At 51.9% G+C, this 110,926-nt stretch carries 120 protein-coding genes and 3 pseudogenes (2 of these 123 cut by a window edge); 70 read left to right on the top strand and 53 right to left on the bottom strand.

The window, feature by feature from the left end:
- Positions 1-33 carry the 3' end of a thermosome subunit beta gene (thsB, locus tag A3L12_RS07770; protein ID WP_088883085.1) on the top strand. 1,629 nt of this gene lie to the left of the window's left edge, so 33 of the gene's 1,662 nt are visible here — the last part of the coding sequence; its start codon lies beyond the left edge, outside the window; it ends in the stop codon at positions 31-33.
- An 80-nt stretch (positions 34-113) separates the two neighbouring features.
- A complete protein-coding gene (locus A3L12_RS07765) occupies positions 114-986 on the top strand; it encodes a zinc metalloprotease HtpX (protein WP_088883259.1) in 873 nt (290 codons plus the stop codon).
- Here A3L12_RS07765 and A3L12_RS07760 read toward each other — a convergent pair.
- Positions 983-1,807 (bottom strand): SDR family oxidoreductase, encoded by an 825-nt coding sequence (locus tag A3L12_RS07760; RefSeq protein ID WP_232462887.1) that lies wholly within the window; start codon positions 1,805-1,807, stop codon positions 983-985. The two genes, A3L12_RS07765 and A3L12_RS07760, sit on opposite strands and share 4 nt — an antisense overlap.
- A gap of 108 nt (positions 1,808-1,915) precedes the next feature.
- Here A3L12_RS07760 and A3L12_RS07755 point away from each other — a divergent pair, with 108 nt between their 5' ends.
- A complete protein-coding gene (locus A3L12_RS07755) occupies positions 1,916-2,926 on the top strand; it encodes a deoxyhypusine synthase (protein ID WP_088883084.1) in 1,011 nt (336 codons plus the stop codon).
- Here A3L12_RS07755 and tiaS read toward each other — a convergent pair.
- Together tiaS and A3L12_RS07745 are read right to left on the bottom strand one after the other, a co-directional pair.
- The gene (gene tiaS, locus A3L12_RS07750; protein WP_088883083.1) at positions 2,913-4,220 is read right to left on the bottom strand and encodes a tRNA(Ile2) 2-agmatinylcytidine synthetase TiaS; all 1,308 of its coding nucleotides are present in this window, start codon (positions 4,218-4,220) and stop codon (positions 2,913-2,915) included. The two genes, A3L12_RS07755 and tiaS, sit on opposite strands and share 14 nt — an antisense overlap.
- A gap of 30 nt (positions 4,221-4,250) precedes the next feature.
- Entirely contained in the window at positions 4,251-4,793 is a 543-nt protein-coding gene (locus tag A3L12_RS07745; RefSeq protein WP_088883082.1) for a GNAT family N-acetyltransferase, read from the bottom strand.
- Between the two features lie 44 nt (positions 4,794-4,837).
- Between A3L12_RS07745 and A3L12_RS07740 the strand changes: the two genes are divergently transcribed.
- Positions 4,838-5,794 (top strand): transcriptional regulator, encoded by a 957-nt coding sequence (locus A3L12_RS07740; RefSeq protein ID WP_088883257.1) that lies wholly within the window; start codon positions 4,838-4,840, stop codon positions 5,792-5,794.
- Here the strand turns inward: A3L12_RS07740 and A3L12_RS07735 are convergent.
- The 7 genes from A3L12_RS07735 to cobB all read right to left on the bottom strand — a co-directional run bounded on the left by A3L12_RS07735 (position 5,787) and on the right by cobB (position 10,717).
- Positions 5,787-7,037 (bottom strand): HD domain-containing protein, encoded by a 1,251-nt coding sequence (locus tag A3L12_RS07735; protein ID WP_088883081.1) that lies wholly within the window; start codon positions 7,035-7,037, stop codon positions 5,787-5,789. The two genes, A3L12_RS07740 and A3L12_RS07735, sit on opposite strands and share 8 nt — an antisense overlap.
- A gap of 82 nt (positions 7,038-7,119) precedes the next feature.
- On the bottom strand, positions 7,120-7,581 hold the full coding sequence (locus tag A3L12_RS07730; RefSeq protein WP_088883080.1) for a COG2426 family protein: 462 nt from the start codon (positions 7,579-7,581) through the stop codon (positions 7,120-7,122).
- The gene (locus tag A3L12_RS07725) at positions 7,574-8,218 is read right to left on the bottom strand and encodes a phosphatase PAP2 family protein (RefSeq protein ID WP_088883079.1); all 645 of its coding nucleotides are present in this window, start codon (positions 8,216-8,218) and stop codon (positions 7,574-7,576) included. Before A3L12_RS07725 ends, A3L12_RS07730 begins: the two co-directional genes overlap by 8 nt.
- Positions 8,219-8,254: 36 nt before the next feature.
- Positions 8,255-8,830 (bottom strand): ASCH domain-containing protein, encoded by a 576-nt coding sequence (locus tag A3L12_RS07720; protein ID WP_198300078.1) that lies wholly within the window; start codon positions 8,828-8,830, stop codon positions 8,255-8,257.
- Positions 8,793-9,521, bottom strand: coding sequence for a TIGR02253 family HAD-type hydrolase (locus A3L12_RS07715; protein WP_088883077.1), 729 nt, complete (start codon positions 9,519-9,521; stop codon positions 8,793-8,795). Before A3L12_RS07715 ends, A3L12_RS07720 begins: the two co-directional genes overlap by 38 nt.
- Before the next feature lie 30 nt (positions 9,522-9,551).
- On the bottom strand, positions 9,552-9,965 hold the full coding sequence (locus A3L12_RS07710) for a DUF3783 domain-containing protein (protein WP_088883076.1): 414 nt from the start codon (positions 9,963-9,965) through the stop codon (positions 9,552-9,554).
- Positions 9,962-10,717, bottom strand: a complete 756-nt coding sequence (cobB, locus tag A3L12_RS07705; RefSeq protein WP_088883256.1) for an NAD-dependent protein deacetylase — start codon at positions 10,715-10,717, stop codon at positions 9,962-9,964. Before cobB ends, A3L12_RS07710 begins: the two co-directional genes overlap by 4 nt.
- A gap of 130 nt (positions 10,718-10,847) precedes the next feature.
- Here cobB and A3L12_RS07700 point away from each other — a divergent pair, with 130 nt between their 5' ends.
- The 8 genes from A3L12_RS07700 to A3L12_RS07670 all read left to right on the top strand — a co-directional run bounded on the left by A3L12_RS07700 (position 10,848) and on the right by A3L12_RS07670 (position 17,285).
- Positions 10,848-12,032, top strand: a complete 1,185-nt coding sequence (locus A3L12_RS07700; RefSeq protein WP_088883075.1) for an aromatic amino acid transport family protein — start codon at positions 10,848-10,850, stop codon at positions 12,030-12,032.
- 102 nt (positions 12,033-12,134) lie between these two features.
- Positions 12,135-13,424 carry a serine hydroxymethyltransferase gene (gene glyA / locus A3L12_RS07695; RefSeq protein WP_088883074.1) on the top strand — a complete coding sequence of 430 codons (1,290 nt, stop codon included), beginning with the start codon at positions 12,135-12,137 and terminating at the stop codon, positions 13,422-13,424.
- A gap of 316 nt (positions 13,425-13,740) precedes the next feature.
- Positions 13,741-14,175, top strand: coding sequence for an immunoglobulin-like domain-containing protein (locus tag A3L12_RS07690; RefSeq protein WP_088883073.1), 435 nt, complete (start codon positions 13,741-13,743; stop codon positions 14,173-14,175).
- 86 nt (positions 14,176-14,261) lie between these two features.
- Positions 14,262-14,594: a transcription factor S gene (locus A3L12_RS07685; protein ID WP_088883072.1), complete on the top strand. Its 333-nt coding sequence runs from the start codon at positions 14,262-14,264 to the stop codon at positions 14,592-14,594.
- Positions 14,591-14,761 (top strand): hypothetical protein, encoded by a 171-nt coding sequence (locus A3L12_RS08380; RefSeq protein WP_198300042.1) that lies wholly within the window; start codon positions 14,591-14,593, stop codon positions 14,759-14,761. Before A3L12_RS07685 ends, A3L12_RS08380 begins: the two co-directional genes overlap by 4 nt.
- A complete protein-coding gene (locus A3L12_RS07680; RefSeq protein WP_088883071.1) occupies positions 14,758-15,507 on the top strand; it encodes a DNA polymerase sliding clamp in 750 nt (249 codons plus the stop codon). Before A3L12_RS08380 ends, A3L12_RS07680 begins: the two co-directional genes overlap by 4 nt.
- 32 nt (positions 15,508-15,539) lie before the next feature.
- Positions 15,540-16,097, top strand: coding sequence for a hypothetical protein (locus A3L12_RS07675; RefSeq protein ID WP_088883070.1), 558 nt, complete (start codon positions 15,540-15,542; stop codon positions 16,095-16,097).
- Positions 16,098-16,634: 537 nt separating this feature from the next.
- Positions 16,635-17,285: a peroxiredoxin gene (locus A3L12_RS07670; protein ID WP_088883069.1), complete on the top strand. Its 651-nt coding sequence runs from the start codon at positions 16,635-16,637 to the stop codon at positions 17,283-17,285.
- Between the two features lie 152 nt (positions 17,286-17,437).
- On the opposite strand, the gene A3L12_RS07665 is transcribed toward A3L12_RS07670, so the two are convergent.
- Genes A3L12_RS07665 through A3L12_RS08330 form a run of 4 tightly spaced genes read right to left on the bottom strand, consistent with a single transcriptional unit; the run spans position 17,438 to position 20,937 of the window.
- Positions 17,438-18,544, bottom strand: coding sequence for a SufD family Fe-S cluster assembly protein (locus A3L12_RS07665; protein ID WP_394335076.1), 1,107 nt, complete (start codon positions 18,542-18,544; stop codon positions 17,438-17,440).
- Positions 18,541-19,968 (bottom strand): Fe-S cluster assembly protein SufB, encoded by a 1,428-nt coding sequence (sufB, locus tag A3L12_RS07660; RefSeq protein WP_088883068.1) that lies wholly within the window; start codon positions 19,966-19,968, stop codon positions 18,541-18,543. The genes A3L12_RS07665 and sufB overlap by 4 nt, the downstream gene beginning before the upstream one ends.
- Complete coding sequence (gene sufC, locus A3L12_RS07655) at positions 19,946-20,689, bottom strand: Fe-S cluster assembly ATPase SufC (RefSeq protein ID WP_088883067.1); 744 nt, start codon at positions 20,687-20,689, stop codon at positions 19,946-19,948. Before sufC ends, sufB begins: the two co-directional genes overlap by 23 nt.
- Before the next feature lie 5 nt (positions 20,690-20,694).
- Positions 20,695-20,937, bottom strand: coding sequence for a hypothetical protein (locus tag A3L12_RS08330; protein WP_157726719.1), 243 nt, complete (start codon positions 20,935-20,937; stop codon positions 20,695-20,697).
- Between the two features lie 342 nt (positions 20,938-21,279).
- Between A3L12_RS08330 and A3L12_RS07650 the strand changes: the two genes are divergently transcribed.
- The 14 genes from A3L12_RS07650 to A3L12_RS07585 all read left to right on the top strand — a co-directional run bounded on the left by A3L12_RS07650 (position 21,280) and on the right by A3L12_RS07585 (position 34,942).
- Positions 21,280-21,600, top strand: coding sequence for a helix-turn-helix domain-containing protein (locus A3L12_RS07650; RefSeq protein WP_088883066.1), 321 nt, complete (start codon positions 21,280-21,282; stop codon positions 21,598-21,600).
- A gap of 9 nt (positions 21,601-21,609) precedes the next feature.
- Entirely contained in the window at positions 21,610-22,554 is a 945-nt protein-coding gene (locus A3L12_RS07645) for a class I SAM-dependent methyltransferase (RefSeq protein ID WP_088883065.1), read from the top strand.
- Between the two features lie 242 nt (positions 22,555-22,796).
- Positions 22,797-23,438: a flagellin gene (locus A3L12_RS07640; protein ID WP_088883064.1), complete on the top strand. Its 642-nt coding sequence runs from the start codon at positions 22,797-22,799 to the stop codon at positions 23,436-23,438.
- Between the two features lie 21 nt (positions 23,439-23,459).
- On the top strand, positions 23,460-24,416 hold the full coding sequence (locus A3L12_RS08510) for a flagellin (RefSeq protein ID WP_157726718.1): 957 nt from the start codon (positions 23,460-23,462) through the stop codon (positions 24,414-24,416).
- 54 nt (positions 24,417-24,470) lie between these two features.
- A complete protein-coding gene (locus A3L12_RS07630) occupies positions 24,471-25,229 on the top strand; it encodes a flagellin (RefSeq protein ID WP_088883062.1) in 759 nt (252 codons plus the stop codon).
- Positions 25,230-25,253: 24 nt separating this feature from the next.
- Complete coding sequence (locus A3L12_RS07625) at positions 25,254-25,730, top strand: flagella accessory protein C (protein WP_088883061.1); 477 nt, start codon at positions 25,254-25,256, stop codon at positions 25,728-25,730.
- 3 nt (positions 25,731-25,733) lie between these two features.
- Positions 25,734-26,927: a FlaD/FlaE family flagellar protein gene (locus tag A3L12_RS07620; protein ID WP_088883060.1), complete on the top strand. Its 1,194-nt coding sequence runs from the start codon at positions 25,734-25,736 to the stop codon at positions 26,925-26,927.
- Positions 26,928-26,944: 17 nt separating this feature from the next.
- Positions 26,945-27,433, top strand: coding sequence for a flagella (locus A3L12_RS07615; RefSeq protein WP_088883059.1), 489 nt, complete (start codon positions 26,945-26,947; stop codon positions 27,431-27,433).
- Positions 27,434-27,904, top strand: a complete 471-nt coding sequence (locus A3L12_RS07610; RefSeq protein ID WP_088883058.1) for a flagellar protein G — start codon at positions 27,434-27,436, stop codon at positions 27,902-27,904.
- A gap of 25 nt (positions 27,905-27,929) precedes the next feature.
- Positions 27,930-28,628, top strand: a complete 699-nt coding sequence (locus A3L12_RS07605; protein WP_088883057.1) for an ATPase domain-containing protein — start codon at positions 27,930-27,932, stop codon at positions 28,626-28,628.
- A 1-nt stretch (position 28,629) separates the two neighbouring features.
- Entirely contained in the window at positions 28,630-30,261 is a 1,632-nt protein-coding gene (locus A3L12_RS07600; protein ID WP_088883056.1) for a type II/IV secretion system ATPase subunit, read from the top strand.
- Between the two features lie 12 nt (positions 30,262-30,273).
- Positions 30,274-31,986 (top strand): archaellar assembly protein FlaJ, encoded by a 1,713-nt coding sequence (gene flaJ / locus A3L12_RS07595; protein ID WP_088883055.1) that lies wholly within the window; start codon positions 30,274-30,276, stop codon positions 31,984-31,986.
- Positions 31,983-33,932: a hypothetical protein gene (locus tag A3L12_RS07590; protein WP_088883054.1), complete on the top strand. Its 1,950-nt coding sequence runs from the start codon at positions 31,983-31,985 to the stop codon at positions 33,930-33,932. Before flaJ ends, A3L12_RS07590 begins: the two co-directional genes overlap by 4 nt.
- Positions 33,933-33,955: 23 nt before the next feature.
- Positions 33,956-34,942, top strand: coding sequence for a hypothetical protein (locus tag A3L12_RS07585; protein ID WP_088883053.1), 987 nt, complete (start codon positions 33,956-33,958; stop codon positions 34,940-34,942).
- Here A3L12_RS07585 and A3L12_RS07580 read toward each other — a convergent pair.
- Complete coding sequence (locus A3L12_RS07580; protein WP_088883052.1) at positions 34,939-35,688, bottom strand: PH0542 domain-containing protein; 750 nt, start codon at positions 35,686-35,688, stop codon at positions 34,939-34,941. The genes A3L12_RS07585 and A3L12_RS07580 overlap by 4 nt on opposite strands.
- Positions 35,689-35,756: 68 nt before the next feature.
- Between A3L12_RS07580 and A3L12_RS07575 the strand changes: the two genes are divergently transcribed.
- Positions 35,757-37,052: a PQQ-binding-like beta-propeller repeat protein gene (locus tag A3L12_RS07575; RefSeq protein WP_088883051.1), complete on the top strand. Its 1,296-nt coding sequence runs from the start codon at positions 35,757-35,759 to the stop codon at positions 37,050-37,052.
- 85 nt (positions 37,053-37,137) lie between these two features.
- On the opposite strand, the gene A3L12_RS07570 is transcribed toward A3L12_RS07575, so the two are convergent.
- From A3L12_RS07570 to tsaA, 4 genes are read right to left on the bottom strand one after another with little or no spacing between them, the layout of a single operon-like run.
- Positions 37,138-37,887: an ABC transporter ATP-binding protein gene (locus tag A3L12_RS07570; RefSeq protein ID WP_088883050.1), complete on the bottom strand. Its 750-nt coding sequence runs from the start codon at positions 37,885-37,887 to the stop codon at positions 37,138-37,140.
- Positions 37,884-38,957 carry an iron ABC transporter permease gene (locus A3L12_RS07565; RefSeq protein ID WP_088883049.1) on the bottom strand — a complete coding sequence of 358 codons (1,074 nt, stop codon included), beginning with the start codon at positions 38,955-38,957 and terminating at the stop codon, positions 37,884-37,886. Before A3L12_RS07565 ends, A3L12_RS07570 begins: the two co-directional genes overlap by 4 nt.
- Before the next feature lie 6 nt (positions 38,958-38,963).
- Positions 38,964-40,091: an iron ABC transporter substrate-binding protein gene (locus tag A3L12_RS07560; RefSeq protein WP_088883048.1), complete on the bottom strand. Its 1,128-nt coding sequence runs from the start codon at positions 40,089-40,091 to the stop codon at positions 38,964-38,966.
- Positions 40,088-41,173: a tRNA (N6-threonylcarbamoyladenosine(37)-N6)-methyltransferase TrmO gene (tsaA, locus tag A3L12_RS08490; RefSeq protein ID WP_335755176.1), complete on the bottom strand. Its 1,086-nt coding sequence runs from the start codon at positions 41,171-41,173 to the stop codon at positions 40,088-40,090. The genes A3L12_RS07560 and tsaA overlap by 4 nt, the downstream gene beginning before the upstream one ends.
- 193 nt (positions 41,174-41,366) lie before the next feature.
- Here tsaA and A3L12_RS07545 point away from each other — a divergent pair, with 193 nt between their 5' ends.
- The gene (locus A3L12_RS07545) at positions 41,367-41,780 is read left to right on the top strand and encodes an OsmC family protein (protein ID WP_088883047.1); all 414 of its coding nucleotides are present in this window, start codon (positions 41,367-41,369) and stop codon (positions 41,778-41,780) included.
- 23 nt (positions 41,781-41,803) lie between these two features.
- Here A3L12_RS07545 and A3L12_RS07540 read toward each other — a convergent pair whose 3' ends face one another.
- The 3 genes from A3L12_RS07540 to A3L12_RS07530 form a co-directional block, all read right to left on the bottom strand.
- Positions 41,804-42,925 (bottom strand): hypothetical protein, encoded by a 1,122-nt coding sequence (locus A3L12_RS07540; RefSeq protein ID WP_088883046.1) that lies wholly within the window; start codon positions 42,923-42,925, stop codon positions 41,804-41,806.
- Positions 42,926-43,085: 160 nt separating this feature from the next.
- A complete protein-coding gene (locus A3L12_RS07535) occupies positions 43,086-44,036 on the bottom strand; it encodes a SufD family Fe-S cluster assembly protein (RefSeq protein WP_088883045.1) in 951 nt (316 codons plus the stop codon).
- The gene (locus tag A3L12_RS07530; protein ID WP_088883044.1) at positions 44,026-44,745 is read right to left on the bottom strand and encodes an ATP-binding cassette domain-containing protein; all 720 of its coding nucleotides are present in this window, start codon (positions 44,743-44,745) and stop codon (positions 44,026-44,028) included. Before A3L12_RS07530 ends, A3L12_RS07535 begins: the two co-directional genes overlap by 11 nt.
- 127 nt (positions 44,746-44,872) lie before the next feature.
- Between A3L12_RS07530 and A3L12_RS07525 the strand changes: the two genes are divergently transcribed.
- The gene (locus A3L12_RS07525; protein WP_088883043.1) at positions 44,873-45,322 is read left to right on the top strand and encodes a putative zinc-binding protein; all 450 of its coding nucleotides are present in this window, start codon (positions 44,873-44,875) and stop codon (positions 45,320-45,322) included.
- A 107-nt stretch (positions 45,323-45,429) separates the two neighbouring features.
- Here A3L12_RS07525 and A3L12_RS07515 read toward each other — a convergent pair whose 3' ends face one another.
- Together A3L12_RS07515 and A3L12_RS08505 are read right to left on the bottom strand one after the other, a co-directional pair.
- Positions 45,430-46,314 carry a cation diffusion facilitator family transporter gene (locus A3L12_RS07515; protein WP_088883253.1) on the bottom strand — a complete coding sequence of 295 codons (885 nt, stop codon included), beginning with the start codon at positions 46,312-46,314 and terminating at the stop codon, positions 45,430-45,432.
- A 230-nt stretch (positions 46,315-46,544) separates the two neighbouring features.
- Positions 46,545-46,819: pseudogene (locus A3L12_RS08505) on the bottom strand (tRNA 4-thiouridine(8) synthase ThiI); the annotation flags it as partial.
- Here A3L12_RS08505 and A3L12_RS07505 point away from each other — a divergent pair.
- Positions 46,784-47,092, top strand: a pseudogene (locus A3L12_RS07505) (hypothetical protein); the annotation flags it as partial. The pseudogenes A3L12_RS08505 and A3L12_RS07505 overlap by 36 nt on opposite strands.
- A gap of 97 nt (positions 47,093-47,189) precedes the next feature.
- On the opposite strand, the gene A3L12_RS07500 reads toward A3L12_RS07505, so the two are convergent.
- From A3L12_RS07500 to A3L12_RS07490, 3 genes are all read right to left on the bottom strand, one after another.
- Positions 47,190-48,335 carry a tungsten cofactor oxidoreductase radical SAM maturase gene (locus A3L12_RS07500; RefSeq protein ID WP_088883042.1) on the bottom strand — a complete coding sequence of 382 codons (1,146 nt, stop codon included), beginning with the start codon at positions 48,333-48,335 and terminating at the stop codon, positions 47,190-47,192.
- Between the two features lie 105 nt (positions 48,336-48,440).
- Positions 48,441-50,258, bottom strand: a complete 1,818-nt coding sequence (aor, locus tag A3L12_RS07495) for an aldehyde ferredoxin oxidoreductase (RefSeq protein ID WP_088883041.1) — start codon at positions 50,256-50,258, stop codon at positions 48,441-48,443.
- A gap of 152 nt (positions 50,259-50,410) precedes the next feature.
- A complete protein-coding gene (locus tag A3L12_RS07490; protein WP_232462886.1) occupies positions 50,411-50,572 on the bottom strand; it encodes a thioredoxin family protein in 162 nt (53 codons plus the stop codon).
- A gap of 298 nt (positions 50,573-50,870) precedes the next feature.
- On the opposite strand from A3L12_RS07490, the gene A3L12_RS08460 reads away from it, so the two are divergent.
- Both A3L12_RS08460 and A3L12_RS07480 read left to right on the top strand, forming a co-directional pair.
- Positions 50,871-50,996 (top strand): hypothetical protein, encoded by a 126-nt coding sequence (locus A3L12_RS08460; protein ID WP_257788806.1) that lies wholly within the window; start codon positions 50,871-50,873, stop codon positions 50,994-50,996.
- A gap of 200 nt (positions 50,997-51,196) precedes the next feature.
- Positions 51,197-52,513: an MFS transporter gene (locus tag A3L12_RS07480; protein WP_088883038.1), complete on the top strand. Its 1,317-nt coding sequence runs from the start codon at positions 51,197-51,199 to the stop codon at positions 52,511-52,513.
- On the opposite strand, the gene A3L12_RS07475 is transcribed toward A3L12_RS07480, so the two are convergent.
- The 3 genes and pseudogenes from A3L12_RS07475 to A3L12_RS07465 all read right to left on the bottom strand — a co-directional run bounded on the left by A3L12_RS07475 (position 52,439) and on the right by A3L12_RS07465 (position 54,919).
- The gene (locus A3L12_RS07475; RefSeq protein ID WP_088883037.1) at positions 52,439-53,308 is read right to left on the bottom strand and encodes a hypothetical protein; all 870 of its coding nucleotides are present in this window, start codon (positions 53,306-53,308) and stop codon (positions 52,439-52,441) included. The two genes, A3L12_RS07480 and A3L12_RS07475, sit on opposite strands and share 75 nt — an antisense overlap.
- A complete protein-coding gene (locus A3L12_RS07470; RefSeq protein ID WP_157726717.1) occupies positions 53,301-54,230 on the bottom strand; it encodes a hypothetical protein in 930 nt (309 codons plus the stop codon). Before A3L12_RS07470 ends, A3L12_RS07475 begins: the two co-directional genes overlap by 8 nt.
- Positions 54,231-54,401: 171 nt before the next feature.
- Positions 54,402-54,919 (bottom strand): annotated as a pseudogene (locus tag A3L12_RS07465) (peroxiredoxin).
- 139 nt (positions 54,920-55,058) lie between these two features.
- On the opposite strand from A3L12_RS07465, the gene A3L12_RS07460 reads away from it, so the two are divergent.
- Entirely contained in the window at positions 55,059-55,625 is a 567-nt protein-coding gene (locus A3L12_RS07460; RefSeq protein WP_088883035.1) for an NADPH-dependent FMN reductase, read from the top strand.
- On the opposite strand, the gene A3L12_RS07455 is transcribed toward A3L12_RS07460, so the two are convergent.
- Together A3L12_RS07455 and A3L12_RS07450 are read right to left on the bottom strand one after the other, a co-directional pair.
- Entirely contained in the window at positions 55,622-57,304 is a 1,683-nt protein-coding gene (locus tag A3L12_RS07455) for a hypothetical protein (RefSeq protein WP_157726716.1), read from the bottom strand. The two genes, A3L12_RS07460 and A3L12_RS07455, sit on opposite strands and share 4 nt — an antisense overlap.
- A gap of 129 nt (positions 57,305-57,433) precedes the next feature.
- Complete coding sequence (locus A3L12_RS07450) at positions 57,434-57,967, bottom strand: DUF998 domain-containing protein (RefSeq protein ID WP_335755175.1); 534 nt, start codon at positions 57,965-57,967, stop codon at positions 57,434-57,436.
- A 50-nt stretch (positions 57,968-58,017) separates the two neighbouring features.
- On the opposite strand from A3L12_RS07450, the gene A3L12_RS07445 reads away from it, so the two are divergent.
- The 3 genes from A3L12_RS07445 to A3L12_RS07435 are packed head-to-tail and all read left to right on the top strand — an operon-like array spanning position 58,018 to position 59,240.
- Positions 58,018-58,371 carry an iron-sulfur cluster assembly protein gene (locus A3L12_RS07445; RefSeq protein WP_088883033.1) on the top strand — a complete coding sequence of 118 codons (354 nt, stop codon included), beginning with the start codon at positions 58,018-58,020 and terminating at the stop codon, positions 58,369-58,371.
- A gap of 3 nt (positions 58,372-58,374) precedes the next feature.
- A complete protein-coding gene (locus tag A3L12_RS07440; RefSeq protein ID WP_088883032.1) occupies positions 58,375-58,719 on the top strand; it encodes an iron-sulfur cluster assembly protein in 345 nt (114 codons plus the stop codon).
- Positions 58,720-58,721: 2 nt separating this feature from the next.
- A complete protein-coding gene (locus tag A3L12_RS07435) occupies positions 58,722-59,240 on the top strand; it encodes a ferritin family protein (RefSeq protein WP_394335075.1) in 519 nt (172 codons plus the stop codon).
- 33 nt (positions 59,241-59,273) lie between these two features.
- Here A3L12_RS07435 and A3L12_RS07430 read toward each other — a convergent pair whose 3' ends face one another.
- From A3L12_RS07430 to A3L12_RS07420, 3 genes are all read right to left on the bottom strand, one after another.
- Positions 59,274-59,723, bottom strand: coding sequence for a ferritin family protein (locus A3L12_RS07430; protein WP_232462929.1), 450 nt, complete (start codon positions 59,721-59,723; stop codon positions 59,274-59,276).
- A 113-nt stretch (positions 59,724-59,836) separates the two neighbouring features.
- The gene (locus A3L12_RS07425; protein ID WP_088883029.1) at positions 59,837-60,139 is read right to left on the bottom strand and encodes a ferritin family protein; all 303 of its coding nucleotides are present in this window, start codon (positions 60,137-60,139) and stop codon (positions 59,837-59,839) included.
- Positions 60,140-60,155: 16 nt separating this feature from the next.
- Positions 60,156-60,635, bottom strand: a complete 480-nt coding sequence (locus A3L12_RS07420) for a ferritin family protein (RefSeq protein WP_088883028.1) — start codon at positions 60,633-60,635, stop codon at positions 60,156-60,158.
- A gap of 52 nt (positions 60,636-60,687) precedes the next feature.
- Here A3L12_RS07420 and A3L12_RS07415 point away from each other — a divergent pair, with 52 nt between their 5' ends.
- The gene (locus A3L12_RS07415) at positions 60,688-61,251 is read left to right on the top strand and encodes a GNAT family N-acetyltransferase (protein ID WP_088883027.1); all 564 of its coding nucleotides are present in this window, start codon (positions 60,688-60,690) and stop codon (positions 61,249-61,251) included.
- On the opposite strand, the gene A3L12_RS07410 is transcribed toward A3L12_RS07415, so the two are convergent.
- Positions 61,241-61,765, bottom strand: a complete 525-nt coding sequence (locus tag A3L12_RS07410) for a ferritin family protein (RefSeq protein WP_088883026.1) — start codon at positions 61,763-61,765, stop codon at positions 61,241-61,243. The two genes, A3L12_RS07415 and A3L12_RS07410, sit on opposite strands and share 11 nt — an antisense overlap.
- A gap of 337 nt (positions 61,766-62,102) precedes the next feature.
- On the opposite strand from A3L12_RS07410, the gene A3L12_RS07405 reads away from it, so the two are divergent.
- The 7 genes from A3L12_RS07405 to A3L12_RS07380 all read left to right on the top strand — a co-directional run bounded on the left by A3L12_RS07405 (position 62,103) and on the right by A3L12_RS07380 (position 71,822).
- Positions 62,103-62,345 (top strand): LysO family transporter, encoded by a 243-nt coding sequence (locus tag A3L12_RS07405; protein WP_088883025.1) that lies wholly within the window; start codon positions 62,103-62,105, stop codon positions 62,343-62,345.
- Positions 62,342-62,926 (top strand): lysine exporter LysO family protein, encoded by a 585-nt coding sequence (locus A3L12_RS07400; RefSeq protein WP_088883024.1) that lies wholly within the window; start codon positions 62,342-62,344, stop codon positions 62,924-62,926. The genes A3L12_RS07405 and A3L12_RS07400 overlap by 4 nt, the downstream gene beginning before the upstream one ends.
- A 303-nt stretch (positions 62,927-63,229) precedes the next feature.
- The gene (locus A3L12_RS07395) at positions 63,230-67,009 is read left to right on the top strand and encodes a helicase-related protein (RefSeq protein ID WP_088883023.1); all 3,780 of its coding nucleotides are present in this window, start codon (positions 63,230-63,232) and stop codon (positions 67,007-67,009) included.
- Positions 66,993-68,030 carry a hypothetical protein gene (locus tag A3L12_RS07390; protein ID WP_088883022.1) on the top strand — a complete coding sequence of 346 codons (1,038 nt, stop codon included), beginning with the start codon at positions 66,993-66,995 and terminating at the stop codon, positions 68,028-68,030. The genes A3L12_RS07395 and A3L12_RS07390 overlap by 17 nt, the downstream gene beginning before the upstream one ends.
- Before the next feature lie 123 nt (positions 68,031-68,153).
- Positions 68,154-70,484, top strand: a complete 2,331-nt coding sequence (locus A3L12_RS07385) for an Eco57I restriction-modification methylase domain-containing protein (protein WP_088883021.1) — start codon at positions 68,154-68,156, stop codon at positions 70,482-70,484.
- A 2-nt stretch (positions 70,485-70,486) separates the two neighbouring features.
- Positions 70,487-70,663, top strand: a complete 177-nt coding sequence (locus A3L12_RS08325) for a hypothetical protein (RefSeq protein WP_157726715.1) — start codon at positions 70,487-70,489, stop codon at positions 70,661-70,663.
- A 166-nt stretch (positions 70,664-70,829) separates the two neighbouring features.
- A complete protein-coding gene (locus tag A3L12_RS07380; RefSeq protein WP_088883020.1) occupies positions 70,830-71,822 on the top strand; it encodes a methyltransferase domain-containing protein in 993 nt (330 codons plus the stop codon).
- A gap of 19 nt (positions 71,823-71,841) precedes the next feature.
- Here the strand turns inward: A3L12_RS07380 and A3L12_RS07375 are convergent, their stop codons facing one another.
- The 4 genes from A3L12_RS07375 to A3L12_RS07360 form a co-directional block, all read right to left on the bottom strand.
- Positions 71,842-72,480 carry an alanyl-tRNA editing protein gene (locus A3L12_RS07375; protein ID WP_088883019.1) on the bottom strand — a complete coding sequence of 213 codons (639 nt, stop codon included), beginning with the start codon at positions 72,478-72,480 and terminating at the stop codon, positions 71,842-71,844.
- A gap of 29 nt (positions 72,481-72,509) precedes the next feature.
- On the bottom strand, positions 72,510-73,970 hold the full coding sequence (locus tag A3L12_RS07370) for a hypothetical protein (protein ID WP_088883018.1): 1,461 nt from the start codon (positions 73,968-73,970) through the stop codon (positions 72,510-72,512).
- A gap of 96 nt (positions 73,971-74,066) precedes the next feature.
- Positions 74,067-75,341, bottom strand: coding sequence for a dicarboxylate/amino acid:cation symporter (locus tag A3L12_RS07365; RefSeq protein ID WP_088883017.1), 1,275 nt, complete (start codon positions 75,339-75,341; stop codon positions 74,067-74,069).
- Between the two features lie 104 nt (positions 75,342-75,445).
- A complete protein-coding gene (locus A3L12_RS07360; RefSeq protein WP_088883016.1) occupies positions 75,446-76,144 on the bottom strand; it encodes a biotin--[acetyl-CoA-carboxylase] ligase in 699 nt (232 codons plus the stop codon).
- 92 nt (positions 76,145-76,236) lie between these two features.
- On the opposite strand from A3L12_RS07360, the gene fba reads away from it, so the two are divergent.
- The 3 genes from fba (at position 76,237) to A3L12_RS07345 (ending at position 79,909) form a co-directional block, all read left to right on the top strand.
- Positions 76,237-77,082, top strand: coding sequence for a class I fructose-bisphosphate aldolase (gene fba / locus A3L12_RS07355; protein WP_088883015.1), 846 nt, complete (start codon positions 76,237-76,239; stop codon positions 77,080-77,082).
- A 98-nt stretch (positions 77,083-77,180) separates the two neighbouring features.
- A complete protein-coding gene (locus A3L12_RS07350) occupies positions 77,181-78,953 on the top strand; it encodes a pyruvate/oxaloacetate carboxyltransferase (RefSeq protein WP_088883014.1) in 1,773 nt (590 codons plus the stop codon).
- A gap of 176 nt (positions 78,954-79,129) precedes the next feature.
- Positions 79,130-79,909, top strand: coding sequence for an alpha/beta hydrolase (locus tag A3L12_RS07345; protein WP_088883013.1), 780 nt, complete (start codon positions 79,130-79,132; stop codon positions 79,907-79,909).
- Here A3L12_RS07345 and A3L12_RS07340 read toward each other — a convergent pair.
- Positions 79,902-80,921 (bottom strand): adenylosuccinate synthetase, encoded by a 1,020-nt coding sequence (locus A3L12_RS07340; protein ID WP_088883012.1) that lies wholly within the window; start codon positions 80,919-80,921, stop codon positions 79,902-79,904. The two genes, A3L12_RS07345 and A3L12_RS07340, sit on opposite strands and share 8 nt — an antisense overlap.
- A 121-nt stretch (positions 80,922-81,042) precedes the next feature.
- Between A3L12_RS07340 and A3L12_RS07335 the strand changes: the two genes are divergently transcribed.
- Entirely contained in the window at positions 81,043-81,969 is a 927-nt protein-coding gene (locus A3L12_RS07335) for an SDR family oxidoreductase (RefSeq protein WP_088883251.1), read from the top strand.
- A gap of 21 nt (positions 81,970-81,990) precedes the next feature.
- On the opposite strand, the gene pfdA is transcribed toward A3L12_RS07335, so the two are convergent.
- The gene (gene pfdA / locus A3L12_RS07330; RefSeq protein ID WP_088883011.1) at positions 81,991-82,434 is read right to left on the bottom strand and encodes a prefoldin subunit alpha; all 444 of its coding nucleotides are present in this window, start codon (positions 82,432-82,434) and stop codon (positions 81,991-81,993) included.
- A gap of 240 nt (positions 82,435-82,674) precedes the next feature.
- Here pfdA and A3L12_RS07325 point away from each other — a divergent pair, with 240 nt between their 5' ends.
- The gene (locus tag A3L12_RS07325; protein ID WP_088883010.1) at positions 82,675-83,037 is read left to right on the top strand and encodes a DUF4870 domain-containing protein; all 363 of its coding nucleotides are present in this window, start codon (positions 82,675-82,677) and stop codon (positions 83,035-83,037) included.
- Between the two features lie 125 nt (positions 83,038-83,162).
- Complete coding sequence (locus A3L12_RS07320) at positions 83,163-84,116, top strand: radical SAM protein (RefSeq protein WP_088883009.1); 954 nt, start codon at positions 83,163-83,165, stop codon at positions 84,114-84,116.
- Here A3L12_RS07320 and A3L12_RS07315 read toward each other — a convergent pair.
- A complete protein-coding gene (locus A3L12_RS07315) occupies positions 84,108-84,995 on the bottom strand; it encodes a P-loop NTPase (protein WP_088883008.1) in 888 nt (295 codons plus the stop codon). The two genes, A3L12_RS07320 and A3L12_RS07315, sit on opposite strands and share 9 nt — an antisense overlap.
- Positions 84,996-85,000: 5 nt before the next feature.
- Positions 85,001-85,861 carry a P-loop NTPase gene (locus A3L12_RS07310; protein ID WP_088883007.1) on the bottom strand — a complete coding sequence of 287 codons (861 nt, stop codon included), beginning with the start codon at positions 85,859-85,861 and terminating at the stop codon, positions 85,001-85,003.
- A gap of 71 nt (positions 85,862-85,932) precedes the next feature.
- Between A3L12_RS07310 and A3L12_RS07305 the strand changes: the two genes are divergently transcribed.
- From A3L12_RS07305 to A3L12_RS07275, 7 genes are all read left to right on the top strand, one after another.
- The gene (locus A3L12_RS07305) at positions 85,933-86,322 is read left to right on the top strand and encodes a NifB/NifX family molybdenum-iron cluster-binding protein (RefSeq protein WP_088883006.1); all 390 of its coding nucleotides are present in this window, start codon (positions 85,933-85,935) and stop codon (positions 86,320-86,322) included.
- 134 nt (positions 86,323-86,456) lie between these two features.
- On the top strand, positions 86,457-87,032 hold the full coding sequence (locus tag A3L12_RS07300; protein ID WP_088883005.1) for a NifB/NifX family molybdenum-iron cluster-binding protein: 576 nt from the start codon (positions 86,457-86,459) through the stop codon (positions 87,030-87,032).
- Between the two features lie 49 nt (positions 87,033-87,081).
- Positions 87,082-87,288: a hypothetical protein gene (locus tag A3L12_RS07295; protein WP_088883004.1), complete on the top strand. Its 207-nt coding sequence runs from the start codon at positions 87,082-87,084 to the stop codon at positions 87,286-87,288.
- A gap of 53 nt (positions 87,289-87,341) precedes the next feature.
- Entirely contained in the window at positions 87,342-87,803 is a 462-nt protein-coding gene (locus A3L12_RS07290) for a NifB/NifX family molybdenum-iron cluster-binding protein (RefSeq protein WP_088883003.1), read from the top strand.
- An 89-nt stretch (positions 87,804-87,892) separates the two neighbouring features.
- Positions 87,893-88,018 carry a hypothetical protein gene (locus A3L12_RS08455; RefSeq protein ID WP_257788805.1) on the top strand — a complete coding sequence of 42 codons (126 nt, stop codon included), beginning with the start codon at positions 87,893-87,895 and terminating at the stop codon, positions 88,016-88,018.
- A gap of 75 nt (positions 88,019-88,093) precedes the next feature.
- The gene (locus A3L12_RS07280) at positions 88,094-88,885 is read left to right on the top strand and encodes an SDR family oxidoreductase (protein WP_088883002.1); all 792 of its coding nucleotides are present in this window, start codon (positions 88,094-88,096) and stop codon (positions 88,883-88,885) included.
- Positions 88,886-88,921: 36 nt separating this feature from the next.
- A complete protein-coding gene (locus A3L12_RS07275; RefSeq protein ID WP_088883001.1) occupies positions 88,922-89,491 on the top strand; it encodes a DUF998 domain-containing protein in 570 nt (189 codons plus the stop codon).
- Positions 89,492-89,496: 5 nt separating this feature from the next.
- Here the strand turns inward: A3L12_RS07275 and A3L12_RS07270 are convergent, their stop codons facing one another.
- Entirely contained in the window at positions 89,497-89,919 is a 423-nt protein-coding gene (locus A3L12_RS07270; RefSeq protein ID WP_088883000.1) for a PPC domain-containing DNA-binding protein, read from the bottom strand.
- A gap of 57 nt (positions 89,920-89,976) precedes the next feature.
- Between A3L12_RS07270 and A3L12_RS07265 the strand changes: the two genes are divergently transcribed.
- Positions 89,977-90,504 (top strand): hypothetical protein, encoded by a 528-nt coding sequence (locus tag A3L12_RS07265; protein WP_088882999.1) that lies wholly within the window; start codon positions 89,977-89,979, stop codon positions 90,502-90,504.
- Between the two features lie 6 nt (positions 90,505-90,510).
- Here A3L12_RS07265 and A3L12_RS07260 read toward each other — a convergent pair whose 3' ends face one another.
- Entirely contained in the window at positions 90,511-90,972 is a 462-nt protein-coding gene (locus tag A3L12_RS07260; RefSeq protein WP_088882998.1) for a 6-carboxytetrahydropterin synthase, read from the bottom strand.
- Between the two features lie 88 nt (positions 90,973-91,060).
- Here A3L12_RS07260 and A3L12_RS07255 point away from each other — a divergent pair, with 88 nt between their 5' ends.
- From A3L12_RS07255 to A3L12_RS07245, 3 genes are all read left to right on the top strand, one after another.
- Positions 91,061-91,411, top strand: a complete 351-nt coding sequence (locus A3L12_RS07255; RefSeq protein ID WP_088883250.1) for a DUF134 domain-containing protein — start codon at positions 91,061-91,063, stop codon at positions 91,409-91,411.
- 156 nt (positions 91,412-91,567) lie between these two features.
- Positions 91,568-92,560, top strand: a complete 993-nt coding sequence (locus A3L12_RS07250; RefSeq protein ID WP_088882997.1) for a hypothetical protein — start codon at positions 91,568-91,570, stop codon at positions 92,558-92,560.
- A 13-nt stretch (positions 92,561-92,573) separates the two neighbouring features.
- Complete coding sequence (locus tag A3L12_RS07245) at positions 92,574-94,211, top strand: hypothetical protein (protein ID WP_088882996.1); 1,638 nt, start codon at positions 92,574-92,576, stop codon at positions 94,209-94,211.
- A gap of 459 nt (positions 94,212-94,670) precedes the next feature.
- Here the strand turns inward: A3L12_RS07245 and A3L12_RS07240 are convergent, their stop codons facing one another.
- From A3L12_RS07240 to purB, 3 genes are all read right to left on the bottom strand, one after another.
- A complete protein-coding gene (locus tag A3L12_RS07240) occupies positions 94,671-95,159 on the bottom strand; it encodes a Holliday junction resolvase-like protein (RefSeq protein ID WP_198300041.1) in 489 nt (162 codons plus the stop codon).
- Between the two features lie 217 nt (positions 95,160-95,376).
- On the bottom strand, positions 95,377-97,242 hold the full coding sequence (locus tag A3L12_RS07235; RefSeq protein WP_088882995.1) for a phosphoenolpyruvate carboxykinase (GTP): 1,866 nt from the start codon (positions 97,240-97,242) through the stop codon (positions 95,377-95,379).
- 484 nt (positions 97,243-97,726) lie between these two features.
- Positions 97,727-99,082, bottom strand: coding sequence for an adenylosuccinate lyase (gene purB / locus A3L12_RS07230; protein ID WP_088882994.1), 1,356 nt, complete (start codon positions 99,080-99,082; stop codon positions 97,727-97,729).
- A 179-nt stretch (positions 99,083-99,261) separates the two neighbouring features.
- Here purB and albA point away from each other — a divergent pair, with 179 nt between their 5' ends.
- The 3 genes from albA to A3L12_RS07215 all read left to right on the top strand — a co-directional run bounded on the left by albA (position 99,262) and on the right by A3L12_RS07215 (position 100,835).
- On the top strand, positions 99,262-99,537 hold the full coding sequence (albA, locus tag A3L12_RS07225; protein ID WP_088882993.1) for a DNA-binding protein Alba: 276 nt from the start codon (positions 99,262-99,264) through the stop codon (positions 99,535-99,537).
- A 109-nt stretch (positions 99,538-99,646) separates the two neighbouring features.
- Positions 99,647-100,246, top strand: a complete 600-nt coding sequence (locus tag A3L12_RS07220; protein WP_088882992.1) for a transcriptional regulator — start codon at positions 99,647-99,649, stop codon at positions 100,244-100,246.
- 49 nt (positions 100,247-100,295) lie between these two features.
- Positions 100,296-100,835, top strand: a complete 540-nt coding sequence (locus A3L12_RS07215; RefSeq protein WP_088882991.1) for a cyclic nucleotide-binding/CBS domain-containing protein — start codon at positions 100,296-100,298, stop codon at positions 100,833-100,835.
- On the opposite strand, the gene A3L12_RS07210 is transcribed toward A3L12_RS07215, so the two are convergent.
- Complete coding sequence (locus A3L12_RS07210; protein ID WP_088882990.1) at positions 100,825-101,367, bottom strand: NTPase; 543 nt, start codon at positions 101,365-101,367, stop codon at positions 100,825-100,827. The two genes, A3L12_RS07215 and A3L12_RS07210, sit on opposite strands and share 11 nt — an antisense overlap.
- A 55-nt stretch (positions 101,368-101,422) precedes the next feature.
- On the opposite strand from A3L12_RS07210, the gene mtnA reads away from it, so the two are divergent.
- Together mtnA and A3L12_RS07200 are read left to right on the top strand one after the other, a co-directional pair.
- Entirely contained in the window at positions 101,423-102,496 is a 1,074-nt protein-coding gene (mtnA, locus tag A3L12_RS07205; RefSeq protein WP_088882989.1) for an S-methyl-5-thioribose-1-phosphate isomerase, read from the top strand.
- 171 nt (positions 102,497-102,667) lie between these two features.
- Positions 102,668-103,801: an iron-containing alcohol dehydrogenase gene (locus tag A3L12_RS07200; protein WP_088882988.1), complete on the top strand. Its 1,134-nt coding sequence runs from the start codon at positions 102,668-102,670 to the stop codon at positions 103,799-103,801.
- Positions 103,802-103,808: 7 nt separating this feature from the next.
- On the opposite strand, the gene A3L12_RS08435 is transcribed toward A3L12_RS07200, so the two are convergent.
- Together A3L12_RS08435 and A3L12_RS07195 are read right to left on the bottom strand one after the other, a co-directional pair.
- Positions 103,809-104,231: a hypothetical protein gene (locus A3L12_RS08435; RefSeq protein ID WP_232462885.1), complete on the bottom strand. Its 423-nt coding sequence runs from the start codon at positions 104,229-104,231 to the stop codon at positions 103,809-103,811.
- Positions 104,232-104,263: 32 nt separating this feature from the next.
- Complete coding sequence (locus tag A3L12_RS07195) at positions 104,264-105,286, bottom strand: MFS transporter (protein ID WP_232462928.1); 1,023 nt, start codon at positions 105,284-105,286, stop codon at positions 104,264-104,266.
- 83 nt (positions 105,287-105,369) lie between these two features.
- On the opposite strand from A3L12_RS07195, the gene A3L12_RS07190 reads away from it, so the two are divergent.
- The 4 genes from A3L12_RS07190 (at position 105,370) to A3L12_RS07175 (ending at position 110,719) form a co-directional block, all read left to right on the top strand.
- A complete protein-coding gene (locus A3L12_RS07190) occupies positions 105,370-108,150 on the top strand; it encodes a DEAD/DEAH box helicase (protein ID WP_088882987.1) in 2,781 nt (926 codons plus the stop codon).
- Positions 108,151-108,286: 136 nt separating this feature from the next.
- Entirely contained in the window at positions 108,287-109,474 is a 1,188-nt protein-coding gene (locus tag A3L12_RS07185; RefSeq protein ID WP_198300040.1) for a magnesium transporter, read from the top strand.
- A 50-nt stretch (positions 109,475-109,524) separates the two neighbouring features.
- Positions 109,525-110,142, top strand: a complete 618-nt coding sequence (locus tag A3L12_RS07180) for a potassium channel family protein (RefSeq protein ID WP_088882986.1) — start codon at positions 109,525-109,527, stop codon at positions 110,140-110,142.
- On the top strand, positions 110,129-110,719 hold the full coding sequence (locus A3L12_RS07175; protein ID WP_088882985.1) for a potassium channel family protein: 591 nt from the start codon (positions 110,129-110,131) through the stop codon (positions 110,717-110,719). Before A3L12_RS07180 ends, A3L12_RS07175 begins: the two co-directional genes overlap by 14 nt.
- 3 nt (positions 110,720-110,722) lie before the next feature.
- Here A3L12_RS07175 and A3L12_RS07170 read toward each other — a convergent pair whose 3' ends face one another.
- On the bottom strand, positions 110,723-110,926 hold the end of the coding sequence (locus tag A3L12_RS07170) for a M20/M25/M40 family metallo-hydrolase (RefSeq protein WP_088882984.1). 849 nt of this gene lie beyond the right edge of the window; only the last 204 of its 1,053 coding nucleotides appear in the window; the start codon falls outside the window, past its right edge; it ends in the stop codon at positions 110,723-110,725.

Genomic DNA, 110,926 nt, shown 5'->3' with positions numbered 1-110,926 from the left:
GGTGGAATGGGCGGCATGGACATGGGAATGTGATGCCCTTCAACCTTTTTTACCTCCTTTACCCGTAAGGTTTATGACCTGTTCTTCTGAGGGATGAAATGGAGGGTGAGAGTGTGAGTCTGGTTATGTGGTTGAGAACCGGCCTGTTGATGGCCCTGCTAACGGGTCTGCTGATGGCCATAGGCTACCTCTTCGGCGGGCCGAACGTGGCATTTTTGATGTTCATCTTCTCACTGGTCTTTAACTTCATCACCTACTGGTACAGCGACAGGATCGTCCTCGGCTGGTACCGGGCAAGGGTGGTGGATGAACACGAAGCACCGGAACTCTACGCGGTGGTCAGAAAGCTCGCGGGGAACGCGGGCCTGCCGGTTCCGAAGGTTGCCATAATTCCAACCGAGACGCCCAACGCCTTCGCAACCGGCCGGGATCCAAAGCATTCGGTTGTTGCAGTCACCACGGGGCTTCTAAGACTCCTCAACAGGGACGAGCTCGAAGGGGTGATAGGCCACGAGCTGACCCACATAAAGAACCGCGATATGCTCATAGGAACCTTCGCCGCAGCCATGGCGGGCGCGATAGTCCAGCTGGCCTACTGGGCCCGATGGATAGCCATATTTGGAGGCTTCGGGGGGGACCGGGACGATTCCTCCAACGTGCTAACCGCCATCCTCGTGGCCATCCTCGCCCCCATAGCGGCAATGCTAATACAGGCCGCCGTGAGCAGGTCGAGGGAGTTTCTGGCGGACGAGGGGGGCGCCAGAATCAGCGGCAAGCCCCATGCCCTGGCCAGTGCCTTAATGAAGATCGAGAATGCAGTCAGATACAGACCCATGAGGGAGGGCAATCCCGCTACTGCGCACATGTTCATAATCAACCCCTTCAGGGGAATGAGCCTCGCCAGCCTGTTCTCCACGCACCCGCCGACGGAAGCGAGGATAGAGAGGCTCAGAAAGATAGCCGAGGAAATGGGAATCTACTTCTAAAGGTCAACCCCGCGGGTCATGCAACCGTCCACCACCACCGTCGAACCGAGCATGTAGAAGGAAGAATCGCTCAGGAGGAAGGCCACGAGAGAGCCGAGCTCTTCCCATTTACCCGTTCTTCGAAGGGGGCTTCTCCTCAGAACCTCCCGCTCCCAGACCTCTTCAAAGTCCTCTCCCCTCTCCCGGGAGAGTCGCAGGAGGTTCTTCCGTGCTCCTGGCGTGTCGAAGCTACCGAGCAGAACGCTGTAGGCCCGTATCCCCTTCCCTCCGTAGGTTCTCGAAAGGCTCTTGGTTAGCTGAATCAGGCCGGCCCTCGTAACGTCCGCCAGAACAAGCGGGGGCATCGGCTCTTTAACCGAAACGGAGTTCAGGTAAACGAGCGTTCCCTTTCTCCCCTCCTCAAGCCATCTCCGGAGGAGGAGCGAGGTCAGGTAACCGGGAGCGACCGTGTGAAGGGCCGATGCCTCGACCCAGTCTTTATATTCCGCGTCGTGGAGGAGGCAGGGCTCACAGGCAACGTTGCCGGCGTTCCAGACGAGGGCGTCGATTCCGTCGAGGAGCTCCCATCCCTTCTCGATCAGGGCTTCGAGGTCTTCCCTTTTCAGGAGGTCGCACCTGACCCCGTGGACCTCACCGTAGCCCGAGAGCTCATCAACGGCCCTCCTCAGGTTTTCTTCGCTCCGCGAGCTCACCACCACCCTTGCGTTCCTCTTCAGCAGTTCCCTCGCGACGTTGAAGCCTATCCCCCTCGAAGAGGCCGTCACAACAACACCGAGTCCCCCGAGGTCTATCTCCACGCCCATGATGGTTGCTCCCTTCATGGATTAATAAACGTTGGCCATATTCCGGCGGGCTTCCGATTTAAGGGAGTACCCTTAACGGCAGAACGGCGGGCAAAATTTTATACGTCCCGGATCCAACCCACCCCCATGTCGGAGCCAAAGGATATCGTCCTGAAGGAGAGCGAAGAGGTTGAGGGTACCCCTGTTGAGGGCCCATGGCTTGACGAGGTTTCCAGTCTGGAAGAGGTGATGGACTACTACCCCAGCATAGGCTTTCAGGCAACGCACCTCGGGAGGGCCGTGGAGATCTGGAGGAAGGTCGAGAAAAAGCGAGCGGAAGGCGGGGAAGTAAGGGTTTTCCTCGGCTACACCTCCAACATAATCTCCTCCGGATTGAGGGAGCTGATCGCGTGGCTCGTTAAGAACGGGAAGGTGGACGTTATAGTGACCACCGCCGGGGGGATCGAGGAGGACTTCATAAAGACGCTGAAGCCATTCATTCTCGGCGACTGGAACGTTAACGACGCCCTGATGCGGGAGAAGGGAATAAACAGGATAGGCAACATCTTCGTCCCCAACGACCGCTACATCGAGTTCGAGAAGTACATGCTTCCCTTCTTCGAGCGGGTTCTCGAGATGGAGGAAAAGCGGGGGCAACCTTTAACGGCCAGCGAGTTCATCCACGAGATGGGCCGTTTCATGGATGAAAAACTCGGGAAGGAGAAGGAGAGGAGCGTTCTCTACTGGGCCTACAGGAGGAACGTTCCGGTGTTCTGCCCCGCCATCACGGACGGCTCCATCGGGGACATGCTCTACTTCTTCAAGGAGGAGAGGGGAGACAGGGAGCTGGTCATAGACATAGCCAACGACATAGTGAAGCTCAACAACCTCGCCGTTACGGCGAAGGAAACCGCCTCGATAATCCTCGGGGGCTCACTCCCCAAGCACGCGATAATAAACGCCAACCTCTTCAGGGAGGGCACGGATTACGCGATATACGTCACCACGGCCGTTCCATGGGACGGTTCGTTGAGCGGTGCCCCTCCGAGCGAGGGCGTCAGCTGGGGCAAGATAAGGGCGAAGGCGGACTACGTCGAGATATGGGCGGACGCGACGCTGGTTTTCCCCCTTCTGGTCTGGAAGGTCATGAAGGGGTAGGATCTTTACCTTCTTCCACATCGAGAAGGCTTAGAAGGGCATCCTCCCCTCCCGGGAGCACCAGCGGTCTTGAAAGGTGCTTCCTCGCGTCGGGAGGAACTTCGTAGATCTTCCTCTCCAGTTTCCGGGGGACCTCAACAGGGATGAGCTTCTTCGGCATCTTGTAGCCGCAGCGCTTGCACTTGAGGTAGTCGCCCTTGCTCTTCATCGTTCCCCCGCATTTCGGGCACTTCGGCTTTTCGTACCTTACCTCGGGGACGAGCCTGACCGGATAGAACTTCTCGAGGTTTAGGGTGAGAACGCCGAGGTGCTCCTTAACGCCGCCGGCGGCTATTATCTCATCACCCGGAAGGAGTTTCCTGACGTGGTTCCTGAACTTCTTCGTCGGCTCGAAGGCCGCCACCCTTATCCTCCCCGTCCCGTCCTCGAGTTCGAAGAAAACGTGCCTCCCCCTTTCCCAGTAGGGCGCAACCACCCTCCCCCTGACGACGGCACTGTCGTAGGGCTTTAGCTCGCGGATTTTCTTCGGCGTCAGGTGATCGTCCGTGTTCTGGTTTGTCACGTAGAGCTGATGGAAGGCGACCTCCTCCTCAAACTCCACCATCTCAAAGGTCCGAAGAACCCTGCCCCTGTCGATTCCCCTTATCCCAGCGAGGACGGGATCCTTTCCGTGGGGTGTTATCAGAACGGTCCCCTCGTGGGGGTCCACGTTGTCGTAGGTGAAAGGATAACTCCAGCGATCCGCCCTGAAAACGCTCTCCATGTTCACCCTCCGCCGTGTTCCCCAGTTTTCGGGCTTTCTGTAGACGAGCAGTTCGTAGGTAAACCGCCGAAGGGGGTAGCCGATCGACGCAAGGGCACCTATGATGCCCCTGCCGAGCTTGAACCTGAAGACCTCGGCCCCTATCCTTTCCGCAACTTCCTCCGCTTCCCCGATCGAGACGTGCTCTCTGAGGGCTTTGAGCGAGAACTCCCTCAGCTCCCCGGGGACGTCCCCACGGAGAAAGGCAACGCCGGGGTTGGTGTTCTCGTGGGAGAGGTCTGAGAGTTCGCCCACCTTTTTGAGGACGAGGTCTTTTATCTCCTGCAGGGCATCTTCGCTCGCCTCAAAGGTCATCGCGACCGCTCCGTTACCGCGGGTCTTGTAGGGTACGTTCGGATTGAGCCTTATCAGTCTCGGGAGACCGAGGGGCTCCGCCATCCGAGAAATCTCGCGGTAGAGGAGCGCGCCGATGTAGGTGGTGCACATTCCCTCCGGTGAGTCGGTGTCGTCGATTCCGATGTGGATCCTCATCGATGAAAGAGACGAAGGGGGCTTTAAAAATCAACCGGAGCCGTCATCCCGGAACCTCTCGTAGCAGAGCACGTCAACGAAGCCCTCACCCGGGACGTACTGGTGCTTCCTCCATCGTCCGGCCAGTGTGAAGCCGTTCTTTTCCAGCACGCGTATTGAAGCGACGTTGGGCTCGAAGACGTGTGCGTAGACCTTTCGAAGGTTGAGCCACTCGAAGGAGTACTCGAGGGCGAGTTTAACAGCTTCACTGGCGTACCCGTGTCCCCAGCTCTCTCTGGCGAGGAAGTAGCCAATCTCCGCCCTTCCGTTGCGGTAATCGATATTATGGAGGCCTATCAACCCAACCGGGGAGCGTGAGGAGTTCTCAATTATCGTGAAGACCCGCTCTTTATCCTTCTCCCTTCTGAGGGCCTCATACCACCCGAGTTCGTCCTCGTAGAAAAGCATCTCCTCGGGATGGGAGAGGTACCTCCTGACCTCACCGCTGCCGTACCACTCCCACACCAGCCTTAGATCCTCCTTGAGGAGGGTTCCGAGTGAAACGAGATCGCCCCTGAGAACCACCGGCCTCATGGGAACACCTTAAATTTATTAAGGTCCTCGTATATTTAAGAATGATGGACAGGCAAAAACTCATCAGAACGGTCGAGGCCATACTCAGGGGCACGGGATACAAAACGGCGCGGATGGACCTCAGGAGTTCGTGCTTCGACATAGTGGCGAGCAGGTTATTCCTCCTGCTCTTCCTAAAGGTGGTAACCAACGTTGATACCGTCACCAGGGAGCAGGCAGAAGACCTCAAGCGGCTATCCGGGTTCTTTAATGCCTCGCCGCTCATAGTGGGCTTGAAGGCGAAGAACGCCGAACTTGAGGAGGGGGTCGTTTACGAGAGGTTCGATATCTACGCGCTGAGGCCCGAGACGCTCTACGACATCCTCGTCGAGAACGAGCTTCCGGCCATATTCGCGGAGCGCGGGGGTTTCTACGTCCGCATAAACGGTGAACTTCTGAGGAAGCTGAGGGAGGAACACGGTTATTCCATAAACGAACTCGCCCGTCTTCTCGGCGTTTCGAGGAAGAGCCTGATAAACTACGAACGGGGCAATCAAGCGGTTTCCCTTGAGGTTGCGCTCAGGTTGGAGGACATCTTCAACGAGCCTCTCGCCGAACCCATAGACGTTCTCCACTCCTCGGTTAAGGCGAACATCAACGTAAGCCCCGAGAGTCCCCTCGAAAGGGAGGTATTCAAGCGCCTGAAGGCCCTCGGTCTCGGCGTTATGAAGGTCAGGAGGGCACCCTTCAACGCGGTATCGAAGGAGGACGACCTCAAAATCCTCACGGGCATAGACGAGAGGAAGACCCGCTCAACGGTCAGAAGGGCCGAGATGGTCGCAGAGGTGAGCAGGGTTATCAACAGCGACGGTGTTTTCATACTGGAGAAAACGAGGACCGACGTGATCGGGGAGGTCCCCCTGATACCCAAGGACCGCCTGAAGGAGATAAAGGACGCCGACGAGCTCGTGGAGATGATAGAGGAACTCAAGAAGGAGATAAAGAAGGGGCTCTTCACCTGAAGAGGACCCGCCTCCATACCTCCCGCAACTTCCGGGCGTACCTTTCGGGAGACGCTATGAGGATCGCCCACCGCGGTGTCTGGCGCCGTTTGAGGGCGTTCGCCAGGGGTGTAACCTTTCTCAGGGGCTTTAATTCCCCGTTGCCCAGAAGGACGTTTATTTCCGCTGCCTTGAGCCTCGGCTCGCTGAGCATTAGGTCTGCCGTGCTGAACTCAAGGATAACCTCCCCCTCCCTTGCCCCCACCGCATCCGCGAGGTTCCTCTCGATCTCACGCCTGCGCTCAACGTTCCTATACGCTATCAGGAGCTCCCTCTTCTCCTCTCCCGTCAGCTCATCCGCCCCGGCCAGAACCGCAGCCTTGTAAAGCTCGCGGTACTTGATCCGTTTCACCATCTCCGAGGGGAGGCCCTCGAGATCCTCGAGCTCCACGAGAACCCTGCAGTCCGTCATGCGCCAGAAGTCCCATAGGTGGCCCTCCTCAAGGGCGAATTCAAGGGCACGGGTCAGCATGCCCTCGGCTATCTTAACGGTGTGGTGGAAGTAAACCCTCGAGTACATCAGAGAGCGCGCCACCATCATACCCTCAACGGCCTCCACTCCCTTCTCATCCACAACGAGCTCATTCTTATATACCCTGAGAACCTTCATGAGCCTCTCGAGGTCTATTATTCCGTGGGCAACGCCCGTGTAGTGGGCATCCCTCACGAGGTAGTCCAGCTGGTCAACGTCCACATCCCCGTGCAGCATGCTGCCGAGGTAGCCTTTCTCGTGCTTTCCGAGGATAAGATCGGCAACGTCCCCCGGCGAGAAGTCGTAACCGTAGCTTTCTATTATCTCGGGTATCCTTCCCCCGTTCTCGCTCTCGGTGATGTTCGTCTTCCCGAGTATCATTTCCCGACCGAGGCGCATGTGGTCGCGCTCCTTTACGTAGTGCCGGTATATGGTCTCGAAGGTATGGCTGAAGGGGCCATGTCCTATGTCGTGGAGGAGCGCTCCCACCTGCAGGAGCATGCTTTCGTTCTCCTCAAGTCCGACCTCCTGAGAGAGCCTTCTGGCGAGGTGCCACGCCCCGAGGGAGTGCTCGAAACGGCTGTGGTTCGCACCGGGATAGACGAGGTAAGCCAGCCCGAGCTGTTTTATGTTCCTCAGCCTCTGGAACTCCGGGGTTTTAACGAGGTCGAGGATAAGCCCCGTGATCTTCATACTACCGTGAACTCCGTCGTGAATGATCTTCCCATCCATAACCACCACCGCTGGAATTTTGAAGGAGGGGTTATATAAACCTTCAGCATTGTGACGAACAACGTCCCCCAACCCCTTCCGATCACCCGAACAGTCCCAGCGCCGGGAGGAGGGTTATCATCATGCTGAGCAGTCCCCCGAGGATCAGCGCCGGAACCGTTTTCCTCATCTCGATGGCGAGGATGTAAGCGGCCAGAGCTCCGGTCCAGACCCCGGTTCCGGGGAGGGGAACGGCGACGAAGAGGAGGAGCCCGAGAAAGCCCCATTTCTCCACGTAGGGGTGGGCCTTTTTCCTAACCCTGTTGACGTAGTAGATGTAGAGAGTAGCAACCTTCCCAAGGGGCGTCCCCTCGAGCCAGAGCATGAGCCTGTCTATGTAGGGCAATACTGCTGGGAGGAGGAGTGAAAGGAGCAGAACGCCGAGGGAAGCCACCAACAGGGTTGACCATACTGGATAGCCCCTTCCAATACCGTAAACGATGGCGTATCGACCTTCAAAGGTGGGAACCAGCGATAGGAGGAAAACCTGAAGGAGATCATTCAACGTCGAGCACCCCCAGTCCGAGCTTTTTGATGATGGCCCTATAGAGCGGGAGCCACGACTTCTGGGTACACTCCACCAGCATAAAAACCCACGGGCCGAGGAGCAGGCCGAAGAGAACGTCGCTCAACCAGTGAACGTGAAGGAACAGCCTTGAGAGGGCGATTAATATGGCGTAACCCCACCACAGGGCTTTGTATCCGGGGAAGCGCTCGCTCAGGAAAGAGGCCAGAATCGAGGCCCTCGTGGTATGCCCCGAAGGAAAAGCGAAGTAATCGGCGTTCCTCAGTGATCCGAGGAGGCTCCAGTGAACCCCGGTCCCTCCGGGTCGTGGAACACCCGTCAGGACCTTCAGCAGACCAACCATCACCATGCCGATGGGAATCGAGAGGACGAAGCTCAGGGTGGAGGGCCTGAGCTTACCCCCCTTCAGATCCCACAGAAGGAAGAGAAGAACGTAAATCACCGAAGCCCAAAAACCGGCGGAGTTCGTTATGAGACCTATCAGCGTAGGGTTAACGGAGGGAGTGCGGGCGTAGATGTAAGCGTTTACGCTCTCGAGCCATCCCAGAACCTGAGCCACGAGCAGTATAACGAGCGCGAGGGTGAGTAGCTGGAGCTTCTTTCCTTCCGGAGGCATGGGAAGGGAAACACGGGGGGATAGATAAAAGTTTCCCTAAATTATACCCTCTCCGTAGAGGGCGTGGTAAGTTTTGAGCAGAGCCTCCCGAACCCTCTTCGGTCCGAAGGTCCTCACGGCCCTTCCGAGGCCCTCGTTGTAGATCCTCCTCATGATAAAGTCCGTCCCGCGGTTCAGGTTCAGCCTTTCCTGATTTTCGAGGTAGAGCCTCGCTATCTCCTCCGGCTCCCTGTAGTTCAGCCCCTTGAGCCACTTCAGGGGGATCCCGTCTTTAAAACGCTTCGTCACCTCGAAGCTTATGACGGTAACCTCATCGTCCCCGTAGAGCTCGCCGTATATCCTGTTGAGCTCCCCCAGAAGCTCCCTGACGTCCCGGAAACCGTCGAGTTTTGCATCCCTATCGGTCAATTCTCGAACCTTTTTCCTTTCGATGCCTGTTATCCTGATCTTCGCCACCGCGGTATCGCTCGGCGTTAGGACGAGGTAAACCTCGCTCCCGGGTTCCGCCTCGTAGTTCCCGTAGCGTATCGTGGTGACCTTATCCCCTCGCAGTATCCTCGATTTGTAGGCGGAGTCAATCAGAAGGAACTTCCTTATCTGAACGCTCTTCATCCTCAAGGTTCAGCCCCCTCACTATATCGAGGACATCCTCGAGTTTCCCGGTTGTAAAGTCGGCGTAATCCAGATACTCCAGCTCCCTGTCGGCGTACTTGCCGTACCTGAACCACACGGTTTTCATACCTACCTCCTTCGCGCCGTAGATATCGGAATAGAGCCGATCGCCAACCATAACGGCCTCCTCCGGTTTGACGCCCATGCTCCTGAGGGCCTTATGGAATATCTTGGCGTGGGGCTTCTTGACCCCAAGGTAATCGGAGATGAAGACGCCGTCGAAGTAATCATCGAGCTCGAGGCGGATGAGCTTCTCCCACTGCTTCACGGGGTTACCGTCCGTGATTATGCCGAGTCGATAGCCGGATTTTTTGAGCTCGAGGAGAAGCCTTCTCGCCCCACGGACGCTCTTCAGGTAGGCGAACTTCGTGTTGTGGTAGGCAACCACCCCCGCCGCAACCCATCGCGGATCGCTCGGAAGGTCAAGTCTCCGGAGAAGGTAGTCGAAATGCCTGCCGAAGTTACTCCCGTACTCGTTTATGAGCTCAAGGAGTTCCCCGTAGGCGGTGTCGAAGTCAACGGGAAGACCGTGGCGGATCATGTTCTCCACGGCGTTCCGTCTGGCCATCTCCGCCAGCCGGCTGGTGTCGACGAGCGTATCGTCGAGGTCGAAGAAAACCACCTTTATCATCCACTCACCCTTTTTGTATTCTCCGTTTGTTTATTTAACCCTGTCGATGTCAAGGAACGGGCCCTTTCCCTTCCTCGCTTCCCTTCTTGCCCACCGCAGGGCCCTGAAGTACTCGTGCTCTTCCATCAGCTCCTCGAGGAGGTCCTTAAGCCTGAAGGTGAGCGAGTTCTCGGTCGTTGCGGCGAATATGACGTCCCCAAGGTTCAGGGACCGGACGGAGCCGATAACATCCTTCAGGGCTTCGTTTTCGAGTTCATGCATTATCACGAACTTCCTCTCGTGCCAGTCGCCGGAACCGCGAAGCTCCTCCGCCCTTTCAACCACGTCCCTGACGACCCAGTCCCCGCAGTACTCTGGAACCTCAAAGACCGGAACGTCGATGGCTTCCCTGAGTTTTTCGACCTCTCTGGAATTAAAACCGATTATCAAAACCTTCGAGCTCATCCCACCATCCTCCGTACCCTTTCCACCAGCTTCTTCATCGCCTCTTCGGCCGGACAGCGGAGGAAGACGTCCGCTATGGGCGTTATGCCGCTCTCCCTGACGTTCACCTCGATCACCTTTCCGCCGGTTTCCTTGACCATCACAGGTATGTAAGCTGCCGGGTACACGACGCCGCTCGTCCCTATCACGAGGATGAGATCCGCCCTCTCCGCGAGGCTGAAGGCCTTCTCAAGGGCTTTTTTCGGGAGGGGTTCTCCGAACCACACGACGTCAGGCCTCAGCAGGGAACCGCATTTCGGACACCTTGGGAGGGCTTTCTCCTTCAGGAACTCTTCCACACGTCCGCTGGCCTTGAGGTCTTCAACGTAAGCACACGAGGTGCACCTGACCCTGAAGATGTTGCCGTGGAGTTCCACGACGTTCCCGCTACCGGCTTCCCGATGGAGGTCGTCAACGTTCTGGGTTATCACGGCCTTTAACAGGCCCATCCTCTCCAGTTCCGCGAGGGCCCGGTGGGCGGCGTTGGGCCGGGCTCTCAGTATGAGGTTCATGCGCCACCTGTAGAAACTCCAGACGAGATGGGGGTCCTTCCTGAAGGCTTCGGGTGTGGCCAGCTCCTCCGGGCGGTGGCTCTTCCAGAGGCCGCCGGGACCCCTGAAGGTGGGAACGCCGCTCCCGGCACTTATACCGGCACCGGTGAAGGCTATCGCAAACCTCGAACGTGCCAGCAGTCTGGCGGCTTCGTCTATCATGGTTTCAGGTACGCAGCGCCCTTTAAAAATCATGTCCAAGAACGTATCACCGAAGAATCTTTGAAGCGATCTTCACGTTTCCGCAGGAGGGTTTAAATTGTATTCATGAGAGCATTCGCCGGTGAGAAACATGCCTGTGTCGGATGGGGTTCAGAGGGAGAGGATCACCACCTCCCACGGACGGTACTATCAGGCGAGACTCGCGGCCCAGAGGCGCAAGAAGCTAACGGTCATCCAGAGCATACGAAAAAGGAAAGGAGCGAGGGGCATACGCACGAGCCCGATACGCGTGGAGAAAGGGCACATAACGGGTAAAGAGGCCCTTGCCATACTCGTTGGAACCCAGATAGGAGCCGGTGTCCTCGGACTGCCCTACGCGGCGAGCAAAGTGGGGTTGATACCCGCCCTCGGTGTGCTAATCGGGGCGATGTTCCTCATGCTCGGTACGGCGTTGATAGTGCTGAAGTTCAGCGCCAGTATGGGAGGGGCCCAGATGAGCACCCTCGCCCGGAGAACCCTCGGGAAAGCGGGGGGATGGCTGATGTACCTGAGCGTCAGCCTGATGAGCTTCGGGGCGATCCTCGCCTACACCGCCGGCATGGGAAACGTCTTCGCCAGTCTCTTTGGGATCAGCGACACGATGGGGGCGGCCATCTTCTGGTTTCTGGCTTCCATCGTAGTTTACAGGGGGCTGGAAGCCAGCGGGAAGACCGAGCTGATAATGAGTTACGTCATGCTCCTCCTCTTCATCGGGGTCACCGCCATGCTCCTGCCCCACGCGAACCCGGAAAAGGCCCTCTACGTAAGGTGGAACGGTCTGCTGAGCATAACCGGTGTGGCCATCTTCGCCCTCGGCTGCCACACGGTGATCCCGGACGTTTACAGGGGGCTTGGAAGTTACGCGGAGACCAGAAGGGTGGTCGCGCTGGCGTTCCTCATACCAACGGTAATCTACGCGGTATTCATGGCCTCCTTCCTCCTCGTCTTCGGAGAGAAGACTCCTCAGGTGGCCACCCTGGCCCTCGAGAGCCTGTACGGAAGATCCGGACGGCTCGTGGGTAACCTGATACCCCTGCTCGCCATAACGACGAGCTTTATAGGCATCGCCCTGGCACAGCAGAGCAACAACGAGGAGTTCCTGGGGATGAGGAGGAAGGCTGCATGGGCCCTGACGGTCGTTCCCCCGGCGGTGCTTTACTTTGCAGGCGTAAGGGACTTTGCCAACGTTCTGGCCTTCGCCGGCGATACCGGGGACCTGATGGCCTTCGTGGTGCTCCCGGTGTTGATATGGCTGGCCTCGAAGCTCCAAAAATGAGCATCCCTGCCTATCTTTTTCTCCCGATGTCCTCTTCTGCAGGTATGAATAGATGAGGTAAGGTTTATATTCTCCGGCTCAAACCTACATCGAGGTGTTACCATGGGGGAGGAATACAGGGCCTATCGCGACAGGGTTTTAAACTTTCTGGAGGAGCACGAAAGGTGGAGGAGCAACACCATAAACCTCATAGCGAGCGAGAACATCACTTCTCCAAGCGTTAACAGGGCCGTGAGGAGCGGCTTCATGCACAAGTACGCCGAAGGCTGGCCAAAGCAGAGGTACTATCAGGGTTGCAAGTACGTTGACGAGGTCGAGCTCATAGGCGTTGAGCTCTTCACCAGGCTTTTTAGGAGCGATTTCGCCGACCTCAGGCCGATCTCCGGAACCAACGCCAATCAGGCCGCTTTCTTCGGACTGACACAGGCGGGCGATAGGGCCATAGTTCTCCACACCAGCCACGGCGGGCACATAAGCCACATGCCCTTCGGTGCCGCTGGAATGCGCGGTCTGGAGGTCCACACGTGGCCCTTTGACAACGATGAGTTCAACATCGACGTTGAGGGGGCCGAGAAGCTCATCCGCGAGCTCGAGCCGAAGGTTGTCGTCTTCGGTGGTTCGCTCTTCCCGTTCCCGCATCCGGTTAAGGAGCTCGCCCCGGTTGCCAAAGAGGTAGGGGCCTACGTGATGTACGATGCCGCACACGTGCTCGGTCTGATAGCGGGAGGGCAGTTCCAGGACCCGCTTCGCGAGGGGGCCGACGTCATAACCGCCTCGACCCACAAGACCTTCCCGGGACCGCAGGGCGGTGTCATAATCTACAAGCGCTTCGGGGAGACGGAAGAGATAGCCAGACTCCAGCAGGCCATCTTCCCCGGTGTGCTCAGCAACCACCACCTCCACCACATGGCAGGAAAGGTTATCACCGCCGCCGAGATGCTCGAGTACGGAGAGAAGTACGCGACGCAGGTGGTGAAGAACGCAAAGGCCCTCGCAGAGGCCCTCGCAGAGGAGGGCTTCAAGGTCGTCGGTGAGGACAAGGGTTACACCGAGAGCCATCAGGTGATCGTGGACGTTTCAGAACTCCATCCGGCCGGAGGAGGCTGGGCGGCTCCCCTGCTCGAGGAGGCCGGGATAATCCTCAACAAGAACCTGCTTCCATGGGACCCGCTCGAGAAGGTCAACGAGCCGAGCGGACTGCGCATAGGCGTTCAGGAGATGACCCGCGTCGGCATGCTCGAGGGGGACATGAAGGAGATCGCCCGCTTCATCAGGCGCGTCCTCATCGACGGAGAGGATCCGAAGAAGGTCGAGCGCGACGTCTTCTACTTCAGGCAGAACTTCCAGAAGGTCTACTACTCCTTCGATTACGGCCTCCCAATGAAGGAATGATCTCCGTTCTTTTTTCAATTTCAGTGTGTAGTAATTGAGATTTTTTCAGTGTTTTTCAGACTTGTCTCCCGAAACGGGGGTGTTAATTGGGAGGTTTCCATGTTTCAAAGCCACACGTTGGATTTTATTTTAGAAAAAGTTATAAACGAGGCCTTCAACGTCCATCGATGGTGGTGGCTCACCCCATCTATACATCCCCCTGAGTACCATCGCTCAAATAAGCTGGTTAAAATAAGGGATAAAATCCACTTCAAACCGATTTGAAACCGTGACAACCTTTAAAAAATCCGGAAAAGTACTTCCACCGGGGAAGGCCATGAGAAGGGCGATTCCGGTTCTGCTGATAGCCCTGCTGATTCCGGCGGGGTACTACATAGCCTCGAGGGGAAACGACGGAACCCGGAACCTTCCGGAAGGTGGGGGAGTGGTTCTGGGGCTCGATAAAACGACCTATTCCCCGGAGGATACGATGACCCTCACGATAAGCAACGGGGCTAACGTTAGCGTCACCACGGGCTACGCCTTCAAACTTTACAGGCTGGAAGGCGGGGAATGGAAGGAGGTTCCGCTGGAGCTGGCGTTCATTGAGATGGCCGTGACGATCGAGCCCGGTCGGAGCTGGGAGCAGAAGATCGATCTTTCCAAGCTTCATCTGGAGCCGGGACGTTACAGGATCACGAAGACGGTCGTTCTGGAGTATGAGAAGGCCGTCAGCAAGGAGCTTGGAGTGGAATTCGAGGTAGCAACGTGAGGCGGACTTTCTGACCCTTCCTCCTTCCGCTGGCAAAACTTTTTATTCTCATCCCCCTACTCAACCCTCGGCGGGAGGGAAAAAAGATGAAGTTCTGTCCCAAGTGCGGTAACCTGATGCTCCCTGACAGGAAGAGAAAGGTCTGGGTCTGCCGTTCATGTGGCTATGAGGAACCCTTTGATGAAGAAAAGGACAGGGAGAAGACCGTCATAAAGCAGAAGGTCGATCACAAGCCCGACGAGGGGGTCATAGTGGTCGACAGGGACGTTAAAACCCTACCAACGACCAAGGTCACCTGTCCGAAGTGCGGCAACGACACGGCCTACTGGTGGGAGGTTCAGACGAGGGCCGGCGACGAGCCGAGCACTATATTCTACAAGTGCACGAAGTGCGGCTACGTCTGGAGGTCCTACGAGTGAACAGGCTTGAGCTGGAGACCCTGAGAAAGCTCGCCGAGAAGGCCCTCAAGGAGCTTGAAGAGGCCTACATGAGGGTACCCGATGTGGATAACGGAAAAGCTTATTTATTTCGAGGCAAAGAGAGGGTCAGGCTGATGCTCAACATACTGAAGGAGGTGGAAGAATGACGTTCGAGATAGTCTTCGATGGTGCCAAAGATTTTGCCGACCTCATTGCGACGGCAAGCAACCTCATCGACGAGGCCGCCTTCAAAATAAAGAAGGAAGGAATAAGCATGCGCGCCATGGACCCGAGCAGGGTCGTTCTCATCGACCTCAACCTGCCCGAGGGAATTTTCTCCAAGTACGAGGTCGAGGAGGAGGAAACGATAGGGATAAACATGGATCACTTCAAGAAGATACTGAAGAGGGGGAAGAACAAGGAAACGCTCATACTCCAGAAGGGCGAGGAGAACTTCCTCGAGGTGACCTTTGAGGGAACCGCAAAGAGAACCTTCCGATTACCCCTGATAGAAGTTGAGGAGCTTGAGCTCGACCTTCCCGAGCTTCCCTTCACGGCCAGAGTGGTTCTGCTCGGAGAGGTCCTGAAGGAGGCCGTTAAGGACACCTCCCTCGTTACGGACGCCATCAAGTTCATCGCCACCGAAAACGAGTTCACCATGAGGGGAGAAGGAGAAACGAGCGAGGTCGAGATAAAGCTGACCCTTGAGGACGAAGGCCTGCTCGACCTGGAGGTTGAGGAAGACACCAGAAGCGCCTACGGTATCAGCTATCTGGCTGACATGGTGAAGGGCATCGGGAAGGCCGACGAGGTTATAATCCGCTTCGGCAACGAGATGCCCCTTCAGATGGAGTATCCAATAAGGGACGAGGGCAGGTTGATGTTCCTTCTCGCTCCTCGCGTTGAGGAGTAACTTCTTTCCATTTCTCTTCGGCTGGTGGGAGCGTGGACATCGTCAGGCTCAGGGAACTGCTCGAAGCAGAGCTTTCGTCGCAGGATCTGACGGAGTTAAACGAGGATTTCTACCGCGAGTTTGACAGCCTCATGAAGGCCCTCAAGCTGGGGGCGGAAAGTTCTCGCGAGAGGGAGGAACTCGTAGAGGAGCGTCTCTATCTGGCACAGCTGAGAATAGCGGAGAAACTCATGCGAGAGATGATCCGGGTAAGGCTGCACAAGATCGTTGACCTCGCTGTGAAAGGAATTCCGTACGGCCTGACGAAGGAGGAGAAGAAGGTCTTCGCTGTGCTCAGGGCCTTCATAGAACGGGAGGAGTTACCCGGGGGAGAGGAGGAGGTTACCGAAGTCCCGGAAGAAAAAGAACCTCCCAGAAGGAAGACCAGAGGAGAGGCCTACATAATCAAGATCGACCTGCCCCGCATACTCGACGAAGAACTCGGGGAGCACGGTCCCTTCAGGGCCGGTGATCTTGCCGTAATTCCCCGGAGCATCGGGGAGGTTCTTGTAAAGAGGGACGCTGCGGAGAGGGTAAGGATAGCCCCGTGATGCTCATGCCCTTCTCAATCCGGAACACCCGATAAATACCGGTTTTCTCTGCCCGGAGGAGGCTAAGCTGCCGGAAGGCTTTCATTCTGGAGAGAGGTTCAAGCAGCGTTCTCCCGGCCATCCTCCAGCTTGTAGGCCAGCGTTTTGGATCCATCCATGTCAAACCTCCTCGCGAGTCCTCCAAACCATAACTGCACTTCCCCGGCCATTCTTGAAGGGGAAGAACTCAGGGGTTTTCTAAAGGTTCCGGAGGGAGTCGTTCCGGCTCTCGATACCCCGCTGAACGACCCATCATTCAACACGGCTTGACGTCAGGAAAGTTTTAGGTCCGATCTATGTTCTCCCCTTCTGCCAATCGGGTAGCCATTTCAATTACAAGATGACAGGAAATATGGGGGCCACTTGAATTCGGCCCCAAAAAGCCATTAGCTGGATTGAATATACATCATTTTGGTATCTGTAAAAGAACCAAAAAGTTTATATACCAGAACCAATATGGTTTATAGTGAGGAAACTTAAGAAAAGAGGTGATGGAAAATGGTAGCGATAGGAGAAAAGTTCCCGGAGGTCGAGGTCAAGACCACCCACGGGACCATAAAACTGCCGGACTACTTCGCGGAGAAGGGCAAGTGGTTCCTGCTGTTCAGCCACCCGGCCGACTTCACGCCGGTCTGCACAACGGAGTTCTACGGCATGCAGAAGAGGGTCGACCAGTTCAGGGAGCTCGGCGTCGAACCGATAGGACTGAGCGTCGATCAGGTCTTCAGCCACATCAAGTGGATGGAGTGGATTAAGGACAACCTCGGCGAGGAGATAACCTTCCCGGTCATAGCGGACGATCGCGGCGACCTCGCCGACAAGCTCGGAATGATACCCCTCGGTTCAACCAGCACCGCCAGGGCCGTGTTCGTCGTTGACGACAGGGGCATCATAAGGGCCATCGTCTACTATCCCGCTGAGGTCGGCAGGGATTGGGACGAGATACTCCGCCTCGTGAAGGCGCTGAAGATAAGCACCGAAAAAGGCGTTGCACTGCCCCACAAGTGGCCCAACAACGAGCTCATCGGCGACCGCGTCATAGTTCCGCCCGCGGCCAGCATCGACGAGAAGAAGCAGAGGGAAGAGGCCAAGGCCAAGGGCGAGATCGAGTGCTACGACTGGTGGTTCTGCCACAAGAAGCTCGAATGATCCCCTTTCCTTTTTTAAACCATTTTAAAGGCCTTTTCCGGGATTTTAATTGACCATCATGACACCTTTTTCGAGAAAAGCATCCACAATAGGAAGTAAATAAGAAAGACCCAAAAGGGCAGAATTCCGGAAATACGACGGAAATAAAAACATCAGAGGAGCCCTTCTATGAGCTCCCCAACGTTTCCACGGGCCTTTCCGCGGAGTCCCTCGAGATGGCTGCTCAAAGCCTCCCCAATGCCGTGAACGAAGAGATCGAGCGCCTCGTTCTCATCAAGCCCCCTTGAGCGGAGGTAGAACAGCGCATCCTCGTCGAACTGCCTGACCGTTGAGGAGTGGAAGGCCGCCTCCACCTCCCCCGTATCGACCTCGAGCATCGGCACGCTCACTCCAAGCGACCCTTCGTCCATCACGGTAACCTGAGATACCACGCCGCTCGATGCGTTCCCCGCGCTCTCGAAGACCTTTGCCGTGCCCCTGTGGACGGTCCAGCCGTTTTTATACGAGAAGCCGTGAACCCTCGTTTCACTTTTGCTCTTTTCACCGTACTGGAGAACGTTGGTAACGTAATCCACGGCCCCCCCCATGGAAACCGGCATACCCCTGAGGATCAGCTCGCTTCCGGCCCCCTCGAGGGAGTAGTCCTCACGGTGATGGCTCATCTCCCCGGCCCTTAAGAGCGTGAAGGCTCTGACCCTGCTTTTCTCACCGAGGCTCCCCCTGAGCAGGTAGTGGGATATCCCGCGGTGCCTTCCAACGGTTAGAAGCTCGATCTCCGAACCCTTGGCTTTGAGCTCCACCACTAAGGACTTCGTCCCCTTTTCAGTCAGGTCGTAGATGACAACCGGGACCCTGACGTTCTCGGCCTCGATGCTTATGTGGTGGCTGACGAAAGCCCTACCCGAGAGGTGGGAGACTATAACGAGCGGTTCCTTCAGATTCTCCTTGATTCTCAGCAGATAGGCATTCCTGAGGGCATAGAAGTGAAAGCCGAGAATCCTCGACTCCTCTGGCCGGGAGAGGTCCAACGTTCCCTCACCGAGCTCAACACCCTCGGGAAGGTTGAACTCAGCCCCGCTTCCCGAGAGGGTAACGTGTCCCTTCACCGGGGTCTCTCCGGGTTCCGCCTCGATGGGAAGCTTCAGCGGGGAGTTCTCCTCAAAAAGCCTCCACTTCGTGTAACTTCTTATCGTCGGGCTGTCCCCGTACTTCTGGTACTCGAGCTTTTCAAGGAATTCGGGGGTTACGTTAAACATCATCCAACACCTCCAACCTCGCTGAACTCGAGCTCTATGACCTTCTTGAGAACCTGAACGTACTCAAAGGGCAGTCCCTCGAGAACCTCGCTGATGAAACCGAGGACTATCAGGCTCTTCGCCTCCTCCTCGCTTATGCCCCTCTGGTTCATGTAGAAGAGCTTGTCTTCGCCGAGCTTTCCAGTGGTGGCCTCGTGGATTATGCTCGCCCTCGGCTCGTCGCTCTGGTTGTGCGGATAGGTGTAGGCCTTGCTCCTCTCATCGAGGATGAGCGAGTCGCACGAGACCGCTGCCGTTGAGTTCTCGGCGCCTTTGGCTATCCTCACGAGCCCGCGGTAGATGTTTATCCCCCCGTTGGCGCTTATGCTCTTGGAGATTATCTTCGAGCTCGTGTTTCTGGCGAGGTGCCACGTCTTCGCCCCGGTGTCCTTGAGGTACGGGCCGTTGCTAAGGGACACCACGTACTGGGCCGTTCTCGCCCCTTCACCCTTTAGAACACTGGAGGGGTAGGTGTAGGTTACCCTGCTCCCTATACTCCCCTCAATCCACTCAACGTAGGCGTTTTCCTCGACTATTGCACGCTTGTTGTTGAAGTTGATGACGTTTCTGCTCCAGTTCTGGATTGTCGTGAACTTAACGGTGGAGTTTTTGTGGGCATATATCTCGACCATTCCATCGTGGAACGAGGAGCTTTTGTACATCGGCGCGCTGCAGCCCTCTATGAAGTGAACGTAGCTTCCCTCATCGGCGACGAGGAGTGTGTGCTCGAACTGACCCTCTAAGGCGGAGCCTATGACGAAGAAGGCCTCTATGGGGAAGGGCACCCTGACACCCTTCGGGATGTAGACGAAAGCCCCACCGCTCCAGAGGGCATGGTGCAGGGCTGAGAACTTGTGGTCCCCGGGCGGAAAAACCCTTCCAAAGTACCTCTTCACCACATCGGGGTACCTTCTAACGGCCTCCTCCATGGGTATCATAATTATCCCTTTCTTCTTGAACTCCTCCTTGAGCCGGGAGTAGACGCTCTCGCTGTCAAAACCGGCCGTGAGACCCGCCAGAAACTTCTTCTCTATCTCGGGAATGTCCAGCCTCTCGAACACCCTCCGGATGTTCTCCGGCAGATCCTCCCAGCTCCTGACCTCGTTGTCCACCCCGGGTTTGGAGTACAGAGAAAAACTCTCCACATCGAGCTCATCTATCCCATAGACCCACTTTGGCATGGGGAGCTTTCGAAAGAGCTCGAGGGCCTTCAGGCGATGCCTGAGCATCCAGTCGGGTTCCTTTTTTATGCGGGATATCTCCCTGACGGTGTCTTCCGTTATCTCGCCCCGAAGCTCTATCTCCTTGGGGTAGGGAAGAGACTGACCGAGGATCTCCTCGAGGGATCCCGCCTTCAGTATCTCCTCAAGCTTTGAGTGCTGCTCCATCTTCTCCCACCGCCGTAAAGCCCTTTTCCTCTATGAGTTTTACGAGCTCCATTCCGCCGGAAACGGCCAGCCTTCCGTCCTTGATAACGTGCACCATCTGGGGGTTAAGGTACTCGAGGATTCTGCCGTAGTGCGTGATGAGAAGGATTGAAGTTCCCTCCCTGTGAAGCTTTGATATCAACCCCGCTATAACCTTCAGGGAGTCAACGTCAACACCGCTGTCCGGCTCATCCAGAATGAGGAGTTTCGGCTTTACGAGGTAAGCCTGAAGCATCTCGAGCTTTTTCCTTTCACCGCCGGAAAAGCCGACGTTGAGCTCTCTGGATAGCATCCCCCTGTCCAGACCCAGCTCCTCGACGGTTTTGAAGATAAGGTCGTAGGCTTCGACTTCGTTGATACCCCTGAGGTTCTTGAGAGTCCTCTGAAGGAAGTTGATCACCTTCACGCCCTCAACCTCAACAGGGTTCTGGAAGCTGAGAAAGATCCCCGCTCTGGCCCTTTCTTCGGGTTTTGCGCCGGTTATGTCCTTCCCCTCGAAGAGTATTCTCCCCCGGGTAACGGTATAGCGCGGATGGCCCGCTATCGTCAGGGCCAGCGTGGACTTCCCAGAGCCGTTGGGTCCCATGACGACGTGGAGCTCGCCCGGTGCGAGTTCAAGGTTCATCCCTCTGAGGATTTCCTTTTTCCCAACGTTAACGTGGAGATTCTCAACCTTCAGCATGTTCATCACCACTTCCTTTTTACCCGTGATTGGGTAGGAGAGTACACTTTTAAAACCTTTCTTCTCAATAATGGGTATTTCGGGAACCAGAAATCCCTTTGATACCCCCTGAATCCGGAATGATCCGAAGGTGGTGTGAATCTACCGTTCCCTTCCTTTCCCTCCGCGTGAGTTCCGGTTTTTGGAAAAATTCCAATACCAAAATTATCATGCAGTTTTTGGAAAAATTCCAATACCAAAATTATCATGCAAATAACGATTATACATTTTATATGGTACCAAAACTATCATTTTCGTTATAATCTTCCAAAATATCATTTGATTTTAAACTCCATAGCCACCTTCCCAACGGTACCAGACTCTCCAATATCTTGAAAATTTTCAAAATATCTGGCGATATTGTTGATTATAAAACTATAATCATCCAAAAGCTTTAAATACTATACAATACAAATAATAACGCCTCTGGTTGGAGTGATGTTAACTGCGAGGTCATCCAATAAGCTTACGTGTGAATTGTGACGCCTGTTGTAAGAATGGAGCTAAAATCTTGACAATATGTACAGAGACCATGTCAGGAGGGTGCAGATATGTATATTGATCCCCATATATTACGATCCCTCCACAGGAGTGATCTGAGGAGGAGGATACTAATGCACCTATACCAGATTTACCCTTCCGCAACGTACCTGTCAGAGATTGCAAGGAACGTAGGTTCCGACCCATCCAACGTTAGGGGGGCGCTGGTAGGACTGGGAAACCGATACAACGGTGACAGCTCTCTGGTATATCTGGGCCTCGTCGAAGAGGTTCACAACAATGGTTTCAAATACTATAAGCTCACAGAGTACGGAAAAAAAGTTATGGAGTATTTAAAAACTTACTACCCCTACTACAAGAAGTTCTGGTGAGGTGAGAAGATGACGTCCTCAATCGAAGTCCTGGACAAAAATCTGCAAATGATGGCCAACGTATCCTTTAGTCATCTCCTCCAGATTGGGATAAAGTACAATATCTTCAAAGCGCTCTCCAAAAAACCCAACGGGGGACTGGAGAGCATAGAAGTTCAGAACACCGAACTGCTGGAGAGGTTCATCGAAACCCTGAATAAGCTGGGTATCATTGAAAACACCTCCCTAGGAGTGATGCTCAAAAAACTTCCTCAGGAGTACATAGCGCCGGACGATTATTCCTTCTCAGACTGGATGATGTCACTGGAGAGGGTATACTTTATGATGGATTACGCGTTCATACGTCGGGATCACCCCTACGTTTCCATGGATTTTGATAAGGATGCCGATTTCTGGGATATCAGACTGAATTCAAAGTTCGCATCACTGTACAGGTCAATAATAGACAAGGTAGCCGGCATTTCAGATGGCAAAAGCGTTATCGACATTGGCTGCGGTTCAGTCTCTCCGGTCGAAATAGGAAAACAGGCCGGACCAAACGGTTATTACATGGGAATAGACTATTCCGCAGGTTTGCTTGAGATAGCCCGAGAAAGGGTAAAGGAAGGCGGATACGACTGGGTCAACCTGAAGGAGATAGACGCCCACCTGATAAGACCCTCGAGGAAGTACGATGTGGCCGTAATGAGTTTTGTGCTTGAGTACCTCAAAGACAGGGGGAGGGTTATCCACAGGGTGCTGGACTCTCTTGAAAGCGGAGGCAAGCTAATTATAGTTGAGCCCTTCAGGGATAACTTTGAGAAGATCTCAGCGCTTGAATTCTTCGAGGGTCTGGTCGGCGACTTTGTGGGGTATCCAAGCACTGAAGAGGTGAAGCGTGCCATCCTCGATAACGGCTTTAATGTTGATGTGAAAACCCTCGGCAAAAGCGTGATGGTAGTGACAAAACATTAAATATCTTCTCTTTTATAATTCTTTGTCTAAATCTCCTATATCATCGTGTCCCAAGGAGGTCAACAATACCAGAATTTTTCCAAATACTTTACGAAATTACAACAATACCAAGGCGCCCCCCATGTCCCTTCTCCACTTACATTGATACCTACATAACCAATTACATAACTAAAAACAAAAAAAGCGTATATAAAAGAATCGCCGTACAATATTTGAAAAACTCCTACGGAGGTGCTCGGCAGATGAGGTTTGGGCGGAAGAGGGGTGCTATTGGTATCGGCACCCTGATAGTGTTTATAGCCATGGTGTTAGTGGCGGCAGTGGCCGCAGCAGTACTCATAAACACCAGCGGCTTCCTGCAGCAGAAAGCCTCAAGCACAGGCAGACAGACCACCCAAGAAGTCGCAAGCGGAATACAGGTCTCAAGAGTCGTCGGACACGTGAATGGAACAAATGACGGCATAGACCTCCTGGCGATTTACGTGTCCCCGAACGCTGGAAGCTCAGGAATCGACCTGAGCAACACGAAGATAATACTGTCAAACGGCGAAGATCAGGCCATCCTCCAGTACGCTGGTAAAATAACACCGAACCTGCCAAGCGACATATTCGACACCTCTCTCGACGCATGGAGCTTCACCAGCGGCACAGAGTTCGGTATAATAGTCGTTCAGGACTACGACAATTCCATCAGTGGTACTACTCCAACAATCAACGCCGGAGATACGGCAATACTGACGGTTAAGGTTCAGACATTGTTCGGCAACGGCATTCCGGTCAGGACGAAGATCAGCGGACAGGTCGTCCCAGAATTCGGCGCTCCGGGCGTCATAGAGTTCACAACCCCAAGCACCTACACCTCCACCGTAATTGAACTCCAGTGAAGTTTTAGGAGGTGAATGAAAATGAGGTTTGGGCGGAAGAGGGGTGCTATTGGTATCGGCACCCTGATAGTGTTTATAGCCATGGTGTTAGTGGCGGCAGTGGCCGCAGCAGTACTCATAAACACCAGCGGCTTCCTGCAGCAGAAAGCCTCAAGCACAGGCAGACAGACCACCCAAGAAGTCGCAAGCGGAATCAAAGTCAACAGTGTCACCGGTTATGTTCCGGATGGCGCTAACAAAGTAACAAAGCTTGCGATTTACGTGTCCCCGAACGCTGGAAGCTCAGGAATCGACCTGCTCAACACCAAGATGACCCTATCAAATGGGGACGTTGAGGCTCTCCTTAAATACGGGACCTCCAACATCACAGTGAACATTGAAACTACTACAGATACATCCAATTATGTATACGCTAACGCGTCCCAGTTTGCAAGTGCACTTGGATTAACGGAATACATCCTTGAAAAGGGGCAACTATCCTCTCCTCTCGATTCATACTACGTCAACATGAGCAAGCTAAATGCAACTGGAATTCTGCAGTTCGGCCAGGATACTACAAGTGGGAACATCACTTGGATATACTTCAACAACCCGCAGTTTACGAAAGGTGCAATAAGTGGTATCTTCAGTGGAGGCCTTGACTACGACACCACCGACACTTCCCTTCAGATAGTAGACAGCACCTTTGCCCAGGCAGCGGCAATTTCATGGCCGGAGTTCGTCTGGAATGCCCTCGGCAGTACCAGATTCGGTATAATCGCCATTCAGGATTACGACAACTCACTAAATAGGGACACTCCAACCCTCAACCAGGGGGACGTTGCCATCTTATGCGTCAACACCGAAGCACTATTCAACGGTGGTATCCCTGTTAGGACGAAGATCAGCGGAGAGGTCGTCCCAGAATTCGGCGCTCCGGGCGTCATAGAGTTCACAACCCCAAGCACCTACACCTCCGAAGTAGTTGAACTCCAGTGAATTCTTTGATTTATTTTTAACCATTTAAATTTAACATTTTAAGGGGGTGACCCAATGAAGAGAAGGGGAGCAATAGGCATCGGCACGCTGATAGTGTTCATAGCCATGGTGTTAGTGGCGGCAGTGGCCGCAGGAGTGCTCATAAGCACGGCAGGGACGCTGCAGCAGAGGGCCATGAGCACCGGAAGGCAGACCACACAGGAGGTCTCAAGCGGTATAAAGGTGCTTAACGTGTACGGATATGTGAACAGCTCTATACCCAGTGAAGGGAACATAACACGTCTGGTAATCTACCTATCGCCCAACGCGGGTGGTCAGGGTATCGACCTGTCCAATGTAAAGATCATGCTCTCAGACGGTACTCACATGGTAATCTACACGTACCCCAACTCAACGTACCTGAGTCAGGGGACGTTCCTCTACGGAGGACCAATACCCAACGTCTTCCCGGAGGGGGTGGAGACCAGGATAGCATCGCTGAGCGGGTACAATACCACGAACAGCGTTGAAGCCCTCTGGGAGAACCTGGCGTACATGTACACCAGCACCGGAACTCCAGCTTTCGGAATACTCGCCGTGCAGGATGCGGACAACAGCCTGACCCAGGACAACCCGGTGCTTAGCTGGGGGGACATAGCGGTAGTGGCACTCTGGACGTTCCCGTTCGACAATGACGGTGATTACTCGAACGGGTTTGGGATTCCGCCAGGCACCAAAGTAGTGGGGAGCGTGATCCTTGAGACGGGTAGCAACGGCGTCATAGAGTTCACAACGCCACAGACGTACACCGCGAAGATCATGGAGCTCCAGTGAAGAAAGCGATGAAGGGTGATAGGGATGGCCCTTGGGTTCCTATCTTCATTATTCAAAAAGAAGAAGGACACCAGTGAGAGCGAGACGGAGGAGCTGGTAGCAGAACTGGAAGAGAAACTGGAAGGAAGCAAAGAAGAGGAGGAAATGATAGAGCAAATTGCAGAGAGGATAAACGAAATCGAGAACGAGATTCCAAGGATAAAGATAAGCATTGACACGATGAAAAAACAGTTCCAGGAAACCCGGGAGGATATCGAAAGGCTGGAAAAGACCATCAAAGACGTTATGATGTTATACGAAGTGATCTCACAGGAGATAAACCCGTTTAAAGAACAGATGGCCTCAGAGAATCCCCTATCTCAGGAGTTACAGGAACTGAGACAGCAACTCGAAGAGATTAGATCAGAACTTGCCCAGATCAAAAGCGATTTGAAAGTAGTTGCCGGCTACGGGGTGATAGACATAGACTCGATAATATACGAGGCACTGTCGGAGGTGTAACGCATGGAGGTTACAAGTTACGTGACCGAAGCGGACATCAATGCAAAGCTCGCCGAGCTGAGGGGCAAAGTTCCGAGTGTCATCATAAACGACCTCAGGGAGAAGCTACTTGCAAAGAAGGATGAACTAACACCTGAACATCTGGACAGGATCGTTAAAAAGACTCTCGAAGTGTATGGGAACCAGTTCAGCAAATACGAACAGATCAACAAGAAAGTCGACGAGATGGGAAAGAGACTAAACGATCTCAGTGCCCAGTTATCACAACTGCTTGAAAGTCTGGAGGAAGCCAAGTACACCGTATATGAGAAGAGGGCTGAAAACCTGGGAGAAAAAGTCGAGGAAGTTAAGGAAAAGGTAAAGGGTCTTGGCGAAAAGCTCGAGAAAGTCGAGGAGATTAAGGAAGAAGTAAGGGGTCTTCATGAAAAGCTCGAGGCGAGCAAGAAGCCCGAAGAGTCCAAAGTGCCCGAAACCAGGTTCCGGGAAGAGGAGCGTATCACCCCAGAGGTGGTTGAAGAAAAGCCTGTGGTGGAGGAGATCCCTTCGAAGGAAGAAGTTCACAAGGAAGAAGAAGTTCATGTGGAAGCGGAAGAGACCGAAGAACAACCTGAAGTGGAGGTTCCCGAAGAGAAAGCCCCTACGGGGGAGGTTGTTGAAGAAGAGACTCCTCAAGAAGAGGTTCCCGAAGTGGAAGTTCACGAAGAAGAGTTTAAGGCCGCCTCCGAAGAGGAGGTTACCAGGAAATCGGAAGGGGGTGAAGTTGAGATGGCCGAAGGGAAGATTGAAGTCCCTGAGGAGTTTGCAAAACTGCTGTTTGAGGAAGAACCCAAAAATTACCGTCTCAAAGCTATTCCCGAGGACATGGTATCAACGATGATAGCACTCAAGTGGCTGGGCTTCCTTATCGACAGGGTGGGTATACAGAACCTTGAGAACGTACTTGAGTTCTACTACGAGATAGGATGGATAAGCGAAAACGTGCTGAATACCCTGTTGAGGTACGCCAAAGGCACCAGACCTCACCACAGAGATCCTGAATGGAAACCCGCAGAGAAACTTACCGTGCAGGACCACCTGATCTCGTTGCTGTTTATTGAACGCCTCAGGGGGCTGAGGATAAACAGGGACGTGCTTGACAAACTGGAAAGGGAAATCAAAACTCTGGAGAAGACACTCGATGAGTTCTACGGCGTCTAAAACCAAAGGTGGCCACCATGGGATTCAGCGTATCAGCGAGTGCAGCGATCCTCTTTACTTCCATTTTATTGTCACTTTCGGTCCTTTACCCCGCATGGTACAACGCATACTCCCAGGTTAAAGACGCGGAGAAGTACTCCCACGACCTGGAGATCTCCAGGATAAGCAGTAAACTCGATCTTGAAAATTATACGTCCGTGGTGAATCCCGACTCCACATACAACATCACGTTTGTAATCAGAAACGACGGACTAACGCTCACCCCTTCGTACTGGACGATAGTTTATGATGGCGCTCCCAGACCGGCACTTACTCCCTCTCAGAGGTATCTACTTCCGGGTGAGAACATAACGATCAACGTGACGGGAATCCCCCTGAATGGTGAACCTCATGTCATCTGGATATTCACAGAAAATGGCTGTGGGTTGAGGGTTGAATGGTATGACAATGGAACCAACGCGATTGTGGATGCAACGGGGTGGGCATGTCCCAGAGAGGTGAGCTGAATGGCAGCGGGTGGACCGGCTTCGGAACTCATAATGTTCATCGTGGCCATAATCATCGCGGGGACTGTCGCGGGAGGCCTGGCTTACGTGACCAACGACCTTGCCAGGGATATGCGGGTACAGGGCGAGGAACTGTCCAGCAGGTTAAAATCCGACTTTGTGATCATAAACGACCCGGAAAACATCCCGGTCTCCGGTTCGGGCCCATATGATTACACGTTTTACATAAAAAACACGGGTAAGGAAGCCTTCGCTTTCAGTGGTGAAGCGGTTCAGGTCTTCATAGATGGAAACATCGTGCCTCCCTCAAATTTAGCATTCACGGACATAGACGGCAATCCAATCTCAAGTCTTGCACCGTACGAAGTGGGGGCAATAACGGTCACCACCAAGCTAACGTCCGGATACCACAAGCTGGTGGTGGTACTGGAAAACGGAATACAGAGGAGTCTCGTGTTTAGGATATCCTGATAAAAGCTTTCAGCGGGTGAGCGTTTTGGCGGAGGAGTTACTCAAAATTCAGCTTAAGGGGGATGAACTTCACAGACGCCTTGGGGGAGGGATACCCGCCGGGACCATCATGCTCCTGGAGGGGGATAGGGGTACGGGTAAATCCATTTTCGTGCAGAGACTTTTGTACGGTTTCCTGATGAACGGATACCGTGCTTCCTACGTTTCCAGTCAGTATACTACTGTCGAATACTTAAATCAGATGTCTTCTCTGGGGTATGACGTAATCCCTTTTCTAATAAGAAAAAAGCTGGTATTCGTGTCGCTCTATCCCCTGTTGACGGGCATAAGCGAGAAGAAAAGGTTTCTCGGGAGACTTCTGGGAGAACCCAGGCTGTGGGATCATGATGTAATCATCATAGACTCCTTTTCATCCATACTCACGAGGGAACAGGACCCGGAGGCCATCCGAAATTTCCTTATGTACATCAAAAAACTCGCCAGTCTGGATAAGGTGATAATCCTCACGGTCAACAAAGAGGAGATGGATAGGGATGCCCTGCTCATGCTCGAGGAAGCTTCCACGATGCTCATAAGATTACAGGTAAAGGTCTTTGGGGGAGATTTAAAGAATTCGGCAACCATAGTAAAGTACAACAATACAAAAGGAGTCTTTCAGAAGATTATTCCGTTTAGAGTTGAGCCTAAGGCCGGGCTAATAGTAGAAATAGCCGCGGTGGTGTGAAATGGCCCAGAACATTAGTGATACCCTGGATGATGCTATGAGGAGAAACCCCCACCTTAGAGGATACGTTGAACAATTCAGAAGAAAGTACGGGAAGTTGCCGGAATTCCATGCCCAGCTCACGAGGGACATGAAGGAGATACCCTATCCCAACATCCTGTATCCGGTGGGGGATCCAATATTCATCCACATCTACGGTGATCCCCAGACGGAAAAGAGGTACATAGTCATCGAACCCCGGATCGAAACCAGAGAGGAGGAGGAAAAATACACCGCGATAAAAAACAGGATCCTTGAGCTCGCTCCTTCAAAGGACATACCCGAAGATCAAGAAGAGTTCGAGAAGTTCCTGGATGAGATATTCGACGAAGCTGTTTTTTCCCTGTTAAAATCCAGAAGCCCACTTAAAAAAGGAGTGAACTTTACCTTAACCCGCGAGGATACCGAGAAGTTCAGATACCTGATAAAAAGGGACATAATAGGCATAGGCCCCCTTGAAGCCCTCGCCAGAGACCCCTACATTGAGGATATCCACATAATCGGACCGAATTACGTTTCACTCGTCCATAAGATCTTTGAAGCCCTGCCCACCAACATAACCTTCGGTGACGTCATAAAGCTCATGGACTACTTTAAAGGTCTCAGTGACCGTATAGGAAGGCCAGTGAGTGACAGGTACCCAATAGTCGATGGAGCGTTGCCGGACGGTTCGAGAATCAACATAATATATAGCCCGGACATAAGCCTCACGGGACCCAGTGCGACGATAAGGAAATTCAGTGCCACACCGTTAAGCATAACCCAGCTGATAGCATGGAAGACCATGAGTGCCGAACTGGCCGCCTACCTGTGGCTTGCCCTGGAATACGGTATGAGCATATTCGTATGTGGAGAAACCGCGAGCGGCAAAACAACCACACTGAACGCAATCATTCCCTTCATAAAACCCACTGCTAAGATCTACACGGCCGAGGATACCCCGGAGGTCCACGTGCCACATCCAACATGGCAGCGTCTGGTAACAAGGGAAAGGGGTCCCGAGGAGAGCAGGGTTACACTTTTCGACCTGCTTAAGGCTGCCCTGAGATCAAGACCTAATTATATCATCGTTGGTGAGATCAGGGGTGCCGAGGGTGCGATCGCGTTTCAGGCAATGCAGACGGGCCACCCGGTACTGAGCACATTCCACGCAGGCGATGTAAAGAAAATGATTCAAAGGTTCACAGGAAGCCCGATTAACGTTCCCATTACCTTTATCGATAACCTCAACATAGCACTTTTCCAGCAGGCGGTGTACGTAAGGGGGAAGTTCCTGAGAAGGGTGCTCACGGTTGTCGAGATAGAAGGATACTACGAGGAACTCGGTGGGGTGGCCACGAGGAACGTGTTTGAATGGGATCCTGTGACGGATGTTCACCACTTTAGAGGATTCAACAACTCGTACATACTCGAGAAAAAGATAGCCGAAATAGCGGGATACGAAGATCCAAAGGCAATCTACGATGAACTGTTCTTAAGGGCCAGAATTCTGCAGAGGATGGTCGAACTCGGAATTACCAACTACTGGGACGTATACAGGGAAATTAAAGCGTTCTACGAGAAGGGACTACAGGGTCTGAGCTTCAGGATATGAGGTGGGGAGCCTATGGGAACCAGTATCTTTGTAAAGGCGGATCTCTCAATGAAGAAGTACCTCAGAAGGATACTCCTCCCCTCCATTATTTTAACCGTTGTATTGGTTATAGCCACAAGTGTTCTGGTAAGGTTTGTATCCCTTCCCACGGGGTTTAAAGTTCTCCTCTATCTCATTCCACTTGTAGTCATGATATACGCCGCCTTTTACCCCTATTTCGTAGCGGATAGTAAAAAGATTTCAATAAACTCCAAGATTCCCTTCTTCATAACGTACTTCGCGACCCTGTCGACCAGTGAGGTTTCGAGGGACGAGTTAATAAAAATATTGTCCGAGAACGACAAACTCGGAGCGATAGCCAGCGAGCTGAAGAAAGTGTACACAATAGTTGGAAAACTCCACAGGAGTCTACCTGAGGCTTTTAGGTTTCTCGCCAGAAGAACTCCGAGCAAGGTGTTTGCAGATTTTTTAGACAGGCTGGCCTACTCCCTGGACAGCGGTGTGGAACTCAAAGATTACCTATTCCAAGAGCAGACGACCGTCATGGACGATTTTCAGACGTTTTACGAAGGGGCACTGTACGATCTTGATGTTTTTAAGGAGATTTATGAATCAATAATAATTTCCGTGGTTTTCATAGCATCGTTCATCATTATAGGCCCCATAATCACGGGACAGAGCATAGCAAGGCTCTCAATATATCTGGTGGCAATAATACTGGCCTCGGAACTGGGAATCCTCTTTTTCATAAGGTACAGGATGCCCGAAGACCCCGTCTGGGCGGAAAAACAGATACCCACAGAAAGAACGAGAAAACTCAGGAGGGCCTTAAGAATCTCCATCCTCGGTACGGTCGTTATGGGCTTAATTTACGTGCTGTTGCTGAGAAACCGGTTTAACATCCCCTATCAATTTGTCATAGCCCTTGTTTCAACGCCGCTGGCATACGCCGGATGGCTCACGAAAAGGGAAGAAGAGAGTATTTACGTTATGGATGAAAACTTCCCGGCGTTCATACGCAGTCTAAGCTCCACACTGGCGGCGAGCGGGTCATCCATGGTCTCAGTTCTGAAATATCTAAGCGCCCATGACTTCGGCAGCCTGACCGAAAGAATCAGGGCGTTATACAAAAGACTCGCCGTCAGGATCAACGACGAAGCGGCATGGGATTACTTTATCGCCGAGACGGGGAGCTGGCTCATAGGTATGTTTTCGGAGATGTTCAGGGAAAGTATCAAGCTGGGCGCTGAGCCGGACTACGTAGGCAAGGTGATCTCAAGAAACTTTGAAAGAATGGTTAGAATGAGAAGAAAAAGATCCCAGAGCGTGGCAAGTTTCATAGGTGTCATCTACGGGCTAACCGGAGCATTTGCATTCACCCTGGCATCGTCGTTCCAGGTTGCCGTATCGATAGGTGAGATCTTCGGAAAAATGGAGGTGCCCAGTGAATACATAGGAAGCTTAATACACGTTATCGAACCCGCGGGATTAGTGCTGTTAACCGCGATGATGCTGTTGCTCATGGTCATACACTCATTAATCTCATCCCTTGTAATAAAATTCTCCGACGGGGGAAACCTTCTGGCAACGTTGTATTACTTCGTGATCCTTATCTGGATATTCGCAGTGGGAATGTACTTTGGGCAGATGCTCATGGCGAAAATGCTGAAGTTCGGGGCGAGTGAGGTGTTCCTTCTGGTACTCAAAGGGGGGAGCGTACCATGAAAAAGCTCGTGGTTATCATGTTCATTCTGGCCCTCTTCCTGCCCCCGGCAAGTGCTTCGGTTATAACCGGCTGGCTGGAAGTTCCGTTCAGCATCACCCTCCCTGATTACACCCTCAGGTTACAGGACGTCTCTGCCGACGGTTCGGGATACCTCATACAAGTTGAATCTGCCAACAACTCCACCATGAGATACCTCAAAGTTGGAGATTCTCTGTCACTGATGGGATCGTCTTTTCTCGTGGACGGGATCGTGATGGGCGAGAGGATATACGCCCACCTTTCCCTGGATTATCCCTATTTGCTGGAAGGGGAGAGCATGAAGATAGGGAACTACTCGATCTCATTGCTCTCTTCAAGAAAGGATGGTCTGAGGATTGCGATCACGGAGGGGAATGAGACCAGGGAGTTCACCACGCCGAAGATAGAGTACGGACCCCTGAAAATAAACGCCACCCCCTTTCCGGAAGTCTACTCCGGATATCTGAAGGAGGGGGAGTCCATAGATTTCTATTCACGTTCCCTGTTGTTTGAGAAGGTAAGGGTCGAGAACAGCTCAGGAGAATACGTTAACGTGCTGGAGTTCAGGGAAAACGGAAGCACCTACGAGGTGCAGGTTGGAGAAACGGTGGAAACCAGTGCTTTCGTGGTCAGTGTGGAGAGGATTATAGTCAACGACTCCAACGTCTACGCCAAAGTGAACGCATACCTAAAGGGAGCCTTCGTTGATGTCAGTGTAAATCCCGGTTTCGAGAATATCATAAACGAGGGAGAAACTGTAAGATTTGGGCCTTATTTAATTGGTTTCACCTACATCGACCCATCACACGTTTATTTAAGAATAACGAACCTGTGCGGGGAGGAACTGACAGGTGCCCTAATAACCCCTCAGGATGTATTCAAAGCGTTGAACTACCGTGAACTCGAGGTAAGCGTCCTGAGTATGAGCCTCAACGCAACCCCCAGAAGAATAACCGTTATCACGTTCGTATCAAACAAATCCATCCTCAAGTACGATGATATTCCTCCAAAACTCGACGTCACGGTGAACTCTCCATCCAGAGCGGTTCAGTACGAAAGTTTCCCCATCGAGGTCACGGTAAAGAACAACGAGAACAAAGACGTTGAAAACGTGGAGGTTAACTATGTTCCCTCTTCAAACGTGAGGCTGTTAAACGGGTCCCGGGTCACCATCCCGAAGATAGGGGCAGGGTCCTCATACCGGCTAAAGTTCTACGTTGCAGTTGACGAGGAGTTCGGTAACCTGACCCTTGGAAACATAATCGTAAAAGCCCCTTCGCCAAAGGGACTAAACTGCAACAACGGTACCATAGAGATTGCATCGCTACCCGTTAGAGCGTACATTGAAAAAGCGGAACTGAAGTACAACATCAGCATAACAGCCCCGGAGGCTGTTGGACGCGATCCTTTCGATGTTAGGGTGGAGATCCGGAATTCCGGAAACGTAAAAGTCCCCGTTACCTTCAGGATGCCGGTGGAAAAGTTCGCAGTCGTTAAACTTGAGGAGGTGTCCTTCAACTATCCATACGTGGAAGGCTCCCTTTACTTGGCGCCCAACCAATCCAAGGAGATAAAGCTGTCACTGATCGCCCTAACCGAAAACAACCTGTCGATCGAAGGGCAGATCATCTTTGGGAACCGTACCATAGCCCGGCTTAGTGTCCCACTGAAGTTCATCTCAGAGGAAGCTCCTCAGGAAAACGTTACTCCCAATCAAAACGTCACGTGCACCCCCCGTGTTGTCTATGTGAACAGAACGGAGTACGTGGAGAAAAAGGTACCCATAGAAGTTGAGAAAATCGTAAACCAAACAATCACGGTTCCATACACCCCGTTAAAGTCAAAGATCGTTTTTTCAGGAATCGGAATGGTGATCGGCGCAGCTGTCATCATAATAATCGCATGGATACAGTCTCGAACCGGGTGATGTTCCCAACCGGGGTGAAGAAGATGTTTGAAAAAAAGAAAAATACACGAGTTTCGTGGAATTATTTAAAAAAGAAGCATCCGGACTTAGTTGAGGATCTGAAGGCACTGGAGCAGTGGGAAAAGATCAAGGGCTCGGTCGTGGAAGCGGAGGGGATAGGGGATTACTCCATCGTCTGCCTGACCGCCATAACGGAGGTTTATAAAGAACTTAAAAGTAGGGTTGAGTACTCCATAGACCAAGTGGAGAATTTGAATATGAGACTCGAGTCGGTCAGATCGGAATACGAACAGAAATACAACCGACTGGAAAAAGAGATAAAAGGGCTGGAAGACAGAATAGAGCAACTGGAGAGGGAAACGCTCGTACTGAGCAATCTGAACAAGGTGCTTCCCCGCATCAACGAGCTGGAAGAAAGACTGGAGTACTACCCGATAGAAGTGGCGAACAAGTTAAAGGACATCTACGAAGAAAAAATTGAGGAAGAGATCAACAGGATACTCCAGGAGAGACTCAAGGAACTGGAGGAAGGGTTAAGAAGAGAAGCGCTTGGAGTCAGCGTTGATCTGGCAAAAACATTGAAGGAAATCCAGAGCCATTATGAGGATATTTTAAGGGAGAACTATTCCCTAAAAGAAGAGGTCAAAGCCAAGAACCGCCTTATTGCCGAACTAAAACAGAAGATTGCAACGCTTCAAAAGCAGCTGGAAACTGTTGAGGACATAGAAAAGGAGCTCGGAAAATACCGTGAGGCAATAGATGAGTTAACCTCCATAAAGGCGTTCCTTACGGGACTCACGGGGACAAACGATACAGAGGAAGCGTTGAGGAAACTTAAGGAATACGTTCCAAGGACAAAAGTAAGACAATTGGTGGAGGAAACGAAGAAACTTCTCGTCCAGATAGAGGAACTGAAACAGAAAAACGAGCAACTCAGGGAGGAGAATTCAAAATTAAATAGAACGCTGGAAGAACTCATGAAGGGCAAAAAAGAGGAAGAGGAGGTTTAACCCTTCTCGGCGGCCATCAGTTTAGATATGTTCTCCCGGGTAACCCTCCTCACGAGTGAATCCGGATCGTTCAACTCCTCCAGCTTTTCAATCACCACCTTTCTAAGTTTCCTGTTGTTCATCGCCAGATCGCTCAGGGTTTCAATGGCAGCCGCCCTTACAACCTCGTTTTCATGATGGAGCAGATCAAGAAGCCGGGGAAGGTAAGGGGCCACATAGACGAAATTATGTCCCCCGAGCGCGGCTATGAAGTTGAGGGCCACCAGAATGTCGTCTCTACTGTTGGAATACAGCATTTTTTTAACGTCTCCTATTACAGAAGCCAGCAGGTTGGGATTGCTCCTCGCTATCTCTTCAATGACATAGGTCATGTTTATTTTAACTTTTGGATTGCCGATATTGTAGTTGGCAAACAGAATCGGTATCATCCGCCGTATTAAAGGGGGCTCGAGCACGGCAAGTTTTCCAAAGGTCTTCCCGATTTCGTACGTGAGAAGGGTCGCCTCACTCTTCCTGACCATGGAGACCAGTTTGGTTGCAAGGGGCTCCTGAATCTCATCCTTTTCTTCCAGAAGCTCCCTTATTACCACCAGAGCATTCTTTGAGACCACCCACAAATCATCATCCAGACATTCTATAAGCTTTTTAAAATACCCGTCCCTGCTCCTGGCAAGTATGACAAGCTTGTCTAAATCCTTCCCCTCCGCCAGCATCTCCCTGATGTCCACCTCTTCCTCCTCGGCCATCCACCCCACCGTGTTAAGTTCACGAAACATATATATAACTTTAACCCGACCCCCTCGGAGGGATAAAAATGAGGAGGTTAATGGCAGTACTAATACTCTCACTGCTCCTTTTACCATACGCCCGAGCTGACTCCCCGGTGATATGGAAAAAGGGCGTCTGTACTGGAACGGAATTTCAGAAAACCGTGGAGAGCGTCTATCTGGAAAACAACACCGCATACGCCGGCTGTGGTTACATCTCCTACGTAACCGCTCCAAAGCTGAACACCACGATAATATGGTACGGAGGAAACATCTCGGCATTTTCCTTAAACGGGACGGAACTATGGGAACGGCCTGTGGGATTCGTAAGGAAGCTCTCCTCCACGGGAAAAACCCTTGTGGTGGGGGTGGACATAAGCAGGGGACCGAGCAACTTTTTCGGCACTCTGGGAAAAGTATGGCTCGTTTCCAGAAACGGCTCTATCTTGGCAGGCAACATAACCTACGGAAGCTTCTTTGACTTTGATATTGAGGGAAAGGCACTGTACGTTGCCGACGGCTGGTGGATCGGCGAAGGGGCGAAAAACGAAACATGGGGGAGGGTGTACAGGTGGGACATTGATGGGGATAAAATCAGGCAGGAGTGGTTTGTAGAACTGAACGGCACCATAGGACGGGTGAGAGTGGGGGACGTGATATACGCAGGTGCGGGTGCCCCCTCGGGTTACACCATGAAGTACAACTTCGGTTACCTGTACGGTATCTCAAAAGACGGAAAACTGCTGTGGAAACTGGACACCCGGTGGTGGGTTAGGGACATGGAGACGTGGAGAGGAAACGTTGTTGTGGGAACGGGGTTCGACAACGTTGCTGGGGAGTTATACCTGATTGACAAAAATGGAAACATAAAATGGAAAAAGGACCTTTTCTACGTTGAGGATATAGAGATAGTCAATGACACCGGTTATATTGCCGGGATAGAAGGCACATCCGGAAAACTGGTTGCCGTTGACCTGAACACGGGAGATACGCTCTGGGAGGTTTCCCTACCTTACAGGGGGAAAGTGGTTAAGGCCTACAACGAATACCTGCTCGTGGGAACCGGCAAGTTTGAACAGAAAGAAGAGGGTAACAGAACCATGGTGTACAGTGAGGGCAAGGTGTACCTGATCTCGAGGGAAGACGGAAAGATCCTGAACGAACTGGACACGGGCTACGTGAGGAGTATATCCATAAATGGAGACATGGCACTGCTTGGAACCGGAAGCGGTGAGGTCTACCTGCTGGACCTCACAGAGTTCCTTCCCTCAAAGCAGTCCATCTGCGGCCCCGGGATTCTGGTACTGCTCGGCCTGATCGTTCTCATGCTGAGAAGGAATTGAAAAGGAAAGTCTATACCGCTATTTTTGCCTTTTTATTGTAAATCCCCGGGCAGGATTACTTCAGCAGGATTGCTCCGGTTGAAGATTAAAGGGGAACGATAAAGGGGGCTCCATTCACTTCCCTTATTTCAACCTTCACACCGTACAGGTTCTCAAAGAGCTCCTCCCTCAGTGCTTCTCTTCCACCGTTGGCCATGATTCTGCCGTCTTTCATGAATATGAACCTCTCCCCGAAACGAAGAGCCATATTCACATCATGCATGACCACTATGGACGTTCCGCCGTTCTCAGCGAAGCTCTTTGCAATTCTCATCACTTCAAGCTGGCTCTTAATGTCAAGGTTGTTGGTTGGCTCGTCCATGAGGAGTATCCTTGGTTCCTGAGCCAGAGCCCTTGCGATGCTAACCTTCTGCAGCTCGCCACCGCTCAGTCTACTGGCCCGTTTCATGGCCAGGTGTTCGATTCCCATTTCCCTAAGAACCCTTGCCACCACCTCAACGTCCCGTTTCGATGGCCTCAGCCACATGTATGGTCTCCTGCCAAGGAGAACGGTGTCGAAAACCGTCATGAAACCCGGTTCAAATCTCTGGGGGACGTAGGCAATCACCTTTGCAAGCTCGTCCCCGGGATAGTGCTCAACGGGCCTCTCAAAGACTTTAACCGCTCCATCACAGGGGAGAAGGCCGGCGATGCATTTGAGGAGGGTGGTCTTTCCGGCCCCGTTCGGCCCGAGTATTACAACGAACTCCCCTTCCTGTACTTCAAGGTTCACCCCCCTCAACACTGCCCCTCCGTTGTAGGCCAACCGCAGGTTCTCAACGGTTATGGCCTTCATAACCTTCCCTCCATCCTTACGAGGAGGTATATGAACATGGGTGCGCCAAGGAAGGATGTAATGACACCAACCGGGAGAACCACCGGGGAGAAGGCCAGTTTTGCAACCGTGTCAGCGGTTAAGAGAATGAAGGCTCCGGCCAGCGCTGAGAGGGGAACGAGGAAGCGGTAGTCCCCTCCAGCGATGAGCCTGATCGTGTGGGGTGCCAAAAGCCCTATGAAGCCAATTATTCCAACGAAGGCAACCCCCACGGACGTTATTAAAGCGGCCAAGAACGCTGAGATGAGCCTGACCCTCTCGACGTTTACGCCAACCGACCTCGCAACGTCGTCCCCCATGGTGGAAGCGTTCAGATCCCAAGCCGTGGACAGGAAATAGAGGAAAGAGGGGACAAAAACAGCCAGCATCACCAAGTTCTCCCTCCACGTGGCCCTGCCGAGGTCTCCAAACGACCAGTAAACCATCGCGGCCAGCTGAAGCTCGCTGGCAAGGTACTGCAAGAGGGTTGTCATGGCCGCGAAGAGGGAGCTCATAGCCACCCCCGCCAGAATCATGGCTTCGGGGCTAAGCCCTTTGAGCTTTGCGAGGGCAATTATGACCGCGGTTCCGGTTATTGCCCCGAGAAATGCGAAGAGAACGACCACGTATGGATTGTCGAGGACTATCCTCCCGGAGCTCTCGGCATAGCCGGCCCCGAGAAGTATCGCCAGAGAGGCCCCGAACATGGCACCGTGTGAGATTCCCATCGTGAAGGGGGTTGCAATGGGGTTTTTGAGGATGCCCTGCAGGACCGCTCCGGATACGGCCAGCGATGCACCGACAAGAACCGCGGCTATTATCCTCGGCAGTCTGATGTTCCAGATGACGAGACTGGCCCTTCCATTGTTATCACCAAGGAGGGCGTCAATGACCCCATGGATTGAAAGACCGTATGAACCATGGGATAAGGAGTAGAGGCCAACCAGAATAATCAACAGGGAAAGAACGATGCCGATGAAAGCCTTTTTAGCCACGTGCTTTTCGTAGGCCGTTCCAACATCCCCGCTCGCTTTTCTGTTTAAAGCTTTCATGGCCCATCACGGTGAGGTCGGCAGTGAATATTCAACGGTTGCATTGTCCAGATCAATCCTTCCGAAACCACCCCAATCTTTTGCCATGTCTTCGTAAACCGGCTTTCCGACGAGGAAAGTGTATATCTCATCGGCTTTCTTCACCGGGTCAACATCCTTGAAGCGCTCTGGATATAGAACTTTCCCAATGAAGTACGCGTCCGCCAGTGCCGTTCCGATGTTTGTGGCGTAGAAGTTGAACGGCAGTGTTCCGTAGACGTTTCCGTTTTTAACGGCCTTTAGGGAGCTGTAGAACTCTGGATTCTTCCGATAATCGTCAAGGACCATCCCGAGGCCCCCCTCATCTATGAATATCACGTCCGGATTCCACTCGAGGATCTTTTCCTTGTCTACCATTCTCCATCCTTCACCACAAATCTCATCCGCTACATTCTTGGTGTGGAGCATGAGAAATGGAGGCCATTTGAGCATCGTACTTTCTATACCATGAGTCCCCCTCCGAGATACTGCGCCAACATAGACTTTTGGAGCTTCAACATTCTCTGTGCGCTTTGACAGGTCGTCTACAATCGATTCAATGTAATTTATGACTTCCTTAGCTCTTTCTTCTTTCCCAAGAACTTTTCCTGCAACCTCTAAGGATTTATATATCTTGTCCAGTTCGAAAGTTGCACGTGGTCCATAGCTCAGAACAACAACTGGAATTCCCGTCTTCTCTTGAATGTTATCTGCAGTCCTTGCATCAACATAGGTTACGAATATTACATCTGGTTTAAGCTTTACAACTTTCTCGTAATCTATCTCAACAAGTGGCCCACCTTTCCCTATGCTCGGCAGATTTACAAGTTCTGGATGTGCCATTCTGTAAGGCCTACCAATTATCCGGTGATGCTTTTCAAAATCCTCAACTCCAACAAGTTTGTCAGTCGCATTTAAATAGACTATGAGTCTGAGTGCTCCTGACCCTGAAGCCACAATTCTGCTAACGTTTGCCGGAACTTTAACCGTCCTCCCAGCAAGATCCTCAACCGTTATGTACGTCTGGCTGGGTGTTTGTGCTTTTGTCTGGCCTATGCATCCCGCCATGGATATAGCAAGGAGCCCAACCAAAACAAAGGCCAGATACTCCTTCATCTTATCACTTCCCCCATCTTCCCATCAACAAACTTCACAATCCCTCTGCCCACGACAGCGTAATAACCACCAGCACACTTCAGGCACAACCCATCCTTAACGCGCGTGGCCATCGCAAGCTCTCCGCAGCCCTTACACCTCACACTCTCAAAGATAGGCGCCCTCTCAATCGGCTCAACCTCAACGAACTCGACTTTGAACTCATCTTCGCTCATGTCAAGCATCTTCCAGCCGATCTCTTCCCAGAGCCCTTTTAGTTTCTCAACATCTTCCCTGCTACCTTCCCGTCTCACCACGACCTTTTCAAAAAGCTCCAAAGCTTCTTTATCGAAGTACCTTCTTATCCTTTCAGCATCAGCGTAAACCCTCACGCCTTTCCAGTCGTCTCTTCTAACGAGCGTTAGGGCATTCTTTCCAAGATCCAGGTATATCAGGGAGTTGTTTCCAAATGTGCAGCCCGTGGCAACCTGCACTCCGTCAACCAGGCAGTTGTTGCACTCCACAATCGCAAGAATTTCCTCATTAATGCCCTCGGTTTTTTCAACTCCAAGCCTTTCCATCGCGATTGCTGACATCTTAACGCCCAGTGCAACGAAGGGGCAGATGTGGCCATGGAATTCCTTTGCTTTAAGCAGCAATCCCTTAAATTCCGACCGCTTATTCGGCCCAGTTTCCGTTTCTACAGAATCTATAGCTGATGAATAGGGCTTGATATCAACAACCGGAGTTTCATCGATGGCATCGAGTCCTTTCACCTTCAGTACCCTGCCTTTCCTTTCAATCAGCTCCACCACCGAGAAACCTATGGGGTTTGGTCTGTGTGGCGAGCGTGTTGCGAAGACACCGTGCTCAGCCCCATCATGGGGAGGGATTGCAGTTAGGACGTCCCTCTTAGCCCTGTCGAGCCAGTAAAGAACTATGAGGTGAGTGCAGGTCTCGATATCCTTCAAACCCTTTTCAAACTCTGGAAAAAGCTCAATCTCCACAACCTCATCCGAGAACCTTCCCTGCCTCGGAGTCTGACTTGGTTCCCTGTATGGAGATCTTATCACACCTATCGGCCTGACCGAAAACTCCTCCACCCTTTGTCACCAAATTCGTATTTAGTAGCACGTTTTAAGTATTTTTTCAAACCTTAATGTTACCAACCTTTGGTTAACGGAAAGCGCCCAACGAAAAAACAGCTAAAGAAACTTAATCCGGGCTTATCCCCATATCCCTTAATCTCCAGCAACCTTTTATACAAGAAATATGTTTCATCCATTGGTGATGGCTTTGGAGAGACTCGAGTACAAAGCGGAACTCGAATGGGACGGTAACGTTGGGAGCGAGGCAAGGGTAAGGGAATTCGCCTTTTCCATAGACACCAACACGGATGGGGAAAACAAAGGCCCGAACCCAACGGAGATGCTTCTCTCGGCCATCGGCGGCTGTTTGACCGTCAACTGGGGGAGGTTAATCAGGAAGATGCGGCTCGACGTTAAGGCCCTGAGAATCGAAGTTAGAGGATGGCGCGGTTTGGATGAGCCGCAGTTGAAGGAAATCACCTACAAAATAACCATAATCACAGGAGAAGACGAAAAGAAGATTCTAAGGGCAAAGGAACTGGCGGAGAAATACGGGACGGTGTTCAACACGGTCGGAGCGGAGAAGATAAGGGGAGAGGTTGAAATAGTCCGACCCGGCTGAACCTTTTTTATAACGTTGCACAGCTATGAGTTAGCAATCGTCCATGGATATACGGTTACGTGGAATTGTATTGGTGAGGGGCTCATTGGAAATATCGCTAAAGTTGGGGACTTAACGTAAAAGGTTCCCTTTGCAACGTGATCCAAGCTTAGGTAATATTTGCCTCCTCCCCCTTTGGAAGGATCGGCGGAAAATATTGCCGAGGGTTCCACCGTGAACCGGGCTCCCCATGCGATATCCGGGCCTATCCGTTTCTTATACAATTCATGGACAACGTCCAATTTGCTCTCATAACCGCCGGTGTAATCGTACCACTTCATATAATAACCCTCGCTGGCCTCGTAGCTAACGGTAGGGGTTGAGGAACACTCATTTGCATTATCAACTGCGAATGTGTGACTGTGGATGGTTGTTGGTCCACCATTATTTTTGGGGCACCAATCCTCTATCTGCTGCCATGTATTTTGAGGATGGTTGGCATCTACTATTGTTTCCAGGTCTTTTACCGCAATGGTGGACGTTGTTGGCCTCCCCCGGTGGGTGGTTTGCACCAGGTACCAGTACTGGCCCGAAGTTGTGGTTATATAGGCGTAATCCGCTTTGAACTCCATGTATGCGTATTGTCCCAGGTAGACCAAGGCGCTTCTTTTCCATGAGATACTTCCTACACGCTTCCAGTTATCGGAAATTTCAAGACCGGGAGGAAATACCTGAGAGGTGACGTACGAGAGCTCAAGCTTCTTCACATCCTCGCTTAGTTTTTGGAGGTTCATTACTTCCTTCTGTAGATCAACCGGGCCCTCGACAATATAATAGGCGGTGTAGTATCTATTCCCACCGGTAGGCTTAATTACAACGCCAATGAAGCGGATATCTGACGTGCTGGCTTTGTTGAAGTCAATCACAACGCCGAGTTCCTCATGTAAAGCATCTATTAACCTCTGGGCGTTTTTTGGAGCGTCCCTTCCATAAAAATAAACCGGCTCCCCTGAGAGCAACTTCTTTGTAAGCACGTTAAAATCATCATTGGCTGGATTTGCAGGCAACGAATCTGTAGTTTTGGTTGACGTAAACCCCATGCTGGAGGCGATCCCCAAAAGGAATAAACTAAGAAGTAAAACACCCGGAAGTTTCAATCTTATCATCCCTGTACCCCCTCCGAGGTTTCATAATACTGTACGTACTTTTCAATATTTAATTTTTTTGATCTGGAGTTGGAAAGATGTGATGGACATTACCTCCAGAAAGCTATAGACCGCAATACAACGAAAATGGAAGATCTCTCACGTCCTTCCCTTAATAAATTCATTCCCTCAAAAGCCCCTTGATTATCAGATCCGCCGCTTCTTCCTCGGTCAGTCCCTTCGCCATGAGCTGGTTGAGCTGGGCCTCGTTTATCCGCCCTATCGACGCTTCGTGGGTGAGCTCTGCCCTCTCGTTCTTAACCCTGAGGATGGGTATCGTCTGAACATCTGCATCTCCCTTCACTATCTCGCGGCATTCCACGTGCCCTCTGGCGTAATCCCCGAGGCCGTGGACCTCGTTTATCACGTTCGCCCTCGCGCTGTCAAAGGCTATTACGATCGTTTTCAGGTTCGCCCTTGAGGATTTCCCGTTGAGGTACGCTACTTCCTTTGTCTCGACGGAATCGTCTTTGACGGCCTTCACCTTCGAGACGAGCTCGCAAACGGCGTGATCCTCGAGTTCAGCGTTCATCTCGAGCCTGAGCTCCCTCGCACGGTGCCTGATAAGGGAGAACTTCCCGGTGTACCTTCCCCCCTTCCCCACCACCACGTCGGTCTTACTCCTCATCCTGACGCCTTCACCGTGAACGTGCTCATCCTCGTAAATAACGGTTGAGCCCTCGCCGACCCTGATCTTCGCGTAGGCATCGTGGGTGAAGTCTCTGGCGTAGGGAAAGATGCAGTGCGACAGGAACTTAACCTTCGAGTTTCTTCCGAGGCTTATGTCAAAAACGACCCTCTGGTAGCCTTCGCTCTTCAAAAACCCCGTGCAGAGGTGTATCGGGAAGGGAAGCTCAACGTTGTCACTTATCTTCACCCTCGCCTTAACGCCGTTCTCCATCTCCTCGCCCCTTATCTCAACACCCTCAACGTTGTTCAGGCCGAGTATCCTGTCCCCGCTGATTATTATCGCGGCTACCCTGTCCCCGAAGAGCGATGTGTCCAAACCCTCCTTCTCGTAAACCTCAACCAGAGCTTCGTACTCCTTCACCCTATCCATCTTAATGACCATCGCCCATCCCCTCCAGAAGCGGACATTTCCCGCAGAACTTCTTGTAGTATTCAACGACCTCCTCGGAAAACCCCTTTCTAACCACCCTGCCCCCGCAGACAAAATAGCTGAAGTTGGTCTTCTTTGCGATCTCTTCGTGATGTGTAATTAAAATCACGGTCGTGCCGGCTTTTTCCAGATATCTTAGAGCCCCATCGATCAGGTCACCGGCCGTTATGTCCAGCCCGGAATCGGGCTCATCGAGGATGGCGTACCTCGGTTTCAGAAGCAGGATGGAGGCCAATTCAATCCTCTTCCTCTCCCCTCCGCTGAGGCTTTTATCCACGAACCTGCGGGAGTAAAGGTCGTAGGACAGCCCGACTATCCCAAAGACCTTCCTCAGCTCCTCCTTATCCACGTTCAGCTTTCCCCCGAGGGTTAGGTATTCACCAACGGTTATCCCTTCATAACGGGCCGGTTCCTGCCAGAGAAGGGAGATTCCAAGTTTTGCCCTCTCCGTCAGGCCAAGATCCGTGATGTCCCTCCCATCGAGCAGGACTTTACCCGCCTCCGGTTTGATTACGCCCATGAGGATGTGCGCTATGGTTGACTTTCCCGCCCCGTTGGGGCCCAGTATGGAATAGCTCATGCCATCCTTAAAGCGCATGTTGACGCCTTCGACTATTTTCCTGCCCTTTGCGGAATAGGTAACGTTTCTAAGGAACAGCATACCCATCAATAAGTATTCATATGAAGATGTTCTTAAATGTTCAGGTTGGGAACTTATGGTTGAAAATAATCACATATGAAAATATTTTTAAATAAGGTTCTCTCAGTTATCAGTGAGGTGACGGAAAATGGTGGAGAATTCTAAAAATGAGGAAATCGAGATGGAGAAACTGCCGAAGTTCCTCCCCTCGTGCCACAAGGAAGCGGAGAACCTCGACATAATTTTCACCTGCTCGGGAGCGGCGAGCGTTGGGGAGATCGGTCATGAGGTGGGAGTTCTGCTCACCAACAAAGGACAGAACGCACGAATGTGCTGTACAACAGCCGTGGCGGCCGGCTCGAAGATGCATCTGGACATCGGAAAGAGGGCGAGGAGGGTAATAGTCATAGACGGCTGCCCCATGAAATGTGCCACCAAAGTTATGGAGAAGGCCGGCATAAAGGTTGACTACAGCTTCACGGTTACGGACTTCGGAATAGCAAAGCAGCCCACCCTTGACATAACCAGTGAGGATGTCCTCAAGGTCGCTCTGGAGATAGCAAAGAGGGTAGGGATAAAGAACGACATTAAACAATGAGAAAAAAATTACCCATACAAGCATAGATCAAAAAACTTTGTCAATCCCGAGAGCTGTGTGGAGTTCTGCAGGGGCTGTCAGAGGATCTGCCCTTCAGGGGCAATATCCTAATTCGGTGACCCCTGAGCCCCATTTTTTGTTTTTTCAGCACCGCAGATTACATCCTTTTCCTCGCACCTGTCACACTCGAGCTGAACCGTCACGTGCGTTACCCCATACTTCCCGAGGAGCTTTTCAACCTTATCTATAACCTCCTGCGCCTTGCTCACGGGCATGTCTTTTACCTCAACGTGGCACTCGAAGTGGGTTTCCTTTTCACCAACGCGCCAGGCATGGAAATGGTGGGCGTTCTTAACCTCCGGAATGCTCTCTATTTCCCTTTTTATGGCCTCAAAATCAAGCTCCGGAGAGGCCTCCATGAGGACCTCAAGGGTCTCCCTGAGTATGTCAAATCCTTCCTTAAGGATGTAGAGTGAGATGGCAACCGTTATGAGGGGATCTAACCAGAGAACGTTCCAGACCATTATGGCGATTCCACCGATTACAACGGCCACGGACGACAGGGTATCAGTGAGGAGATGAAGGTAAGCGGAGCGGACGTTTATGTTCTCATGGGAGTGTTCATGAAGCAGAAGGACGGAGATCAGATTCGCAAAAAGCCCTATCAGAGCAACCCCAAGCATTAAGGAACCGTGGATCGGATTCGGGTTCATGAACCGCTTGTAGGCCTCCACGAGCAAAAAAACTACAACTCCAACGAGAATTGCGGAATTGACAAAAGCCACCAGAATCTCAGCTCTTCTGTATCCAAATGTGTATTTTTCGTTCCTTTCTCTTTCGCCGATTCTCATCGCAACGTAACTCGCTAAAATGCTCAGGGCATCGCTGAAGTTGTGAAGGGAATCGCTTAGAAGGGCAAGACTTCCCGAAAGGATTCCACCTACAACTTCAGCAACTGTTATGGTGAAGTTTAATAAAACTGAAAAGAGCATCCTTCCCTTGAGCTCATGGGATCTATGATTGTGCACTGGACCACCCCCAAAATACGATGCTGGCGGTGGTTTAAAAGGATTTTGAAGGCCCGAGTTAGAGGTTCATAAGAACTGCTAATATTAGATTACCCCCTCCTTCTCCAGCTCCTCCCTTATCCGCTCGAACTCCTCCAGTTCGCCCTGCGTAACCACCCTCCCCGCCCGAAGGGGCAGTCGCAATATGGCTACCGGGAATCTATGCCCCCGCTTGGGAGAACCACAACTTTACCCCGGGTTCCCACCGGTAAGCCTCCAACATCCCTCAATCTTTTCAAAGAACACATACGCCTTTCCATTTATTATCTCGATCCCGATGATGAATTTGTCCCCTAAGAGCTTCTCCAAGATAGGAAGGGACGTTCTCATACTCCATCACCCTCGTCGGAGAAACCGATACAACTCCGGGCACTTTCGCTATTATCCCGGCCGCATCATCTCTTTTGACTGGGGCACCGGGTTGTATGCGGCACTGGTTCCGATTCCCCACGCAGTACCCATAACCGAGATTGAGGCTTACGAAATACTGGCGAACGTGGAAGCTCTTCCAATAGCGGCCGGCGGTGCTGGAGGAGCGGAAGGAAGCGTGACGCTCGTCCTTGAGGGGGAGGATGAGGATATGAAAAAGGCGAAGGAAATAACCAAAGCGGTCAAGGGTGAGCCCTCTCTGGAGCCCTACACTGAAGATTGTTCGATCTGTCCCTTTGCAAAGATCTGTGGCATAAGCACTGGAGCTTTTTGATCTCAGTATTTAGTGAGGTTTTCCAATTTTTTACCCACAATAATAGTCTCCCTTCCCATCAAAACAGCGGCACGTATTTGATTCTTTGGAGAGGGGGTCAGAAGAACTTTCCAAACATGTGCTGCGGAATGGGACAGAGGACTAATCTCCTCGCCCAGAGGCAGTCGGCACAGCTCGGCTCGTTGCCCCAGCAGTCTATGTCACTCGTCTTAACGAAATCGCACGCATCCCTGAGTTCGCAGTCGGTGCAGGATGGATACATGTAGTTCTTCATCGTAAAGCGGAACCATGTGTATTTTTCACCCGTCCATATCTCCGCAAGGCTCTTTTCACGAACGTTGCCGAAGGAGTAGGCGTTTACCCTCTTCTTTCTGCCGAAGATGTATTCGTGGTAGGAGTGGAGGAAGCGGTAGCACGGTGAGACCTCCCCGTCCCACCTCACGACCGCGACGTTGTTCTCGTCGAAGTCACACTGCCTCTCGGTTTTGAGCTCGAAGTTGGGGAGCTTGATGTAGAGCCCGGAGTTGGCTATCTTGTAGAGCTCGTCAACTATGGGCCTCATGTCAACGCTTCCATCGTAAACGATATCCTTCACCTGTTCCTCCGTCATGGGAAGGAGGTTGGAGACGAGCATTGCATCAACCTTCAAATCCCTGAGGTATCTTGCGAGTTCCGGGAGTTCCCTGTAATTTTCCTTCGTTACAACCACCTCAACCCCTATGCTCGGTTTGTGGGTTCCTGTCTCCTCCCGGTACTTCACGAGCTTCCTTATCTTCTCCGCGGTTACCGCAGCCGCTATGTGCCCGAGGGTTAGAGCGTTCTGAGCGGTTGGAACGGTGTCCATTGAGAAGTACACCAGCTCAACGCCAAGCTCCGAGAACTCCCTCAACATGCTGTCCGTTAGAAGGGTCCCGTTGGTGCTCATCCCGAGGGCGAAACCGCGCCTCTTCACCTCACGAACCATGTCCATGAAGCGGGGATGGACCGAAGGCTCGCCGATCCCACCGAAGTATATCATCTCAAGGTTCGGAAACTCCTCAGCATCGTCGAGTATCTTGAGGAAAAGTTCGTAATCCATATCTCCCTCGGTATCTTCCCAGTACTGCTTGAAGCACATCTCACAGTGAAGGTTACACCTGCTCGTTGTCTCTATGTAGAGGTACTTCATGTCGAGTTTGGGTCTCACGATGACCTTGCCGTCCCAGAGCGTGAAGGTGTACTCCCTATCGACCTCTTTTTCCACCTCATCCACCACCCGTTAGGGGACCCGAACGTTTCAGTTCCGGCGATTAGGATAATACGGGGATAGCAGTATAAAAACGTTGCTGGACAAAGATGGGAAAGAAAATCAAAGGAACTCAGCGATCCCGAGCTCCTCGGCCTTCTCCTTTGTAACCCTTCCGTCCTCCGTCCAGCCGCGCATCCTGTAGTAGCGGGGCAGCATCTCCTTGAGCCTGACCACGTATCCCTTGTTCGGTCCCTCGGGCATGGGCTCCTCGAGGAAGCGCTTTGGCAGTGTATCGTCCTTAGCAGGGTCAAGGCCGGCCTTGAGGTTAAAGATGCGCTCGGCGTTCCAGATACGCTCTCCTATCTTGAGGTACTCCTCCGTTGAGAAGTCCCAACCGAGGGCCGCGTTGAGCATGTCGCGGTAATCATCGGGTCCGAGACCGAAGGTCGTGAAGACGCACAGACCGGCCGCGTCAATTATGGCGGTGAGATCCTGGAAGAGGAGTAACATCCTGATCTTATCGTCGCTTACATCGTGCGGATCCATCTTGTAGGGATAGCCGAGTATCTCCGGGCTTATCATGTAGTTCTTTATGTGGCAGCCACCGCGGTTGTTCGTTGCATAACCAAGGCCGTGTCCCTCGGCTCCCCTCGGATCGTAAGCTGGAAGTTCAAGCTTCTTGACGCTCATGGAGTACTCCGGATGGCCGTAGCTCTCTGCAAGGCGGTATCCGCCCTCAGCGAGCTTGTCACCGAAGCCCTCTCTCCTTGCGATCTTCTCGATGTAGTAGTGGAGAACCTCCGTGTTGCCCCATCTGAAGGGCGGAGCGTCCCCGAGGTCCTCATCCTTTAGGATTCCCTTCTCATAGAGCTCCATGGCCGTTGCGAGGGTTCCACCTGTTGAGATGGTGTCGAGCCCGAGCTCGTCGCACATGTGGTTTGCCTCTATTATGCTTGCGAGGTCGTTTATGCCGAGGTTCGCTCCAAAGGCCCATGTGCTCTCGTACTCGGGTCCTTCCGTAACGCCACCCGTTGGGAGTTTGTTCACCCTGCCACAGCCTATCGGACAGGCGTAGCACGGCTGGTTCCTGATCAGATACTTTGCCGCCATCGCCTCACCGCTCTGTTCTTCGGCGTACTCGTAAACTCCCGTCTGGAAGTTCCTCGTTGGATAAAGACCGTTTTCGTTGATTATGTTGACCAGAACGGCGGTACCGTATTTCGGCAGCCCTCCCCCGGCCACGGGATCGTTTCTGAGCTTGTTTATCTTCTCTCTGATCGTTAGCATGAACTTATGCCTGTCCGCTATTGGTACGGTCTTGCTTCCCTCAACGGCTATAGCCTTGAGGTTCTTGCTTCCCATTACGGCTCCAACACCGGCCCTTGCCGCGGCCCTGTGCCCATCGTTCATAACGGCAGCGAACTTAACGAGGTTCTCTCCCGCCGGGCCTATGGAGGCTATCCTGAGCTTCTTGCCTCCTATCTCCTTTCTCAGGGTCTCCTCAGTCTCGCTCACGAGCTTGCCCCAGAGGTGACTCGCATCACGGATTTCGACGTTCTCGTCCTTTATGTAGATGTAAACGGGATTCTCTGCTTTGCCCTCGATCACTATCGCATCGTAGCCAGCGAACTTGAGTTCGGCGCCGAAGTATCCTCCGGAGTTGGACATGGTTATGAAACCTGTGGCCGGGCTCTTCGTAACAACGTTGTACCTTCCACCTGTCGGGGCGCTCGTCCCGCTCAGCGGGCCGGGAGATATTATCAGCTTGTTCTCCGGGCTAAGGGGGTCGACCTTCGGGTCCATCTCCTTAAGGAGGAGGTATATGGCCAGTCCCCTGCTCCCAAGCCACTTTTTGGCAAGCTCCTCATCGTACTCCTCGACCTTCACCTCTCCCGTGGAGAGGTTAACACGTAGAAACTTTCCCCAGTTGCCATACATGGACATCGCCGAGTATGTATGGACATTTAAGCCTAATAAATTTTGTCGAAAATAAACATCATTGCAAAAATATTAGAGTTAAACATCATCATTAACCAAGCGAGAGATTTCAGAAACAGCCTGCCGGAGTATCGTGCCGCACCCCCGGAGTGCTACTTCATCAGTTTCTTTAATTTTTCTTCGACATCCTCCTTTCTCCTTATCAGGTTCTGTCTCTCCACTTCCTTTCCGTTCTTCAGGTATACGAGCGTCGGAACGTTGAGGACGCCAAAGCGGTTTACGAGATCGCTCCATTTTCCAGCGTCTACATGCACAACTCTTACGATGGGATTAAAGCCGCCCTAGTCCACGAAACAGGGCATACAAAGGGAAGGCATCTCTGGGTTAACGCCGCCACATCGATTGGATGGTTTGTCTTTTGGATTGGGATATGTCACCTCCTCCACAAACTTGGCGTTGAGCTGTTTTCCTCCCCATGGTCTTTCTTTGGTGTTTTCTTTTTTGTATGCCTTATCTGGTTCATCATTGAAGCCAAGCAATGGCATTCTGGAGTTAAGGTTCAGAGACGGGCAGTTCATCGGCGGGAGGGTCTTTTATGGGATAAAACTAAGTATGAGAAAAGAACTTGGTGGAAAAGCCGTTGAGATCGTTGAAAAGGGGAAGGAGTACGATGAATTCGTCATCAAGGATACAAACGTGAAGAAAAGCGTGGAGAAACCCGCCTATTACAGAGCTTAACCAGATCAATGTTTTCTTTTTTCTGATTCTTATTCCAGAACTATCTCAATCGTCTATGATATCTGCAGACATCCTATCAGTTACAAATTATTCTCTTCTTATAAAAGTATTTTTATAGAAATTTCCCAACTTTGAGTTATTAAATATAAGTTTAAGAAAATTTTAAAAATCTGACTTACAATAGAACGAGAGGATCCATTATGCCCTCATATAGAAAAGCTTCAAATGAACGATTGATATTCCTTTTGTTTTATTTTGCACTCTCCGCTTCCATGTACCTTCCGGGGCCCTATTTTGTACTGTACCTTAACACTCATATCGCCTTATCATGGATCGGCCTTTCATACTCATTAAATAGGCTCTCCAACCTGCTGTTTGAGTACCCATCTGGAATATTTGCCGATGAATTCGGAAGACTCAAGTCCACAATGGTGGGCACGTTTTTGTTTGGGATGAGCATGATATTGCTGACAGCATTTAGGAGACTTCAGATTCACATTGTACTACTTTCAGCATTCCTCGGAGGAGCCGGAATGGCGTTTATTTCCGGATCTTTGGAAGCATGGGCAGTGGATGAATTCGGGAAAAACTATGTGAAGCGACTATTTTCTGACATGGGGACATTAAAAAATATTTCAGGTGTTGTTGCCTCAATACTGTCAGGTATCCTCGTCAAATATTGGGGACTAGAATGGCCGCTGTTTCTATCCGGTCTCGTGGGAGTGTTTTCCCCGGTAGTATTGCTTTTCCTTCCAGATAATAGAGGATATTCCGGGGATGAGACCCTTTTGAGGAAAAACTTGAGACTCTTCAGGAACATCGATTTTTCAATGCTCGTATTTTTGAGTTTGATTGTATCTTCAATGCTTTCAGTATTCTTTGTAGTGTGGCCCGTAACGCTAAAGACCTTGGGAGCACCCGAAAGTATACTTGGCCCGGTATATTTTTCCCTGATGCTCTCCATGTCCCTCGGTAGCTACATTGCGAGAAGGGTTTCAAAGCCTCTTCAGGGAGTGAGCTTTTTCCTGATATCCGGGGCAATCATTACGGCTGCCATAGGGTTGATGGTAAAGTGGAATACTGGCTATATAATGGTGCTGGGACTTCTATACGTGCTTGAGGTTCTTATCGGTCTATACTACGTCTTCATGGGTTATATCAGAAACTCGATAATCCCATCGGAGATACGGGCATCTGCAATCTCCCTGATCTCTCTGATGAATTCTGCCGTGGGTGTTGTGCTCCTCCCATTGTTTTTGTCCCTAGGGAAACTCCACGTAAAATGGATAATATGCTCTCTATTGCTAACTCTGGGTTTAATATCTCTGAAGGTATGGAAAACTTATCTCTCATCTGTCCCTTCCCAATCCATTGACCCGAAAATTGCATTGGAATCAGGCGGCAACCCAATTCACAGAAAAGATAGGAAAGCAGGCAGCTTACTACTTCCTCCTCGTCCTCCAGAAGGCGAGCAGGAGCACAATAAATGCCGCGAGGAGGGCCCACTGGAAATTTGAGGATCCTTTCTGACGCTCCGGACGCTGGATGCTCGAGGTCCTATTTTGACGCTCCGATAAGGTGTTTGATTCTTCCCGGCACTCGGGCAGGCAGTTTCCAAGGGCCTCCGTGAGGTTCAGGGGATAAAGTGACTTCCCATCATAGTACAGCAGGGTGATGTTGCTCCAGTCGAAGGGGACGAGGAAGCTATCGGGTTCGTTAACTATCAGAACACCTTTTTCGAGGAAAGTTGCCCAAAAGCTCACATTTTCGAAAACGGGAATGGTTATATTGTCCGGAACCTCGATAACGTAGGAAACGTTCCCGTTCGAGACATAGAGTTTTGAGCCGTTCAGGGTTACCGGATAGGCGGGCGACTTTATTGAAATGTTTTCACCGCAGGAGCAAAGTTTTTCCTTGATTTTCTCGGGAGGGGTGACGTTCTTCAGTATGCACGGCCCCTCTGGGTTGATGGCCCTCCAGTCGCTCAGGTACCAGAGCCCTTCGTGGAACTCGTAAAAAAGCTCCTCGGCTCCAAGGGTGCTCCCGAGGTAGTAGAGCTTCCCGTCCCTGAAGTAGAAGTAGTAGTCACCGACCATACTCGGGGTGGGTAGCCCGCTCATCCCGGGCCCGAGAGCGTCCCAAGAGACGTATATTATAGCATCATCTTCCCCGGTTTTGATGCCGGTATAAAAGTTGCAGTACTCGTAGGGAGCAACATTTGAGTGAGGACCGCAGATGTATTCACCGGCACTCACCAGTACGTTACCGGAGAGTGATAGAAAGATGAAAAGAACAAGCGCCTTTTTATACATAGGGAACCCCCAGATTGCTTCTGCAGTAGGAATCAACGTGCCTGAGAACATCAAAGGTTACTCTGAAGTAGTAAGCTCTCTGAGAGTACTTTCTGCCAAAAACATTGAGTTGCCCCCTTATGTAATCACCCGCCAGCCTTGTACAATTTTCAGGATCGTAACAGGTCCTGCAGTTTCCACCTCCTCCGATGACACATTCATCAGCTTCCATTTCCAAATAAACATTCCAAGCATGATAAGTTGACTTTAATCTCTGTAATTCTCTCAGATAATTCTCGAGGTCACTATAATCTGAAAATACATTTTCTCCCTTACCTAAATAGTAGTTCGGCTGCACGAAGATGTAGTCAAAGAACTCGTAAGCACCTGGGCAGTTCTTACACTCGGAATTATTGAGTGGAAAGATGTTGGTTCCATCCAGCTTTAGAGTACACGCTGATGGGATCCATATGAATTCAAATCCCGCATTGTGTATCTTCTCGGACATTGCCTGTATTAATCCATGAGATATGCCCCTATTACGGTTTATTTGGTCATCCTTAAACATCCAAGCGTTCTCAAGACTCCAGTAGAACCCCTTCAAATTGGGATCCGAGGATTTAGTAAAGACATCAATCCATTTTTCCCAGTAAGACCCTTCAAAACTTCCCGTTATATTTCCTCTGGGCTCTTTGGAAGGGGTGGAGAAAGGTATCGTAACGTAATATGGCATGTCCATAGTATCACTCAAGTACTCAGAAAGATTAAACGCGTCAGTTTCCGCGTTTCCGGTGTACTGGATGTTCACACCACTCGACCCCAAAACAACAGCGTAGTCAAAACCAAGCTCCCTAAACTCTTCCAGGCTCCCGCTCATCCTCGATGTGTATTTAGAGCCATCCCATCTAATCCACCATAATCCAAATCTTGCCACTTGGATCACCAATATTTAATACTTAATACAGTATAAAAACATTTTGAACAAAAAAATGCTAAAATCTAACAACCATGAGTCAAAATACTAAAGTAAAAACGGCTTACCTGAGCTTAAAAAGTAAAAAATGCCAAAAAGGTTCAACCCTCCGGGTGAAGAATCGGCCCTAAACAGGAGAAATCAGAGTTTCCCTATCAGATCGAAGGCTGACCTCAATGGTTTCCTTACCGGGTTCCCAGCTCGCGGGACAGACCCTTCGCGCTCCTGCCTATGCTCAGATCGTGCATCTCCATGTGGACGATCTTTCCGTCCGGGTCAATTATGAAAGTGGCCCTCCATGAGAGTCCCTCATCCTCCTTGTAGGTCCCGAACAGTCTGGAGATCTTTCCGTCCGGATCCGCGAGCATCGGGTACCTTATCTTCCTTATTCCGGGAGAAGCGTCGTGCCATGCCTTGTGAACGTAGGCTGTATCCGTGGAAACGCTCAGGATTTCAGCACCCTCTCCTTTGAATTTTTCGTAATGGTCAGCCAGTTCCTCAAGCTCCGTTGGACAGACGAAGGTAAAATCGGCCGGGTAAAATGCCAGAACCACCCATTTCCCTCCGTAGTCCGAAAGTTTGACCTTTCCAATTTCGTCCTTCTCCGGAAGGTAGGCATCTGCCTCAAAGTCCGGAACAGTTTCTCCAACCTTCAGCATTGTGTTCACCTCAATGTTGTTAGGTTGCCCTAATTTAAAAAGGTTTTCCTAACGAATTGAAAAGGGGAAAGATCCACTGGTTTGTATTTTGAAAGGACAAACTTAAAAGTTCGAGGATGAAACTGTTGCAGGTGATGATATGAAGGTTAAGATAATCTTCGGAACCGCAAGGGAAGGTCGGAAAAGTGAAAAAATAGCAAGATACGTCCTTAAAAAAGCAGTGGAGCTTGGCTGGGATGCCGAGCTGATAGACGTGAGGGATTACCTTCTCTGCCATACCCACCGCTGGAGGATAACCCCCGAGATGGAGAGGTACAGGGGAAAGATACTCGAGGCAGATGCCCTCGTCATAGTTGCCCCAGAGTACAATGGAAGTTACCCGGGCGAGCTGAAGATACTCCTCGACACGATATACGACGAGTACGAGGGGTTACCCGTCGGAATCATCACGGTATCTGTGGTTACCGGAGGAACGAGGCTCCTGCAGGAGCTCAGACTGGCCTCAGTCAACTATCGCATGCTTCCCGTAGCTCACGTGCTCTTTTACAACGTGGAGGACCTCTTTAAGGACGAAGAACCCGGTGATGAGAGATACGTGGAAAGGGTCGAGAGGCTTTTCAGGACGCTCGAAAAGTACGCAAAGGCCCTAAAACAGATAAGAGAAGAGGTAAGAAGAAACCTGATGGAAAAGAAGGAGAGGCTTTAACGCTGGATCTCTCCCACCGGGGATTCCATGATGCTCACCCTCACATCATTTTTGGTTATGGTTGTGGTTCTAAAGCCGACCGTTCCATCAGGATTGAGCACCTTGAAGGCAATTACCCTTATTTCTTCCCCGGCCGCATTCCTGCCGGTGAAGACCTCGAGGTAAACCCTGTCGAGGTAGTTTGCAGCGAGCCTGTTGGGAGTCGGCTTTTTCGTCCCCTGCTTAACGCCCTCATCCCCTATGGCTATCAACGTGTCCCCGCTGGAGTCGGTGATGGTATAAACCACAATGGTAGAGCTCTGGTTCTCAAGCTTCTCCCAGTTGACGGGGATATAGGGGCCGTTTCCGAGGGTTATGTTAAGGACCTTCGGTTTGGGAACCTCATCAAAAGGTCCGCCGAAGGTTCTCCCAAAGACATCTTTTAGGAGGGGACTAACCGTGCAGGAGCAGGGTTCTGCGGGGGTGGTCATCTTTACCGGGTAAGACTTGGTTATGGCATCCTGAAAGGCATCGAGGGCCTTCTTTGCCCTTGTCGGGGTCTCAACCGCGAGCACATCGTCACCCACTCTCATGTTTAAGTTAACGAGCTGTTCGGCGAGTTCCTTGAGGTCGGCCTTCATAACGAGGGTGGTTACCCGGTACTTGCCCGGAAGGAGGTAAGCGTCCTCAAGTGGTACCGGACCGGGTTCGTCTCCGGTGGGATCGAATATGAACGGCGCCACCTGTGGAGAGGGGCATACCAGAGGCTCGTCCGGCCCCTCGGGAATGGTAGTGAGGGTATGCGTATCCATTGGGAGCTTTTTGTAACAAAATCCTTCGTCATCCGCCATACCGATAAGGGTCGTGTCGACAGGGGGAACGAAGTAAACGCCCTCCTTATCCGGGGCAATCTTCATGACGGTTTTTCCCGTCTCGGGATCGATCAGCCTGAGTGAGGAACCCGTGCCGTTTACCGCTTTCATCCTGAAGCCGTTTTTGGTACCAGTCCTGATAGAAACCACATGGCTCACGGTCCTCCCGCCCTCGCGGATGGCCCTCAGCCAGCTTCCTGTTCCGAAATGGTATATCTCGATGCTCTCCATCTCGTAGCCTCTAACCGTTTTCATCCTCTCCACGATTCCGGCTCTGTCCAGTTTCTCAACGCCCTTCCCGGAGACGTAGAAGAAAGTCCCCCTCATGCTGTAAAAGGGCTCTATTGGTTCGCCGGTTGTGGCGTTTTCCCAGTAGGAGCGCTCAAGTGCCCCGATTCCTGCAAGGGTTCTCATGTTGGTTAGCTCGTGGTATCTTAGCATGGCCAGATCGTTGAGGATCAGAGCTCTGCTCTCGGGGTCATTCTCCTCTTTGGCCATCTCGAGCAGTTCCCTTGAAGATCCATCCCAGTTCAGGATTTCCTCGCTCTGGAGTTCAAAGCCCGTTTTGACGAACTTTTCACCCGCATCGGATATAGATCTGTCGTAATCATCTACGAGTGTCTTTAGTTCCCTTTCCGTGGACTCCCATTCCACCTGCGTTGAACTCACAGTGGAAGTTTCTACGGTGGAAGTTTCTGACGATGAAGAACTCACGGTTTTTGTAACGGTTTTTGTAGCGGTTCCTTGGTCAATACAGCCCGAGATAAAGGCCCCTACCATTACAATTCCCAGAAGCAGGGCAAAGCCTGCTATTCTTTTTCCTTTCATTTCGAACACACCTTTTAGTCACGAAACCCTAAAATTCAAAGAAACGTCAAGTGACTTATGGATGAAGTTAGCCGGCATTGTTTATAACTGTTTTGTTTTCAAAATGAAAAAGATTAAACAGAAACGCTTTCAGTGCTTAACCGCAACCAGCAGGGTGAAGATCGCTATCAACCCTATTTCGTAAGTCTCTATCAGTGCTGCCGAGGACCAGCTTACGAGAGTTCCCAGCACCGCGAGTAGGAAGAGGCTAACGGAACCGTAGCGAATGGCCTTATCCTTCGAACCCACCCCGTAGAGCAGCATCCCCAGGAAAAACTGGACGAAAAAGTACGTCGAGACGAAGGTATGGGGCCTCGTGCCTGCATGAAAGACCCCGATGAGAGCTAAAAAGAGTGAGGATACGCTGACGTAGGCTCCGCCAACCGTCTGAAGCCTGTTCTCCGCCGAGAGCATCAAATAGAGGGAGAACGCCAGTACGAAGAGGGACGTAACTATGAGACCGTAGTTATAAATCCAGGGAGCGCTGGCCTTCTCGGGTGAACCCAGGTCGCTGAGAGCATTTTTGGTAAAGCTGAACCATGGATTCTCTCCTATGCTCCAGGCGACGAAGAGCCAGTAAGCTACAACACCCGCTATCCCGGAGTATCTGAGATCCCTCATCATAACGATAACTGGACTTAGGAGAAGATAAGGGCTTCTAAAACGGTGATAAGATGAAGGTTTACACGCCCGACAGGGACTGGCCCGAGCACTACAGGGCCGTTTTGGAGGAGCTCTCGAAAATAACCGACCCGGTTACCGGTGGCGACATACTCGACTCCGGTGTCGTGGCGGGTCTCGAGGTGAAGGACGACACCCTAAAGGTCTGGCTCAGGTTCGAAAGCCACGCGGAGTACAACATAACCGGCTCGAGTGCGATGGCCTACTCGAAGATAATCGGCGACATAATCGAACGCTTTGCCCTCGTGAGGTTTCAGAACGTCTACGTTTACGACCTCAGCAACAACCCCGTCGGGGTTTTTGAAAACCGGAAGGGCTACACCGCTGAGGACATAAGCGAGGTATAACGCATGGGGCTCTTCGAGATCCTCAAAAGGAAGCCCAAAAAGGGGCCAAAAAAAGACCTGCCTCTTGAAGTCTCGGCCGTGGTTCAACTCCTCCGGAACGTAAAGGACCCCGAAACAGAGCTGGACATAGTGGATGAGGGGCTCCTCTACGGGCTGACGGTGGAGGGGAAGAACGTGGATGTTTTTCTCCTTCTGGCCCGCTCAACGCCCGAGTGCCACTTCTGTCAGGTGATGGCGATCAACGTCCAGAAGAAGATCGTTAAAGACACGATTCAGATTTTGAAAGAGAAAGGGTTTAATAAGGTGAGGGTTTACAATGAACTCGGACTGTTACTGGAGGAGGGTTGACCATGGTTGAGATTGAGGAGGGGCTTCCCCTCGAAAGGATAAGGGACTTCTCTCTTGAGGAACTCCTTGGAATGGCCATAAAGGCCGAGATCGGAGCCAGAGAGTTCTACAGGAGCCTCGCCGAAAGGGTGGAGATCGAAGAACTTAAGAAAAAGATCCAATGGCTTGCCGGAGAAGAAGGAAAACATGAGGCACTTCTCAGGAGGATATACGAGAACATGTTCCCCGGAAAGGAGGTCGTTTTTCCGAAGGAGCATATAGGCCCCGAACTCAAACCCGTTGCCGAGGAACTCAAGGAAGCTCAGGACCTTATAGAGCTCATCCGCTGGGCAATGAAAGCCGAGGAGATAGCCGCCCACTTTTACGAGGAGCTCGAGAAGATCGTCGAGACGGAGGAAAGGAAGAGGCTCATGCGTTACCTCAGCGACATGGAGAAGGGGCACTACTACACCCTGAGGGCCGAGTACGAGCTCCTTCTGGACTGGGAGATGTACGGCCAGATGATGCACGTCGGTCCCTGACCATCAGAAATTAAAAGGAAAAAGTGCAACCTTTCATTCTTTATACTTCGCTATCAGCTCCGCGAGGATTCTGTGGTGCTCCCTCTCGTTTTCGACGATGGCCTCCGCAAGGCCCTTGAAGAGTGGGTGGGTCATCTTCTCAGCCATCTTCTGGTAGGTTTCTATCATGTCCTTCTCTATCTCGAGGTGCATCTCTGCGAAGCGCTTGACCAGAGCCTTCTGCTCCGGGGAAAGCTCGACCTCCTTCAGCTCGGACACCGGCCCCTCGCCGGCGAGCTTTTCCAGCTCCTTCTGGGCCTCAAGGATGGCGTTCATCAGGTGCTTGTGGATTATCGTATCTATGGCTATCCTGCCGACGGCCTCTTCAACCTTCGTGTACCTCAAGCCCTGTCCCCTGAGCTTTCCCAGCCCATCGGTGTAACTTGCGGCCGCCTTCTTTTCGGTCTCGTAGGCATGCTTAACAAGGGGTTCAACCATAGACATCACCGAAATTATATGGACGTCGAACCTTAATAACGTTTTTCGTTGGTCATAACGGTTCATCAACGGACCGCTCAGGGAGGGTAATCAAAGAAAAGGTTCGGAAAAAGAAAAGGTCACAGTTCAACCTTTATGCCCGTCTCCTCCTCAACCTCTTCAAAGCCCTCCTTCATGTACTTTGCGAGCTCTTCATCGATCTCGAAGAGCGCCGCGAGGAACTCCCCAAAGTGCTCCTTCTCCTCGTTGGCAACGTCGTAAAAGATGTGCTTTATCCTCTCATCCTCTATGTGCTCGGCCAGCTGTTCGTAGAGGTTTATGGCGTCGAGCTCGGCCTCTATGGCCCAGCGTAAAGCCTGAGCCACCTCCCTCTTCGAAAGGGGCCTATCCTTCGGGATCTCAAAGGGATATTTCGCCAGCATGGTTACATCACCTACTTCAATCCACCTCAAGACTGAAATCCTGATAATCCATCCATATACCCGTCTTCATCAGCGAATCGTACTGGGCCTTCAGGAGTTCGTAATGGGCCTTTTCCACCTTAGCCAGCTCTTTGAAGACCCGCCTAACGGCCTCGTGTTCCGCCTCTTCCGCGGCTTTTTCGTAGAACTCCCACGTGAGTTTCTCCTGCTCCATGCCTATCTTAACCGCATCCACCTCGCTCAGGTTCTCTTCTTCCGCGCTAACGAGGAGCTTTTTAAGCATCTCCCTATCAACGGCCGGGAGTTCGCACTCCTTCACGAGCTTCTCGACGAACTTCTCCTCGAAAATGCTCCAGTGCTCCGCCTCCTCTCCCGCCAAAAAGAGGAACATTTTCCTTGCCCTTTCGTTGCCCGCCTTCCTTGCGAGCCTTATGTAGAAGTTAAGCTCGGCCTTCTCGACCTCGAGTGCCAGAGCGAGTGCCTCAAGCTCGTTCATAACATCACCAAAAGGTTTTAAGTTCCCTCCCTAATAACCTTTCCGGAGGAAGATGAGGATAGAAAGGGTGGATGAACCTTTAAAGCTCAAGGAGGAACTGCTCCGCTTCGTCTTCAGGGTTTACAGGGGAACCGGCGGGGCCTATCCGGCTCTGGAATGGGTGGAGGAGAAGCCTTCCCCGGATGACTTCGAGGGGTTCAGGAAAGTTTACGCTCCCTTTCTGGAGTTCCGGCTCGGGAAGGAGTTCGATGAGCTCTACATCCTGAGGGACGGGGAGAAGATAGCCGGAACGGTGGCCCTGGTTTACAACCTCGAGGGCAAATCCCTCTGGTGGGTGCCGGAGGAGATAAAGGACGAAAAAACGGGACTGATAGAGTTCTTCATGGTCGATCCGGCCGTTAAGGGCAAAGGTTACGGCTCAAAACTGCTTGGATTCGCTATCAACAGGCTGAAGGAACTCGGAAAAGTCCCCCACGTTATAACCTTCCCGTGGCTCGAGGCCTATTCCTACTACCTGAGGAAGGGCTTCGTTAAGGTTATGGACCACGGGGAGTTCGTTGTTCTGAAGATTCCGGACGAACCCATCGAGAAAAAGATGGAAAGGCTCAGAAGTTGAAGTTTATGTCCTTCATGAGCTGGTCGTAGAACTCCTCCTTATATAACTCGGGATAACGGGTTATGTAGTCGTACTGCTTCCGGAGGATGTTGTAGTGGTTCCGCTCCATGTCGGCGAGCATTTCAAGAAGGATTTTCGTGTTTTCGGTGGCGGCGTAGCCCGCGAGCTCTTTGTAGAGCTTCTCGCTGACGAGTTCAGCTTCCATGGCTATCTCGTAGATCTCGTCGATGTTGATGTCGGGCTTTTTGATGGCCTCGCTCATCTTTTCCGCTATCACCTTGAACTCTCCCATCACATCGATCTCGATCTTCCGGGGCTTTGCTTCGCCTCCCTCAAGCCTCTCGGCCATCTTCTCAACGGCCTTCCTGTGCTTCTCCTCTTCGCCGGCCAGAAAGAGAAGCTCGTCCCTTATGATGTCGCTTTTTACAAGTGAGGCGAGCTTTTCGTAGGCTTCCTTTGCCCTTATCTCCGCATTCACGGCAATCTCAAAAACTTCCCTGTCGGTTACCTCCATTTAGAATCACCATGGTTATGTTATCATCAGGGTTATTAACATTTTCGGAGATTAACGATTTATCCTTTCAAATGTTTTGGGAATAGAACATTGGGCCTGAAGTTTTTCAAAGTGGGTATCCACGGGGGACTTACCGATGACCTACTAAAGGAAGGGTGTGTAAAGGCGAGGACATTCAACGCATTCTGTGGCAACTTACAGCAATGAAACGATGTCCACAACTTACGGGCGATTAAAAAGTCAAAGAAGGATAACGTCGCCGGAGGAGTGTGTATCATACTCCCCTTGAATAGCATTAAAGCGTTAAGTTTATTATTTAAAGGGTTGAGTGGAATTCATGAACATCTTCATACCCCTCCTCTTGGGGGTCCTGATCGGCCGCATCTTCAGGCAGAAGCTTCGGATGGATCTGGATAAGCCTCTGAGTGCTACCCTTCTCCTTTTAATCTTCTTTATGGGCGTTGAAGCGGGGAAGGTTGAAATCGATGCCCTAAGCCTTTTGATAGTTTCCGTAACCTTTGCGGCACTGACCATACTGGGCAGCCTTGCATTCTCGCTCTTAGTGGGGGGGAGAAGATGAAATTCCTGTACCTCGTTCTTGGAGCCCTCTTCTCGGGCATCCTGGTGGGAAGATACACCGGCGCGGACTTCGGAGATCTTTCCGTTCTGACGCTCTACCTCCTGATTTTTATAATTGGAGTTGACATAGGGAGGAGCAACGCCCTTGGAGCGGAGATCAGAAAAGCGGGCAGGATCTCACTCATACTCCCCATAAGCACGACCCTTGGCTCCCTTTCAGGAGGAATCATAGCCTCCTTCCTCGTGGGGACTCCCCTAAAGCTTGGACTCGCAATCTCCGCGGGTTTTGGATGGTACTCCCTAACCGGCCCCCTGCTGGCACAGTATTCCCCCCTTTACGGGATTATAGGTTTTTTGGCAAACCTGACGAGGGAGATCTTCACGATAATCTTCTATCCACTGGCAATAAAAAAGATTCCAAAGGAGCTCGCCGTTTCGATGGGCGGTGCAACCACTATGGACTCCACCCTTCCGGTACTCGTGAAATTTGGAGGAAGGGAGATAACCGTACTGGCCTTTATACACGGCTTCATACTCACGGCACTGGCACCATTTTTGATATCTTTGATAATGCAGCTTTAGCTTTTGACGTGTTTTCAGGGTTTTACGGGCCTTCTGGGGTGTTTTGTATTTTCTGTTTTATGAAATCCTCTTCACTGGTGTTCAAATTCCACTCCAACTTTAAGGGCTCCAATAAGGCAGAGCTTTATCAATTATTTTGATTTCCAAAGGTACTTTATTCCTCTCAAAATTAAGCCTTAACAATATCCTTTACCAACTGCATATTTTATCATTATTTTTCAGGTTTATTTGTTATTGATAACCCGGACAGGTCCAAACTCAATTTAGAAAGCTTTTTTAAAGGCAGGATAGTTAGTACTATGTATGTTGGGGGTCGACTCAACAAAAATTATAGATAATACTTCCGGTAGGTTTCTCAAAGATGCCATAAGGGATATGCTGAGAGACAGCATAGAGGCAAAGTTTGCTGTGGGGTATTTCTTTTTAAGTGGGTTTGACTTGGTTGAGGAGGATTTTCCCAAAAATGCGAGTAAAAAACCCTTTTTGAAACTTGTGATGGGGAATGAGACCACCCTACCTACAAAAGAGGAGATAATTGAGGGATACAATCTAAGGGAATTATTTAAGCAGAGAATGATTGAGGAGCTTCAGTCCAGGGAATTAACAGACCGGCAGATAGACCGATTAAAGAAACTTAGGGATTACATCGCAAAAGGGTTGATAGATATAAAACTTTACGACAAAGCGAGACTTCATGCCAAGCTTTACCTGTTTTTAAAGGATCTTGGGGATAGGCATGGGTCTCCCGGAGTGGCAATCGTGGGTTCTTCAAATTTTACAGCTGAAGGATTGGCGAGGAATAAAGAGCTGAATGTAATTTTAACTGAGAGGGACGATGTTCTCTATCTCAACAAATGGTTCGATGAATTGTGGAATGAGTCCGTTGATTTTAATGAGGATCTAATCAAAGTTATTGAGATTTCAGGTGCTATCCCGGGGGCAAAATATCCAAAGCTTGGTAAATTTATTGATCCTGAAACCCTATTCAAATACCTTGTATATAAATGGACGGAAGGCAGGATCCTAAATCTGAGCGAAAAAGATATTTTAATGGAGTTTCAGCTTGTGGGCGTAATTAACGCTATAAGGATTCTGAACTATTATAATGGGGTGATTCTTGCGGACTCTGTTGGATTGGGAAAGAGTTTCATGGCAGCAGCGATAATTCAGGATTTTATAACCGGGAATTTCCCCCACTGGATACCGAAGGGTAAGGTTCCAGCAGTCATGCTGATCCTTCCACCATCTCTGATATCCCAGTGGGAAGATTTGCTTGTTGGGAGAGCTGATGATAGAACTTTGGCAAAGCTTAAGAGGGGAGAAAAAGTTAGAGTGAACTCGGAATTCTTCTTTAAGAAAAACTTTAAGAGAATTATAAAGGATGATTTAAAACGTGAGGATGATTTAAAGGATGATTATAATCACAAAATATACGAGATCTATGATGAAAGCGGAGAAAAACTTCTGGGTAAGATTGCATTTCTATCGCTTGGTCTTTTCCAGAACTACAAGGCAGATTTAAGCAAAGGAAATGTTGATGAAAGACTGAAAAAAATGGCCGATGAATACGACCTTTTTGTTATTGATGAGGCCCACAAATACCGGAACAAAAGCACAAACCGGTGGAAAGCTGCGAGGTTTTTACGGAGAAAATCCAATAACGTTTCAAATAAATTCATGCTCCTTACGGCCACCCCTCTGAACAATACGATAGATGACATTTACAACCTGATAAGAATATTCACGGATGATACCTTCAAGCCCTTTAAAAACAAAAATATCGCGATTGACGAATTAATAAGGGAATACAAAAAGCTCAAAAGGAGATATGAGGAAAATAAGGACGACAATGCCAAAAACGAGCTAAAAAAAGTGGCCATTGAGATTAAAAGAAATGTGCTTGATGAGATAATGGTTTTAAGGACAAGAAAGTACATTCTGGAGCAGTTCAAAGATCTGGAGATGAATGGCAAGAAACTTGTCTTCAAGGATCCAAAACCCTACAGCCTTGATTACTCCCCGTTCTACACAGACAGGTTTAACGCCTTAATAAAACTCATATCAAAAAACATGGATAAAATTAACTTTGAACACACGAAGCTATACGGCGTGAGGTATATTGTGTTTGAGGAAGACGAAGAGGAAGGAAAATATAGAATAATAGAGGTCTCTGACCTGTTCAGACTCTTGCTCGGTAAGAGGCTGGAGAGCGATATATTCGCCTTTGAAACAACCCTCAGGAAGATCTATGAGAAGGAGAGAATCTTCTACTCCCGGTTTAAGAAAGATGTCGACAAAATAATGAGCGAGGAGGAATTGAAGGAGCTGATTCGGGAGGCTTTGGAAAAGGCTAAGATCAAAAAAGACCTTGAAGAGGTCTCAGAGGAGTTCAACGCGGAGGCTGAAGATGAGGAAACACGGTTTGATAAGGTCATCAAATTGTTGAACGAATATGCTGAAGAGTACAATCCCCTGGGTTCGTCGATTGAAAAAATCAGGATAGGGTTAAGGGTAGCCTTAGACAAGCTTGAACAGGATTTAAAGCTGATGGATGATATATTTGAAGCACTTGACGGGCTTAAAGTTGAAGAGAATGGCGATTTCAAGGTACTTGGGGTGGTTCCGAGGGATGAAGACGAGATCGTTAAATCAAGAATTTTCTGTTATAAGAACGATCCCAAGCTCGAAGCCCTGAAAAATCTCATTGCAATTCCAAAATACAAATCTGAGAGACTTTCACATATTCCAACATTGAATGGTAAGAAGATCCTCATCTTCACCCAGTACAAGGACACTGCCTATTACATTTATCACAATCTTAGGGAGTGGATTGAAAGAGAAGTTGATCTCCATCCATGGCTTAAGGATGATAAAGGCAGGTTAAAGATTGCACTTGTTACCGGGGATACCGACACAACTACAAAGATCAACTACATAAAGAGGTTTGCTCCAGAGGCCAATGGTGGAGAGAAAGAAGTAGAAAGGTATGGAGAAATTGATATTCTCATATCAACCGACGCCCTTAGTGAAGGCGTTAATCTGCAGGATGCGGATGCTGTTGTTAACTTTGACCTGCCGTGGAATCCCATGATAATCGTCCAGAGGGTTGGAAGGGTGAATAGAATAGGAAACGAGAAGGATGTTTATGTCCTGAACTTCATTCCCTCGGAGGAGATAGAGGTTCTTGTAGGAATTCTGAACAAGCTCAAACAGAAAATCGAGGACATAACGCTTGTTGTTGGTAAAGAATCCAGAATACTCAGTCCCGAGGAGAAAATAAGCGTTGAGACATTTGGTGAGAGGATCAAGAGGATCTCCGAATTATCAATGACCGACCTTGAAGAGCTCGGTATTTCTGAGGAGTTCAAGCAGTGGTTTAAAGGTGGAATTCCGCAGGAGCAGATCGATGAGTACAGGCTTCTGAACATCATACAGTACGAGCTGGGATTAACGAAAGAGGATTTTGAGGAGGTCGTGAATCTTGAAGATGGGCCCTATTACACCTACGTAAAATCCGGATCCAACAGGATCTACAGCATTTACGAGTTTTATCGCGGGGGTTACAGGATAGATAAGAAGATTATCAGCATGGGTGAAGATGGATTGAAGGAAGAGTCTCCCCTTGTCCTGCTCGAGCTTGTGAAGGGCGGGGCTATGAATCCGGTGAAACTCGATGTTGCGGCTGAAAAGCTGAAGAAGATTGAAGAAAAGGCTGAAGAAGAAGTTGAAAAATTAAGGAGAGAATTTAAACCCAAACAAAAGGGATTTCTCTATAACTTATTAAACGCGTTAATTTTAAAAAGGGAGGAGGTAAGAGACTCTGAAGAGTATAGAAAGAAATATAACAACATTGTTAATAAACTTCAGCTACTGGACTATCACCAGTATTCGAGGGAGATAAAATCTCTGCTGGTTAAGAATAATTTAATTCAGGTTGAAAGGAACAATAATGTGAAAATCAACGACGTTAAAGGTGTCGTTGATGCCCTCTATAAATACTTTAGAATGAAGAGGCTGGATGACATCGAATCGTTAAAGGTGGAAAAGAAACCGCTGGGGTGGTTCTATGCCTATAACGGTTGAAAAATTAAAGAAAGACATCCTCAGGAGGATTGAAAAGTTTGAGAGAAAAGAAATCGAGATTTCAGGGAAAAATTATCCCGTTTACATCTTCGAGAAAGATGAGGATATAAACCTCTTCGATGGCATACTTTTTGCCGAAACCGACGATAAGAGGGAACTTTCCAGCCTTTTAAATTACAAGCCACCAGTGAGTGGCTATGCCGCAAGACTTGGAATCATAGTTTACAGGGGAGAGGAGGTTATTATTAAGGACTACAGGGCTAAGGACAAGTATATCAGAAAAACGATAGCCAAGATAAACAAACTCTTCCTCAAAAAGCTGTACAAGGCTTTGGAAGAGCCAAGCCCTAAGAATTTTGAGGAGCTATTTAACAGGTCCGACGTAATTGAAGAGTTCTACGTCCTTTACAAGAAATGTAAAGAGTTTTTGCTCGAAAATATCAAGGGGCTTTCCGGAGATAGGGAAAGAAGGGAATTCGTGGATAACTTCATGATGCAGATGCTCACACTCTGGTATCTGCAGGAAAAAGGATTTTTCAACAAAGATAAGAGATACTTCATAACGAAATTCGAAGAGCTAAAACAGAGAAAGCTTCTGGGCGGATTTGAGAGCTATCACGATTTCTTAAGGCATTTCTTCAATAAGATAAGCGGGTACTCCGATGGTCCGTACGTTGAGGACGAGCACATAGGGAAGTGTGTTGTCATCGGCCCGGCGGTATTTCTGGATGGTGAACGGGGGAACAACGAAGCCATAACGATTCCGGATAAGTGCTTTTATCAGAAGGGGGTCACTGAGAAGCTGGTAAATTTAACACCAAAGGGCAGAAGAAGAATGATTTCTGAAAGGGACATTGATTTTGACGTTCCCCTGCTAAACCTTTTTGAGAGCAGGGACTGGGTCGATGGGGACATCGACGAGTACGTCCTTGGCTCCCTTTATGAAAAGTTAATGACAGAAGAAGAAAAAAAGAAGACCGGCTCGTATTACACCCCGGGGAAGATTACAGAATATATCTGAAAGAACACTATCGAGCCATATCTAATCGATAGAATAAACAAGAAATTCAACAAGGGATATAAGAGTATAGACGAGCTGATCAATTCCGGAGGGAAGGATGAGCTGCTTGCCCTTTTTGATCTATTGAAGGATATTAAAATCCTCGATCCAGCTGTTGGTTCCGGTCACTTCCTCGAGAGTGCCATTAAGGTTCTCGTTGATATCTATCAAAACTTAAAGGATAGGGTAAAGACGGCTGGAATTGAGAAACTTGAAATTCTCGTTGCGAATGATGAAGGAAGGATAGAGCCATTTAACTTGCTTGAAATTCCAGAAAAGGAGGGGATGTTCGAGATTTACGTCAAATTCTTCATAATTCTGTCGAGGAACGTTTACGGCGTCGATATAAAGCCCTCGGCACTGAAGGTAGCGAAGGCGAGGCTTTTCCTTACTCTCGCGAGGCATTTCAACGCCGATGCGGGGGTTTTCATCAGGTTTCCGAACGTTCATTTCAATCTGAGGGAGGGCAATTCTCTTATTGGCTACGTGAATTTACCGAGGAAGGAAACGAAAGATGGGGAGGAACCCAGGGAAAAACAAAAATCACTGCTTAGTTTTATTTTAAAGGAGCAGGAGATCCAGGACATTGAAAAAAGGATTAAGGTTGATGAAGAGCTGAAGGAATACCTGCCATCAATCGCAAAGGCCCTTGGAATTAAGGGAAACATTCTCAGAGAAGTTGAAGAGATGAACAGGATCCTTGCGAAAAAGGAGATCGACTGGAGGGACTTTGAGAGGGTTTTAAAGACGAAGGAGAAGCTCACAAGGATTCTCGTGGCATCCTTAAATTCGAAGTATGCGGTTAAGCTGAACGGTCTTCTTAATTACATAACCCACCTGTTTAACGGTAAACTGGATGAGAAGTTTGCTGGGGAGCATGGAATTGATTTAGATGAGTTAAAGAAGATAAAAACCTTCCACTGGGCTTTTGAATTTCCTGAGGTTATGTTGAGGGAGAATCCGGGGTTTGATGTTGTGGTGGGGAATCCGCCGTATGGGAAAATAAAAAATATGGATATTCCAAAACATGAGAAAGCCATTTTTTCTAAAATTTACAAGCATTTTTACACTAAAATAGGTGCAAATATTGATCTTTATAAAATGTTTTTGGAGCGATCAATAAGTTATGTATCTAAATCTGGGTATTATTCATTTTTAGTCCCCATAATGTTTTGGGGCGATAAGGAAAGTTTTGAGTTAAGAAAACTATACCTGAATTATCATATTAAAGCAATTTTACACTTTCCTTTAGAAACGACCACTTATTTATTTAAAAAAGGTATTAACTATGAGGTCTCAATATTCATACTAAAAAAAGCAAATATGGAGAAAACCAACTACACAATTTATGTCTTTCCGTTTATAACTACTGAGCAAGTAGAAAACTTAAATTCTATCGTAGGCCAAAGAATAGATAAAAATTACATTTATGAAAATTCCAAATTACTACGATTGCCTCTTTTAAGGAATGAAAAGGAAAAAGAGATTATTGAATATCTTAAAAAGTATAAAACCTTTGGAAATTACATTAAAGGTGAGCCTTTAGGGTGGATTTTTGATGGGAAATTGCATGAAACTAATGACAAAAAGTACCTATCTTCAAAACCTACAGGGGAACTTGCTGTTGCAAGTAACCATATTAAAGATTGGTTTGTAGATTTAGAGCCGAGAGAGGAAGAAAAAAGATGGATAAAAAACGGCGATGAATTTAGAAAAAGAAAATTAAACAAGCAGATACTTTCGGCAAAAACAGTTGGAGAATTAATGAAAATATCACCTAAGCTTGTTGGGAGACAAATGGCAAATAGAGGAGAAAAAAGAAAACTTCATTTTTCCATTTTATTTGGTGATTACATATTGACCAATGGTGTAAGAGTTATTATACTCAAAAATGATTATCACAAATTTAAATATTATGCCATACTACTATCATTATTTAATAGCTCTTTACTTGACTGGAGATTCCAAAAATATTCCTTGACTTATAATATAAAACCTTATGAATTAGAGGAACTACCCATTATTGATTTAAATAATCCTAACCTAAATTCGCTTGTGATTATTGCCAAATACATGCTCTTCCTCAAACAGTACCAGAATTACTTTGCCAAAAAAGATAAGCACCTCCAATACATCATTGATTATTTTGACAACCTGATAGACTGTCTTGTTTATGAGTTATACCTTGGAGATGTAATAAAAATCCCGATTAGACAGTTTGTAGAGGATAAACTTGAGGACATAGATCTTCCAGACAACTTACTTGAAACTTCTGAAAAAGAACGAGAAGAACTACTCCTAAATATAAAAAAGGTGTTTGATGCTCTTGAAAAGGACAAAAAACTTAATGAGAACCTCCAGCTTATAAAACTGCATCCATGGGTTAAAGCGATATACACCTCCCTTGGGGGGTAAATATGAGAATAAAGGTTTTGAAGATGAAACAGATCCTTCAAAAAGATTTTGAGGATGAATATCAAAAAGGCCCAAGGATGGAATTAAATGTCTTAAGTAATTTTAAAGAAAATCTCGTGCTTTCAATAATTGATTTTTGGACTCGCACAAGAGTCTCCCGGCAACGATATGGGGTTTGATTCCCCTTTCTTTGCCTCACGCCCCTCCTCCCGCAGAAGGGGGATTCCTCAAGGTTTTTGAAGACTGCAGGTCGTCAAATGGGTAAAGTTCAGTTTTGAATATTAAGGTTTTCGAAGGTCCTAACCTTGGCCAAACCCTTAAAAACCCCGCCGGAGAGCCCGGATCATGCTCTACGTCAGGATTCTCGGCAGCCTCCCGGAGATGGCGGTGGACGAAGTAAGGGCAATGCTCGAGCTCGGGGGCGGAAGGATAACCGGAAGGGACTACCTACTGCTCAGGATAGAGGCGGACGAGAAGGCCTTCCCCTTCCTCGACAGGCTCGGTCTTTCCCACGAGTACGGAAGGCTCTTGATCGAGGCGGATTCCGTTGAGGAGCTCCTCCAAAAGGCCAGAGAAGTGGACTGGCCGATCAGGGGGACCTTCAAGGTCGATACGGAAACCATGGCGAACTGCAGGCATAGAACACTCGACCTCCCGCGGAAGCTCGGCGCGGTTATCCACTCAATGGGCTTCCCCGTGAACCTCTCGAAGCCGGACACCGTCGTGAGGGTCCACTGCGGGGAAAGGCTCCACGCCGGGGTAATGCTCCGCTTCTTTGATCCAGCTGACTTCGAGAATAGAAAGGCCCACAGGAGGCCCTTTTTCAGGCCGATATCCCTCCATCCGAGGATCTCCCGGGCCATGGTGAACCTGACTAAAGCGAGGAGGGAGCTCCTCGATCCCATGATGGGCGCCGGCGGGATACTGATCGAGGCAGCGTTGCTCGGCCTGAAGGTGTATGGCGTTGACATAAGGCCGGAGATGGTGGAAGGGGCCGAAAGGAACCTGAGGCACTACGGCGTAAAGGACTACGAGCTGAGACTTGGAGATGCGACGGAACTTAAGGAGCTCTTCGGAAGGAGCTTTGAAGCGGTGGCAACGGACCCGCCCTACGGCACCTCCGCAACGCTGGCCGGAAGGAGGAGGAACGAGCTCTACAGGGAGGTCCTCCGGAGCATCCACGACGTCCTGAAGCCCGAGGGCAGGGTTGCCATAGCCTTTCCGGCCGACTTCCGGGCAATGGAAGAGGCGGGAGAGGTGGACTTAAAGCCCATCGCCCGCTATTACCAGCGGGTCCACAAGAGCCTTGAGAGGTACTTCTACGTTTTCGAAAGGTAAAAAGGACATCGGAAGGGCTTCAATCGCTGAGCCAGATCTCCAGCCTCTGCTTGCCCTTCCCGAGACTGGAACGCTTGAACTTCTTCAGGTGGCCTATCTCCCTTATGTCCTTCACGTGCGTTCCGCCGCAGGGTATCACCTCGAAGTCCCTTATCTGGGTGTATCTGGTCTCTCCTTCCCACCATATCTTCATCTCGCCCCCTTCATCCACGAGGCGGTTGAAGGTCTCCACTATCTCCTCCTTCCAGCGGTTTACGTTCTCCGGGTAGACGATGTCGTATCTTCCTTTCTCGGCACTCATCCCACTCCCGTAGGGCTCCCATTCGCCGGGAAGGACGACGTTCAGGACGTGATCGAGCAGGTGCAGGGCGGAGTGCATCCTCATGAGCCTGTAGCGGTAATCCCAGTCTATCCTCAGCTCCACCTCGTCGCCCTTCCTGAACCCTCCGGGCTCCGCAAGGACATGCCACACGTCGTCCCCGTCTTTGTAAACGTCGATAACCTCCACCCCGTTTATCCATCCCCTGTCGTGAGGCTGGCCGCCGCCTGTGGGGTAGAACACCGTCCTGTCGAGGAGTAGGGCGTTCTCCCTCACGTCAAGGACCTTTGCCTTTGCCTCCTTCAGGTAGGCATCCTCGTAGTAGAGCTTGCGCGTCATCTACATCACCTCCCTATCCTGAAAGGGGCTCAGCGCCCCCTCCAGATGACTATCGCACCGAGCAGTAGAAGGAGGGCGATGATCCCCCCAACAACCTGTCCGGTACCGCTCATCCCGGTTTTCTCCGCGGGAAGGGTGTATTTAACCGTTGCCGAGGTGTGGTTGGAGAGCATCTTCGTAACGTCCTCCGCCGGGGCACCGTAGCGGACGAAGATCCTCGAAACAACCTGCAGGGAGTTCCCATTCTCCAAGACGGTCATCCTGAAGCTGTTGCCGTTGAGTTCCTCGCTTTCGTTCCCCGGAACCTCGATGAACTCTCCGCCCTCAGGGAGGTTTATCGTGAGGTAGAAGGTGTGGTTGACGGCGTAGTTGAGCCTGCCCTGAAGTCCGTTCGTAAGGCCGAGGGTCGGATCGAAGCTGTAAACGTAGGAGCCGTTCTCGAATTTCGTGAAGTTCCTGAGCATGTACTCGGCATCGACGACCAGCGGTGCGCCCGTTTCGTTTAGGCCGAGTATCCTGACCTTCCCACTATCCACGAGGGCTCCCCTGTAGGAGAGGGCTATCGAGTAGGTCCTTTCTATGTATTCAGTTGCGTTCTCAACGCCGTAGGAGAGTATCTCCTTCTTCCTTGCCTCGACCTCAGATGCTGGCTCGACGTACTCGTCCCTCATACGAAGCCTGACGCTACCGTTGGCGTAGACGTCCAGCGTAACGTACTCGTTCATAACACTGCTCTGGTAGTGCTCCTCACCTTTGTACGGGGCCCTATAGCTTACGTAGTAGCCATCGTAGTCCCCAAAGAGGGCTTTGTAGCCTTCGGGAGGCAGAAACGGCTCGAGGTAGATGTAGGAGCTCACGATGACGGTATCGCCCTCCACCTTCGACTTTACAAAGAAGCTGCTCGAGTTGTACTGCCGGGCGAAGGCCCTTGGATAATCGATCGGAGTGGCGTTCTCAGGGAGCTTCACTATGAATGTGCTGTTGATGTCCACCGCAAAGGGAAACCCCGTGTCCGGAACGTTCATCTGGGAATAGCCCCTCGTCGGGTCTATGGGAACCTCCCAGTGGTCGTCGTAGGAGTAGTACTTTGAGAAGTTCAGGGCTATGGCGTTGAAAACGAGGGTTATGTTCTTGCCTTCCGTGATTCCGTAGGCCTTCACGCTCTCGTTGGCGAGACTCATCCCCGACTGGGTCAGGCTGTAGACGTACATCTTGAGCTGGTCCTTTTCGAACCTGTCCACGGCCTCCTCGACGGTCATGCTGCCGTTCTTTGTCCAGTTAAGGATGCCCTCAATCTGCTTCTGAATCTCATCCTCTGGCTCGAGCCAGACGGTTTTGAGGGTTATGTTGGCGTTTCCGTCGGGCATAACCACTATTGTGAAAACGAAGTCCTGTTTGTAGGTCTTCGGCCGATCCTCCGCGAGCCCCTGAGTTGAGATGAGCGGGAGTACGAGGATCGCAACTAAAATCATCACAAGCGCTCTCTTCATAAAGCTACCTCCGTTTAAACTGTACCGTGGATAGGGCCACGCCGGAGTATTTAACTTTATCCCAAACCCGGAATAAAGGGGGAGAAAAGAGGGGGATCACTTCTCCCACTTGGAGAGGTCCAGTTCACCCTCGGTCTTGGCCACGATCGTCGTTCCCGTGAGGTCGCCGGTGACGTTGACCATCGTCCTCCCCATGTCGAGGATCGCGTCTATCCCGAGTATCATGGCGTAGGCAAGGGCCACGGGGCTCCCGGGGGTCAGGTCAAGACCGACACTCTGCAGCACCATTGCGAGCATTATGGCCCCGGCCCCGGGGACGCCGGCCGTTCCAATGGATGCCAGCACGGCCGTGAGTACAACTACCAGCTGCTGTCCGAGGGTAAGGGGGTGGCCGATGGCGTAGGCCACGAAGAGCACCGTGACACCCTGATAGAGGGCCGTACCGTCCATGTTTATCGTCGCACCGAGGGGAAGCGTGAAGGAGAATATCCCCCTGTCGACACCCATCTCCTCCTCGGCAACGCGCATCGTAACCGGCAGCGTCCCACTGGAACTCCTTGTAACGAAGGCCGTTATCATGGCATCCTTGGCCTTCTTGAGGAACTTTACGGGATCGAGGCCGTAGATCTTAAGGAGAACTAAGTAAACAAGGAGTATCTGGAGCGTCAGACCGATGTAGACGGCAACCACGACCTTAACCAGCGGACCAGCCACGTTGGGCCCGAACTTGCCGACGACGTAGTAGATGAGGGCGAAGACACCTATGGGGGCGTACTGCATAACCCCTCCGACGATTTTGTACATCGCCTCGGCACTGGCATCGAGGACCCGGTAAAGGGTTTCGGACGAGGTTCTGAGCCTTTCGTCCCGGCTGTTCATGAGGTAGCTTACGGCTATTCCAAAGATTATGGCAAAGAAGATCGTTGGAAGCACCTGACCGCTCGATATGGCGGCAAAGGGATTGGTCGGGACTACGTTGAGGAGCGTCTGGACGAGGGAAGGCGCCTTGGCTTCTATTGCCTTTCCAGCACCGGTTCCAAGCTCTATTCCGGTCCCCGGCTTAAACAGGTTGCCCATCAAAAGACCGAAGAACACCGCAAAGGCCGAGGTTAACAGGTAGTAGAGGATTATCTTAACGCCCACCCTTCCGAGCTTTGCCGGGTTAATGCTGGCGGATCCTACTATCAGAGAAAACAGCACAACCGGCATCACAAGCATCTTCAGCAGACGCACGAAGAGATCGCCGAGGGGCTTGAGGGTCTCAGCGTATCCCGGCAGCACTATTCCGGCGATAATTCCGAGAACCAGCGCCGCCAGAATCTTTTGAAGCACGGGCACCTCCAGATACGCCCTGAGCAGGCCTTTTTTCATCGATCATCCCTCCTACCGTTGGGTTCAAACGTATCAGCGGGAAAGTTAAGTGCTTGATAATATATAAAACTTTGGGAAAATATGCTGGCAAAGTGTCAAAAAAATTAAAACAACCTCAGCGAAACATCACCGTACACAACGCGCTTTAACTGTCCGGAAACGTCGACCAGCAGGGAACCGTCATCAAGAACGTCCAGTGCACGACCGATAAGCTCATTATCGTCCTGAATAACGCGAACCATCCTCCCGAGGATAAAGGTCCTCTCGCGGACCTTCGCCATCATCAGCTCCGGCCTCTCCGTAAAGACCCTGTACCATCCGTCGAGGTGGAAAAGAAGCCTCTCAAGGACCTTCTCAAGAGGAACCTTTGCGCCCACGAGCTCCATCATGGAAATAGCTTCAGGTTCCTCGGGAACGGTGTTGTTGACGTTCAGACCGATGCCCAGAACGGCGTATTGACCGGCCTTCCCTTCCGTCAGCACCCCGGCGATCTTTTTACCGCCGGCCCATACGTCGTTTGGCCACTTGATGGCCGAAGCCACCCCGAAGTCCGAGAGGGTATCCACGACGGCGAGGGCCCCCACGAACACCAGTCTGGGATCAACCCTGCGGGGCCTGAGGATAACGCTCATCCAGAGGCCACCTTCCGGAGATGCCCACGAACGGTTTTTTCTGCCCTTCCCGGCCGTCTGCCTCCCCGCAACCACCACCGTTCCTTCAGGAACTTCGGGGGCGATACGCATGGAGTATTCGTTCGTGGAATCGACCTCCTCGAGCCGGATAATTTTGCTCCCGATCTTCATACCCTTCACCGCCCGTAACTCAACGCTGGACTTAAAGGGCTTCCTCCAAAAACCTTAAATCCCCAGAGGCTATATCACCACAGGTGATTAAGATGGACGCATACCAGAACGTTGGTATAAGGCGCAGGTTGGCCCGGTTCTTCCGCAGGGACGGGAGGGCCCTCATATTCGCCATGGACCACGGTTTCGAGCACGGTCCGACCGACTTCGAGGGTCACTGGGAACACGTCAACCCGGGGACGATCATAAGGAAGGTCGTGAGGGCCGGTGTGGACGGTGTGATGGTCCTTCCGGGAATCGCGAGGATAGCCGGGAAGGAGCTCAAGCCCAACGTCGGGCTCATGGTCAAACTGACCAGCAAAACGAACCTCCGCCCGAAGGATACCCAGCTCCTCCAGAGTCAGCTCGGCTTCGTTGAGGATGCCATAAAGCTCGGGGCAGACGCCATAGCGGCGACCGTCTACTGGGGTTCGCCGAACGAGGATGCAATGATGCGCCAGTTTGCAGAGATAGCGAGCTACGCCCACGACCTCGGCTTCCCGGTCGTGCAGTTCGCCTATCCGAGGGGACCCTACATAACTGAGAAGTACGGAAGGAAGGAGGACTACCGCGTCGTTATGTACGGTGCGAGGGCCGCGGCGGAGAGCGGTGCGGACATGATAAAGACCTACTGGACGGGCTCGAGGGAGACCTTTTCAAAGGTCGTGGATGCCGCCGCCGGAGTGCCCGTGCTCCTGAGCGGAGGTGCGAAGACCGAGAACCCGGTTGACTTCCTGAGAGTGGTCCATGAGGTCGTTGAAGCCGGCGGTTCCGGGGCGGTGGTCGGGAGAAACATCTTCCAGCGCGAGAACCCCGAACCCTTCATAAAGGCCCTCATAAGGGTAATCCACAGGAACGAGGACCCGGAGGAAGCCGCGAAGGCCGAAGGGCTCCTCTGATCTTTATTTCGTTTTTTGTCGATAATAATACCAACTAAAGTCGAAATACTTTTAAGCTCTCCCTTCATCAGGTTAAACAAAAAGCGGGATGATGCTGTATGGTGAAGATCATAGACACCACCTTTAGGGACGCCCATCAGTCCCTGATAGCGACGCGCCTTCGAACGGAGGACATGCTCCCCATAGCGGAGAAGATGGACAGGGCCGGCTTCTACTCCATGGAGGTCTGGGGAGGGGCTACCTTCGACGTCTGCATCCGCTACCTCAAAGAGGACCCGTGGGAGAGGCTCAGGCTTCTGAGGGAGCACATCAAAAGGACGAAACTGCAGATGCTCCTCCGCGGGCAGAACGTCGTCGGCTACAGGCACTATCCGGACGATGTTGTGGAAAAGTTCGTGGAACTGGCCCACAGGAACGGTATAGACATCTTCCGGGTCTTCGATGCCCTGAACGACGTCAGGAACATGGAGGTGGCAATACGGAAGGCCCGGGAGGTAGGCGCCGAGGTGCAGGGGGCGGTAACCTACACGACGGGAGAGCTCTTCACCCTCGATTACTACATGAAGAAGGTCGAGGAGCTTCTGGATCTGGACGTTGACGTTATAACGATAAAGGACATGGCGGGCCTGCTGACCCCTCCAAAGGCCTACGAACTCGTTAGCGAGATAAAGGAAACCTACGGGGTTCCGGTTGACGTTCACACGCACTCGACCACAGGGATGGCCGTGGCCACCTACCTGAAGGCCGTGGAGGCCGGGGCGGACTACATAGATACCGCAATAAGCCCTCTCGCCTTCGGAACAGCCCAGCCGGGCGTGCAGACCCTGTGGCACGCGATTCCAGAGGTGAAGGATGCTTCTCTGAACCGGGAAACGATCCACGAGATCTCACGCTACCTGAAGAAGCTCCTCGATGAGAAGTACTCCGGGATGCTCTCAAAGGAAGCCCTGATGGTGAACCCCTACATCCTCAGGTATCAGGTTCCCGGCGGAATGTACTCCAATCTGATATCCCAGCTTAAGGAGATGAAGGTCCTGAATAAACTCGACGAAGTCCTCAGGGAGATACCCCGCGTCAGGGAGGACCTTGGCTGGCCGCCACTCGTTACGCCCACAAGCCAGATAGTCGGCACTCAGGCGGTCTTCAACGTCCTCTTCGGAAGGTACGAGAGGATAACCCGGGAGGTCCGGGATTACATCAGAGGACTCTACGGAAAACCGCCCGGGGAGATAAACCCGGAACTAAGAAGGAAGGTCCTCGGGGAGGAGGAGGCGATAGAGGTCAGACCCGGCGAGCTACTTGAACCCATGCTGGAGAAATGCAGGAAGGAGCTCGAGGAACTCGGTTACCTTGAGAAGGAAGAGGATATCCTGACCTACTGTCTCTTCCCACAGGTGGCGAAGGAGTTCTTCGAGGCGAGAAAGACCGGAAGGAAAGCCCCGGAGATGCCCCCGTCGGTTCAGAAGTTCAGGATCCACGTCAACGGGCTCGAGTTTGAGGTTGGGGTTGAAGGCGTGGACCTCAGCGGGTTGAAGTACCTGCCGGCCATCCAAGGTAAGAGCCCCGGAAAACGGGAACTCACTCCGGTTCAAATTCCTTCTCCGGTTCGGGAGTCTCTTTCGGTTCCGGAGCCGGTTCAGGCTCCTTCCCCGGCGGGAGAGGGTGTTGTTACCGCTCCAATGCCGGGTAAGATACTGAGGATTCTGGTGAAGGAGGGGGAGAGTGTTAAGACTGGCCAGGGGTTGTTGGTCCTCGAGGCCATGAAAATGGAAAACGAGATTCCAGCGCCGAGGGACGGGAAGATTAAGAGAATCCTCGTGAAGGAAGGGGACACCGTAAACCCCGGCCAACCACTAATAGAAATAGGGTGAAAACCCTCCTTCGCCTTTTCTCCACTTTTCTCCACACCCCGATACGAGATGGCCCTTTGATACAGCGGAAAAAGTTTGAAACTTTAAGTTGAAAGACGAAGATGCTTCGATTTTTCGCCGAAAGACATTTATATACCTTCATGTACATGGGAACGTAAAATACCATGGCGATGGGTATGGAGGTTTACAGGAAAAGATACGGTGAGGCAAAGCTCGGCTGGATCCTCCTCGTCCACGGTCTTGGAGAACACAGCGGAAGGTACGGAAGGCTTATCAGGGAGCTTAACGATGCAGGTTTCGCGGTCTACGCCTTTGACTGGCCGGGACACGGGAAAAGCGGGGGCAAGAGAGGACACGCGAGCATCGAAGAGGCCATGGAGATAATGGACGGCATCATCGAGGAGATCGGAGAAAAGCCCTTCCTCTTCGGCCACAGCCTCGGCGGTCTGACGGTCATCAGATACGCCCAGACGAGGCCCGATGCTATAAGGGGCCTGATAGCTTCCTCCCCGGCACTCGCCAGAAGCCCAAAGACGCCCGGCTTTGTGGTGGCCCTTGCGAAGTTCCTCGGAAGGGTCGCCCCGGGAGTGACCATGTCCAACGGCATCGACCCGAACCTGCTCTCCCGGAATCCCGGGGCGGTTAAAAGGTACATCGAGGATCCCCTCGTTCACGACAGGATATCGGCAAAGCTCGGAAGGAGCATCTTCCTCAACATGGAGAGGGCAATGCTGGAAGCCGAGAGGATAAGGATTCCGGTTCTCCTGCTGGTCGGAACGGCGGACGTGATAACTCCCCCGGAGGGTTCACGCAGGCTCTTCGAGAAACTGAGGGTTAAAGATAAAACCCTCAGGGAGTTCGAGGGGGCCTACCACGAGATATTCGAGGACCCAGAATGGGCCGATGAGTTCCACAAGGCAGTGGTGGAGTGGGCCGTGAAAAGGGGCCTTAAATGACCTCCCGCCTGTCTATCGTATGCTCCAGCTCCGGCCCCGTCCTTATCAGCCCCACCGGAACGCCAACGCGCTCTTCAACCTCCTCAACGAACTCCCTCGCCTTAGCCGGCAGTTTATCGTAGTCCGTTACTCCGAAGGCCCCCCTGTCATACAGGTCGAGCATCGTCAGGGCGACCATCGTGGCCCCGTTCACCCGGGCCGAATAGCGGGCGAATTCGAAGTCAAACCCCCCCCCCCTCCTCTTCCTGCCGGTAACGGTCCCGTACTCTATCAGGCCAAGCCTTTCCGCTTCCGCCTCTTCCATCTCCGTCGGAAACGGGCCGGCCCCAACCCTCGTTGGAAAACTCCTGAGGACGAGGATCACCTCATCGACCCTTGTCGGTCCTATCCCGACGTCGCTCGCCACGGCAGAGGCGGTGGTGTCCTTCGAGGTAACGTAGGGGTAGGTTCCGTAGTAGAGGCTCAGGCCGAACCCCTGCGTCCCCTCGACGAGAACCAGTTTCCCTTCGTCAAGGGCCTCGTTCACCTCCGCGGCGACGTCCGTGAGGTAGGGCTCGAGTTCCGGAACGTCTCTTGCCAGCTTAGCCCTCCTCATGACCCTGTCGGCGTTCGCGGGCCCGCAACCGCTCCCGGTCGTGCCTATCTCGCCGTGGAGGTGGCCGTTGGTCCTGTCGAGGATCCTGTGCTTCTCCTCGATTATGGAACAGCGGTAGTCGATCCCCACCCTTTCGGAAACGTTGAAGTCCTTCAGGTGCTCGAGCTCGTGGAAGAAAACCTCCGGATCGACGAGAACCCCGGCACCGACGAGAAGTCTTGCCTTCCTCTGCATGAAAGCCGTCGGGAGCTGTCTCACGGCGTACTTTTTGCCTCCGATGAAGACGCTGTGACCGGCATTCGTTCCCACACCGCCACGGGCTATGATCTCGGGCTCGTCCCTCATGGCAAGGTAGGCAACGACGGAACCCTTGCCCTCGTCTCCCCATTGACCCCCAACAACGATGTAACCCGGCATGGCTCTTACCCGAATTTAAGTTAACATGGTGTTTATAACGGTTTTGAATTTAACATAAAATTGTTAAAAATCCGCCCGAAAGGTTAAAACCCCAGGCGAAGAGAGGTGCAGTGGGATGGCCATGAAAAACAAACTGATCGTCGTAACCGGGGGAGCGGGCTTCATAGGGTCCCACATCGCATGGGAGCTGGTGAAGGACAACGAGGTGGTCGTTATAGACAACCTCCACACGGGAAAGGAGGAGAACGTTCCACCGGGGGCTAAACTCCTTAAGGCCGACATCAGGGACTACGGGGCGGTAAGGGAAGTCATCGGCGAGTCCGATTACGTCTTCCACGAAGCGGCTCAGGTTAGCGTCGTTGAGAGCATCCGGGATCCCCTTTTCACTGAGGAGGTGAACGTCCTCGGAACGCTCAACGTCCTCAGGGCGCTCCTCGAGGGACACGGGAAGCTCGTATTCGCTTCATCGGCTGCGGTCTACGGGAACAACCCGAACCTGCCGCTCAGGGAAACGGAAAAACCGGACCCCCTGTCCCCCTACGGCGTCACGAAAGCTGCCGCCGAGATGTACCTCCGGGTCTTCCACGAGTTGTACGGCCTGCCGGTGGTGGCGCTCCGCTACTTCAACGTCTTCGGCCCGCGGCAGGGCACAAACCAGTACGCGGGGGTCATAAGCATCTTCATCAACCGCGCCCTGAAGAACGAGCCCCTCGTGATCTTCGGCGATGGAAAGCAGACGAGGGATTTCATCTACGTGAAGGACGTCGTCAGGGCCAACGTCCTCGCGGCCGAGAGCGGGAGGAGCAACGGGAGGGTCTTCAACGTCGCGACCGGAAGGGACACAAGCGTGCTGGAGCTCGCCACGAAGGTTATCGAAATCACAGGGGCGAGGAGTCCGATACTCTTTGACAAACCGAGACCCGGGGACGTGAGGCACAGCCTTGCGGACATAAGGGAGATAAGAAAGCTCGGCTTCGAGCCGGAGTTTTCGCTGGAGGAGGGGCTGAAGGAGACGGTGAAGTGGTACGCCAGGGCCCACCAACGCTGAGTGAAATCTCTGTTAGAGGGGTCAGCGCTTCGGGCTGGACCCCACGGCCTGCTTTTGCTGGAGTTCCTGGGCCTTCTTCGCCAGCTCTCCGAGCTGTCCCTCAAGCCTCTTGAGGGCTTCCTGCGTCCGTGCTATGGTTTCGTCGTGTTCTTTGATGCGCTCCTCGAGGTAGACTATCGCATCGTCGATGCCCTTCTCAACCGCGTAACCCGCACCGACGCTTACTATCGCGTGCTCCCTGTCCTCCACACGGGCCTTCAGGAAGGAGCCGGCCCCCAGGGGGAGCAAAACCTCCGGTTTTTCCTCCTCCATATCCCTGAGCTTTTCCAGCGTTTCCCTAACTGCCATAAACTCGTTCCTTCCAAGGGTGAGCAGCTCGAGGTTCTGGGACAGGACCTGAGCCTGCGCCTGAAGGAGCTGGTACTCGTAAGCGAGCCTTTCAAGTTGCTCGTTGGTTCCGGCCATTTCACACCACCGGAAGGACTACATCTCGGGGCTTTTAAGGTTTAGGCCGGCCACGTGAGGCAACCCCCCGCAACCCTCGATCGGTATCATCCGGGATATCCACCACCGGATGAATGGGGCCGAAAAAAGTTCGAAATCACCCCGGTGAAGTGGCAACTCAGGATGATTTTAGTAAAGTCCTGAGAAAACTATTTAAGGAAACCAAACCAAACGGATTTGAAACACCCTGAGGTGATGCGTATGGAAGAAAGTCCACCTGCCGAACCAAAGAAGACCTCCCTCGGAATGGAGGAGAACGTTGAAGGATTGCTGGCCTACCTTCTGGGATGGCTCACGGGGATAATCTTGCTCGTGCTTGAAAAGGAGAGCGATTTCGCCCGTTTCCACGCCATGCAGTCAACGATAACCTTCCTCGGGATAACCGTGCTGAGCTACATCTTCGCGATCATACCCATCATAGGATGGATCCTCGCCGATCTCCTATGGCTACTCGGCCTGATACTTTGGATACTTGGAATGCTCAAGGCCTACAGCGGTGAACGCTACAAGTTCCCCATAGTGGGGGACCTGGCCGAGGAATGGCTCGGAAAGGTTAACGTCTGAGGCTTCAAATTCCATCCATGAACTTTCCCTTTCTACATTTTGGAAGCCCCCGGTTGATGGAAGGTTGCTCTTTTCTCCGGTGAAAGGTTTATACGCCCCTCTGATGATCCGTTAGGGGGATTTCCATGATAGCCTTCGGACCCGTACCTTCGAGAAGACTGGGCAAAAGCCTCGGGATAAACAACATCCCGGATAAGGTGTGCTCATACGCATGCGTCTACTGCCAGATAGGGCGAACCCTCAGGATGGAACTCGAGAGAAGGCCCTTTTACCCGCCGGAGATGGTATTTAAGGAGGTCAAAAGGAAGGTTCAGGAGAGCCGGGAAAAGGGAGAACGTATAGACTACCTGACCTTCGTGCCGGACGGTGAACCAACCCTCGACGCGAACCTCGGAAAGGAGGTTGATACCCTGAGGACGCTGGGGATACCGCTGGCGATTCTAACGAACTCGTCCCTCATCTGGAGGGAGGACGTGCAGAACGACCTCCTGAAGTTCGACTTCGTTTCCCTGAAGCTGGACGCCGTAAGTGAGGACCTGTGGAGGAGGATAGACCGCCCCCATAAGACCCTGAGGCTCGACATGATCCTCGATGCCATGCTGGAATTCAGGAAAGAATTCGGGAACAAACTCGTGACCGAGACGATGCTCGTGGATGGGGTGGACTACGGGAGAGAGCTTGAAAGGATCGCCGGCTTCCTGAGGGAGCTGAAGCCGGACGTGGCCTACATAGCGATCCCCACGAGACCACCGTGGGAGAAGTGGGTGAAGCCGGCCAGAGAGGAGGTCATCAACGAAGCCTTCCAGCTCTTCGCCGGTGCGCTCGGTGAGGATAGGGTGGAGTACCTCATTGGATACGAGGGCAACAGCTTCGCCTTCACCGGAAACGTGGAGAGGGACATACTGAGCATCACGGCCGTTCACCCGATGCGCGAGGAGGCCGTAAAGGAGCTCCTGAGAAAGGCAAACAGAGGGTGGGAGGTAGTTGAGAGGCTGATCGAGGAGGGGAAACTCATGGAACTTGAGTACAACGGGAAGAAATTCTACATGAGAAAATTAAAGAGCAGGGAACTACCTTAGGATCTTTTCCTTAACGGCCTCTGCGATATCTTCAATGGCCTTTGAAGCCTTCGACCCGGGGAACGCCTCAACGAAGGGCTTTAGCATGCTCATGCTCCTCGGGATTGCCCTGTCGTAGGGAATCTCGCCGAGTATCGGGATTCCCTCGGCCTCGGCCCACTCCTCGAGAGCCGTGAAGCCGGGGTTGAGGTCGGCCTTGTTGATTATCAGGTAAGCCGGCTGTCTGAAGTGCTGAACGACCCTGTAAGCACGCTGGACGTCGCTCAGTGAAGCCGGGGTTGGCTCTGCAATCAGTATCGTCAGATCCGCTCCACCTATGCTCGCTATGACCTGACAGCCTATGCCAGCGGCGCTATCGACTATCATGTGCTCCAGACCGAGTTCCTTCATAAGTCTGCCGGCCCACTCCTTCTCTTCCGTGACGAGTTTTCCGCTGTTCGGCCTTCCAACGTCGAGTTGAGCCGAGATCAGGGGGAAGCCGTATTTTGTAGTCGTTTTTCTGACCACGCCCGAACGCACTTCCTCGATGGTTACAGTGCCCGGGATGGGGCAGACGAGGCCGCAGACGTTACAGCCCTCACATATCAGGTCATTGACAAGGTAATCTCCATCGACGAACTTAATACAGTCGTAGGGACATCTCTCCGCGCAGATACCGCACCTCACGCAGCTCTCGGTGTTTATCCTCGCCACCTTTGCACCTATAAGTTCCCTCTCCTCCTCCCAGTTTTCCACCCCGAGGAGCAGGCCGAGGTTCGGTGCGTCGGCATCGGCATCGACAGCTATCAATCTGTACTCGTTCCTGAGCAGATAGAGGAGTGAGGCCGTTACCGTGCTCTTCCCAACGCCACCCTTACCGCTCGCTATTACCACCTGCATCATCATCACCCCAGAAACTCAATCACTCTGGAAGCGATCTCCCTGAAGGTTTTAGCCTCGGGATGATCCGTAAGGACTATAGGTTCTCCCCTGACGTAGCTCCTCACTATGTTCTCGCTGTAGGGTATCTCCGCTATCACCTCGGCACCGTACTTCTCCGCCACTTCCCGGACCCTCTCCGGATCTCCGAGGTCGGAGCGGTTAACAACCACCATCGCCGGAACGTCCATCAGATCGGCCAGCCTGAGGATCAGCTCACCGTCGTGAATGCCGAGCGGCGTTGGCTCGGTGACGGCTATAATAAGCTGTGAATCTTCAAGGGCCTTTGAGACGGTGTTGCTCGTTCCCGCGGCAGTGTCCACGAGCAAGAGCTTCTTCCCCAGAGCTTTTGCCCTGTTCTTGGCACGGACCACGACGGGCATTGCCCTCTCCTCACCCTCCCGGAGTTTCCCGGTCACGAGGGAGAAGCCGTAGGGCGTCTCGGTAAGGTAGGTGTGTCCCACCAGCCTGCTACCCTTCAGAATGGCCCCCGGGACCGGACAGACTATCTCGCAGGCGGCACACCCGGAACACAGTGTGGGCATCAGGAAGGGCGTCCCGTCACGCATGGTTATTATCGCGTGCTCCGCGCAAACCTCCGCGCACTTTCTGCAGCGGGTGCACTTCTGGTAGTCAAAGCGCGGCATGAAAAGCTCGACCGGTTCCTCACCCGCCAGTTCCACGCCGAGGAGAAGATGATCGTTTGGGGCCTCGACGTCGAGGTCCGCCAGAGCGAGGTCGTATCTTTCCGCTAGGGCTATGGACAGGTTAATGGCAACGGTTGACTTTCCAGTTCCCCCTTTTCCACCACTCACGGCTATCTGCAAGTTCTCACCCCCGGGATTAGGCAAGCCTAAAAGTTTTTAAGCTTTGTGCATAGGCTCAAAGGGTGGTAATCATGCGGTGCCTCAAGGTAGCCTTCGGGATGGAGAACGATGAGACACTTGTGGATGCTCACTACGGGGACTCGGAGTTCTTCGCAATCTACGAGGTCTGCGAAGACGGAAGCGTTAAACTGCTCGAGAAGAGGGTCAACAAAGCGAAGGATTTTGAGGAAGAGGACGATGGACACGGCGACCCGAGGAAGTTCAAAGCGGTGGTAGGTCAGCTCATGGACGTGGACGTTTTAGCGGCCTTCAGAATGGGTCCAAACTTCCTGAGGATAAGGGACAATACGAATAAGGCGGTCTTCTTCACGCGGACGCGAGAGTTGAGCGTGGCACTTCAGAGGCTCGTTGAGAACTTTGATAGCCTGTGGGCAGAGGTTCAGGAAAAGAAAAGAACCTAAAACCTCCCAACGATGGCATCCATAGGTCCATTCAGTATGGTTCCATCGTAACGGATAACCTCCAGTTAGGACGACCGAAAACTTTAAATACTGTGCATATGCACATAATAATAGAAACCCAGGGGGTGGTGATGATGAAGATCGCGATACCCACGAACGGTGGAGGGGTGAACGATACCGTCGCCCCGGTTTTTGCGAGGGCGCCGGCCTTCCTCATAGCGGACGTTGACGAGAACGGCGAGATCATCAACAGCAAGGTCCTCCAGAACGGTGCCGCCATGGTCGGAGGAGGCGCGGGGCCCATGGCCGTGCAGACCCTCGTAAACGAGGGAGTTGAGGCGGTAGTGGCACCGCAGGTCGGGCCCAACGCCCTTGGAGCGCTCCAGGCGGCAGGGATAAGGGTCCATCAGGTCGCCCCGGGAACACCCGTTGAGGAGGCCATAAAGACCGCCCTGAGCGGAAAGGCCACCTTTACGGCACCAGTCCCGCCGGCCCAAGCACCCGCTTACAACCAGTACCCGCCGGCACCCGCGTATCCGGCTTATCCGGCCTACGGCTTTGGCCCGGGCAGGGGCTGGAGAAGAGGAAGAGGCTTCGGAAGAGGCTGGGGCAGAGGAGGAAGAGGCTGGGGAGCCCGTTTAGGATACTGTCCATGGACGGGTCAGCCGAGCAGGAGAAGCTGGTTCGCCCGGTTCTTCGGCTGGTGGTGAGCACCTTTTCCTTTTTCAATCCTTTTAATCAAAGAAGGGAGGAATTAAGATGCCACGGGGTATGGGACGGGGTTACGGCGGGAGGTACTGGACCCCCGGAGGGTTCTACGGTCTTCTGGACCTGCTGATCCTTATCGGGATTCTCTACTTCTTGGTCAAGCTGCTCTTAGTGGCCCTACCTTACGCCCTCGGATTGATAATACTCCTCATGCTGAGGTCCTTCCTGAGGGGCCCGGGGTTCCGGGGGTTCTTTTGAGGTTACATAAGTTTTTAAGTTCATGTTATTCAAACAACGCAGAGGTGATTTGAATGAGAATAATCGTATCAACGGCAAACGGAGGATTGGAAGATCGCGTTAATCCGGCCTTCGGCAGGACTCCAACCTTCACGGTGGTTGACGTCGAGAACGGGAGCATCGTTAACGTTCAGGTCCTTCCCAACCCCGGTTACAGCCAGCCCCGGGGGGCGGGCGTTACGGCTGCCCAGTTCGTCATAGATCAGGGAGCCAGCGTCGTTATCTCCAGCCAGTTCGGGCCCAACTCATCGGGCGTCCTTCAGGCGGCGGGTATAAGAATGGTCTCAGCTCCAGCAACGATGACCGTCAGGGAAGCCATCGAAGCCTTCCTGAGGGGCGAACTTAGCGGGCCAGTTTTCGGCCCCGAGGGTGGAGGCTACGGCTATGGCCCGGGCAGGGGTATGGGCAGAGGTATGGGACGCGGTAGAGGGAGAGGAATGGGCCGGGGTGGCGGTTACGGCCCCGGCAACTGGTGACTTCCTCTCCATTTTTATGAACCAGCGTTTGTGAAGATGAGGACGGGGGAAACGTTGCCCACTTTCTTCTCGTGACGATATGGGATTCCATGGAGTCCATCAAGAAGTTCGCGGGGGAGAACCCGGAGATAGCCAAGTACTACCCGGAGGACGATGATTTCTTGCTGGAGAAGGAGAAGTACGTCCAGCATTACAGGATTTTCTACGAGAGGTGAGCGGGGCAAGGATCGCCAAACACACCATCGGAAGATTATTTAATCCAGAGGCCCAATACCGGAACGGTGGTACCCATGTTAAGCATAGACATGTCCGGGCGACTCGCCTTCACAACCGCATCGAGCAAGGGGATCGGCTTCGGGGTTGCGAGGGTTCTGGCGAAGGCCGGGGCCGACGTTATAATCCTGTCGAGGAGCGAGGAGAACCTGAGGAAGGCCCGGGAAAGGATATTGTCGGAAAGCAACGTCGAGGTTCACTACATCGTTGCAGACCTGACCAAAAGGGGGGACCTCAAAAAGACCGTTGAGGAGCTCGAAAACATCGGCGAGCCCGATACGTTCTTCTTCTCAACCGGTGGCCCAAAGCCGGGCTACTTCATGGAGATGGACATGAAAGACTGGGAAAAGGCCGTGGACCTTCTCCTCTACCCGGCAGTCTACCTGACAAGGGCCCTCGTGCCGGCCATGGAGCGGAAGGGATTCGGAAGGATAATCTATTCAACAAGCGTTGCCATAAGGGAGCCCATCCCGAACATAGCCCTCAGCAACGTGGTCAGGATCTCGATGGCGGGCCTCGTGAGAACCCTGGCTAAAGAGCTCGGACCGAAGGGCATAACGGTGAACGGAATAATGCCCGGCATCATCAGAACCGACAGAATGATCCAGCTCGCAAGGGACAGGGCTGGCAGGGAAGGAAAAACCGTTGAAGAGGCCCTTCAGGAGTACGCGAAGCCGATACCCCTCGGGAGACTCGGGGAGCCCGAGGAAATAGGTTATCTGGTGGCGTTTCTCGCGAGCGACCTTGGATCCTACATCAACGGCGCCATGATCCCGGTAGACGGCGGAAGGCTGAACTCCGTCTTTTGAGGTATCTTTATATATTTTCCCGGCGGAGGTAATAACATGAGGAAGGATCAGCTCCTCGCGGGCTTTCTGAGTCCCCTCGTGGCCCTCTCCGGAATAGGGGCGGCCATGATCATAAATCGCTCATGGTGGCGGCTCACTGACAACGCCATAAGCGACATGGGAAAGGTCGGTCTCCCGTACAACTGGGTGATAAACGTTCCCCTGTTGATCTCAGCCATCATGGGGCTTTACTACGCCCTTGGCCTTTTCAGAGAGTTTAAAAACTCGATCACACGGATAGGAATCGGTCTCTTCGCCCTCGGCCTCGTGTTTCTCGCTGGAATATCCCTCTTCCCAGAGGGAACGAGACTCCACTATCCGGTCAGCTGGGGGTTCTTCCTCGCGGGAAGTTTGGGCTTCCTGATCACCGGCGTTGCCCTCTGGCTCGCAAACATGAAGGGCTTCGGGATCTTCACGGTTCTGCTCTTCACGGGGGAGGTTACACTGGCGAGATGGGCCTTCGGAGAATTCAAAGGCGTCGCGATTCCGGAGTTCATAGGAATCTTTGCGATCGTAACGTGGCACTACGCCCTGCTCTGGAACCTGTTTCTCCGAAAAAAGGAATAAAGCGATTAGAGCTCCGCCTCGTCCCACAGGGCCAGCCCGTTCTCCCGGGGTTTCCTCTCCAGAACCTCTCCGAGGAGTTCTTCCACCAGAACCTCGGCCACGAAGACTTCTCCTTCTACCAGGTGCCCCCCGTGAACTCTCCCATCCGGTCCGCCGAGGGCAACGTGGATGTGTGCGAAGGGCTGGCCGTCCTTCACGCTTATGTTCCCTGAGAGTGAAACCAGCTCGTAGGTCCCCTCGAGCGGGATAACCCTGTACTTCCCGGCTTTTTCATCGAAGTAACCGATCTTGGGGTTCCTCAGGCTGCCTATCCCGCGCACCGTGCCCATGAGGATGTTGTTCTCCTTTGCGAACCTGTTGATGAACCCGCCAATTTCTTCCCCCTCGGGGATCCGGAAGAGGAAGTTCCGTCCCTTTGAAAACCTCACCGTCCTCACCTCAAACTTAATAAAACACCCCCCGATTTAACCCTTTGGGTGGATAGAATGAAGGTAAAGGAAGCGATTCTGGCGGTGCTCCCGGAGATGGCCGAGCTCGAGGAAGTGGACTTCTCGAAGTACTCAGTCTATCAGGGTCTCCTCTCGGAGTTCGCGGGGAGCGGTAGAAGGGGCCTCGTGGAGTTCCAGAGGTTCGCCGAGGAGAAGGGCGATAAGGCCGTCGTTGGAAGGTTCTTGCTTTCCCTGCTTCAGTACCTTCTCATAAGGTACCGCCGTTACGGTGAGTACTCGACGGTGAAGCCAGCCATAAAGGTGCTCGTCACCCTCAAAGGATGGCTCAACGAGAACGGCTACGAAAGGGACTGGCTCAAAGTGCTTCACAGCTTCGTGGGCTACACTGTGGACATGATGGAGGCAATATCGGAAAAGGAGGAATGCGACGTTGCCCTTGCCTACCTGGAACTGATCCACAACCTTACCCTTGAAGCCAGAAGGGGGTTCACAGAGAGCTACTACGTCATGCTCGAAGAAAGGGCGAGTGAGAACCTGAGAGCTTTAAAGGAGAAGTGTGGATAAGGAACCCTAACGCCTCTCGAGGGTTATCTCGGCGTAACTCCTCGGATCTTCCCAGATCCTCACCCGGATTCTCCCCACGTTGTCCCCGGCCTTTTCGGCTATCCTCTCGGCAAACCACTCGGCTATGTACTCGGCCGTCACGTTGGGCTTGTCGAGAACGACCGCTTCGCTTCCGGGAAGTTCAAGCCTCTTGCCGTTCCGCTCGATGACGAGTTTTTCCCGATCCTTCCCAGCGACCCACTCCCTGCTCACGAGGATTCTATGGTCGAGAAGCTTTACGAGGCCACTGAGATGGTTGAAGTCGAATATCATGCCGTTCTCGTTGAGCTCTCCCCACACCTCAACATCCACATTGTAGGTGTGCCCGTGAATGCGGAGGCACTTGCTCTCATAAGGCAATATCAGAAAATGGGAGCTGTCAAAGTCCTTGTGCCACCCTATCTTTCTTTCCTTCACGAGGAACCCCATATCCCCCACCACCTTAAGTTCCCTGCGGAGGTTATAATCTTTGTCAAAAAGATATATAAACCCCGAATTCGACCGTTTCACGATACCCATGCCAAGGGGAATGCGATCGGGAATGGGATGGGGACGAGGAAGACGAAGGAAGATGAGGATGATCGGGTTCATTCCTCAGGTTAAACACTTCTATCCGGACCTTCCCCCGATGGTCCAACCCAAACAGCCCATATTCATGAGTTACGAGGAGTTCGAAGCCCTCAGGCTGGTGGATTACGAGGGTCTAACTCAGGAAGAGGCCGGGGAAAGGATGGGCGTTTCGAGGGGCACCGTGTGGAGGGCCCTGAATTCGGCCAGAAAGAAGGTTGCGGAGATGCTGGTTGAGGGGAGAGAGTTAATAATACTTCCCGGCGAGAACGAGATCCCTCGAGTTTCGGATGAAGAATGATTAAAATCCCCGGCACAATTCGATACATTTTTACCCTCCTGACATATAACTGTGCTCCAAGTAAAAAATTTTTATTTATCCACTCCATACCGTTATATACGTGGCCTACGTTTGATTAAGGCCGATAAGGATACACGTCTGAGAGAGGTGTCGTACATGGCGTTTGCCGAAACAATATCTCCTGAAGAGCTTCTTAGAAGTGTTAAGCCTCAGGATCCGGAGCGATGGAGGAGGTTCGTTGAGGAACACGTGCATCCCATTCAGGTGCTGGCTGAGGCCGTCGCAGGGAATTTTGAAGGGGACCCCTCAGTTGAGGTTGCAAGGATTGTCTCGAGAGAGGCAAAACGCGTCTTGGAAGTTTCAAACCGGGTTCTTGGACCGGTGGAGGAGGGATTTGAAGCGCCCAATGACCCCATAGAGGCTGCAAGACAGCTTGTAGAAAAATCCGCAAACACGTTCCTTGGGGTTGATGAAGGAGGTAAGTATACACTGTTCGCGTGGACCCTCAGGAAGATTACGAGGGAGTACTTTGGCGAGATATACCGGGAGCTTGATCAGGATGAGGAAGCCAAGCAGGCGGTGTTTCAGATATTGGGAGTTAAGGAGCTGTTTAAACCCCGGGTCAGGTCAGCGTTAGCGGACAGGCTTACCCTCCTCGGATACCCGGATTACCTATCACTCGGTAAAGTGGAGGAGTATGGTAATAAGATAACGATCTCCCTGATACCTGCACGCGAGAAAACCCTGGGAGGCGCCATATGCAGGTTTGTAGACTCGATCGTCAGCCTACTACGTAGACCCGGAATTCTATCGGGGATAGAGCTCTCAGTTGAAGACCCAGTGGAGGAGTACTTAAAAATGTGCAAGAGTATAGCGCCTATACCCCTAGATACTTGGTCTTTACACTGGAAACATCTCACGGAGCCCGTCAGACTAAGCTCAGATTACGTCTACCTTATTGAGGGTTTTGGGGTCAAGATAGCAGACTCCCTTTACAGTGATGGAACCATATATACTGTTGAACATGAAACTAACCTGCTGACCCTGATGCGTAAAATAGCTCCCTCCTTAGTTCTCGGGACCTTGGAACTGGTGATGACCGCTGACGGGCGATTAATGATGTTGTTAAAAAGAAAAAGAGAGACCTAAGGTGAGTTAGCCCATGCAACGTAAACCCCAATACGAGCTACGATACGTCGAGGACTTCACTGAGTGGATGTTGTCGAAAGAACCCGATCACGAAGCCGAGGTAATAGATCGGGGGGATGTATTACTAATCAGGGTAAAGGGACCCAAAGGCGGAGAGTACGAGGTGGAGAAAGTTAGCCCCCCGTCCCTAAAGCTACCACTTACCGGTCATATCCCCGCAACACTGACCCCTCTCAAAGGGCCGTCACCTGTCCAATTAACCCTCCAACCAAAAGCAAAGGCTCAGTTTAAGGCCTGGATTGAAAAGCCGACTTCTATCGGGCTTCCTATCCATCCTTACGTACATGCTGAGACTCCAGAGGATTTGATAACCCCGGAAGCAGAGGTCCAACTCCCCAGATTGGAGGGAGCTTCTGCACATGTTAAAATACCCGAACTCGAACCGCTTAATTTACCTGTGGAGGAGGGTGTTAAAGCAGTGCCGTCTCACGGTCTAATAACTACCAGAGAGGTAACTACCAGAGAGGTCTTAGAGGCCCACCATCTGAGGGGGGTTAGCCTCTTTGAGTTGGTACTGGAGGATTCCAGCATCAGGAGACTTGTGGGCGGTTCAGGGGGCATCGTTGAAGAGCCTATATTTATTGTTGCGAGGAAGAGTCCTGCAGAAATCCTCTGGTATCCAATTTGGGTGGTGTGCAAGGAAATTTACAGGGAAGCCCGTGGAGAATATCCAGAACCTATCGATCTCTCGGGAGCCAGTGAGGATGAAGCCCATAGGAGACTGGAGAGGCTGGAACATCGTGGCGGGGGCTCCGGCAAAATCTTAGTGCTGGAACAGGAACATCTTGAAAACCTTGAAGGAGTGTTGAAGAGGAGATTTCGTGAGGCGTTCTCACGTGGACTGGGCTTCATTATAGTGACTGCCGAAGATGTTGAGAGTGCATCAAAGAAGATCAGAGACCTCTGCAGACCGTATTCACCGCGAATGGTTGAACTGAACTTATCGGATGAGGATGCGAGAGAATTCGCGATTAGACTGGGTAAGGCGCTTCAAGCCATTTTTGGACTTCCCGCTGAGAGTTTTGAGGGTTCACTTAATATGGAAAACGTTGCAGCCGGTGACCTCATTATGTCAAGGGCCGACCGTGCTTACAGGGACTTCGTTGAAGAGATGCTCCAAAGCCCGTATATTGCGAATGTCGAGAGAGACGTATCTCCAAAGGAGAGCGAGGACCATGTTGCCTTGAAGGTGTTGTCGGTTAAGCATCTGGTGGAGGAGGGGGTTAAGCTGGAGACAATCACGTGCAACCGCTCGTTCCCTAATAGGGTCATCGCGGATCTCTATGTGGAGGATCGTGGGCTGGCGATTGAAGCTGAAACCCTCTTCGGCACGGGACCTGCACCAATTCTCAAGATATTCAATAGCGTGAGAAAGTATAAAGGTGTTGAAGAGATTAAAGAGATCTGGGTTGTTGTGCATAACTGGGCGGCTGCACTCCACCTCGGTGACCTGTACCATGCGGAGCAACTTTTGAGAAAAGAGCTTAGAAAGGAGGTAAGAATATTTGTTCCAAGCCTGAAAGAGAGGGCCCTAAAACCCCTCGATGAAATTGTGGCCCACTTGCTGAGGAGCAGGAGAGAGAGCAGATGAAAAAACAAAAGCCTTAGAACTGCCAGCTTAAATCTACAACCCCAGCCTTCGTGAACTGTTCAATTACATGAGGGGAAAGTCTGGTTTTAACTGTTTAAGCCAACTCCGCTGCAATCAGACAGTTTAAAGCCATCTCCTACCCTTTTTAAATTTTAGACTTCCCTAATTCCCTTCACCGTTATCTCTCAGAATTTTCTGTGAATTTTTACGTGTTTCATAAGTGTATTTTTTGTTGTTTTAAAATATTCTAGAAATCAATATGTATAACAGTTAAATTTAGGACGATATACATTTTAACAAAAAATTATTTCTATAAATTCTAAACAAATACTATTTAAAACATTAAAAAACTTGCCAAAATTTACAACTTAAAATATTAATTAAAAGCCTGTCGTTTGGTATTATCCCCTTTAGCCTTTACTCCTGTCAGAGGCTCCTTGCTCCGGTTTGCGATGGATTTTATCCCAATAATTCCCCTTTCTCCGCGGCATCTTTCACCTGCTTTTCCCTTTTAGTTAAAGCTCCGGATTTCCCGGTTTTCACTTCAACAAAGACAATCCTCTCAATTTCTCTGCTATTCATCCCGTCGAACACCACAAAATCAATCGGAGTTCCAATAAACCTTACATCCTTGGGGTCATACTTAAAATCCGGGAAGTAGGGTATTAAGTGCTCCGTGACCTGACCCATTATAACTGCTTTGCTTTTGTTAACCGCATCTTTTCTAATTCTCTTTTCTTCTCGGGATATCCATTCCTTCAATTTTGCCTTATATTCTCTCCTAAGGGCCTCTTCCAGATGTTGCTTTTGAGCTTCCAATTCGGTACTCCTCCACTCTTCGAAAATGTCCCTTGCCCTCCTCTCAATTTCCCCTTTTAACTCAGAGTATCTATGCCACAGTATCACTACCAGAATGAGCAAAACTCCGGCCATAACCCATCCAAGCATTTGTATCACCCTCACCACTTGTCCTATTTATTAAAAGGTACTCTTTTACCTTTAAGTGTATTGAGTTAACAGACCCACGTCTATTAAAAGCACACCCCCGATTTTAGATATAAGGTACATTATATCTAAAATTGGGGAACAATCGTAGAGGCATGCCTTCAACAGAAGTGATTCTGTAAAGCTACACAGAGCTTTTGAGAAATGGAAAAGAACGTTATTAAAATTGGAAAGGCGAAACGTAGTCTCCATATCTTTCCCTTGCCTTCAATAACCTCTCCCTCTCCTCTTCAAGCGTTTTGAACAATTCTTCCGGAATATTGCCAATGTCCCGGTAGGTCTTTTCAATTCTATCTATTTTTGCCAAAAACTCCGGAATTCTTATGGTGAACTGCTTCTCGTAGTCCTCCCGGCTGTATTCTTTGTCGAGTACCTCCTTGAAGAGCCTTCTTAAGTCCTCGTACCTCGGAATATACCCTACAGGCGTTTCTATTGCATCCACATCCCCGTGCACCCTCAGTTCCATCCACTTGAGCCATACAGCTTTATCGAGCTTGTGGTTCAGCCAGTTACCCTTCTCATCGCGGAGGAAGTAGTTCACCGCGAATATCTTTGGGACCTTCCTGAGCTTCTTTCCAAACTCAAGGTAGTTCTGGATATAGCTCCCAAGGTGAACGCTCATGAAATCGAGGATCGCCATCGGGTTGAAGGCCCTGACGCCTTCCTTTCCGAGCGTCGCAGCAGTGGTCTCGCTCTCAAGGGAGGCACCCATCGTTATTACGCCGTGGACCCAGTCGAAGGCCTCCCTTACGGGTGGCCAGGTGTCGGCATCCCGCCCACCGAAGATCATCCCGCCTATTTCAACGCCGCAGGGAGCTTCGAGGGCTTCCATGTCAACGTTTGGGAAGTGCTCAAGGCTGACCGTAAAGCGGGCGTTTTTGTGGCTTGGCGGGATCTCGTTGCCTTCAGCATCTTTCTTGCCCTTCCACCACTTCCCGCTGTGATTCTCCCCCTCTTCGGGTATCTCCACGCCCATGTCGTTCCAGTAGGGCTTCCCGTCCTTAACCAGAACGTTGGAGAAGATTATCTCAACCGGGGAGTGGAGAACCTGCCAGATTATCGGGTCGTCCTTCGGGTTTACTCCCTGAATTATCCCAAAAACACCCTTCTCGACGTTTGCACCCCTTGCTTCACCCTTCATGTCCACTATGAACGTTAAATCGTCCCCCACTATATTCTCCCAGCTTATCATGGCGGTTGAAGTTTTTCCACACATGCTCGGGTAGGCTCCCGTAAAGTAGGTTTTCCTGCCGTTGGGACCGTTGACGCGCATGAGGAACATGTGCTCGCTCAACCAGCCCTCTTCAACGGCCCTTTTGATCGTGAGTCTGAAGGCAAGCTTCTTTAATCCTATTGTATTCCCTCCATATTGCGTATTTGCAGAATAAACGGTCTCACCTTCAAGATCGATGTAAATCCTCCTCTTATCGATGTTTTTGCTGGTCTTTCTCTCGTCAAGCTCCCCGGCCGAGTGGACGAACTTCAGGAACCTTGCTTCCCTTCCAAGGCGTTTAAACTCTTCATAGCCTTTTCTATAAAGTATGAATTCGCTGTGAGCAACGTAAGCGGAATCTGTAAGTTGAACGGCCGGAATCGTGAAAACAGAATTCTTCGGACCGAGCACGAAGAAGCACACGAAGAGTTCTTTCCCCTTCGCTATGTCCTTCATTATCTCATGTATCTCCCTGAGGCCCTCTTCCCTATCCATCGTATTAATGAAGGGTATCTCCACCCCCTCAGGTACAAGTATCTTTGTTCTGGCTTTGTCCCTTGCCTGATCGTAATAGCCGTCGTAATGAACGGTGTGGCCTTCAATTGCGAGGGGCTTCTCCTCGCCGTACTCAATGGCCTTTCTTCTTACATAGTCCTCATCTTCTTTCGAATCCGTACAAACGAAAACCTTTGCAGGGTTCAGAAGTTCGATGTACTTTGCCAAGAATTCATAAAGCTCGGGATTATCAATCTCTTTGATTTTTTCAAACTGTTCTGGTTCAAGTCTTTCCTTCAGGAACCCCAGAGCGTTCATGCACATCACCACGGGACTTTCTCATTTTAAATTAAAAATGTTTCTGGGTAAAGAACATTCGGAAGTACCAAAAGTTACATTTCTGCCGTCCTAAACCATGCCGAAGTTCCCGTCAAGCCTTCGGTACTATTTGTTAGCTTCTCCTGTAAAAATATGCTAATTAGGTTGTAAACAACCCATAATAATACGTAAGTGGCATTGTACCCCATATTACTTTACGACATTTGGATATTTAAATTACCACTTTATTAAATATTAAAAAGTTCCAGATTTTGAATATTTTACATAGTGTTAAATTTTTAATTTTAAATATTAGTTTATTAAGATTTTATATAAAAATATATTAATGCTTATAAAATATAATTTTATTACTTTTATACATAGTTAAAAAATCAAGTCTCAGTTATAACATTGAAGCCGTAAACGATAACTAACAAAATGTAATTAAAATGTAAAAACGGAAAAAGGCCAGAAATCGGGAAGATTAAAGCTTTTCCTCGGCTTCTCTCATTTCTACGTACTCAATCACGTTCTCAACTATCTTCGGTGCAAGCCCCCTGTAATTTTCGGGTTTTAGGGATTTTAGGTCTTCCTCCGTTAGATAACTGTTTACAGTCCTATCCTCTCTTGCAACATCCAACAGGTCTTTTTTCTCCTCAAATGCTTTCATCGCCAGCTCCCTGACGAGTTCGTGTGCTTCCTGCCTTCCCATGCCCCTTTCCGTGAGTTTGAGCATCAAAGGCTCGGCCATGATGAGGTTGTTGGTCATGTAAAGGTTCCTTCTGATGTTTTCGGGGAAGAACTCCAGGCCTTCAAGCACTTTCTTCATGTTCTTAAGCATCTCGTCGAGAAGAACGAATGTTTCCGGGAGAATTATCCTTTCGACGGAGGAGTTCGTCAGGTCCCTCTCGTGCCAGAGGGGATTGTTCAAAAGTGCGGGTATTACATTGGAGTATATAACCCTTGCAAGCCCGCATATTTTTTCACTCCTTATCGGGTTCCTCTTGTGGGGCATCGTTGAGGAGCCAACCTGTTTTTTTCCGAAGGGTTCACTTACTTCGAGTATCTCCGTCCTCTGAAGGTTTCTTATCTCGAGGGCAATCTTGTCAAGGGTCGAGGCTATGAGGGCAAGGAGCATCACAAGCTCCGCGTAAACATCGCGCTGGATTATCTGGGTGCTTATCCTCACGGGCTTCAGGCCGAGGTCTTCCATTACGAAGCGCTGTATCTCCAGCCCCTTTTCACCCAGAGATGCCATGGTTCCAACGGCCCCGCTTATCTGCCCAACTAAAACCCTATCCTTTGCTTCTTTAATCCTGTCAATATGCCTTTGAATCTCATCGAGCCACACAGCGAACTTCATGCCGTAGGTGGTCGGAACCGCGTGCTGACCGTGCGTCCTTCCTATGCAGACGGTATCCTTGTGCTCCTTAGCGAGTTTCTTCAGTATCGATCTTATATCCCTGAGATCTCTCTTTATAAGCTCCAGGCTCTCCCTTATGAGAAGGGCGTTTGCTGTATCGATTATATCGTTGGATGTGGCACCCAGATGAACGTACTTCCCGTGTTCGCCGCAGACCTCGCTCAGGGCCTTAACGACGGCCATTATGTCGTGGTGTATCTCGGCCTCTATCTCCTTGACCCTCTCAAGCCTGACCCACCTTGTGTTTGCCCTCTCGCTTATGACTCTGGCACTCTCCTCGGGTATGTTGCCGACCCTTGCGTGCGCCCTTGCGAGCGCGGCCTCGACGTCAAGAAGCTTCTGAAGCTTGTTCTCCTCGTCCCAGATGCGCCTCATCTCCTCGCTTCCATACCGGTAATCGATCGGGTGAACTGCCATTTCATCACCAGCTCCATGTCAATTTTTAAATCTTAAAATCTTTTGCTTGACATAAATCTGCGGAGAGATGTCGGGCAAATCCGCGGGAGGAGCACCCGTAAAAAAAGAGCGAGGGCACCGAAAAGTATTTAACTGGAATCCCACGATAGCCTAACGACAAAATTCCGGAGGTGCCAGGAATGGCTGAGGAGCACGTTGTCTACATTGGAAAGAAGCCGGTTATGAACTACGTCCTCGCCGTAATAACCCAGTTCAACGAGGGCGCCAAGGAAGTTAGCGTTAAAGCTCGCGGTAGGGCCATCAGCAGGGCCGTTGACGTTGCCGAGATCGTCAGGAACAGGTTCCTCCCGGAGGTCAGGGTTAAGGAGATTAAGATCGGCACCGAGGAGCTTCCGACTGCCGATGGCAGGACCACCAACACCTCGACCATCGAGATAACCCTTGAGAGGCCGTGAATTAAATTCCCTTTCCTTTTACTCTCATGCCCTTTTGATGGCTTCAGGCGGAGTTGAAGCTGTGGAAAGTTTTAATACCCGGGCCCCCTAATTCTTCCGGTGGCATCCCTTGGATTATGAGACCATAGACATCCATGATGATAGGGCCAGAGAGCTCGCCCAGATCCTGACGAACGAGAAGGCGATAGAAATCCTTCATCTCGTGGAGGACCGGCCCTTATCCATAAGCGAGATATCGAGACAGCTGGATATCCCCATCTCCACGGTTTCCTATCATATAGATAAGATGCTAAGGGTCGGACTCGTAGAGGTCGCGGGGAAGAAGTACGGGAAGAGGCTCCAGGAGGTCAGGCTCTACAGGGCATCCAACAGGCCCATCCTTCTCGTTCCAAGGAAAAGCGTCTCTAAAATCAGGAAGAGCGCTCTGGGCTTTGAGAGACTCCATCTCATAAGTCTAAGCGTGGCGGGACTGATATCCGCTGGGGTGTATGCGGTATCGAGGAGACTGCTGGTTTCGGTTTCCTCCTCCGGAGGGAACCTGAGCGTGATGTCCACACCCAAGAGAGTGCCTGTGCCCGGATCGGGGGAGACCAGCACAACGGCGCGGGCTTCCTTAAGCGGGGGACCGGACTTAGCTGTGGTTCTCGCGATTGTGACGTTCGTTTTAACGTTTCTCCTCGCCTCGTACATTCTGAGGCGCCGCACCTGAAGAAAGTTTTTTAAGTTTTTTCACCAACCCCCATTGCAGGGGTGATGAGATGGCACCAAGGATGACCGTGGGACAAGCGGTTAAGCGGAGGGCAGTTATCATCAGACCGGGCGATACGGTTCACAGGGTCGCAAGGATTCTCTCAAAGAACAAGGTGGGGAGCGCGGTAGTCGTTAAGGGCGACGAGGTGGTTGGTATAATTACCGACAGGGATATACTCGACAAGGTCGTCGCGAGAGAGCGTGACCCGAAGAAGGTTAAAGTCGAGGACGTAATGACGGGGGACCCCGTAACCATTGAGGATGACTACGATGTCCAGGACGCGATAGAAAGGATGACGGAAAAGGGCATCAGAAGGCTCCTCGTCACCAGACTCGGAAAGCCGATAGGCTTCGTTACCGCCGCGGACCTTCTCACGGCTTTAAACACCTACGGCAACGAGGAGGAAGAGGAGACCGGGGAGATGGAGGAAACGGAGGTCTATGGAATATGCGAGCTCTGCGGACAGTACGGACCGCTCTACAGGGTCTACATAGAGGGCGGAGAGAAGTGGGTATGCGAGAGCTGTAAGGACAGCCTCAACCTCTGAGGCCCTTTAATTCCCTCATTATCTCGTCAAGGATTATTCCGAATTCCGCGTTTCTGTTCTCGATGCTCAACCCGTGGACGCTTCCGAGGGGCCGGAACCTGTCGACGAACTTTCTGTGAACCACGGCCAGAAGGGGTTTGCCGGACTTCAGGAGCTCCCCAGTAACCCTTACGAACTCATCGCTCATGTACTCCATGGGGCCTATCTCATCCACGACCACCAGATCGGCTTCAACCAGCGCCCTCCTTATGGCGGAGACCCCAACCCTCTCGATCTCGTCGGGATGAACGACGTACCTGCCGAAGGGAACGCCCGGAAAGTGGGAGGTTCCCCTTACGCTCGCCAGAGTCCCTTCTTCGCCCGTATCGAGGGCTACGATCCTGAAACCAACGCGCCTTCCAGCCCGCCGGATTTCCCGGGTTATCATCCCTCCCACGAGGTAGCCCCAGCGGTCGACCTCCCGGGCGACGCGCTCTACCAGTGTCGTTTTGCCCGCTCCCGGAGGGCCTGTAACGAATATCCTCAACGCCATCTCAATCACCGAAGGAGATTTAAGTCCATTCTTTAAACCCTTTGGGGTGGAGAGCATGGAGACAAGGTACAGACCGGAGGAACTCACGAGGCTCCCGAGGAGCGTTGCCTATGAAAAAGGAAGGGTCGTTATGATAGACCAGACCCTGCTTCCTGCGGAGTTCAGGACGATAGAACTGAGAACCGTCGATGAGGTCGCCAGCGCCATAGTGACCATGAAGGTTCGCGGGGCCCCCGCCATAGGTGCGGCTGCCGCCTTCGGGCTTGCACTGTACGCGGACACCGCCAAGGCGAAGGACAGGGACGGCTTTATGGAAGGGTTCTACTCCGCTTACGAAAAGCTGAAGAACACCCGCCCAACGGCCGTGAACCTGTTCTGGGCCCTCAACAGAATCAGAAAACTTGTGGAGGAGAACCTCGAGAGCCCTCTGGAGGAGATCAGGAGGCTCGTGGTGGAGGAAGCCCACAGGATAGCCGACGAGGACGTTGAGGCCAACCTGAGGATAGGGCACTACGGTGCCGGGGCTCTCCCGGAGGGGAACCTGCTGACCCACTGCAACGCCGGAAGCCTAGCGACGGTCCAGCTCGGAACGGTGGGGGCCGTGCTCAGGGTCATGCACAGGGATGGAACACTAAAGCTCCTCTGGGTGGACGAGACGAGGCCGGTCCTTCAGGGGGCGAGACTGTCGGCGTGGGAGTACAGTTACGACGGGATCCCCCTCAAGCTCATAAGCGACGACGCAGCTGGTTTCGTCATGGCTCAGGGAAAGGTTGACGGGATAATAGTCGGAGCCGACAGGATAGTGGCGAACGGCGACTTCGCCAACAAGATCGGCACCTACTCGCTGGCGGTCCTCGCGAAGGAACACGGGATACCGTTCTTTACGGCCGCACCGCTTTCAACGATCGACATGGAGCTCAAGAGCGGGAAGGAGATACCCATCGAGGAGAGACCCGGAGAAGAAGTTTTGACCTGCGGTGGATGTAAAATAGCCCCGGACGTTGACGTCTACAACCCGGCCTTTGATGTAACACCGCACAAATACCTGACGGGCATAATAACGGACAGGGGTGTCGTCTATCCACCCTTCGAGAGGAACCTGAAGAAGCTTTTCAGGGAAGGGGAATGAGCTTCCTTTCCTTTACCCAGCATTTTCCCGTCCGAAGGGGCCTTTCAGGGGGGCAAACCATCCCAACCCTGACACCTTCTTTTCTATGCCGGGGATTTGGTTCGTGAGCCCTTCCCGTCGAGGTGAACAATGTTTAAAAGTCGGGGAGGGTAAATTCAGACGGTGATTTCGATGTTCTGGCTGAAGACGAGGATAATCACCGGTAGCGGAAGCCTCGCCCGGCTTTCCGAAGAGGTCAGGGGGAGCGAACGCGTCCTCATACTCGCGAGCAGGTCCATGAAGAGGCACGGCTTCCTTCGTGAGGCGGAAGATCATGCCGGGGATGCCGGGGCGGAGGTTCTGTCGATAACTGGCCTCCCGGCGGAGCCAAGCGTTGAAGTAATAAATGAGTTCCTGCCCAAGGTGAGGTCCTTCCAGCCGGACCTTATGGTGGCCCTCGGTGGCGGGAGCGTCATTGACACGACCAAGGCCCTCAAGGTCTTCTACGATTCCCCCGGGCTGGAATTTGAGAGGATAGCCTTCATAGACAGGTTTTCGAAGCCGGAACCGGTTCCGAAGCTCAGGACGGGGTTGATAGCGATACCCTCCACGAGCGGAGCAGGGAGTGAGGTCTCCGGGGCCAGCGTGCTGAAGAAGGGGGACGTAAAATACAACATAGTCACGCCGGAGATAGCCCCCGACGTGGCGATCCTCGATCCAAGGTTGCCGGTGACGATGCCGGCTGAGGTGGCGAGGAATTCAGGGCTGGACGTTCTGGTCCATGGAATTGAAGCTTATACCACCAGAGCGGCAACTCCCTTCAGCGATGCCATGGCGATAAAGGCCATAAAGACCGTCTATAAATGGCTTCCCCTCTCCATTAAGGGCGACGAAGAGGCGAGGGAGAGGATGCATTACGCCGCAACGATGGCGGGTATAGCCTTCCTCAACGCCCGTCTCGGTCTGTGCCACGCCATGAGCCATAAGGCCGCATGGATCGGCCCACACGGTCTTCTCAACGCCATATTCCTTCCCTACGTTATGGAGTTCAACATGAGGAGCGAATACGCGAGGAGGCGCTACGCAGAGATAGCCAGAGAACTGGGCTTCCAGACGGCAAAGGATCTGGTGGAGCTTGTGAGAGAGCTCAACGAGATGCTCGGGGTTCCGAAACTGAGGGATCTGGTGGATGAAGAAACCTTCGCGGAAAAGGTAGAGGAGATGGCCGAGAAGGCCTATCGCGACGGACTCGTTGCCTTCAACCCGGTCGAACCAACTCCAGAGGAGATAAGGGAGCTGTACATGAAGGCGTACAGAGGGGAATGAGGGGGACTCACCCCTCCGCTTCCCCGTTCTCGACCTCGTGTATTCTTCCACCCTTCATCACTTCCCTCACCGCGAGGACGAGGAAAGCGAGCAGAAGGAAGATCCCCGCCGATGTTCCGAAGAGCACCTCGTAGGCTCTGGCGGTGGGTATCTTTATCTGAACAGAGGCGGGCGCTCCGGGCGGGTGGAAGAGGACGTAGTAGGTGCTCATGACCGTTCCGGCTATTGCCGGCCCCCACGTTGAGCCGAAGTTCCTGAAGAGGCTGTTGGATCCCGTGGCGATACCCATGCTCCTCGGCGGGACGCTAAAGACGAGCACGTTTATGAGGGATACGTTCATCAGGGTTATTCCCGCTCCAACGTAGGCTATGAGACCGATGAAGGTCCAGAGGTGGTCGGGCGGAAGCTGGGGGGCGTACTTTGCGAGCACCGCAAGACCCGAGCTGGCTATGAGGGCTCCGCTTATGGCGGTCGGTTTTGCACCACCCGGGGCATAAGTTTTCCCGCCAGTGGGGCCACGAACAACATGACGAGGGCCATCGGGGTCATTAGAAGTCCGCTCTGGAGTATGGTCTTACCGAAGCCGTAGGGCGGTTTCATCTGGAAGATGTAGACGTTTGCCTGATTCATCATGGCGATGCCGAAGGCGGCGAACATTATTCCAACGTTCACTATGGCCGGGTTTCTGGAGGTTATTAACTCGATGGGAAGCAGCGGGTTTTCGGCCCGTTTTTCCCAGAGGTAGAGAAGGACGATTCCAACGATGGAGGCCCCGAAGAGAGTAATCGTTTGCCCGGCCGTCCAGCCGACGTCAGGGGCGCGGGTTACGGCAATCAGGGCCGGAACAACGGCCCATGTGAGGAGGATCACTCCGGGCCAGTCGAGTTTTCCGGGGTTGATGTACCTGCTCTCCCTGAGAACCTTCCAGGCGAGGATGAGCATGATCACCGCGAGGGGGGCGGCGGAATGGTAGGTCCAGCGCCAGCCCCAGTTTTCGGTAACGTAGGCTCCGAGCGGAAGGGCTATCACCATACCCACACCAAACATCGCGCTTATCATCCCCTGAACCTGCGGGACCATGTCCGTCGGGAACTCCTCACGGACGAGACTGAAGGCGAGGGGGAATATGGCCATACCAAAGCCCTGAATGGCACGGGTGATGAGGAGCCACTTGAAGCTCGGTGCAAAGCCGTTCAGAATCACGCCGAGGGTGTAGAAGCTCAATGCGATGAGAAACATCTTTTTCTTGCCGTACATGTCGCCAAGCTTACCGAAGATGGCAACGCTCACCGTTCCAACGAGGAGGTATATCGTGAGTACCCAGCTGATGTCGTTGGGGTTCACCGCGAACTCCTTCTGGATCGTCGGCAAGGCCGGCGTCAGCATTGCTTCGGTGTACATGATCAGCAGGGGAAGGATAACCACCACGAGCATGGCCCGTTTGGCGTAGGTGAGGTCGTATTCCACGTTCTTTTCCACGGTCATGTTGATCACCATATATCGTCAGATATATCGTTTATAAACTTAACGGAGGTTGGGCTTATAAACCTTCACTCCGAGCGGGTAACATGCACCCCCTCCTCAGAAAGGCCATTAGAAAACGCTTCGGAAAGCTCAACGATGTTCAGATGAAGGCTTTTAGGGAAGTCAGCTCTGGAAAGAGCGTTCTGATCGTAGCGCCCACCGGTTCCGGTAAAACGGAAGCTGCCCTCCTGCCGGTATTAAACGAGATCCTGAAGGAGGACCTAAAGCCCGTGTCCGGGCTCTACATAGCCCCCCTGAAGGCTCTCAACAGGGACCTCCTCGGAAGACTCGAATGGTGGGGCCGGGAGCTGGGGATAAGGTTCGAGGTGAGGCACGGGGACACGTCCGCCTACAGGAAAGCGAGGCAGGTAAGAAACCCGCCCCATGTGCTCATCATCACCCCCGAGACCCTCGGGGTCATTTTGACCATGAAGTCCCTCCGCGGGGCCCTCTCAAACGTCAGGTTCGTGATAGTAGACGAGATAGCCGAACTCGTGGACAACAAACGCGGATCACAGCTCCTCCTCAACCTCGAACGGCTTGAGGAGATAGCGGAGTTCAGGAGAATAGGGATGACGGCCACCGTGGGCAACGAGGAGGAGGTAATGGAGTGGCTAAAGGCCGAAGCGATCGTCAAACCGGGCTGGAAAAAACGCTACCGCTTCCACGTGCTTTACCCCTCCCCGAAGGAGAAAGACGGGGAACTCGCGGAGGAGCTTAACCTTTCCCCGGAGATAGCCGCCCGTTTGAGGCTCCTGTGGGAGATAGTGGAAAGCCACGGAAGGGCTTTGGTATTCACCAACACGAGACAGTTCGCGGAGATCCTCGCCCACCGCCTGAAGGCATGGGGGAAGCCGGTCGAGGTTCATCACGGGTCCCTGTCAAAGGAAGCACGCGTTAAAGCGGAGCAGGGGCTGAAAGAGGGCAAAATCAGGGCCCTCATCTGCACATCGTCGATGGAACTCGGGATAGACATAGGGGACGTTGACGTCGTTGTACAGTACATGAGCCCCAGACAGGTCAACCGCCTCGTCCAGCGCGTGGGAAGGGCGAGACACAGGATAAACGAGGTGAGCGAGGGCTACATCATAACCTCCAACGTTGAGGACTACCTTCAGAGCCTCATCATAGCCAAGAGGGCCCTTGAAGGCCGTTTTGAGGCCGTTGAGCCCATCGGCGGACTCGACGTTCTGGCGCACTTCATCGTCGGCCTGCTCCTCGAGTACAGACGCCTGCCACTCGAGAGGCCCTACGAGATTGCGAGAAGATCCTACGTCTACAGGGACCTCAGCTGGAGGGATTACCTCGACGTCCTGAAGGTTCTGACCGATGCGAGGCTCGTGGGCTACGACGAGGAGAAAAGGGTACTCTACCCCCGGAGGAGGGCGTTTAAGTACTATTACGAGAACCTCTCAACCATCCCCGATGAGGTCCCGTGGCGCGTTTTTGAGGCGAGGAGCGGACGGGTGGTGGGAAGGCTCGACGAGAGATTCGCCATGGACCTCGAGGAGGGCATGGACTTCGTCATGGGCGGAAGGAGCTGGATGGTCCTCGAGATAGACGACGAAAACCGCCTGATCAAAGTTCGGGAGAGCGGGAGCATGGAGAGCGCGATACCGAGCTGGGAGGGGGAGATGATACCGGTCCCCTTCGGGGTGGCCTTCGAGACCGGCAGGCTGAAGAGGGAGCTAGCCTTCGACCTCGAGAAAGCCAGAGAGACCCTGAAGGGGGTGGAGTTCAGGGAGGAGGACCTGAAGAGGGCCCTTGAGGAGATAAAAAACGAGCCCTTCTCAACGGACAGGGACGTTGTGATTGAAAGCACCCCTAAGGCGCTTATAATCCACGCGGACTTCGGAAACAGGACCAACGAGGCCATCGGGAGGTTCCTTCACTCGCTCCTCGCTGAAAGATACGGACGGGTTTTCTCGGTAAGATCCATGGCCCATGCGGTCGTACTCATGACACCCTTCCAGCTGAACCCGGAGGAGGTGAAGGGCTACCTTTACAGAGAACCGGGGGACCTTAGGGCGGGCGTTTTTTCTTCCGTGAGGGGTTCTCATCCCTACAGATGGAGGATGCTGAACGTTGCCCGGCGCTTCGGCGCGCTGAGAAGGGGGGCGAGGATAAGAAGGGTGGAGAGGCTCTTCGAGGACACGGTAATCGAGAGGGAAACGCTGAACGAACTGTACCACGACAGGATCGACCTGAGAAACGCTGAGCTCGTCCTCGGGATGCTGAAGAGGGGTTCGATAAGGGTGAAAACCGAGCTCAGAAAGGAGCCCTCCCTCCTGGCCAGGCTCAACACCACGGTCGGTCCGGAGTTCCTCCTCTCGGGTGCCCTCGAGAGGGACGAGGTTCTGAGGCTCTTCAAAAGAAAGCTACTCGAAAAGGAGGTGGTTCTGGTCTGCACCAGCTGCGGCTGGCACTCGAGGAGCAGGGTCGCGAGGCTCGAGAACGTAGAACTCCGCCGGTGCCCGAAATGCGGATCGAAGATGCTCGCGGTGGCCCATCCGCTGGACGTTGATGAGTTCCTCCCCGTCCTCAGGAAAGTCCGCCACGGAAAGCCCCTGGATAAAAAGGAGGAGAGGATCTACAGAAAATTCCTGAAGGCGGCGGACCTCGTGGATAGCTACGGATTTCGGGCGGTTCTGGCCCTCGCGAGCTACGGCACCGGGCCGGACACGGCGGCGAGGCTTCTATCTCAATACAGGGGTGATTCCCTCCTCGTGGCCCTGATGGAAAGGGAGAGGCAGTTCATAAGGACCCGGAAGTTCTGGGTGAACGGGAAGGAGAAAAGGGAGGACACCGGGGAAGGGGAAGGGTGAAGCTCCAGTCCATGGCAGGGACGGAGTTGGGCTTTTCCTTCCGGTTCTTCAGGGTCCACCAAAACCTTTTATACCCGGACGTGTAAAACCGCCGGGATGGTGGAGAAGGGGGAAAGGCCGATGGGAGGGAAGGAACTTGACGGACCTTCGGATAATCCTCTGGCGGGAGCTCCGGGAGAGGCTCGGAGAAGCTTTAACGGGCGCCCTCCCTGCGTTAGTGGTATGTCTCCTTCTGGACTTCTTCGCGGGGGCCTTCCTCGGCAGGTTCTTTGAAAAGATCATGGTGAGCTATCCGGTCATGCTCGTGATCCTCCCCGGCCTCATGGGTTTGAGGGGCAACATCTACGGAGCGATGGCGTCGCGTTTAACCACGATGCTTCATCTGGGTGAGATGGAGCCGAGTTTGAAGGACAGAAACGTTACGAAAAACGTAATCCTGAGCATCTTCCTTTCGCTGGTCCCCGTGACCGTTCTCTGGCTGGTGGGGGTCTTAAAGGTCGGGGACCTTCGCTCGGGGTTCGTGGTTTTCCTGATAGTTTTCACCTCCATGGTTTTCGTTGGCCTGATCATGGGCTACGCGACCGTTTTGGCCACCGTGCTTCCCTTCAAGAGGGGCATCGATCCCGACACGATTGCCGCTCCCCTGGTAACCTCAGCCGGGGATCTGGTAACGATACCCTTCCTCGTTCTCTTCATAGTGCTCTACGAGGAGTTTAACGGGGTTTTCGACGGCCTGACGGTGCTGGCGTTTCTCCTCACCCTGATCATGTCCCTGAAGGTGAAGATGGGGAGGGAGGAAAAGCGCACCGTCAGGGAGATCCTCGGCGTCGTCGGTGCACTGGCCCTTCTCTCGAGCGTGTCGGGTGGTCTGCTCGAGTCCTACAGCGATGTGATATATGCGTCGGTCATATTCAGCGTTATGTATCCGGCGATACTCGACACGGCCGGGAACTACGGTTCAATCATCGGTGCAAAAACCTCAACTAAGATACACCTCGGGGAGATAAACGAGCTCCTCAACGTGGATTCCCTTCTGGACATCCTCTCGTACTTTTTAACGGCCTTTATAGTGGCCCCCCTGATGAACCTCTTTGCCATCGGGGTTGTGAGGGTAAGCCTCGGAAAGGATGTGGGGATGGTGGTTCCCTTCCTGCTCCTCTACCCGTTGCTCGTTCTGGTTAACATGTTCGTTGCCTACTTCCTTGCGATAGCCTTCGACAGGCTCGGTCTCGATCCGGACAACGCCACGGTCCCCACGATAACGACCCTCGCGGACATCTTTTCAACCCTCTTTACGGTTGGAGTCGCCCACCTGATCGTTTGAACGGAAAAATCTTAAAAAACGAAGGGTAAGGTAGGAGGGGAGGAGAGGGAATGGAAGAATTCGAGGAATTTGAGTACAAGCCCAAGAGCGTTAGGGAGATCTTCATAGAGATGAAGGACATCGCCGAGCTCATGGTCGACCTCGCCTACACGGCGATACTTTTCGGTGACAGGGATATAGCCGAGGAGGTTCTCGACCTCGAGGAGAGGATGGACCTGCTGAGCTACCACCTGATGACCCACGCCGTTCTGGCAGCGCGGAACCCCCGGGAGGCAGAGCAGATAACCTCCGTGCTCCAGATGGCGAACTCCGTGGAGGACATATCCAACGCGGCCGGGGATCTGGCAAAGATGGTGCTTGAGGGCATCGCCCTGCATCCCCTCATCAGGGAGGCGATAATGGAGAGCGAAGAAGTTATAAGCAGGATTCAGGTTGCGCCGAATTCCGTACTGGTCGGAAAGACCCTCGGAGAGATGAGACTGGCAAGCAACACCGGGGTCTGGATAATCGCCGTGAGAAGGGGGAAGAGGTGGATATTCGCCCCCGACAAGGAGTTTAAGATAAAGCCAAACGACATCCTTATCGGAAGGGGGACCCACACCTCCGTGGAGCACCTCAAGGAGATAGCAAGGGGTGTTATCCGGGTGATCGGCAATGAAAGAGCTTGAAGAGATCAAAGAATGCCTTGTGGAGATGAAAAACCTTTCCTCCCTAATGATGGACCTCGCCTTCTCGTCGGTTATGTACGACAGCGAGGACATAGCGGATGAGGTTTACACCCTCGAGGAGAAGATGGACGAGCTCACGCTGAAGGTCAAGAGGCTGGCCCTGAGGGCCGCGAAGAAGGAGGAGAACCCCGAGAGTCTGCTGAGCGTAATCGAGATGGCCAGCATCAACGAGCAGATATCGGATTCAGCCTACGAGATCGCGGACCTCGTCCTGAGGGATGTGGAACCCCACCCGATAATAAGGAAGATCATGCACGACGTGGACGAGGAGATCGGCAGGATAAAGGTAAACAAAAAATCGATACTCGCTGGAAAAACCCTGAAAGAGCTTAAACTTCCGACGAAGATCGGGGTAAGGCTGATAGCCATAAAGAGGGGGGGCAGGTACATCTACAATCCCAGCAAGGACGAGAGGATAGAGGAGGGGGATATCCTCATAGCGGTCGGCTCGGGCATCGAGCGTTTGAGGGAGCTCTGCAACGAGAGGAGTGAAGAGGGGGAGTTCATAGAGGAGTAACCCTCAAACCTTTCCATATATGTCGTTGAGGGCTCTGAGGAACTCGCTCGCCTTAACGACGTCCCTCACGTCTATGTGCTCGTTCCGGGTGTGGGAGATATCGAGACTCCCCGGTCCAAAGACTATCGTCCTCGTTCCGTTGTACATGAAGTTTATCGCGTCGGTCCAGCTACGCATCCCACCGAACTCGTCTATACCCGTAACCTC

Source organism: Thermococcus sp. P6, from assembly GCF_002214525.1.
In the GTDB taxonomy this organism is placed as follows: domain Archaea; phylum Methanobacteriota_B; class Thermococci; order Thermococcales; family Thermococcaceae; genus Thermococcus.
Note: the sequence above shows the minus strand (reverse complement) of the source record. Positions and strands in the feature narration are given on the sequence as shown.

What these genes read in the sequence shown, in the direction of transcription:
- A3L12_RS07760 (WP_232462887.1), bottom strand. Translation starts at nt 1,807, where the DNA reads ATGAAGGGAGCAACCATCATGGGCGTGGAGATAGACCTCGGGGGACTC.
- A3L12_RS07755 (WP_088883084.1), top strand. Translation starts at nt 1,916, where the DNA reads ATGTCGGAGCCAAAGGATATCGTCCTGAAGGAGAGCGAAGAGGTTGAG.
- tiaS (WP_088883083.1), bottom strand. Translation starts at nt 4,220, where the DNA reads ATGAGGATCCACATCGGAATCGACGACACCGACTCACCGGAGGGAATG.
- A3L12_RS07745 (WP_088883082.1), bottom strand. Translation starts at nt 4,793, where the DNA reads ATGAGGCCGGTGGTTCTCAGGGGCGATCTCGTTTCACTCGGAACCCTC.
- A3L12_RS07740 (WP_088883257.1), top strand. Translation starts at nt 4,838, where the DNA reads ATGGACAGGCAAAAACTCATCAGAACGGTCGAGGCCATACTCAGGGGC.
- A3L12_RS07735 (WP_088883081.1), bottom strand. Translation starts at nt 7,037, where the DNA reads ATGGATGGGAAGATCATTCACGACGGAGTTCACGGTAGTATGAAGATC.
- A3L12_RS07725 (WP_088883079.1), bottom strand. Translation starts at nt 8,218, where the DNA reads ATGCCTCCGGAAGGAAAGAAGCTCCAGCTACTCACCCTCGCGCTCGTT.
- A3L12_RS07720 (WP_198300078.1), bottom strand. Translation starts at nt 8,830, where the DNA reads ATGAAGAGCGTTCAGATAAGGAAGTTCCTTCTGATTGACTCCGCCTAC.
- A3L12_RS07715 (WP_088883077.1), bottom strand. Translation starts at nt 9,521, where the DNA reads ATGATAAAGGTGGTTTTCTTCGACCTCGACGATACGCTCGTCGACACC.
- A3L12_RS07710 (WP_088883076.1), bottom strand. Translation starts at nt 9,965, where the DNA reads ATGAGCTCGAAGGTTTTGATAATCGGTTTTAATTCCAGAGAGGTCGAA.
- cobB (WP_088883256.1), bottom strand. Translation starts at nt 10,717, where the DNA reads ATGATAGACGAAGCCGCCAGACTGCTGGCACGTTCGAGGTTTGCGATA.
- A3L12_RS07700 (WP_088883075.1), top strand. Translation starts at nt 10,848, where the DNA reads ATGCCTGTGTCGGATGGGGTTCAGAGGGAGAGGATCACCACCTCCCAC.
- glyA (WP_088883074.1), top strand. Translation starts at nt 12,135, where the DNA reads ATGGGGGAGGAATACAGGGCCTATCGCGACAGGGTTTTAAACTTTCTG.
- A3L12_RS07690 (WP_088883073.1), top strand. Translation starts at nt 13,741, where the DNA reads ATGAGAAGGGCGATTCCGGTTCTGCTGATAGCCCTGCTGATTCCGGCG.
- A3L12_RS07685 (WP_088883072.1), top strand. Translation starts at nt 14,262, where the DNA reads ATGAAGTTCTGTCCCAAGTGCGGTAACCTGATGCTCCCTGACAGGAAG.
- A3L12_RS07680 (WP_088883071.1), top strand. Translation starts at nt 14,758, where the DNA reads ATGACGTTCGAGATAGTCTTCGATGGTGCCAAAGATTTTGCCGACCTC.
- A3L12_RS07670 (WP_088883069.1), top strand. Translation starts at nt 16,635, where the DNA reads ATGGTAGCGATAGGAGAAAAGTTCCCGGAGGTCGAGGTCAAGACCACC.
- A3L12_RS07665 (WP_394335076.1), bottom strand. Translation starts at nt 18,544, where the DNA reads ATGATGTTTAACGTAACCCCCGAATTCCTTGAAAAGCTCGAGTACCAG.
- sufB (WP_088883068.1), bottom strand. Translation starts at nt 19,968, where the DNA reads ATGGAGCAGCACTCAAAGCTTGAGGAGATACTGAAGGCGGGATCCCTC.
- sufC (WP_088883067.1), bottom strand. Translation starts at nt 20,689, where the DNA reads ATGCTGAAGGTTGAGAATCTCCACGTTAACGTTGGGAAAAAGGAAATC.
- A3L12_RS08330 (WP_157726719.1), bottom strand. Translation starts at nt 20,937, where the DNA reads ATGATAATTTTGGTATTGGAATTTTTCCAAAAACTGCATGATAATTTT.
- A3L12_RS07650 (WP_088883066.1), top strand. Translation starts at nt 21,280, where the DNA reads ATGTATATTGATCCCCATATATTACGATCCCTCCACAGGAGTGATCTG.
- A3L12_RS07645 (WP_088883065.1), top strand. Translation starts at nt 21,610, where the DNA reads ATGACGTCCTCAATCGAAGTCCTGGACAAAAATCTGCAAATGATGGCC.
- A3L12_RS07640 (WP_088883064.1), top strand. Translation starts at nt 22,797, where the DNA reads ATGAGGTTTGGGCGGAAGAGGGGTGCTATTGGTATCGGCACCCTGATA.
- A3L12_RS08510 (WP_157726718.1), top strand. Translation starts at nt 23,460, where the DNA reads ATGAGGTTTGGGCGGAAGAGGGGTGCTATTGGTATCGGCACCCTGATA.
- A3L12_RS07630 (WP_088883062.1), top strand. Translation starts at nt 24,471, where the DNA reads ATGAAGAGAAGGGGAGCAATAGGCATCGGCACGCTGATAGTGTTCATA.
- A3L12_RS07625 (WP_088883061.1), top strand. Translation starts at nt 25,254, where the DNA reads ATGGCCCTTGGGTTCCTATCTTCATTATTCAAAAAGAAGAAGGACACC.
- A3L12_RS07620 (WP_088883060.1), top strand. Translation starts at nt 25,734, where the DNA reads ATGGAGGTTACAAGTTACGTGACCGAAGCGGACATCAATGCAAAGCTC.
- A3L12_RS07615 (WP_088883059.1), top strand. Translation starts at nt 26,945, where the DNA reads ATGGGATTCAGCGTATCAGCGAGTGCAGCGATCCTCTTTACTTCCATT.
- A3L12_RS07610 (WP_088883058.1), top strand. Translation starts at nt 27,434, where the DNA reads ATGGCAGCGGGTGGACCGGCTTCGGAACTCATAATGTTCATCGTGGCC.
- A3L12_RS07600 (WP_088883056.1), top strand. Translation starts at nt 28,630, where the DNA reads ATGGCCCAGAACATTAGTGATACCCTGGATGATGCTATGAGGAGAAAC.
- flaJ (WP_088883055.1), top strand. Translation starts at nt 30,274, where the DNA reads ATGGGAACCAGTATCTTTGTAAAGGCGGATCTCTCAATGAAGAAGTAC.
- A3L12_RS07590 (WP_088883054.1), top strand. Translation starts at nt 31,983, where the DNA reads ATGAAAAAGCTCGTGGTTATCATGTTCATTCTGGCCCTCTTCCTGCCC.
- A3L12_RS07585 (WP_088883053.1), top strand. Translation starts at nt 33,956, where the DNA reads ATGTTTGAAAAAAAGAAAAATACACGAGTTTCGTGGAATTATTTAAAA.
- A3L12_RS07580 (WP_088883052.1), bottom strand. Translation starts at nt 35,688, where the DNA reads ATGGCCGAGGAGGAAGAGGTGGACATCAGGGAGATGCTGGCGGAGGGG.
- A3L12_RS07575 (WP_088883051.1), top strand. Translation starts at nt 35,757, where the DNA reads ATGAGGAGGTTAATGGCAGTACTAATACTCTCACTGCTCCTTTTACCA.
- A3L12_RS07570 (WP_088883050.1), bottom strand. Translation starts at nt 37,887, where the DNA reads ATGAAGGCCATAACCGTTGAGAACCTGCGGTTGGCCTACAACGGAGGG.
- A3L12_RS07565 (WP_088883049.1), bottom strand. Translation starts at nt 38,957, where the DNA reads ATGAAAGCTTTAAACAGAAAAGCGAGCGGGGATGTTGGAACGGCCTAC.
- A3L12_RS07560 (WP_088883048.1), bottom strand. Translation starts at nt 40,091, where the DNA reads ATGAAGGAGTATCTGGCCTTTGTTTTGGTTGGGCTCCTTGCTATATCC.
- A3L12_RS07540 (WP_088883046.1), bottom strand. Translation starts at nt 42,925, where the DNA reads ATGATAAGATTGAAACTTCCGGGTGTTTTACTTCTTAGTTTATTCCTT.
- A3L12_RS07535 (WP_088883045.1), bottom strand. Translation starts at nt 44,036, where the DNA reads ATGGTCATTAAGATGGATAGGGTGAAGGAGTACGAAGCTCTGGTTGAG.
- A3L12_RS07530 (WP_088883044.1), bottom strand. Translation starts at nt 44,745, where the DNA reads ATGCTGTTCCTTAGAAACGTTACCTATTCCGCAAAGGGCAGGAAAATA.
- A3L12_RS07525 (WP_088883043.1), top strand. Translation starts at nt 44,873, where the DNA reads ATGGTGGAGAATTCTAAAAATGAGGAAATCGAGATGGAGAAACTGCCG.
- A3L12_RS07515 (WP_088883253.1), bottom strand. Translation starts at nt 46,314, where the DNA reads ATGCTCTTTTCAGTTTTATTAAACTTCACCATAACAGTTGCTGAAGTT.
- aor (WP_088883041.1), bottom strand. Translation starts at nt 50,258, where the DNA reads ATGTATGGCAACTGGGGAAAGTTTCTACGTGTTAACCTCTCCACGGGA.
- A3L12_RS08460 (WP_257788806.1), top strand. Translation starts at nt 50,871, where the DNA reads ATGAGAAAAGAACTTGGTGGAAAAGCCGTTGAGATCGTTGAAAAGGGG.
- A3L12_RS07480 (WP_088883038.1), top strand. Translation starts at nt 51,197, where the DNA reads ATGCCCTCATATAGAAAAGCTTCAAATGAACGATTGATATTCCTTTTG.
- A3L12_RS07475 (WP_088883037.1), bottom strand. Translation starts at nt 53,308, where the DNA reads ATGTATAAAAAGGCGCTTGTTCTTTTCATCTTTCTATCACTCTCCGGT.
- A3L12_RS07460 (WP_088883035.1), top strand. Translation starts at nt 55,059, where the DNA reads ATGAAGGTTAAGATAATCTTCGGAACCGCAAGGGAAGGTCGGAAAAGT.
- A3L12_RS07455 (WP_157726716.1), bottom strand. Translation starts at nt 57,304, where the DNA reads ATGAAAGGAAAAAGAATAGCAGGCTTTGCCCTGCTTCTGGGAATTGTA.
- A3L12_RS07450 (WP_335755175.1), bottom strand. Translation starts at nt 57,967, where the DNA reads ATGATGAGGGATCTCAGATACTCCGGGATAGCGGGTGTTGTAGCTTAC.
- A3L12_RS07445 (WP_088883033.1), top strand. Translation starts at nt 58,018, where the DNA reads ATGAAGGTTTACACGCCCGACAGGGACTGGCCCGAGCACTACAGGGCC.
- A3L12_RS07440 (WP_088883032.1), top strand. Translation starts at nt 58,375, where the DNA reads ATGGGGCTCTTCGAGATCCTCAAAAGGAAGCCCAAAAAGGGGCCAAAA.
- A3L12_RS07435 (WP_394335075.1), top strand. Translation starts at nt 58,722, where the DNA reads ATGGTTGAGATTGAGGAGGGGCTTCCCCTCGAAAGGATAAGGGACTTC.
- A3L12_RS07430 (WP_232462929.1), bottom strand. Translation starts at nt 59,723, where the DNA reads ATGTCTATGGTTGAACCCCTTGTTAAGCATGCCTACGAGACCGAAAAG.
- A3L12_RS07425 (WP_088883029.1), bottom strand. Translation starts at nt 60,139, where the DNA reads ATGCTGGCGAAATATCCCTTTGAGATCCCGAAGGATAGGCCCCTTTCG.
- A3L12_RS07420 (WP_088883028.1), bottom strand. Translation starts at nt 60,635, where the DNA reads ATGAACGAGCTTGAGGCACTCGCTCTGGCACTCGAGGTCGAGAAGGCC.
- A3L12_RS07415 (WP_088883027.1), top strand. Translation starts at nt 60,688, where the DNA reads ATGAGGATAGAAAGGGTGGATGAACCTTTAAAGCTCAAGGAGGAACTG.
- A3L12_RS07410 (WP_088883026.1), bottom strand. Translation starts at nt 61,765, where the DNA reads ATGGAGGTAACCGACAGGGAAGTTTTTGAGATTGCCGTGAATGCGGAG.
- A3L12_RS07405 (WP_088883025.1), top strand. Translation starts at nt 62,103, where the DNA reads ATGAACATCTTCATACCCCTCCTCTTGGGGGTCCTGATCGGCCGCATC.
- A3L12_RS07400 (WP_088883024.1), top strand. Translation starts at nt 62,342, where the DNA reads ATGAAATTCCTGTACCTCGTTCTTGGAGCCCTCTTCTCGGGCATCCTG.
- A3L12_RS07395 (WP_088883023.1), top strand. Translation starts at nt 63,230, where the DNA reads ATGTTGGGGGTCGACTCAACAAAAATTATAGATAATACTTCCGGTAGG.
- A3L12_RS07390 (WP_088883022.1), top strand. Translation starts at nt 66,993, where the DNA reads ATGCCTATAACGGTTGAAAAATTAAAGAAAGACATCCTCAGGAGGATT.
- A3L12_RS08325 (WP_157726715.1), top strand. Translation starts at nt 70,487, where the DNA reads ATGAGAATAAAGGTTTTGAAGATGAAACAGATCCTTCAAAAAGATTTT.
- A3L12_RS07380 (WP_088883020.1), top strand. Translation starts at nt 70,830, where the DNA reads ATGCTCTACGTCAGGATTCTCGGCAGCCTCCCGGAGATGGCGGTGGAC.
- A3L12_RS07375 (WP_088883019.1), bottom strand. Translation starts at nt 72,480, where the DNA reads ATGACGCGCAAGCTCTACTACGAGGATGCCTACCTGAAGGAGGCAAAG.
- A3L12_RS07370 (WP_088883018.1), bottom strand. Translation starts at nt 73,970, where the DNA reads ATGAAGAGAGCGCTTGTGATGATTTTAGTTGCGATCCTCGTACTCCCG.
- A3L12_RS07365 (WP_088883017.1), bottom strand. Translation starts at nt 75,341, where the DNA reads ATGAAAAAAGGCCTGCTCAGGGCGTATCTGGAGGTGCCCGTGCTTCAA.
- A3L12_RS07360 (WP_088883016.1), bottom strand. Translation starts at nt 76,144, where the DNA reads ATGAAGATCGGGAGCAAAATTATCCGGCTCGAGGAGGTCGATTCCACG.
- fba (WP_088883015.1), top strand. Translation starts at nt 76,237, where the DNA reads ATGGACGCATACCAGAACGTTGGTATAAGGCGCAGGTTGGCCCGGTTC.
- A3L12_RS07350 (WP_088883014.1), top strand. Translation starts at nt 77,181, where the DNA reads ATGGTGAAGATCATAGACACCACCTTTAGGGACGCCCATCAGTCCCTG.
- A3L12_RS07345 (WP_088883013.1), top strand. Translation starts at nt 79,130, where the DNA reads ATGGAGGTTTACAGGAAAAGATACGGTGAGGCAAAGCTCGGCTGGATC.
- A3L12_RS07340 (WP_088883012.1), bottom strand. Translation starts at nt 80,921, where the DNA reads ATGCCGGGTTACATCGTTGTTGGGGGTCAATGGGGAGACGAGGGCAAG.
- A3L12_RS07335 (WP_088883251.1), top strand. Translation starts at nt 81,043, where the DNA reads ATGAAAAACAAACTGATCGTCGTAACCGGGGGAGCGGGCTTCATAGGG.
- pfdA (WP_088883011.1), bottom strand. Translation starts at nt 82,434, where the DNA reads ATGGCCGGAACCAACGAGCAACTTGAAAGGCTCGCTTACGAGTACCAG.
- A3L12_RS07325 (WP_088883010.1), top strand. Translation starts at nt 82,675, where the DNA reads ATGGAAGAAAGTCCACCTGCCGAACCAAAGAAGACCTCCCTCGGAATG.
- A3L12_RS07320 (WP_088883009.1), top strand. Translation starts at nt 83,163, where the DNA reads ATGATAGCCTTCGGACCCGTACCTTCGAGAAGACTGGGCAAAAGCCTC.
- A3L12_RS07315 (WP_088883008.1), bottom strand. Translation starts at nt 84,995, where the DNA reads ATGCAGGTGGTAATAGCGAGCGGTAAGGGTGGCGTTGGGAAGAGCACG.
- A3L12_RS07305 (WP_088883006.1), top strand. Translation starts at nt 85,933, where the DNA reads ATGCGGTGCCTCAAGGTAGCCTTCGGGATGGAGAACGATGAGACACTT.
- A3L12_RS07300 (WP_088883005.1), top strand. Translation starts at nt 86,457, where the DNA reads ATGAAGATCGCGATACCCACGAACGGTGGAGGGGTGAACGATACCGTC.
- A3L12_RS07295 (WP_088883004.1), top strand. Translation starts at nt 87,082, where the DNA reads ATGCCACGGGGTATGGGACGGGGTTACGGCGGGAGGTACTGGACCCCC.
- A3L12_RS07290 (WP_088883003.1), top strand. Translation starts at nt 87,342, where the DNA reads ATGAGAATAATCGTATCAACGGCAAACGGAGGATTGGAAGATCGCGTT.
- A3L12_RS08455 (WP_257788805.1), top strand. Translation starts at nt 87,893, where the DNA reads ATGGAGTCCATCAAGAAGTTCGCGGGGGAGAACCCGGAGATAGCCAAG.
- A3L12_RS07280 (WP_088883002.1), top strand. Translation starts at nt 88,094, where the DNA reads ATGTTAAGCATAGACATGTCCGGGCGACTCGCCTTCACAACCGCATCG.
- A3L12_RS07275 (WP_088883001.1), top strand. Translation starts at nt 88,922, where the DNA reads ATGAGGAAGGATCAGCTCCTCGCGGGCTTTCTGAGTCCCCTCGTGGCC.
- A3L12_RS07265 (WP_088882999.1), top strand. Translation starts at nt 89,977, where the DNA reads ATGAAGGTAAAGGAAGCGATTCTGGCGGTGCTCCCGGAGATGGCCGAG.
- A3L12_RS07260 (WP_088882998.1), bottom strand. Translation starts at nt 90,972, where the DNA reads ATGGGGTTCCTCGTGAAGGAAAGAAAGATAGGGTGGCACAAGGACTTT.
- A3L12_RS07255 (WP_088883250.1), top strand. Translation starts at nt 91,061, where the DNA reads ATGCCAAGGGGAATGCGATCGGGAATGGGATGGGGACGAGGAAGACGA.
- A3L12_RS07250 (WP_088882997.1), top strand. Translation starts at nt 91,568, where the DNA reads ATGGCGTTTGCCGAAACAATATCTCCTGAAGAGCTTCTTAGAAGTGTT.
- A3L12_RS07245 (WP_088882996.1), top strand. Translation starts at nt 92,574, where the DNA reads ATGCAACGTAAACCCCAATACGAGCTACGATACGTCGAGGACTTCACT.
- A3L12_RS07240 (WP_198300041.1), bottom strand. Translation starts at nt 95,159, where the DNA reads ATGCTTGGATGGGTTATGGCCGGAGTTTTGCTCATTCTGGTAGTGATA.
- A3L12_RS07235 (WP_088882995.1), bottom strand. Translation starts at nt 97,242, where the DNA reads ATGAACGCTCTGGGGTTCCTGAAGGAAAGACTTGAACCAGAACAGTTT.
- purB (WP_088882994.1), bottom strand. Translation starts at nt 99,082, where the DNA reads ATGGCAGTTCACCCGATCGATTACCGGTATGGAAGCGAGGAGATGAGG.
- albA (WP_088882993.1), top strand. Translation starts at nt 99,262, where the DNA reads ATGGCTGAGGAGCACGTTGTCTACATTGGAAAGAAGCCGGTTATGAAC.
- A3L12_RS07215 (WP_088882991.1), top strand. Translation starts at nt 100,296, where the DNA reads ATGGCACCAAGGATGACCGTGGGACAAGCGGTTAAGCGGAGGGCAGTT.
- A3L12_RS07210 (WP_088882990.1), bottom strand. Translation starts at nt 101,367, where the DNA reads ATGGCGTTGAGGATATTCGTTACAGGCCCTCCGGGAGCGGGCAAAACG.
- mtnA (WP_088882989.1), top strand. Translation starts at nt 101,423, where the DNA reads ATGGAGACAAGGTACAGACCGGAGGAACTCACGAGGCTCCCGAGGAGC.
- A3L12_RS07200 (WP_088882988.1), top strand. Translation starts at nt 102,668, where the DNA reads ATGTTCTGGCTGAAGACGAGGATAATCACCGGTAGCGGAAGCCTCGCC.
- A3L12_RS07195 (WP_232462928.1), bottom strand. Translation starts at nt 105,286, where the DNA reads ATGACCGTGGAAAAGAACGTGGAATACGACCTCACCTACGCCAAACGG.
- A3L12_RS07190 (WP_088882987.1), top strand. Translation starts at nt 105,370, where the DNA reads ATGCACCCCCTCCTCAGAAAGGCCATTAGAAAACGCTTCGGAAAGCTC.
- A3L12_RS07180 (WP_088882986.1), top strand. Translation starts at nt 109,525, where the DNA reads ATGGAAGAATTCGAGGAATTTGAGTACAAGCCCAAGAGCGTTAGGGAG.
- A3L12_RS07175 (WP_088882985.1), top strand. Translation starts at nt 110,129, where the DNA reads ATGAAAGAGCTTGAAGAGATCAAAGAATGCCTTGTGGAGATGAAAAAC.